Source organism: Butyrivibrio hungatei, from assembly GCF_900101605.1.
Lineage (GTDB): Bacteria > Bacillota > Clostridia > Lachnospirales > Lachnospiraceae > Butyrivibrio > Butyrivibrio hungatei_B.
This window is the reverse complement of sequence record NZ_FMUR01000007.1, coordinates 1-115,343: the sequence shown is the minus strand read 5'-3', so window position 1 is coordinate 115,343 and position 115,343 is coordinate 1. Positions and strand designations below refer to the sequence as shown.

Annotated in this window: 119 protein-coding genes and 1 pseudogene (1 of these 120 running past the window's edge); 33 read left to right on the top strand and 87 right to left on the bottom strand. The window is 41.4% G+C overall.

Annotated features, from left to right (window positions below):
* The 5 genes from BLP87_RS06560 to cysK form a co-directional block, all read right to left on the bottom strand.
* Window positions 1-703: the 5' portion of a radical SAM protein gene (locus BLP87_RS06560; RefSeq protein WP_026655914.1), read on the bottom strand. 170 nt of this gene lie to the left of the window's left edge; the window shows 703 of its 873 coding nt (coding positions 1-703); the start codon lies at window positions 701-703; its stop codon lies off the left edge, out of view.
* A gap of 99 nt (window positions 704-802) precedes the next feature.
* Window positions 803-964, bottom strand: a complete 162-nt coding sequence (locus tag BLP87_RS06555) for a YezD family protein (protein WP_074461973.1) — start codon at window positions 962-964, stop codon at window positions 803-805.
* Window positions 965-1,104: 140 nt separating this feature from the next.
* Complete coding sequence (locus tag BLP87_RS06550) at window positions 1,105-2,295, bottom strand: trans-sulfuration enzyme family protein (protein ID WP_083334511.1); 1,191 nt, start codon at window positions 2,293-2,295, stop codon at window positions 1,105-1,107.
* A 44-nt stretch (window positions 2,296-2,339) separates the two neighbouring features.
* Entirely contained in the window at window positions 2,340-3,524 is a 1,185-nt protein-coding gene (locus BLP87_RS06545; protein ID WP_074461972.1) for a MalY/PatB family protein, read from the bottom strand.
* A 209-nt stretch (window positions 3,525-3,733) separates the two neighbouring features.
* A complete protein-coding gene (gene cysK / locus BLP87_RS06540) occupies window positions 3,734-4,669 on the bottom strand; it encodes a cysteine synthase A (protein ID WP_074461971.1) in 936 nt (311 codons plus the stop codon).
* A 372-nt stretch (window positions 4,670-5,041) separates the two neighbouring features.
* Here cysK and BLP87_RS06535 point away from each other — a divergent pair, with 372 nt between their 5' ends.
* From BLP87_RS06535 to BLP87_RS06520, 4 genes are all read left to right on the top strand, one after another.
* Window positions 5,042-5,317 carry an HU family DNA-binding protein gene (locus BLP87_RS06535; protein ID WP_074461970.1) on the top strand — a complete coding sequence of 92 codons (276 nt, stop codon included), beginning with the start codon at window positions 5,042-5,044 and terminating at the stop codon, window positions 5,315-5,317.
* 85 nt (window positions 5,318-5,402) lie between these two features.
* Window positions 5,403-6,758: a hypothetical protein gene (locus tag BLP87_RS06530; RefSeq protein WP_074461969.1), complete on the top strand. Its 1,356-nt coding sequence runs from the start codon at window positions 5,403-5,405 to the stop codon at window positions 6,756-6,758.
* Window positions 6,759-7,063: 305 nt separating this feature from the next.
* The gene (locus tag BLP87_RS06525; protein WP_026655919.1) at window positions 7,064-7,348 is read left to right on the top strand and encodes a helix-turn-helix domain-containing protein; all 285 of its coding nucleotides are present in this window, start codon (window positions 7,064-7,066) and stop codon (window positions 7,346-7,348) included.
* Window positions 7,335-8,525, top strand: a complete 1,191-nt coding sequence (locus BLP87_RS06520) for a type II toxin-antitoxin system HipA family toxin (RefSeq protein WP_074461968.1) — start codon at window positions 7,335-7,337, stop codon at window positions 8,523-8,525. The genes BLP87_RS06525 and BLP87_RS06520 overlap by 14 nt, the downstream gene beginning before the upstream one ends.
* A gap of 98 nt (window positions 8,526-8,623) precedes the next feature.
* On the opposite strand, the gene BLP87_RS06515 is transcribed toward BLP87_RS06520, so the two are convergent.
* Entirely contained in the window at window positions 8,624-9,769 is a 1,146-nt protein-coding gene (locus tag BLP87_RS06515) for a hypothetical protein (protein WP_074461967.1), read from the bottom strand.
* Between the two features lie 294 nt (window positions 9,770-10,063).
* Between BLP87_RS06515 and BLP87_RS06510 the strand changes: the two genes are divergently transcribed.
* Window positions 10,064-10,486, top strand: coding sequence for a hypothetical protein (locus BLP87_RS06510; protein ID WP_074461966.1), 423 nt, complete (start codon window positions 10,064-10,066; stop codon window positions 10,484-10,486).
* Window positions 10,487-10,601: 115 nt separating this feature from the next.
* Here BLP87_RS06510 and BLP87_RS06505 read toward each other — a convergent pair whose 3' ends face one another.
* A complete protein-coding gene (locus BLP87_RS06505; protein WP_026667426.1) occupies window positions 10,602-11,006 on the bottom strand; it encodes a hypothetical protein in 405 nt (134 codons plus the stop codon).
* 328 nt (window positions 11,007-11,334) lie between these two features.
* Here BLP87_RS06505 and BLP87_RS06500 point away from each other — a divergent pair, with 328 nt between their 5' ends.
* From BLP87_RS06500 to BLP87_RS16010, 3 genes are all read left to right on the top strand, one after another.
* The gene (locus BLP87_RS06500; protein ID WP_242871822.1) at window positions 11,335-11,907 is read left to right on the top strand and encodes a phosphatase PAP2 family protein; all 573 of its coding nucleotides are present in this window, start codon (window positions 11,335-11,337) and stop codon (window positions 11,905-11,907) included.
* Window positions 11,908-12,101: 194 nt separating this feature from the next.
* Window positions 12,102-12,659, top strand: coding sequence for a phosphatase PAP2 family protein (locus tag BLP87_RS06495; protein ID WP_074461965.1), 558 nt, complete (start codon window positions 12,102-12,104; stop codon window positions 12,657-12,659).
* Window positions 12,660-12,664: 5 nt separating this feature from the next.
* Window positions 12,665-12,829: a hypothetical protein gene (locus BLP87_RS16010; RefSeq protein ID WP_176756612.1), complete on the top strand. Its 165-nt coding sequence runs from the start codon at window positions 12,665-12,667 to the stop codon at window positions 12,827-12,829.
* Window positions 12,830-12,929: 100 nt separating this feature from the next.
* Here the strand turns inward: BLP87_RS16010 and BLP87_RS06490 are convergent, their stop codons facing one another.
* The 4 genes from BLP87_RS06490 to BLP87_RS06475 all read right to left on the bottom strand — a co-directional run bounded on the left by BLP87_RS06490 (window position 12,930) and on the right by BLP87_RS06475 (window position 17,459).
* Window positions 12,930-13,877, bottom strand: a complete 948-nt coding sequence (locus tag BLP87_RS06490) for an NmrA family NAD(P)-binding protein (protein WP_074461964.1) — start codon at window positions 13,875-13,877, stop codon at window positions 12,930-12,932.
* 75 nt (window positions 13,878-13,952) lie between these two features.
* Complete coding sequence (locus BLP87_RS06485) at window positions 13,953-15,308, bottom strand: MATE family efflux transporter (RefSeq protein WP_074461963.1); 1,356 nt, start codon at window positions 15,306-15,308, stop codon at window positions 13,953-13,955.
* A gap of 52 nt (window positions 15,309-15,360) precedes the next feature.
* Window positions 15,361-16,614, bottom strand: coding sequence for a DUF2130 domain-containing protein (locus BLP87_RS06480; protein WP_026655933.1), 1,254 nt, complete (start codon window positions 16,612-16,614; stop codon window positions 15,361-15,363).
* A gap of 29 nt (window positions 16,615-16,643) precedes the next feature.
* A complete protein-coding gene (locus BLP87_RS06475) occupies window positions 16,644-17,459 on the bottom strand; it encodes a helix-turn-helix domain-containing protein (protein WP_176756611.1) in 816 nt (271 codons plus the stop codon).
* 228 nt (window positions 17,460-17,687) lie between these two features.
* Here BLP87_RS06475 and BLP87_RS06470 point away from each other — a divergent pair, with 228 nt between their 5' ends.
* Entirely contained in the window at window positions 17,688-18,260 is a 573-nt protein-coding gene (locus tag BLP87_RS06470; RefSeq protein WP_074461961.1) for a rhomboid family intramembrane serine protease, read from the top strand.
* 57 nt (window positions 18,261-18,317) lie between these two features.
* On the opposite strand, the gene BLP87_RS06465 is transcribed toward BLP87_RS06470, so the two are convergent.
* From BLP87_RS06465 to BLP87_RS06445, 5 genes are all read right to left on the bottom strand, one after another.
* Window positions 18,318-20,000 carry a CotH kinase family protein gene (locus BLP87_RS06465; protein ID WP_074461960.1) on the bottom strand — a complete coding sequence of 561 codons (1,683 nt, stop codon included), beginning with the start codon at window positions 19,998-20,000 and terminating at the stop codon, window positions 18,318-18,320.
* A gap of 22 nt (window positions 20,001-20,022) precedes the next feature.
* The gene (locus tag BLP87_RS06460; RefSeq protein WP_074461959.1) at window positions 20,023-20,694 is read right to left on the bottom strand and encodes a DUF4956 domain-containing protein; all 672 of its coding nucleotides are present in this window, start codon (window positions 20,692-20,694) and stop codon (window positions 20,023-20,025) included.
* A gap of 44 nt (window positions 20,695-20,738) precedes the next feature.
* Complete coding sequence (locus BLP87_RS06455) at window positions 20,739-21,425, bottom strand: polyphosphate polymerase domain-containing protein (protein ID WP_074461958.1); 687 nt, start codon at window positions 21,423-21,425, stop codon at window positions 20,739-20,741.
* Window positions 21,426-21,533: 108 nt separating this feature from the next.
* A complete protein-coding gene (locus tag BLP87_RS06450; protein ID WP_074461957.1) occupies window positions 21,534-22,814 on the bottom strand; it encodes a sensor histidine kinase in 1,281 nt (426 codons plus the stop codon).
* Window positions 22,808-23,485: a response regulator transcription factor gene (locus BLP87_RS06445; protein ID WP_074461956.1), complete on the bottom strand. Its 678-nt coding sequence runs from the start codon at window positions 23,483-23,485 to the stop codon at window positions 22,808-22,810. The genes BLP87_RS06450 and BLP87_RS06445 overlap by 7 nt, the downstream gene beginning before the upstream one ends.
* A 208-nt stretch (window positions 23,486-23,693) precedes the next feature.
* On the opposite strand from BLP87_RS06445, the gene BLP87_RS06440 reads away from it, so the two are divergent.
* Entirely contained in the window at window positions 23,694-24,092 is a 399-nt protein-coding gene (locus BLP87_RS06440; RefSeq protein ID WP_074461955.1) for a hypothetical protein, read from the top strand.
* Between the two features lie 779 nt (window positions 24,093-24,871).
* Here the strand turns inward: BLP87_RS06440 and BLP87_RS06435 are convergent.
* The 14 genes from BLP87_RS06435 to BLP87_RS06370 all read right to left on the bottom strand — a co-directional run bounded on the left by BLP87_RS06435 (window position 24,872) and on the right by BLP87_RS06370 (window position 36,332).
* Window positions 24,872-25,510, bottom strand: a complete 639-nt coding sequence (locus BLP87_RS06435) for an orotate phosphoribosyltransferase (RefSeq protein WP_074461954.1) — start codon at window positions 25,508-25,510, stop codon at window positions 24,872-24,874.
* Between the two features lie 94 nt (window positions 25,511-25,604).
* Window positions 25,605-26,009 carry an amino acid-binding protein gene (locus tag BLP87_RS06430; RefSeq protein WP_074461953.1) on the bottom strand — a complete coding sequence of 135 codons (405 nt, stop codon included), beginning with the start codon at window positions 26,007-26,009 and terminating at the stop codon, window positions 25,605-25,607.
* 172 nt (window positions 26,010-26,181) lie between these two features.
* Window positions 26,182-26,553, bottom strand: a complete 372-nt coding sequence (locus BLP87_RS06425; RefSeq protein WP_074461952.1) for a response regulator — start codon at window positions 26,551-26,553, stop codon at window positions 26,182-26,184.
* A 179-nt stretch (window positions 26,554-26,732) separates the two neighbouring features.
* Window positions 26,733-28,391, bottom strand: a complete 1,659-nt coding sequence (locus tag BLP87_RS06420; protein ID WP_074461951.1) for an AMP-binding protein — start codon at window positions 28,389-28,391, stop codon at window positions 26,733-26,735.
* An 8-nt stretch (window positions 28,392-28,399) separates the two neighbouring features.
* Window positions 28,400-29,155: a carboxyltransferase subunit alpha gene (accA, locus tag BLP87_RS06415; protein WP_074461950.1), complete on the bottom strand. Its 756-nt coding sequence runs from the start codon at window positions 29,153-29,155 to the stop codon at window positions 28,400-28,402.
* A gap of 19 nt (window positions 29,156-29,174) precedes the next feature.
* Entirely contained in the window at window positions 29,175-30,008 is an 834-nt protein-coding gene (locus BLP87_RS06410) for an acetyl-CoA carboxylase carboxyltransferase subunit beta (RefSeq protein WP_074461949.1), read from the bottom strand.
* 3 nt (window positions 30,009-30,011) lie between these two features.
* Complete coding sequence (locus tag BLP87_RS06405; RefSeq protein WP_074461948.1) at window positions 30,012-31,340, bottom strand: acetyl-CoA carboxylase biotin carboxylase subunit; 1,329 nt, start codon at window positions 31,338-31,340, stop codon at window positions 30,012-30,014.
* 1 nt (window position 31,341) lies between these two features.
* A complete protein-coding gene (fabZ, locus tag BLP87_RS06400) occupies window positions 31,342-31,782 on the bottom strand; it encodes a 3-hydroxyacyl-ACP dehydratase FabZ (protein WP_074461947.1) in 441 nt (146 codons plus the stop codon).
* 10 nt (window positions 31,783-31,792) lie between these two features.
* Entirely contained in the window at window positions 31,793-32,224 is a 432-nt protein-coding gene (locus BLP87_RS16415) for an acetyl-CoA carboxylase biotin carboxyl carrier protein (protein WP_074461946.1), read from the bottom strand.
* A 12-nt stretch (window positions 32,225-32,236) separates the two neighbouring features.
* Window positions 32,237-33,472 (bottom strand): beta-ketoacyl-ACP synthase II, encoded by a 1,236-nt coding sequence (gene fabF / locus BLP87_RS06390; protein ID WP_026667158.1) that lies wholly within the window; start codon window positions 33,470-33,472, stop codon window positions 32,237-32,239.
* Window positions 33,465-34,205, bottom strand: a complete 741-nt coding sequence (fabG, locus tag BLP87_RS06385) for a 3-oxoacyl-[acyl-carrier-protein] reductase (RefSeq protein ID WP_026667157.1) — start codon at window positions 34,203-34,205, stop codon at window positions 33,465-33,467. Before fabG ends, fabF begins: the two co-directional genes overlap by 8 nt.
* Complete coding sequence (fabD, locus tag BLP87_RS06380; protein ID WP_026655950.1) at window positions 34,205-35,134, bottom strand: ACP S-malonyltransferase; 930 nt, start codon at window positions 35,132-35,134, stop codon at window positions 34,205-34,207. Before fabD ends, fabG begins: the two co-directional genes overlap by 1 nt.
* 25 nt (window positions 35,135-35,159) lie before the next feature.
* Entirely contained in the window at window positions 35,160-36,089 is a 930-nt protein-coding gene (gene fabK / locus BLP87_RS06375) for an enoyl-[acyl-carrier-protein] reductase FabK (protein WP_027208481.1), read from the bottom strand.
* Window positions 36,090-36,110: 21 nt separating this feature from the next.
* Window positions 36,111-36,332, bottom strand: a complete 222-nt coding sequence (locus tag BLP87_RS06370; protein ID WP_026513845.1) for an acyl carrier protein — start codon at window positions 36,330-36,332, stop codon at window positions 36,111-36,113.
* Window positions 36,333-36,477: 145 nt separating this feature from the next.
* Here BLP87_RS06370 and BLP87_RS06365 point away from each other — a divergent pair, with 145 nt between their 5' ends.
* The gene (locus BLP87_RS06365; protein WP_074461944.1) at window positions 36,478-37,326 is read left to right on the top strand and encodes a MerR family transcriptional regulator; all 849 of its coding nucleotides are present in this window, start codon (window positions 36,478-36,480) and stop codon (window positions 37,324-37,326) included.
* A gap of 28 nt (window positions 37,327-37,354) precedes the next feature.
* Here the strand turns inward: BLP87_RS06365 and BLP87_RS06360 are convergent, their stop codons facing one another.
* Window positions 37,355-37,888: a histidine phosphatase family protein gene (locus tag BLP87_RS06360; protein ID WP_074461943.1), complete on the bottom strand. Its 534-nt coding sequence runs from the start codon at window positions 37,886-37,888 to the stop codon at window positions 37,355-37,357.
* Window positions 37,889-38,786: 898 nt separating this feature from the next.
* Window positions 38,787-39,152, bottom strand: coding sequence for a DUF1622 domain-containing protein (locus BLP87_RS06355; protein ID WP_074461942.1), 366 nt, complete (start codon window positions 39,150-39,152; stop codon window positions 38,787-38,789).
* A gap of 215 nt (window positions 39,153-39,367) precedes the next feature.
* Here BLP87_RS06355 and BLP87_RS06350 point away from each other — a divergent pair, with 215 nt between their 5' ends.
* The gene (locus BLP87_RS06350) at window positions 39,368-40,654 is read left to right on the top strand and encodes an aspartate aminotransferase type Ic (RefSeq protein ID WP_074461941.1); all 1,287 of its coding nucleotides are present in this window, start codon (window positions 39,368-39,370) and stop codon (window positions 40,652-40,654) included.
* Between the two features lie 302 nt (window positions 40,655-40,956).
* The gene (locus BLP87_RS06345) at window positions 40,957-41,562 is read left to right on the top strand and encodes a YgjV family protein (RefSeq protein ID WP_074461940.1); all 606 of its coding nucleotides are present in this window, start codon (window positions 40,957-40,959) and stop codon (window positions 41,560-41,562) included.
* On the opposite strand, the gene BLP87_RS06340 is transcribed toward BLP87_RS06345, so the two are convergent.
* Window positions 41,563-41,796 (bottom strand): hypothetical protein, encoded by a 234-nt coding sequence (locus BLP87_RS06340; protein ID WP_074461939.1) that lies wholly within the window; start codon window positions 41,794-41,796, stop codon window positions 41,563-41,565. It abuts the gene before it with no gap.
* A gap of 139 nt (window positions 41,797-41,935) precedes the next feature.
* On the opposite strand from BLP87_RS06340, the gene pta reads away from it, so the two are divergent.
* Window positions 41,936-42,919, top strand: coding sequence for a phosphate acetyltransferase (pta, locus tag BLP87_RS06335; RefSeq protein ID WP_074461938.1), 984 nt, complete (start codon window positions 41,936-41,938; stop codon window positions 42,917-42,919).
* Between the two features lie 63 nt (window positions 42,920-42,982).
* Here pta and BLP87_RS06330 read toward each other — a convergent pair whose 3' ends face one another.
* The 5 genes from BLP87_RS06330 to BLP87_RS06305 form a co-directional block, all read right to left on the bottom strand.
* Window positions 42,983-44,404, bottom strand: coding sequence for a sensor domain-containing diguanylate cyclase (locus BLP87_RS06330; RefSeq protein ID WP_074461937.1), 1,422 nt, complete (start codon window positions 44,402-44,404; stop codon window positions 42,983-42,985).
* Between the two features lie 90 nt (window positions 44,405-44,494).
* Window positions 44,495-45,442 carry a GTP-binding protein gene (locus BLP87_RS06325; protein ID WP_074461936.1) on the bottom strand — a complete coding sequence of 316 codons (948 nt, stop codon included), beginning with the start codon at window positions 45,440-45,442 and terminating at the stop codon, window positions 44,495-44,497.
* A 44-nt stretch (window positions 45,443-45,486) separates the two neighbouring features.
* Window positions 45,487-45,825: a hydrogenase maturation nickel metallochaperone HypA/HybF gene (locus BLP87_RS06320; RefSeq protein WP_074461935.1), complete on the bottom strand. Its 339-nt coding sequence runs from the start codon at window positions 45,823-45,825 to the stop codon at window positions 45,487-45,489.
* Window positions 45,826-46,155: 330 nt separating this feature from the next.
* Window positions 46,156-47,457 carry an ATP-binding protein gene (locus BLP87_RS06310; RefSeq protein WP_074461933.1) on the bottom strand — a complete coding sequence of 434 codons (1,302 nt, stop codon included), beginning with the start codon at window positions 47,455-47,457 and terminating at the stop codon, window positions 46,156-46,158.
* 103 nt (window positions 47,458-47,560) lie between these two features.
* Window positions 47,561-48,181 (bottom strand): GDSL-type esterase/lipase family protein, encoded by a 621-nt coding sequence (locus tag BLP87_RS06305; RefSeq protein ID WP_074461932.1) that lies wholly within the window; start codon window positions 48,179-48,181, stop codon window positions 47,561-47,563.
* 211 nt (window positions 48,182-48,392) lie between these two features.
* Between BLP87_RS06305 and BLP87_RS06300 the strand changes: the two genes are divergently transcribed.
* On the top strand, window positions 48,393-49,559 hold the full coding sequence (locus BLP87_RS06300; protein ID WP_074462043.1) for a serine hydrolase domain-containing protein: 1,167 nt from the start codon (window positions 48,393-48,395) through the stop codon (window positions 49,557-49,559).
* A 20-nt stretch (window positions 49,560-49,579) separates the two neighbouring features.
* On the opposite strand, the gene BLP87_RS06295 is transcribed toward BLP87_RS06300, so the two are convergent.
* Window positions 49,580-50,116 carry a biotin transporter BioY gene (locus BLP87_RS06295; protein WP_074461931.1) on the bottom strand — a complete coding sequence of 179 codons (537 nt, stop codon included), beginning with the start codon at window positions 50,114-50,116 and terminating at the stop codon, window positions 49,580-49,582.
* A gap of 150 nt (window positions 50,117-50,266) precedes the next feature.
* Between BLP87_RS06295 and bioB the strand changes: the two genes are divergently transcribed.
* A complete protein-coding gene (bioB, locus tag BLP87_RS06290; protein WP_074461930.1) occupies window positions 50,267-51,226 on the top strand; it encodes a biotin synthase BioB in 960 nt (319 codons plus the stop codon).
* A 65-nt stretch (window positions 51,227-51,291) separates the two neighbouring features.
* Here the strand turns inward: bioB and BLP87_RS06285 are convergent, their stop codons facing one another.
* Window positions 51,292-52,176, bottom strand: a complete 885-nt coding sequence (locus BLP87_RS06285; RefSeq protein WP_074461929.1) for a biotin--[acetyl-CoA-carboxylase] ligase — start codon at window positions 52,174-52,176, stop codon at window positions 51,292-51,294.
* A 165-nt stretch (window positions 52,177-52,341) separates the two neighbouring features.
* On the opposite strand from BLP87_RS06285, the gene BLP87_RS06280 reads away from it, so the two are divergent.
* The 3 genes from BLP87_RS06280 to nadE are packed head-to-tail and all read left to right on the top strand — an operon-like array spanning window position 52,342 to window position 54,853.
* Window positions 52,342-52,860 carry an adenylyltransferase/cytidyltransferase family protein gene (locus tag BLP87_RS06280; RefSeq protein ID WP_074461928.1) on the top strand — a complete coding sequence of 173 codons (519 nt, stop codon included), beginning with the start codon at window positions 52,342-52,344 and terminating at the stop codon, window positions 52,858-52,860.
* Window positions 52,861-52,894: 34 nt separating this feature from the next.
* Complete coding sequence (pncB, locus tag BLP87_RS06275) at window positions 52,895-54,100, top strand: nicotinate phosphoribosyltransferase (protein WP_074461927.1); 1,206 nt, start codon at window positions 52,895-52,897, stop codon at window positions 54,098-54,100.
* A 3-nt stretch (window positions 54,101-54,103) separates the two neighbouring features.
* Window positions 54,104-54,853 (top strand): NAD(+) synthase, encoded by a 750-nt coding sequence (gene nadE / locus BLP87_RS06270; RefSeq protein WP_074461926.1) that lies wholly within the window; start codon window positions 54,104-54,106, stop codon window positions 54,851-54,853.
* 117 nt (window positions 54,854-54,970) lie between these two features.
* On the opposite strand, the gene BLP87_RS06265 is transcribed toward nadE, so the two are convergent.
* Window positions 54,971-56,248 carry an O-acetylhomoserine aminocarboxypropyltransferase/cysteine synthase family protein gene (locus BLP87_RS06265; RefSeq protein WP_074461925.1) on the bottom strand — a complete coding sequence of 426 codons (1,278 nt, stop codon included), beginning with the start codon at window positions 56,246-56,248 and terminating at the stop codon, window positions 54,971-54,973.
* A gap of 294 nt (window positions 56,249-56,542) precedes the next feature.
* On the opposite strand from BLP87_RS06265, the gene BLP87_RS06260 reads away from it, so the two are divergent.
* Entirely contained in the window at window positions 56,543-56,752 is a 210-nt protein-coding gene (locus BLP87_RS06260) for a hypothetical protein (RefSeq protein ID WP_074461924.1), read from the top strand.
* Between the two features lie 79 nt (window positions 56,753-56,831).
* On the opposite strand, the gene BLP87_RS06255 is transcribed toward BLP87_RS06260, so the two are convergent.
* From BLP87_RS06255 to BLP87_RS06220, 8 genes are all read right to left on the bottom strand, one after another.
* Window positions 56,832-57,569: a hypothetical protein gene (locus BLP87_RS06255; RefSeq protein WP_074461923.1), complete on the bottom strand. Its 738-nt coding sequence runs from the start codon at window positions 57,567-57,569 to the stop codon at window positions 56,832-56,834.
* Between the two features lie 319 nt (window positions 57,570-57,888).
* Window positions 57,889-58,539: a beta-phosphoglucomutase gene (gene pgmB / locus BLP87_RS06250; RefSeq protein ID WP_074461922.1), complete on the bottom strand. Its 651-nt coding sequence runs from the start codon at window positions 58,537-58,539 to the stop codon at window positions 57,889-57,891.
* Window positions 58,536-60,791 (bottom strand): glycoside hydrolase family 65 protein, encoded by a 2,256-nt coding sequence (locus tag BLP87_RS06245; protein ID WP_074461921.1) that lies wholly within the window; start codon window positions 60,789-60,791, stop codon window positions 58,536-58,538. Before BLP87_RS06245 ends, pgmB begins: the two co-directional genes overlap by 4 nt.
* A gap of 16 nt (window positions 60,792-60,807) precedes the next feature.
* A complete protein-coding gene (locus BLP87_RS06240; protein WP_074461920.1) occupies window positions 60,808-61,650 on the bottom strand; it encodes a carbohydrate ABC transporter permease in 843 nt (280 codons plus the stop codon).
* On the bottom strand, window positions 61,651-62,496 hold the full coding sequence (locus tag BLP87_RS06235) for a carbohydrate ABC transporter permease (protein WP_074461919.1): 846 nt from the start codon (window positions 62,494-62,496) through the stop codon (window positions 61,651-61,653). It lies immediately after the preceding gene.
* A 59-nt stretch (window positions 62,497-62,555) separates the two neighbouring features.
* On the bottom strand, window positions 62,556-63,818 hold the full coding sequence (locus BLP87_RS06230) for an ABC transporter substrate-binding protein (protein ID WP_074461918.1): 1,263 nt from the start codon (window positions 63,816-63,818) through the stop codon (window positions 62,556-62,558).
* Between the two features lie 205 nt (window positions 63,819-64,023).
* Window positions 64,024-64,995: a LacI family DNA-binding transcriptional regulator gene (locus BLP87_RS06225; protein WP_074461917.1), complete on the bottom strand. Its 972-nt coding sequence runs from the start codon at window positions 64,993-64,995 to the stop codon at window positions 64,024-64,026.
* A gap of 36 nt (window positions 64,996-65,031) precedes the next feature.
* Window positions 65,032-66,018, bottom strand: a complete 987-nt coding sequence (locus BLP87_RS06220; protein ID WP_074461916.1) for a diaminopimelate dehydrogenase — start codon at window positions 66,016-66,018, stop codon at window positions 65,032-65,034.
* Between the two features lie 177 nt (window positions 66,019-66,195).
* On the opposite strand from BLP87_RS06220, the gene BLP87_RS06215 reads away from it, so the two are divergent.
* A complete protein-coding gene (locus BLP87_RS06215; protein WP_074461915.1) occupies window positions 66,196-66,840 on the top strand; it encodes a hypothetical protein in 645 nt (214 codons plus the stop codon).
* Between the two features lie 73 nt (window positions 66,841-66,913).
* On the top strand, window positions 66,914-67,108 hold the full coding sequence (locus BLP87_RS06210) for an SEL1-like repeat protein (protein WP_074461914.1): 195 nt from the start codon (window positions 66,914-66,916) through the stop codon (window positions 67,106-67,108).
* A gap of 180 nt (window positions 67,109-67,288) precedes the next feature.
* On the opposite strand, the gene BLP87_RS06205 is transcribed toward BLP87_RS06210, so the two are convergent.
* The 5 genes from BLP87_RS06205 to metE form a co-directional block, all read right to left on the bottom strand.
* On the bottom strand, window positions 67,289-68,239 hold the full coding sequence (locus BLP87_RS06205; RefSeq protein WP_074461913.1) for a lysozyme inhibitor LprI family protein: 951 nt from the start codon (window positions 68,237-68,239) through the stop codon (window positions 67,289-67,291).
* 19 nt (window positions 68,240-68,258) lie between these two features.
* Window positions 68,259-68,924, bottom strand: a complete 666-nt coding sequence (locus BLP87_RS06200) for an HAD family hydrolase (RefSeq protein WP_074461912.1) — start codon at window positions 68,922-68,924, stop codon at window positions 68,259-68,261.
* Between the two features lie 695 nt (window positions 68,925-69,619).
* Window positions 69,620-70,804: a cation:proton antiporter gene (locus BLP87_RS06190; RefSeq protein ID WP_074461910.1), complete on the bottom strand. Its 1,185-nt coding sequence runs from the start codon at window positions 70,802-70,804 to the stop codon at window positions 69,620-69,622.
* 142 nt (window positions 70,805-70,946) lie between these two features.
* Entirely contained in the window at window positions 70,947-71,816 is an 870-nt protein-coding gene (metF, locus tag BLP87_RS06185) for a methylenetetrahydrofolate reductase [NAD(P)H] (RefSeq protein ID WP_074461909.1), read from the bottom strand.
* 8 nt (window positions 71,817-71,824) lie between these two features.
* Entirely contained in the window at window positions 71,825-74,104 is a 2,280-nt protein-coding gene (gene metE, locus BLP87_RS06180) for a 5-methyltetrahydropteroyltriglutamate--homocysteine S-methyltransferase (protein ID WP_074461908.1), read from the bottom strand.
* Window positions 74,105-74,296: 192 nt separating this feature from the next.
* On the opposite strand from metE, the gene BLP87_RS06175 reads away from it, so the two are divergent.
* Window positions 74,297-75,202, top strand: a complete 906-nt coding sequence (locus BLP87_RS06175; RefSeq protein ID WP_074461907.1) for a LysR family transcriptional regulator — start codon at window positions 74,297-74,299, stop codon at window positions 75,200-75,202.
* A gap of 201 nt (window positions 75,203-75,403) precedes the next feature.
* On the opposite strand, the gene BLP87_RS06170 is transcribed toward BLP87_RS06175, so the two are convergent.
* Entirely contained in the window at window positions 75,404-76,687 is a 1,284-nt protein-coding gene (locus tag BLP87_RS06170; protein ID WP_074461906.1) for an O-acetylhomoserine aminocarboxypropyltransferase/cysteine synthase family protein, read from the bottom strand.
* A gap of 174 nt (window positions 76,688-76,861) precedes the next feature.
* Here BLP87_RS06170 and BLP87_RS06165 point away from each other — a divergent pair, with 174 nt between their 5' ends.
* The gene (locus tag BLP87_RS06165) at window positions 76,862-77,260 is read left to right on the top strand and encodes an RrF2 family transcriptional regulator (protein ID WP_074461905.1); all 399 of its coding nucleotides are present in this window, start codon (window positions 76,862-76,864) and stop codon (window positions 77,258-77,260) included.
* A gap of 273 nt (window positions 77,261-77,533) precedes the next feature.
* On the opposite strand, the gene BLP87_RS06160 is transcribed toward BLP87_RS06165, so the two are convergent.
* From BLP87_RS06160 to BLP87_RS06095, 13 genes are all read right to left on the bottom strand, one after another.
* Window positions 77,534-78,031 (bottom strand): NUDIX hydrolase, encoded by a 498-nt coding sequence (locus BLP87_RS06160; RefSeq protein WP_074461904.1) that lies wholly within the window; start codon window positions 78,029-78,031, stop codon window positions 77,534-77,536.
* Window positions 78,032-78,073: 42 nt separating this feature from the next.
* Window positions 78,074-78,376, bottom strand: a complete 303-nt coding sequence (locus tag BLP87_RS06155; protein WP_083334509.1) for a type II toxin-antitoxin system RelE/ParE family toxin — start codon at window positions 78,374-78,376, stop codon at window positions 78,074-78,076.
* Window positions 78,369-78,632, bottom strand: a complete 264-nt coding sequence (locus BLP87_RS06150; RefSeq protein WP_074461902.1) for a type II toxin-antitoxin system prevent-host-death family antitoxin — start codon at window positions 78,630-78,632, stop codon at window positions 78,369-78,371. The genes BLP87_RS06155 and BLP87_RS06150 overlap by 8 nt, the downstream gene beginning before the upstream one ends.
* Before the next feature lie 73 nt (window positions 78,633-78,705).
* Window positions 78,706-81,486: a carboxylesterase family protein gene (locus tag BLP87_RS16465; RefSeq protein ID WP_330389996.1), complete on the bottom strand. Its 2,781-nt coding sequence runs from the start codon at window positions 81,484-81,486 to the stop codon at window positions 78,706-78,708.
* A 90-nt stretch (window positions 81,487-81,576) separates the two neighbouring features.
* Entirely contained in the window at window positions 81,577-82,542 is a 966-nt protein-coding gene (locus tag BLP87_RS06135) for an ABC transporter ATP-binding protein (RefSeq protein WP_242871821.1), read from the bottom strand.
* 2 nt (window positions 82,543-82,544) lie between these two features.
* Complete coding sequence (locus BLP87_RS06130; protein WP_083334508.1) at window positions 82,545-83,369, bottom strand: ABC transporter permease; 825 nt, start codon at window positions 83,367-83,369, stop codon at window positions 82,545-82,547.
* Window positions 83,370-83,373: 4 nt separating this feature from the next.
* Window positions 83,374-84,165, bottom strand: coding sequence for an ABC transporter permease (locus BLP87_RS06125; protein WP_074461900.1), 792 nt, complete (start codon window positions 84,163-84,165; stop codon window positions 83,374-83,376).
* 396 nt (window positions 84,166-84,561) lie between these two features.
* On the bottom strand, window positions 84,562-85,116 hold the full coding sequence (locus tag BLP87_RS06120; protein ID WP_027208455.1) for a GNAT family N-acetyltransferase: 555 nt from the start codon (window positions 85,114-85,116) through the stop codon (window positions 84,562-84,564).
* Window positions 85,117-85,179: 63 nt separating this feature from the next.
* On the bottom strand, window positions 85,180-85,656 hold the full coding sequence (gene ybaK / locus BLP87_RS06115; RefSeq protein WP_176756610.1) for a Cys-tRNA(Pro) deacylase: 477 nt from the start codon (window positions 85,654-85,656) through the stop codon (window positions 85,180-85,182).
* A 141-nt stretch (window positions 85,657-85,797) separates the two neighbouring features.
* Window positions 85,798-86,379: a flavodoxin family protein gene (locus tag BLP87_RS06110; protein WP_074461898.1), complete on the bottom strand. Its 582-nt coding sequence runs from the start codon at window positions 86,377-86,379 to the stop codon at window positions 85,798-85,800.
* 446 nt (window positions 86,380-86,825) lie between these two features.
* Window positions 86,826-88,877 (bottom strand): methyl-accepting chemotaxis protein, encoded by a 2,052-nt coding sequence (locus tag BLP87_RS06105; protein WP_074461897.1) that lies wholly within the window; start codon window positions 88,875-88,877, stop codon window positions 86,826-86,828.
* 124 nt (window positions 88,878-89,001) lie between these two features.
* Window positions 89,002-90,666 carry a methyl-accepting chemotaxis protein gene (locus BLP87_RS06100; protein WP_074461896.1) on the bottom strand — a complete coding sequence of 555 codons (1,665 nt, stop codon included), beginning with the start codon at window positions 90,664-90,666 and terminating at the stop codon, window positions 89,002-89,004.
* A 139-nt stretch (window positions 90,667-90,805) separates the two neighbouring features.
* Window positions 90,806-91,738, bottom strand: a complete 933-nt coding sequence (locus tag BLP87_RS06095; protein ID WP_074461895.1) for an AEC family transporter — start codon at window positions 91,736-91,738, stop codon at window positions 90,806-90,808.
* Between the two features lie 261 nt (window positions 91,739-91,999).
* On the opposite strand from BLP87_RS06095, the gene BLP87_RS06090 reads away from it, so the two are divergent.
* Together BLP87_RS06090 and BLP87_RS06085 are read left to right on the top strand one after the other, a co-directional pair.
* Window positions 92,000-92,662 (top strand): DUF4230 domain-containing protein, encoded by a 663-nt coding sequence (locus BLP87_RS06090; protein WP_074461894.1) that lies wholly within the window; start codon window positions 92,000-92,002, stop codon window positions 92,660-92,662.
* A 14-nt stretch (window positions 92,663-92,676) separates the two neighbouring features.
* Complete coding sequence (locus tag BLP87_RS06085) at window positions 92,677-93,447, top strand: hypothetical protein (RefSeq protein WP_074461893.1); 771 nt, start codon at window positions 92,677-92,679, stop codon at window positions 93,445-93,447.
* Here BLP87_RS06085 and BLP87_RS06080 read toward each other — a convergent pair.
* Entirely contained in the window at window positions 93,444-94,931 is a 1,488-nt protein-coding gene (locus BLP87_RS06080) for a 4Fe-4S dicluster domain-containing protein (RefSeq protein WP_074461892.1), read from the bottom strand. The genes BLP87_RS06085 and BLP87_RS06080 overlap by 4 nt on opposite strands.
* A 272-nt stretch (window positions 94,932-95,203) precedes the next feature.
* Here BLP87_RS06080 and BLP87_RS16000 point away from each other — a divergent pair, with 272 nt between their 5' ends.
* Both BLP87_RS16000 and BLP87_RS06075 read left to right on the top strand, forming a co-directional pair.
* Entirely contained in the window at window positions 95,204-95,350 is a 147-nt protein-coding gene (locus tag BLP87_RS16000) for a hypothetical protein (protein WP_176756609.1), read from the top strand.
* Between the two features lie 29 nt (window positions 95,351-95,379).
* The gene (locus tag BLP87_RS06075; protein ID WP_074461891.1) at window positions 95,380-96,024 is read left to right on the top strand and encodes a polysaccharide deacetylase family protein; all 645 of its coding nucleotides are present in this window, start codon (window positions 95,380-95,382) and stop codon (window positions 96,022-96,024) included.
* Between the two features lie 41 nt (window positions 96,025-96,065).
* Here the strand turns inward: BLP87_RS06075 and BLP87_RS06070 are convergent, their stop codons facing one another.
* The 10 genes from BLP87_RS06070 to BLP87_RS06025 all read right to left on the bottom strand — a co-directional run bounded on the left by BLP87_RS06070 (window position 96,066) and on the right by BLP87_RS06025 (window position 106,661).
* Window positions 96,066-97,166: an MFS transporter gene (locus BLP87_RS06070; RefSeq protein ID WP_074461890.1), complete on the bottom strand. Its 1,101-nt coding sequence runs from the start codon at window positions 97,164-97,166 to the stop codon at window positions 96,066-96,068.
* A 302-nt stretch (window positions 97,167-97,468) separates the two neighbouring features.
* A complete protein-coding gene (locus BLP87_RS06065) occupies window positions 97,469-98,593 on the bottom strand; it encodes a galactitol-1-phosphate 5-dehydrogenase (protein WP_074461889.1) in 1,125 nt (374 codons plus the stop codon).
* Window positions 98,593-99,321: a 2-C-methyl-D-erythritol 4-phosphate cytidylyltransferase gene (locus BLP87_RS06060; RefSeq protein ID WP_074461888.1), complete on the bottom strand. Its 729-nt coding sequence runs from the start codon at window positions 99,319-99,321 to the stop codon at window positions 98,593-98,595. Before BLP87_RS06060 ends, BLP87_RS06065 begins: the two co-directional genes overlap by 1 nt.
* Window positions 99,322-99,431: 110 nt before the next feature.
* Entirely contained in the window at window positions 99,432-99,665 is a 234-nt protein-coding gene (locus tag BLP87_RS06055; RefSeq protein WP_074461887.1) for a GlsB/YeaQ/YmgE family stress response membrane protein, read from the bottom strand.
* Between the two features lie 142 nt (window positions 99,666-99,807).
* Entirely contained in the window at window positions 99,808-100,200 is a 393-nt protein-coding gene (locus BLP87_RS06050) for a pyridoxamine 5'-phosphate oxidase family protein (RefSeq protein ID WP_074462040.1), read from the bottom strand.
* A gap of 209 nt (window positions 100,201-100,409) precedes the next feature.
* Window positions 100,410-103,220 (bottom strand): carbohydrate-binding protein, encoded by a 2,811-nt coding sequence (locus BLP87_RS06045; RefSeq protein WP_074461886.1) that lies wholly within the window; start codon window positions 103,218-103,220, stop codon window positions 100,410-100,412.
* 220 nt (window positions 103,221-103,440) lie between these two features.
* Window positions 103,441-104,175: an amino acid ABC transporter ATP-binding protein gene (locus tag BLP87_RS06040; RefSeq protein WP_074461885.1), complete on the bottom strand. Its 735-nt coding sequence runs from the start codon at window positions 104,173-104,175 to the stop codon at window positions 103,441-103,443.
* Window position 104,176: 1 nt separating this feature from the next.
* The gene (locus BLP87_RS06035; RefSeq protein WP_074461884.1) at window positions 104,177-104,845 is read right to left on the bottom strand and encodes an amino acid ABC transporter permease; all 669 of its coding nucleotides are present in this window, start codon (window positions 104,843-104,845) and stop codon (window positions 104,177-104,179) included.
* Between the two features lie 4 nt (window positions 104,846-104,849).
* Entirely contained in the window at window positions 104,850-105,509 is a 660-nt protein-coding gene (locus BLP87_RS06030) for an amino acid ABC transporter permease (RefSeq protein WP_026667119.1), read from the bottom strand.
* A 138-nt stretch (window positions 105,510-105,647) separates the two neighbouring features.
* Window positions 105,648-106,661: a transporter substrate-binding domain-containing protein gene (locus BLP87_RS06025; protein WP_083334504.1), complete on the bottom strand. Its 1,014-nt coding sequence runs from the start codon at window positions 106,659-106,661 to the stop codon at window positions 105,648-105,650.
* Between the two features lie 281 nt (window positions 106,662-106,942).
* Here BLP87_RS06025 and panB point away from each other — a divergent pair, with 281 nt between their 5' ends.
* The 3 genes from panB to panD are packed head-to-tail and all read left to right on the top strand — an operon-like array spanning window position 106,943 to window position 109,090.
* Window positions 106,943-107,800, top strand: a complete 858-nt coding sequence (panB, locus tag BLP87_RS06020; RefSeq protein ID WP_074461883.1) for a 3-methyl-2-oxobutanoate hydroxymethyltransferase — start codon at window positions 106,943-106,945, stop codon at window positions 107,798-107,800.
* 28 nt (window positions 107,801-107,828) lie between these two features.
* The gene (gene panC, locus BLP87_RS06015; RefSeq protein ID WP_074461882.1) at window positions 107,829-108,680 is read left to right on the top strand and encodes a pantoate--beta-alanine ligase; all 852 of its coding nucleotides are present in this window, start codon (window positions 107,829-107,831) and stop codon (window positions 108,678-108,680) included.
* A 17-nt stretch (window positions 108,681-108,697) separates the two neighbouring features.
* Window positions 108,698-109,090, top strand: coding sequence for an aspartate 1-decarboxylase (panD, locus tag BLP87_RS06010; RefSeq protein WP_074461881.1), 393 nt, complete (start codon window positions 108,698-108,700; stop codon window positions 109,088-109,090).
* A gap of 113 nt (window positions 109,091-109,203) precedes the next feature.
* On the opposite strand, the gene BLP87_RS06005 is transcribed toward panD, so the two are convergent.
* From BLP87_RS06005 to BLP87_RS05990, 4 genes are all read right to left on the bottom strand, one after another.
* Window positions 109,204-109,887, bottom strand: coding sequence for a TIGR00266 family protein (locus BLP87_RS06005; RefSeq protein WP_074461880.1), 684 nt, complete (start codon window positions 109,885-109,887; stop codon window positions 109,204-109,206).
* Window positions 109,888-110,019: 132 nt separating this feature from the next.
* Window positions 110,020-110,772 (bottom strand): basic amino acid ABC transporter substrate-binding protein, encoded by a 753-nt coding sequence (locus tag BLP87_RS06000; RefSeq protein WP_051594162.1) that lies wholly within the window; start codon window positions 110,770-110,772, stop codon window positions 110,020-110,022.
* 26 nt (window positions 110,773-110,798) lie between these two features.
* Window positions 110,799-111,530, bottom strand: a complete 732-nt coding sequence (locus BLP87_RS05995; RefSeq protein WP_278308257.1) for an amino acid ABC transporter ATP-binding protein — start codon at window positions 111,528-111,530, stop codon at window positions 110,799-110,801.
* 10 nt (window positions 111,531-111,540) lie between these two features.
* Window positions 111,541-112,230 carry an amino acid ABC transporter permease gene (locus tag BLP87_RS05990; protein WP_034500597.1) on the bottom strand — a complete coding sequence of 230 codons (690 nt, stop codon included), beginning with the start codon at window positions 112,228-112,230 and terminating at the stop codon, window positions 111,541-111,543.
* 159 nt (window positions 112,231-112,389) lie between these two features.
* Between BLP87_RS05990 and BLP87_RS05985 the strand changes: the two genes are divergently transcribed.
* Window positions 112,390-112,920, top strand: a complete 531-nt coding sequence (locus BLP87_RS05985) for a GNAT family N-acetyltransferase (protein WP_026656014.1) — start codon at window positions 112,390-112,392, stop codon at window positions 112,918-112,920.
* 89 nt (window positions 112,921-113,009) lie between these two features.
* On the opposite strand, the gene BLP87_RS05980 is transcribed toward BLP87_RS05985, so the two are convergent.
* The 4 genes from BLP87_RS05980 to BLP87_RS05965 are packed head-to-tail and all read right to left on the bottom strand — an operon-like array spanning window position 113,010 to window position 114,895.
* Window positions 113,010-113,678, bottom strand: a complete 669-nt coding sequence (locus BLP87_RS05980; RefSeq protein ID WP_143002097.1) for a CatA-like O-acetyltransferase — start codon at window positions 113,676-113,678, stop codon at window positions 113,010-113,012.
* Window positions 113,679-113,719: 41 nt separating this feature from the next.
* Window positions 113,720-114,112 carry a C-GCAxxG-C-C family protein gene (locus BLP87_RS05975; RefSeq protein ID WP_074461879.1) on the bottom strand — a complete coding sequence of 131 codons (393 nt, stop codon included), beginning with the start codon at window positions 114,110-114,112 and terminating at the stop codon, window positions 113,720-113,722.
* Window positions 114,109-114,708, bottom strand: coding sequence for a 4Fe-4S binding protein (locus BLP87_RS05970; protein ID WP_074461878.1), 600 nt, complete (start codon window positions 114,706-114,708; stop codon window positions 114,109-114,111). Before BLP87_RS05970 ends, BLP87_RS05975 begins: the two co-directional genes overlap by 4 nt.
* On the bottom strand, window positions 114,695-114,895 hold the full coding sequence (locus BLP87_RS05965) for a 4Fe-4S binding protein (RefSeq protein WP_074461877.1): 201 nt from the start codon (window positions 114,893-114,895) through the stop codon (window positions 114,695-114,697). Before BLP87_RS05965 ends, BLP87_RS05970 begins: the two co-directional genes overlap by 14 nt.
* Window positions 114,896-115,157: 262 nt before the next feature.
* Between BLP87_RS05965 and BLP87_RS05960 the strand changes: the two are divergent.
* Window positions 115,158-115,343: pseudogene (locus BLP87_RS05960) on the top strand (transposase); the annotation flags it as partial.

The following is a 115,343-nucleotide window of genomic DNA, read 5'->3' as shown; positions in this document are numbered from 1 at the left end:
TGGGCTTTGGTATATCTTTAAGCTGATGCTGCGGTATGAGCGGGATTATGTTGTAGATTATCGCTCCCAATTCTCTGACCGTCTTAGCGATTGTAGCTATGTGCTCATCGTTTATTCCGGGTACGAGAACCGTATTTATCTTGACCGTAACACCTGCATCTGCTACCTTTTTGATTCCCTTAAGCTGGTTCTCAATAAGTATCTTGGCGCCTTCTTCTCCGTAGATCTTCTCGCCGTGCCAAATGACATATTCATTGAGTTTTGCCTCAATCGCCGGATCTACGGCATTAACGGTAACCGTAAGTGTATCTATTCCTATTTCTATGAGTTCATCGGCTCTTTCATAAAGAAGAAGTCCGTTGGTACTCATACACTTAAGCAGTTCCGGATGACTCTCACCGATTTTTTTGAAAGTCTCAAACGCATAGTCTGTTGCCAGAGTATCTCCCGGGCCTGCGATTCCCGCAACCTTAATATTAGGTACAAACTCAAGAGCCTTATCAATAAACGTATTTGCTTCATCGGGAGTTATTATCTTGGACGTTACTCCGGGGCGCTGTTCAACGTCATTTATCGTTCTGTCGCAGAATCTGCACGCGATATTGCATCCTGGGCTCACCGGAAGGTGAATTCTGCCTGCGTTGAACTTGCATCCGCCAAAGCACGGATGATTCTTTTCAAGTTCTTCATACGTTTTAGCCATTTTGATATCTCCTAAAAATATAAATACAGAGCTCTCGCTCTAACTTTCGTTTGCCAAAAGACTGTTGAACCATACCCGATAGAATCTCGGCAGGTTCTCTCAGCTAAATCTCTGTTTACGACTGGTCTCAATCTGTGTCACTTTGCCATCATGTACAGTAATTGTGACCGTTCCATACTGCAAACTTTTGATGCTCTCAACTATCCCTTCCAAAACAGCAGCATCAATTTCTTTTGTCAGGGGTACTTCTACCTTTGCCATAAGTTTATCTCCTTGCCGCTTTAATGATTCATATAAAATGTACTTGCCATACACATAGATGTTATTAGCATTATGCTTTAGCGTGGCGTTGTTGTAAAACACTAAAAATTTATAGCAGGGTATAAATTTTTCTTAACCCTCTATCTTGTTGTGTTCTTTTCTGCCGTTTCAAGCACTCTTTCAAACTCATTTATGAGATCCTCAGTGCCCTCTATTCCTACAGAAAGTCTCAAGATACGGTCATTGATTCCGTTCTTTTCAAGTACATCCTTCGGAACATCAGCATGTGTCTGCGTTATCGGATAAGTTATAAGTGTCTCCGTTCCGCCAAGGCTCTCTGCAAAATAGATAAGCTCAACATTTGCCAAAATCTCTTTTGCAAACTCCGCAGAATCAACTTCAAATGTCAGCATTGCGCCAAAACCGCTTGCCTGCTTTTTCATGATATCGTAACCCGGATGCTCTTTGAGTCCCGGATATATCACCTTTGTTACATGCTTGTTTTTCTGAAGATATTCCGCGATCGCAAAAGCATTTTCCTGCGCCTTGTTAAGTCTTACAGACAGTGTTCTTATTCCTCTTAAGATCAGCCAGCTGTCAAAAGGACTGAGTCCCGCGCCCGTTGTCTTGTAGATAAATCTCAATCTTTCATCGATCTCTTCATCTTTTACAACCGCAAATCCGCCTATGGTATCGTGATGACCTCCGAGAAACTTTGTTCCCGAATGAAGCACTATGTCTGCGCCAAGATCAAGAGGGTTCTGATAATAAGGTGACAAAAAAGTATTATCCACAATAAGGATAAGTCCTCTTTCATGAACTTTTTTTGCCAGCTCCTCTATATCCGTGACATTCATCATAGGATTTGTCGGTGTTTCAAGATACACGGCTCTTGTATTTTCCTGAATGAGCGGAACAACATCCTCGCTGCTTAAATATGCAGTAGTATATGTCAGTCCGTTCTTTTTGCTTATCTCATTAAAGAGTCTGACGCTTCCGCCGTAGAGATCCGAATCAATTATGAAATGATCTCCAGGTGAAAAGAGCTCCATCACAGCCGCAACAGCTGCCATTCCGCTTGCAAAAGCTATCGCATCTTTTCCGTTTTCCAAAAGAGCCACAACCGCTTCAAGCTGCTGCCTTGTGGGATTCTGCATTCTCGTATAATCAAATCCCGTGCTCTCACCAAGTCCCTTATGCGCAAATGTAGCCGTCTGATAAATCGGATAGCTGACAGCTCCCCAGATATCTTTTAGCCGCGCATCATTTAGCTGACACTTTGTGTCCACGCTGTATTCTTCTTGTTTCTTACAGTCATTCTCCGTACTCACAAAATCTCCTCCCGGTGTATATATTTAAGAAAAAACTGATCAGATCAGCCAAATCTTCTACTGTATGCAGCATAGAGCTGTTCCATTGCCTGCTCAATAATGCTTCTGGGACTCGCTATATTTATTCTCTCAAAAAGAGCCGTCTCTCTTCCGAATATCACTCCTCCGTCAAGCCAGAGCTTTGCCTCATCTTCTATAAATTTTCTAAGATCTCTATAGTTATCAAAAGCATCCGCAAAATCAAGCCAGATAAGATATGTTCCTTCAGGCTCTATCAGCTTTATCTTCGGTAGTTTCTCTTTTATAAAATCCCTGATGTAATCAAGATTTCCTTCAAGATAAGCGATAAGTTCATCAACCCACTCTCCGCCTTTTTCATAGCATGACTTGGTTGCCGTAAGCCCTATGGCGTTACACTGGCTGTATCCTCCGGCATCATTTTCATTTCTGAATTTGTATCTTACGGATTCATTCGGGATTATTATATTTGCAATCTGAAGTCCCGCTATATTAAAAGTCTTACTCGGTGAAGTTCCGAGGATCAGATTCTTCGTATACTTCTCTCCGAGTGTGATAAACGGCGTGTGCTCATATCCTTTGAATACAAAATCGGAATGAATCTCATCCGCAAATATCGTGACGTTATTCCTTACGCAGATATCACCGAGTTTTATGAGTTCCTCTTTTGTCCAAACACGTCCGGCGGGATTGTGAGGACTACAAAGTAAGAACAGCTTTACATTTTCCTCAACAACTTTTTTCTCAAAATCTTCAAAATCAATCTCGTAATGCCCGTCTTTATATACAAGCTGGTTGTTCACGACTTTTCTTTTATTAAGTTCTATTGTCTCTCTGAACGGATAGTACACGGGCTCCTGAATTATCACGCTCTCTCCGGGCTGCGTAAAAGCTCTGACCGCTATTGCGATAGCGTACACGATTCCGGGCACTACAGTATTCCAATCTTCTTCCACCTCAAAGCCGTGTCTTTTGCTGTACCAGTTTGATACTGCCTTTTGGTAGTCTTCCTTTGGATCTGTATATCCGAATATGCCGTGATCCACTCTTGCTTTAATATCATCTAGAATTTCGTCGGGGAGCTTAAAATCCATGTCCGCAACCCAGAGCGGAAGCAGATCGTCGCGCCTCCTTCTTTCCATTCCAAAATCATATTTAAGGCTGCTTGTTCCATGCCTGTCTGTCACTTTATCAAAATCGTATTTACTCACGATAAGTACCTCTTTTTAAATTGAGACCGCTCATCATGTATGATGACAAGCGGTCTCCCATTAGTCCGTTCAATAATATAATTGTATGTTGATCGCTTTGTGGAAATGACCACCGGCGGTCTGTTAGTACATTTATAATGTGAATGATATACGAATTGCTCCATAACTATCGTCATTTTCGCAATTCTACAAACTGACGCCTATATCATTCAGTTCGCAAAAAGAGGTGTTGAAAGGTATCTGTCACCTGAGTCGGGAAGAAGCACTACGATGTTCTTTCCCTTGTTCTCTTCTCTTGCGGCAACGATTGTTGCTGCCTTAAGAGCTGCACCTGATGAGATACCTACAAGGATACCCTCTGATACTGCGAAGTTCTTGCCTTCTGCAAATGCATCATCGTTCTCGATTGCGATAACTTCATCATAAACTTTTGTATTAAGTGTCTCAGGAACGAAACCTGCACCGATTCCCTGAATCTTGTGAGGTCCTGCTTCACCCTTTGAAAGAACGGGGCTTGTAGCGGGCTCAACTGCAATAACCTTAACGTTAGGATTCTGCTCTTTGAGATACTCGCCTACACCTGTAATTGTTCCGCCTGTACCGATACCTGCGATGAAGATGTCAACCTTTCCGTCTGTCTGATCCCAGATCTCAGGACCTGTTGTTGCTTTGTGGATTGCAGGGTTTGCAGGGTTAACGAACTGTCCGAGAATTACTGAACCTTCAATCTCTTTTTCAAGTTCTTCTGCCTTGGCAATCGCTCCCTTCATACCCTTTGCGCCTTCTGTAAGAACGATCTCAGCGCCGTATGCCTTAAGAAGATTTCTTCTCTCAACACTCATCGTGTCGGGAAGTGTAAGGATTGCTTTATATCCCTTAGCTGCTGCTACTGCTGCAAGTCCGATACCTGTATTTCCGCTTGTAGGCTCGATGATTGTTGCTCCGGGCTTAATCTTTCCGCTCTTTTCAGCATCCTCTATCATGCTAAGAGCTACTCTGTCTTTTACAGATCCGGCAGGATTCAAATACTCAAGCTTTGCAAGGAGTGTTGCGTTTGTTACTCCTGCCTTCTTGCTATATCCGTTAAGTTTAAGAAGAGGTGTTCCTCCGATAAGTTCCAATGCGCTTTCTTTAATATCTGCCATGATTCATTTCTCCTTTATATTTCATTTTTATTTTGGTTCGTGTTTGTTTTGATGATTGAATCATATCATACGAAGTGAATAGCGAAAATTAAAGAATACTTATAGCGGAGTATAAACTTTGCTTATTACAATAAATGATCCAATCAAAAAAGCCTCAAATGCGCATGGATACTGATGTGAGCATTTGGGGCGATTGTATATGTGTTTATTTTTTCATTAACATATCTTGATTTAACAGTTTAAAACCCAGTATTTACGCCATTTCTCGTTATAAAAAAATTGACAATGCCCGCCAATTGTATTATTATTCCTTAGTCACACCGTATCTTAAGTGATCTATGTAATGGAAAAAGCATTAAGGAGGTTCAAAGTATGAACAGAGAAGAACTTATTGAGGCAATCTCTACGGAGGCCAATCTTACAAAATCAGCATCAGATAAAGCAGTTAAAGCTTTTATCGAAGTAGTTTCAAACGAGCTTGCAAATAAAGGTAAAGTTCAGATCGTTGGATTTGGAACATTTGAGACAACAGAAAGAGCTGCAAGAGTCGGACAGAACCCCCAGACAGGTGAGAAGATCGATATCCCGGCTTCTACAGCACCTAAATTCAAAGCAGGTAAAGCTCTGAAGGATATTGTTAACGCTTAACAAATAATGCTTTTAAAGCCGGAAATCATCAAGATTTTCGGCTTTAATTTTGTCACAAAAAATATAAGGAGCACATCTTAACATCATGAAAAAAATAACACTATCTATAATCTTTCTTATGTCAGCTACGATATTAGGTTGCACCCCTATTACAAACACTCGTCAGGCTTTATCCGATGATTCTTCTACATCTATCGCCTGCAAAGCCGCAACCGATCAGCTTAAAGATGGTTTACCCCAAAACGTTACTATTGCTCCTGATTCTTATGAAGATGCGTATTCAGAAGTTCTTGATCGGTGTTTTTTTGCTCTTAAGAATCCGGAACGCATCAATGATTTCAGTTCAAATTGCTACAATGATTGCTGGATGAGGGTTTATGTAAAAGAACAAGATGATATCGGCTCCCCTCTTGATTACGCGGGATATGAATTTATTGATTTAAACAACGATGGCATAAAAGAACTCCTCGTCGGTAATCTTTCTGATGATAACAAACTTGATAAGATGATATACGCTGTTTATTCACTTCAGCATAACATACCAAAAGAGTTAGCGGAAAGTTATGACTATCACTCGTTTTCAGGAAAAAACTACGTATATCTTTGCACCGGAAATAAACTTATTACTGAAAAAAGCTACAAACCAACTGGTAACAAAGCAAAAGAAGTTTTTAAATTAAGCATATCCGAAAACGGCTTAAGTACAGAAATTATTGATGGCTATACTGCAGAAAAAAATAATGATGGTACTTTTACATATAAAAAAATCGACGCCAGCGAAAACGAAACAATAATTCTTGAAAGTGAATGGAAGAAGGCTGTATCCGAGTATGAATCTCAAAAGATACAACCTGATTTAATACCATTTTCGCAATATGTTCCCAAAAACTCTGAAGGTTATTATGATGATGGCGATGGTGATGACTTTCATGAGGATCAGTGGATATTTGGGAAAGGTTTTTCCTCATGGAAAGAGGGATATATGGCCTGTGTGAATGATAATTCCTATATAAGCGGGGACAGTTATTCACTAATAAATATTGATGATGATGACATCCCTGAACTTGTAACGGCTTATATTATTTTTTCATATCATGACGGAATTGTAACAGCTTTTTCTCATTTTGATACTTCTTCAGGCTGGTCATATATCGAAAAACAAGGTCTTATATTTATCGACGGTGGAAGGCAAGGAATATATTATGACCTTGTTTATTCCCTTTCAGAGGGAAAATGGAAATGCATATTTTCAGGAAACGAATGTGCAAATGATCCGTACAATTGGGATGACTTTCACTATAGCATAGACGGCATTGAGATTGATAAACAAAGCTATTATGAAAAACTGAACGAAATATATAACCAAAATTCATCTACACAATCATCATCCCAAGCCTATTATGATAACAAAGAAGAGATTCTTGAATATTTATCCCACTAACCGTAAAGCCGGAAATCATCGCGATTTCCGGCTTTATATTTTTTATGCCCTTAATTTCTTTATTGTAAATATACCGCAGCCTGTGAGCATTGAAAGTATGCCGACGCATGCCACAATGCTAACGCAATATTGTAGGCAATCTCCTGAATTGATAACATTTATCATTTAAAAACTTATTATTTAGGCTTATTATTTAGGCCACAAATCATAATTGCTACTATAATGTCAATTTATTGAGATTTTCACCGTATAATGCTATAATAATAGCAATAAAAAGCATAGTCATATAAAACGAGGATACCATTATGGATTATACAAATTATTTATGGGATACGCCGTCTGATGTTGCCCTTAGATTGGCAAATAAGATCAAAAGCGTTAGAAAAAGGAAAAAGATTACACAAAAACAACTTGCCGGAAGAAGCAATGTAAGTTATGCCACTTTGCGCAAGTTTGAGAAAACCGGACAGATTTCGCTTGAATCTTTTATAAAACTGACTATGGAGCTTGGACTGATACAAGAAATAAACAATTTATTTTCCGAACCTGTTTACACCAGTATTGAGGAGGTAATAAATGCAAGTAAATAAGACTCTGGATGTTTATTATCATAGTCAACATGTTGGCACTCTTGCCGAAACTCCCGATAAAAGAATTGCATTCCAGTATGACAGCGAATGGCAAAAAAATGGTTTTTCCATCAGTCCTTTTTCGCTTCCGCTTCGAAATGATGTCTTTGTACCCAATGAAAGATCACTGGATCGTTTTGGCGGACTATTCGGAGTCTTTGCTGACAGTCTTCCCGATAGTTGGGGGCACTTACTTTTAGATAGGTACCTGGAATCAATTGGCATAAAAAGAGGCGAAATAACCACGTTGGAAAGACTTGCATATGTCGGAAAAAGTGGTATGGGCGCCCTTGAATATATGCCGTCAAAAGAGGCCGATTTTGATTACAAGAATGCAGGTTTAGACTTCGATACAATAGCAAAGGAATGTGCAAATATTCTATCGTCCAAAAATTCCGACCAATTAGATATTCTGTATAAAATGGGGGGATCAAGCGGAGGAACCCGCCCAAAAATACTTCTTTCCGAAGACAACAGGGAATGGATAGTGAAATTTCCTTCAAAAAACGATCCCGACACAAGCGGCAAATGTGAATATGATTACTCTCTATGTGCAAAAGATTGCGGAATATCTATGACTGAAACGGATCTTATTCCTTCCTCGGTATGTGATGGATATTTTAAAACAGAAAGATTTGATAGAAAAGATAACGAAAAAGTATTCATCATAACATTTGCAGCCCTCTTGGAAGCGGATTTCCGTGCTCCATCTTGCGATTATGAAACCTATTTCAAATTAGCAAGAGCACTTACAAAAGATGCTGAACTTGATAAAGAACAACTATATAGAATTATGTGCTTTAATGTTGCCACACATAATAGAGATGACCACACAAAAAACTTTTCATTTATACATACAGATTTACAAGGCTGGAATTTAGCCCCAGCATATGACCTTACATATAGCGATACCTATTGGGGCGAGCATACAACATCTGTAAACGGCAAAGGCCGGGAAATAACCAAAGCCGATATCGTTACAATCGGATCAGACGCCGGATTACCCGAGAAATTCTGTACTGATTGTTATGATGAAATAAACTCCAAGGCAAAAGTTTTGGACAAATACCTTATTCCAAACCAAAACAATAAGGAACATATACCTTTTAGAGAACGTATCTCTGAAATATCTATCTAAAAATAAATCAGATATACATACAATAATTGCTTGCTAATAAAAAAATAGCTGTCGTTCTAGGTGAATTATTCAATCATCCGAAACGCCAGCCTATTTTTTTATCTCTTTTCAAGCGCTTCGATCACAAGTTCATTGAATTCATCACAAGGCATTGATGAACCGTCTGATGCTACAACACTGTCATACGATATCTTGCCGTTATAGTTGGCATAATCATTCCTCAATATCTGCTCGATTAGTTTAATAATTTCATCTCTCTCATTATAATGATATATATATATGGCCGTTGTCACATCGCTTAGAAGACGAACCATTTCTGGTGAGATATCCTTCGTAGTATAAATCTTACTGTCCTTAAAAATCATTTCGCCGACAGGTCTCCATGTAAGGTCTTCAAGCCGATCTGCACTTTCTTTTGATGCTACAAGATCAGTGTATTTACGTCCGAGTTCATTTAAATCAATTAAACCGTAAGCGTCACCATGCCAGTAACCATCATCGAAATACTTTAATTTATCATAATCACAATCATGTGCATCGTCATAATCCAAGAATGAATGTGTATAGTCAGCCTCATCATAATCACCGCTATACTCATTAACCTTAAAAATATTTGGCGTTCCGCCTTTCGACAAGATGTAAAGGTCCCATCCGTCTTTTCTAGCTTCAAATGCTGCAGTAATGCCTATATTCTGTATCGCCGAATCGTAATGAGTCAGCTCTGAATTCATGCCGCTATTATCGCAGTAATAAGTTATAAAATATCCGTTTCCGACATACCTTGACGGCAAAGGTCCGTATTGTTTCAACCAGCCATATGAGCCGGATTTGTTATATTTTCCATCAATCTCAGTAATGACAAAGAAAATTCCTTCCTCATTTCCGATAATAAGCTCATTAGAACCGTCATAGTCTAAATCTGCATATGTAAAAAGAAAACTCGGTCTATATATCGTACGCCATAAATCTGAAACCATATCGGTAAATTCTTTTTCAAAAAATGCACGATATCTTTTATCATCTTCTGAACAGTTAATATCGCTCACTACATCTTCTGTACTACTAATATTGCTCACTGCCTCTTCTGTACTGCTAATGTTACTCACTACATCCTCTGTACTGTTAATATCGTCCATTACATCTTCTGTACTACAAACATTGCCAATGGCATCTTCTTTTTTTCCACCACACGCTGTCAATACCAAAAGACATACCATCGACCAAATTATTTTTTTTAATTTCATAACTTTTCACCTTACCTCTCTGTATCTCCAATGTAGTTATGCGGTATTTCTTGCTTAGCCAACAACCGCAGCATTTTTTATTATATATTTCAATCTGCGATACTACTGTGAAATCTTTGTGATAATAGTTGCAATAAATTATGACTATACTGTATTTTATGATTACTTGGAATGGATTGGAGATATATGAGAACCAGATTTTTGCAATACTTTTATGCTTAGTGACTGTTACGGCGTGCGCTAAAGAGGATACAAAACAAAATGATGCGAGTGTGACAAACGCTTCTAAAACTAATGATGAAAAGCTTTATTGGTAGCGATTCTAAATGGCATTTCCTTTATACTGTTGAATATAAAGATGAACCTTATTATGACAGCGATAAAAGTTATGTAGTTCTGATTCAATTTACTGAGGACGATATTGGTTTTTCTGAAGATGCTGTATATACACTGGCAAAAGACAACTATGATACATCTGACATTGATTATGAAAATGGATATCCGGATTATAGATATGACAAATTTCCGCGTGGTGAATCTGACGATGTGTTCAAAAAATATCTTGATGAATTCAAGGATAACGATTGGCCCACACTTCCATTAAGTGACGCTGATAAAATAATCTCTGACAGAGAAAAATCGGAAGGCCTTACAGCCGAAATCAAAAAAGGCAAAACAGCGGATTGGAAAAAGCTTGATTATGAACTGACTCATTAACGAAGGACCGACGTCCCCATGTAGATACGTCGGTCCTTCTGTATATATGTTACTTTTTCATATTTGGCTTACGCCAAAAACTCCCTAAAATTTCCAAACGCGAACACGCCATTAATCATTTCAAATTTTCCAACATATCAATGAAGGTTCTGCTCTCTTCAGACTCGCTGTCCAAAAATAACCATTCAGGCTTTGATATCTGCCCTTCTCTCTCCGGCATTTTGGAAAAGATCATCTTGTAAACATAGGCGTCACGTGCTGAAAAAGTCTCATCTCCTCTTTCCTTCCAGCGACGCAAAAACCAGCCTTTTCCGGCATCTCCGTTATTCCACTCTATCACCTGATTCTGTCCATCGATGTCCACAAAAAAGTAAACATTTAGCTGTTCAATAAATCCGCTTGTCTTTGTCCAGAAATAATTGCCGTTAAACGTTATCTTATTTCCACTGTCTGTCTGAATCTCCTTCCCTTCAATCCTTGTGTCGTGAATAATTTCCTTGCTCTTTTCTGCCATGCCCATAGTGCCTAATTATACCTCTCATCATCTTAATAATTTTCTTTTCCAAACATTCGATAGTCCCTTAAAATGACGGAAAAACAAGAATATATTAACTTAATGATAGGCGCACGTTATTTGTACTGACAAGGAAAAAACTATACTGTTTCTTTATCATATTGCTCAATTTCTTTTTCACAAATATGGGAGGATAACACATCACATCTGTTATTACATTTTTATTAACAAATACCATGCTATAAATATCCGATAACCGTTGACCCACTTAACGATTAAAGTAAGATGTTTTATATACAATGTCTGTAATGGCATTTAGAAAGGAAGACAGACTATGCCGGAAAATTTAGGCAAAATTTTTTATATGGATTGGGAGTTAGACTTCCTTCACCATTTACAAAACATTCACACTCCGGAATTGGACAAAAAAATGCTTTTTTTCACCGGTTTGGGTGATAAAACTATACTTATCGCACTGTTTTTACTTGCTCTTATCATTATTCCAAAAACCAGAAAATATGGCATCCAAATGGCAATTGCCGTAGTTATCTCTGTACTGATTGTAAACGTAGGCATAAAGCCTTTTGTCAAAAGATGCAGACCTTGTTGGCTGGAACCGAACGTGCCACTGCTCATACCTGTTCCGCACGATTATTCCTTCCCATCGGGACATACAAATGCTTTTTTTGCAATGGCGACAGCACTGTATCTGAAAGACAAGAAACTCGGACTTCCGGCTCTTGCGCTTGCTTCAATCGTCGCGTTCAGTCGTATGTACTTATTTGTTCACTGGCCGACGGATGTAGTAGGAGGAATCATCACAGGTTTTGTAAGCGGCAAGATCAGCTATAAACTTACAAATCCTTTTTCCGGATTATTTAAAAAGAAAAAACGAAGAAGAAGATAATTAAACAATTACCGCATCCATAGAAGCAAAGGTAGCAAATCTGCACCTTTGCTTTTTTATATTTTATGCAATATTTTAAAAAGATGTTGACATACCTTGTCTGTCGTAGTATATTACTGTTCAGGCCAAATACTACGTTACGCGTAGTACGATAATAATAGTATGACAGTCATAGCATTTAAAGGAGACAGAATATGCCACAGGATTTAGGTACAGTTTTTTATTTTGATTGGGAACTTAAGTTCCTACACTTTTTGCAAAGCATTCATAATCCGGTATTAGATTCAATTATGCTATTTTTCACTAATTCAGGCAACATAATTATGATTTTGATACTTATATCGATTGTCTATCCAAAAACAAGACGAATCGGAATTCAATTGATTCTTGCTTCTTTCATTTCACAAATACTCATAAACGATGGATTAAAGCATCTTATCACAAGATGCAGGCCATGCTGGCTGGAACCGGGCGTGAAATTATTAGTTGACTGCCCAAACAGTTATTCTTTTCCGTCAGGACATACAAGCGGGTTCTTTGCATTAGCGACAGCAATATTCTTAAGTAATAAGAAATTCGGAATTCCGGCTCTTGTCTTTGCTTCTCTCGGTGCTTTCAGCCGTTTGTATCTTTTTGTTCACTGGCCGACGGATGTTTTGAGCGGAATTCTTTCAGGTGCTCTATGCGGTGTGCTGAGCTTTTTGATAATTGACGCACTCATCAATATTTTTAGAAAAAAAAATAAAGGATAAATAATATGAAAACAAGTTTAAGATTGACAAAGTATTTAGGTGGCATCGTTTTGGCACTCATACTGATATCTACTCTTCCCGGAATAATTGTTCAGCGAGCAAATATTACTAACAATTCTGATTCTCATTGTATCGGTATTGCTTGGACTTTACCTCATCAGAGACAGTAAGATGAAAGATGTTTATCAGACTGTAGAAAACTAAGTTTCCCAAAAACAAAGAGTACTTCTTGGAAATATCGCATAATCAAGAAGTACTCTCTTTTTTCAATTATTTCTTATCTTTCGAATGTCTCTCACCGATCTGGAAGTCATCACTGTGAGCGAACATGAAATCTACAGTAATGGGATCGTCCCCTGTAAGTTTCTTGAAGTCATCGGTATGAACGGCCATCTTGCCTTCTCTTATGGCCTGTGCGAAAGTTACCATACCGTCACTTGAGAACGGCGCTTCGCTTCCTTTTTTGAAAAGACCGTCTGTAGTTCTCGGAACTCCCATCGCATCAAAAATCTTGTAATTCTCTTCATCGGAAACCGCCTTGTAGCTTATGTTGTTGCCGGTCTCTTTGTTACCGATCTCGACAAACTTAGTGATCGTCATCAGCTCTTTTCCGTTGATGTTAAGAGTTGCATGATCATATTCGGATGCGCGGTGAAGTGCGTATGCAACGGCTTTAGCACAGTCTTTTCTTGAAATGTATGCCATAAGCCCGTCGCCCTGGCTGTTTGTAAGAGGTGCATTCGCATGTACATATGTAAAGTAATTGGTGATCATAGCTTCTGCGTACTGGGAATTACGAAGGAAGATATAATCAAGGCCTTCGCCCTTAATGTAGTTCTCAGTGTAGATATGATCAAGCTTTTCAATCGAAGGATTGGTCTCATCACCGGCATTTACAAGGGATGTGTAGATAATCTTTTTTACACCCGCTTTTTTCGCCGCATCGACAGCATTTTTATGAGCGCTCTGCCTCTTCTCACCGACAAAAGGCATAGAGATAAGAGCAAGAACATCGGCACCCTTAAATGCTTCCGCAAGCCCGTCCGGATAGTTAAAGTCCGTCACATGTGTCTCAACTCCCTGAGCTGCAAATCCCTTAAGTGAATCTTCACTGTAGCCGCAGAATATAAGATTACTCTTATCTTCCAATGTAAGCAGCACTCTCGCTGCCTCAGCGCCAAGATTTCCATCAACACCTGTAAGTAACAGTTTACCCATGAAAATACCTCCTTCTATGAAATTGTTATGATATAGGCGTTTTGAATTTTTGCCTTTATATACCCTTATATTATATCACTTAAACTTTCTAAGTTCCGAATATGCAAACGGAACCGCAATAAGCGTAGAAAGTACATCGGCACATGGCTGCGCAATCTCTACTCCTGTGATTCCAAAGAACCTTGGAAGAAGCAGTATCATTGGAAGGAAACAAATACCGTTTCTCGCAGATGCCGTAATTGAAGCCTTAACTCCCTTTCCTATAGACTGAAGCATCATATTACTCATTACAATAGGGCCTGATAAGAACAGCGTCGCGCACTGGAATCTGAGCGCCTTTACACCAACCTCCACGGCAGCTGCGTCCTTGGAGAAAAGAGCTATCAGATTCGGTGCAAAATAGAAACATACCGCTCCGAGTCCCAAAAGGAAGATTGATGCATATTTAATGCAGAAAAAGAATCCCTCTTTTACCCTTGCCGTAAGTCCTGCGCCGTAGTTAAACGAGCATACTGGCTGATATCCCTGGCCAAATCCTATAAGTGCCGAAACCATAAGCATGAGGATTCTTGTTGCAACAGACATTCCGGCAATTGCCGCATCAGCACCTATGCTTCCCGCAGTTCTGTTAAGAACGAGAGTTGCTATAGCCGCAAGTCCCTGTCTTGCAAGTGAAGGTCCGCCTCCGTTTGCTATCTCAAAGAGGTAATGCCCGTTAAGTCTGACCTTCTTAATATTAAGCTTTATATTTTCACCCTTGGTCGTTCCGATTAGAAGGACAAAAAAGCTTGTAATCTGTCCCATAACCGTTGCGATCGCAGCTCCCGTAACTTCCATGTGAAATACCATGATAAGAAGCGGATCGAGTATCATATTCATCGCAGCACCGCTCATAAGACCGATCATTGCGTAATATGCGCTTCCCTGGAATCTGAGCTGATTGTTTATAACAAACTGCGCCATCATAAACGGAGCGCCAAGCAATATGATTCTCATATACTGCTTTGTAAATGTCAAAGTCTGCGCACTCTTTGCACCAAGCGCACCGGCAATATCGGTCAGAAAAATATTTCCGATAAGAGCAAAAGCAATTCCGAGAATGATCGACAGTGCAAAACCTGTAGATGCCATCTCATCTGCTTCTTCATACTTCTCGGCGCCAAGCATTCTTGACAGATAGTTTCCCGATCCGTGTCCGCAAAAGAATCCTGCTGCCTGAATAATCGCCATAACGGTAAAAACAAGTCCTACAGACGCGGTAGCTGCGGTATTTACTTCCGGATTACTTGAAACTCTCGATACAAAGAACGTATCAGCCGTGTTATAAATTCCCGTAACCAGCATGCTTATTATGGTTGGAAAAGATAATGTCATAATAAGCTTCGGTATAGGTGTTGTGGTAAAGTATTCTCTTCTGTTTTGAGTAGACATTTAAATTAGCTCCGATATAAATTATTTCCTGCAATAAGTGCAGCAAAAAACATTATAGCACACCTTTTGCTTCTTCGAACTTCGCCTTCATGGTCGGATTGCCTCGCGTAAGCTTCTTTACACTGACATCATCAACCTTGCTGTTTGCAATCCTGAGCTGATTGTCGGAACCGAGAAGTTCTTTTTTCACCTTCTCAAGGTGCTGAATAGTCTTATCTATTTCATCGATAGCCTTGTCAAAATGATTGTGTGCTATCTCATAATTTCTTGAAAAATCATTTTTGAACTTCATCAGACTGTCTTCAAAGTTTGAAATATCAATATCCTGATTGCGGACAAGCTGAAGCTCCTGCTTGTATTCAAGCGCTGTGAACGCGGCATTCCTAAGAAGCGTAATGATAGGAATAAAGCACTGCGGCCTTACAACGTACATCTTGTCATATTTGTATGAAACATCAACAATTCCGGCATTGTAGAGTTCACTGTCACTCTCAAGAAGAGATACCAGAACAGCATACTCGCAGTTTTTCTCCTTGCGGTCCTTATCAAGTTCTTTAAAAAAGTCCTCGTTCTTATGCTTAGTCGCGGTCTCATCCATCTCGTTTTTCATCTCGAACATTATAGAGATTATCTCAACGCCGTTCTCATCACACTCTCTGTAGATATAATCGCCCTTACTTCCGCTTCTTGCATCATTATCTTTTTCAAAATATGCATTTCTGAAAGCAGTCGCACGAAGCTGGTTAAACTGTATCTCGCAGTGCTGCTCGAGCGTCTCGCCGACCATCTTTGTCGACATCTTGGTCTTTAAGTCTTTATAGAACTCGACTTCTTTCTCTTTCTGCTCAAGAAGGATCTTGCCCTTTTCTTTTTCCTGATTGAGGGCATTTTCAAGTTCGTGTTTCTCATCGTTAAGAGCATTGGCAAGCTCGTTCTTCTCTGTTTCCACTTTTCTTACGGCTTCAAGAACGGCAAGTTTTGTCTTGTCCTCAGCGCCTTTTACTTCCATGGAAAGAAGACTCTTCTCTTCAAGAGCCTTATTAAGCTGCGCTCTAAGGTCATCAAGTTCCTTTTGATGATCCTCTTTTTCCTTCTCATACTGAGCTTTGCTCTTTAATATAATCTCGTTCTCTTTTGCAGCAAGCTCAAGCTCATGCTTTTCTCTATAGTGTCTTTCAAGCTCGGAAACTCGGCTCGAAAGATCTTTTTCAAATTCTTTATCTCTTATCTGCTTCATAATGGAACCAAGTTCCGTATCGTCAACCGTAAAAGCCTGTCCGCAATGCGGGCATTTAAGTTCTGCCATATTTGCCCCCTCTCATGGAAATAAAAAAATCACAGTAATCTCTTATAAATATCAAGCATACTCTCTATCTGATACTTAAGGAGCCATGCGGCATTATTATATTCTGTAGTATACTTGATCACTTTGATAAGATCGGGATAATACCTCTCTGTTTCATTTATCATTCTGAATATCTTTTCACGACTGAGTCCCCATGACATTGTCGTAAGATTATTGCATCTGTCCATGCACTTTATGAGTGCCGCTTTAGGATTTGTCGCTATCTGATTGTAATAAGCGATCATAACCTCGTCGCGGTTTTTGCCTTTTGTATCTTCTTTTGTCAGGAGTCTGACCAGCTCTTTTGCCTCGTCTCCCACAGGAAGCTCATCGAGTCCTATCTCGCAATCTTCAACCACATCATGAAGAAGACATGCCGCAATTACCGCATCGTCGATAATGTCCATAGAAAGAGCATGGCATGCCAAGTTAAGCGGATGATATATATAGGGAACGTTAGAATGTTTTCTACTCTGACCGGTGTGCGCCTTTACCGCAAAATCAACTGCCTTCAAAGAATCAGAAAGCTTGAAATTCTTGGCCGTTGTCTTTACATAAGTTTTCATGTGCTCCCAATCGTATATCGCATCTTTTGTCTTAAACGTACCGTGCTTCTCTTCCGCAATCGCTGATACAGATACCCCGAAGTACTCAGCAAGTTTCACAAGCTTATCGGTATCAGGTTTGTACTCATCTCTCTCCCATGCAGAAACAGCCTGAAACGTAATTCCCAACGCATCTGCAACCTGATTCTGCGTGAGATCACGCTCTTCTCTAAGTTCCTTGATATTTGTTCCTATACTCATCTTTACTCTCTTTGAAAATCCTATATAAACGTTATGTGTCATGCCTTTATATTACACTTGATGTCCCCTTTATTCTAACGAGTATTGATTTAAGTTTCAATCTGTTTTTCAAGTTGAACTTGAATCCCTTGAATTGAAAATAGTGATCACAATATATATAAATATACATTTCTTAAATTTTTCTAAAATAAGTGCTATTATAGTACCATTAAGAAAAGTGAGGTTTCTATGCGAAGATTAAGAATTACGTTTAATTCCCCGGTTGTTTTGGGATTTATGTTGCTAAGTTTTGGCGTATTGGAGCTAAGCGCCTTTACAAACGGTATGACAGACCAGCTCCTCTTTATGACATACAGATCGCCACTGACGGATCCGCTTACTTATATCAGATTTTTTACACACGTACTCGGACACAGCGGTTGGGAACACTATATCAGTAATGCCTCGTACTTATTGCTTCTGGGCCCTTTGCTTGAAGAAAAATACGGTTCCAAGCCTATCCTTCAGATAATTATAATAACCGCACTTGTAACCGGACTTGTAAATTATGTCCTGTTCGTCAACGTTGCTTTGTGCGGCGCCAGCGGAGTTGTATTTGCCTTTATACTCCTTACATCATTTACAAACTTCAGACAGGGCGACATCCCTCTGACTTTTATACTTGTTACGGTTGTTTTCCTCGGACAGCAGATTCATGACGGATTGTTTCTGCAGGATGACATCTCAAACCTGTCGCATATCATAGGCGGTGTCATCGGTGCCATCATCGGATATAATCTAAACAGAGACGATTATTATTAAAAAAAGGCTCAATGCTACAAAAAGGGAAACGCCGTTTTGAAACGTTTCCCTTTTTTATTATCCACTTTTTTTCTTTGAATGCTTCACGGAATTGTTATCCTGAGATTCCGGATTGCCTTCTTTTTTACCCCCGCTATGAGCTCCCATAGCGCTGACATCAATCTCAGAACCGTCGATAAGTGCAGCTGAATCTTGCTTCTGCTCTTCATCCGTAGAAGGTATCGTTCCGTCAAGCTGCCCCTTGATGCTTTCAGCTCTTAGCTTCACCGCTTTATACAATGTTTCACATGCCGTCTTATACTCATCATAGCTGTAAAACGCTGTCGGATCTTCTTTAACAAGTGCATCTATTTGGCTTCCTATCCTGTTATAGGTTTCTTCGAATCTTCCTCCGTCAACATATTCTTCCGTGAGTTTTCTCAGATACTCGTGATACTTTTCAAGATATTCCTCATTTTCCAATAATGTGTCAAAAAAGTCGGTTCCCGAAAATGGAGTATCTATCGCATCATTTACCATCTCAGTTCCTTTATCGCTGTCTTCTCCGCCTCTTCCCATGGATGACATACCGCCAAATGATAGATTATAATCCCACGGAAAAAGATTAAGCTTTCCGTCATGCTCATAAAGGTAATAGTTATGCGCCATATTCCCTGACAGACTGTCCATATTTACCGCAAAAGTATGCACAGCCATGTATTTAAGAATATTGTCTACATCAAGGTATTTCTCTATGTCGTTTCCTTCGCTTATATTCTTAAGTGCCGTAACCACTCTCAGGTGGTCTCCATCTGACGTCTCTGTTATCTCGCCGTCCCATATCACCGAGTAACTGTCAAGATTGTCATCGATGTAATTTAGATTTGCACCGCCATTGTTTCCGGTATGCCCGTCGCCAGCCTTTCCTTCCGGAGGTGATGGCATATTGGCAGGATCAAAGCCTTCCATGTCAGGCATTTGTGGAGGTGCTCCGGGGGTATCGCCCTCCATGTCCGGCTTGTCCTGCGGATTAAAATCGCCATGATCCGGCATTCCACCACTCGGACCTTGTTGCGATTTTGCTCCCTGTTCTTGTTTGTATCTATCTCCGCCTCCACCGCCCATCCCCATACTTTCGGGTTTATAAAGCTCTCCGTTCTGAGTTCCGTAGTTTCGGAGCAAGAAGCTTTCTTCAACAGCTTCCAATGCAAGATATACACCCTTGTACTCACCGTTTAGTGATATCGATGCGTAATTGTACAGCGGTGATGCTGCTCCGATAAAGTTGAACATGTCATATACGATCGCCTCTTTCATATTGGTGGCGTCAGCGTAGTTATTATTGAGAATAAGCTTATCAAGTCCAAAGCATGTCTGCCCTTCCATAAAATGACCAAATTCCAGCTTAAAACTGTATCTGTCGGTATCAGGATCCCTTGCTACCGATGAAAGAGATGTATTTCCTTTTGGACGTATAGCAACATTCTTAAATGTCGTTCCGCATATCTCGACATCACAGGAGTAATATTCCTCGGACATTGCATTTTCCAACATCTCATTCCATTCTTCTTCGTCCATCTTGATGTTTACGCTTATAACTTCATTTGTATCAAAAAGCTTGCTTGGGTATTCCATTAAAATGTTTGCATTCTCAGCATATTTATCACTTCGTCCCACGACTATTCCTGCGAGCACGCATATCACTACAGCCATGGCCATGATGATCACCACAATCTTATTAATATGCTTGTTTGTAACCATAACAGGATCCTCCTATCGATTTTTAACTCATGTACTCGCCGTTAAATGCAACAAGCGTAGCACTCGTTACACCATCAACCTCATTTACCCGATTAACAAAACCTGTTGCCGCATTTTTTGTACGTATCTCAACTGTAAACTCGATTCCATCGTCGGTAACGGTCTTAGATTTAACGATATACTTATTCGTTTCTTTTTTTATAATGCCGTATGCCTTTTCTTCGGCCCTCTCATCGTAACAATCTACGATAAGTATGTATGGCACATTTGAAACCTTTTTATTTGCAAACAAAGCAAGAATAATCCCGATTATTGCGGATCCGACCACTGCAAGGGGAATCATTCCGGCTCCGACCACTATACCTGCCGCAAGTGCCCAAAACAAAAATACTATTTCCATGGGCTCTTTTATTGCTGTACGGAAACGTACAATCGAAAGTGCGCCGACCATACCGAGTGAAAGAACAACATTTGACGTAACTGCCATTATCACAAGGTTAGTCACAAGCGTAAGTCCTACAAGAGTCATTGCAAAACCGGTTGAATACATAACTCCGTTAAATGTCTTTTTATAGATCAAAAAGATAAACAATCCTATCGCCAGCGCAAAGCCCATTCCTATCAGTGTATCTGCAACCGAAAACTGTGTTACGTTTTCCAAAAAACTTGATTTAAATATATCGTTAAATGACATTATTATTTCCTCCTACAAATGAACAAATTATTGTCCGGAAATTTTTATCCGAATCTCCTGCACACTCCGTATTTTGAAAATGACTGCCGTGTCATGCCGTTGACCTGTATAAGATCCTGTATTACCGCCGGCAAGAATGCATCATATTTTACTTCCAGTATCATATCCTCCGGGTTATCCGTTGCGCTTATATCAATAACATTCTCTGTAAGAAATTCCCTGTTAAAAAGAGTTGTTCTTATCCTTGAATCAAACGTAACCCTGACATTTCCAGGCTTGTATATATACGGTTCTCGCACATATGACACCAAAACTCTCGGAACGAGCCTTTGATATCTCATCTTTGTGTACAGCTCTTTTACAAGCTCATGCGGACTGTCCTTCATAAATTCCAAATCTCCTTCAAGTATCTTCCTGCACTCGCTTTCGGTAATCCTTGCATCATATTTAAGGCACAGCTCATTGATCTTCATCTTCTTTTCAAGTGTTATAAAAGAAAAATCATCATTGTAATACCTGATTCTAAATTTCTCACGTTTCTGTATTCCGTCTATCTTCTCTCGCAGCGCCTTGTCATCGCTATTGTCAAAATAAATGCTTCTGATCTGATAAAGGCCTTCAGAATCTGTATGTGGATCGGAGCTCATTATATTTTGAAGACGCTTTCGCATCGCTATGTATTCAGAATAAGAAATACTGAATTTGAGCTCATGTCTGTAATGCTTTTCCACTACTCTTTCTCTCCTTTCCTCATCCTCTTGAAGCCATAATAATTTCCCAACCTGAAATGAACCTGAAAAAAAGAGAAGTCTTTTTTCGACTTCTCCTTTTCAAGTAGATCAGATTTTAACTTTTATTGTCATTGTTTTGCCAGCCGGACAATCTGCGCTTATCGTGCCACCGTGTGCTTCTGCTGCCGCCTTTGCGATTGCAAGTCCGATACCGTTTCCGCCCGTCTGCGTACTTCTTGACGCATCCGGTCTGTAGAAACGATCAAACAGCTTCTCGGTATCAGGTATCGGACTTAAATCGCATGTGTTGAAAACCTCAATAACTACCTTGTTTTTCTTTTTATAAACACTGAATCTGATATCTGCATTTGGATTCGAATATCTTATCGCATTATCAAGCAGCACCGACAGCATCTGATGAATTGCCGCTTTGTCTCCGTACAGATTTACATCATCCTTAATATCCACAAAAAAATTCTTTTCACTTGCCTTAGCCTGTGCCTCAAATATCTCCGCTACTTCCCATGCTACAGCGCTAAGCGAAAAATGTTCCTTGTCAGGAAGCGGAATATCTTCATCAAGCCTTGAAAGCTGAACAAGCTCGCTCACAAGCTTACTCATTCTACCGGTCTGCTTCCTGATATTATCCAGCCATTCGTCATCCTCACGTTCCATGCTAAGGACATCCAGACTTGTACTTATTGACGTAAGCGGAGTTTTCAATTCATGGCTTGCATCCGTGATAAACTGCTTCTGCCTTCTGATATTGTTTGCAATCGGTCGTATCGCCCTGTTTGAGAAAAGAACTACCAATATAAATACCAGTATAAGACTTTCAATTGAAACCACAATCGTCAATGACCTTAATGTACGCATAAACTGTAACTCTCTCATAGAATTAAGGAAGACGATCATCGTGAAATCTCCCGATCTTATTTTTCTGAATCTGAATTCTTTTATATATCCGCGATCTTTTTTGCCCAAATTAACCTGTTCTGCAAGTTGCTTAGCTCCCGAGGCATCAACTGAAGCAACAAAATCAAGCGAAGTTGACATTACATTGCCGTCCTCATCAAGCCGCGCGACAAAGAAACGCGTCATATATCCTGCTTCCGCATCCGGTGAACCTCTAAAAGGGCCATCCGGAGGAGCCTGCGGTCCGGGAACAGCCTGATTGTCGCCGCCCCCCGGCTGTCCGTTATTCATTCCGGGATTCGGCGGCTGTGGCTTTTTCTCCTCAAATTCATAGATAGTCATAATTGTTTCATCAAGGCGCTTTGTTACAGCTCTGTAATTGATAAGATTTACAAGAAATGCAACCATAAGTATTACTGCCAAAAAAGCCGCCATAGCTGCGATTATCATACGGCAACGCATTCTTTTCAGCATGAGGTCACCTCCAGGGCATATCCGATGCCACGCATTGTCTTTATTTCCACATTTGCCTTAATCTGCCTTAACTTCTTTCGCACATATCCTATGGTAGTCCATACCACGTCTATGTCGGATTCCGTATCATAACCCCATATTTTTTCCATCAGGTGCTCTGTTGAGAATGCCTGCCCCGGATGAAGAACAAAGAGTTCCATAAGTTGGAACTCCTTATTGGTAAGCTTGACGCTCTTTTTACCTACACTTATTTCGTACTTATTGCTATCGAGAACTATATTTCCGATACTCTGAACAGAATCCTTGTAATTCTCGCTGCGGCGTCCCAATGCCTTAACTCTTGCTATCAGTTCACTTGTAGCAAAAGGCTTCGGTAAATAATCATCGGCTCCCGCTTCAAGCCCCGCAACTCTGTCCTCTATCTCAGCTTTGGATGTAAGGAGCAGAACCGGCGTCCTAATTCCGTTCTGTCTTATAAGCGACAAGACTTCAATCCCGCTCTTTCCGGGCATCATAATATCAAGAACGATCACTTCATACGAACCTTCTTGTATATAATCCCACGCATCATCTCCGTTATGCACAATATCTACGGAGTACATTGCTTTCTCCAGCAATATCTTAAGCGCCTTCGCTGTCGCAACCTCATCCTCTGCAATCAAAATACGCATATACGTCACCTCAAACAAAATCGTTTTTCCGATATATTGTCTATAAAACTATAATATGATGCGATTGAAAAAAGGTCAAAACAGCATGTATGTAGAAAGTTCTGCTTAACAATATAATGATATGTATACTGATTAATGCTATTATAGAAGCGATGTTGATACGAAAAACAGCTTAACCATAACATATACTCAGACTGGAGGAGAAAAAGTGCTTAAAAATAAGGCAACTAAGATTGTAGTATCATTAGCAGGTTTATTATGTATGGGATCTTTGTTCTGCGGATGTGGCAACACCATTGGAATGGCAACATCCACAAATAGTTACAACAATGAAAAAGTATTGGCGAAAGACAGCAGCAGCTACAATTATTGGGAAAAAGAAGGAACGGCAGACGAAACAAGCGCCGATATAAACTTCTTCTTTTCAGGAAATGATGTAATCTGGAAAATTGATAGCGAAAAAGACACCGATCTTCAGTGCTCCTACGACATAAATATCTCTTCCGGAAAGTTTAAAATAATAGAGGTTACAGACGACAAAAACATCGTAACCCTTTGGGAAAACACTGACAGCAGCGAAAATAGTGGCAATTTCCCCATTTGCTAAATATGAGGTTAATCCACCACTTTGAAAAAAATTGCACTTTCGAAACATTATTTCATTTTTATGCGCATATTGTCCAAAAAGAAATCATTAATTCCAACAAGTAATTAGTTCATTTGTGGAAAAATTGAAAATTTTATTAAATAGATTTCTTTATGATGAAGCGTATGATATAAATATATCGATTGGTTTTTTTGTTCATATTTGAGAAAAGAGGGATTAGAATGGCAGAAGTAAGTAATAGTAATAACTCTACTATGTTATCACAAGAAGAAATAGATAAGCTTATTAAAAAATTAGAAGAAGAAAAAGAAAATAATGCATGATAAAAGGGGCTGTCGTTTTAGATGATTACTTAGGAGGATTCATCTAAAGTGACAGCCCCTCTAACTTTGTAGAAAGTATATGGGGAGTATGACTTTATTGCGCAGAAATGCTTTAAAAAGTCATACTTTATTGTTTCCTAAGAGATTAAACACATCCGATATATTACGTACTAACTTAGTGCGACAGCTCCTTTTTCTTGTTTTAGTGTATTATATCTACATATATTGATAGATTCAATGACAGGCCGGTCAGATCCGAGTATCCATCCGGAAATGTGCAGTTCTCGGACGAGCAGACAAAGCATGAAACGATAAAAGCAAGAACCTGCTGACTTTTTTGAACAAAGTGAAAGGAAGCAGGTTCTTGCTTTTGAGTTTACATGATTTGCTGCGCAGCCGAACACAAACATTTCCGGATGGATACCGGATCAGAACGGCCGTCATAAATACCTCAAATTATAATGCCGAATATCCAAATCCGTTGCAGATCGCATCGACGGGAATTCCGTTTTTGCACATAGGACAGGAATCCTGTGGAGCAGTCGAATAATCCGGAAGATCACGTATCGTAAACAACGCGCGGATCGGAATATTCTCAATCTGGGTGGCCAAAGAAAAGATAGCCGATATTCCCACAATTTCCCCTTTATAAAATCTTATGGACTCAAGCGCACTCTTCAATGTTCTGCCGGTTGTTGCGGAATCGATGAGAATAAGCACCTTCTTTTCATTTATCATGTGCTGATTATTCTCACGAAACATTATCTGACCGTTGACATTGTACTCCGGAGCCGTAATATACATGGATTTATGCGAATTCATGGATAGTATGCCCGCTTCAGTCAGCTTATTGGCCATGTATGAGCCAACCACTTCCATTCCGTCAAGACACAGGATCGTATCGATAACATCGGAAGACATGTACATCTCAGCAAGCGATTCACCGGCCGCACGAGCCTCTTTCATTCTTGCTTTGGTATCACACAGATCAATATAGTAATTAACATGGGAATTTGGGGTTATGAAATGCCCCTTTGTATAACGAAGAATTACGTCAGTATTTCCGGTGTATTCAAGTTTTTTGTATCCTTGCATGCGTACCCTCCTATGAGCCCATCGGCAAACAACAAAACAACCTAAATCTTATTACCATATTTACTTACAATACCATTATAATTTATATCTTATATCAGATGCAATTATAGCCTCTATTAATAAGGATGTTTTCAACCTGTGCAATGTCGTCTGTATGGATCACCATAATAGGAAGACCTGAATCACGGTTAAAAGAAAGATATGTGTAATTTACGTTTATATTGCTGTCAAATAAGGTCTTTAAGATCTTATCCAAAGATCCGACTTCATCCTGACACTCAACGGCAAGAACAGGAGTTGTCTTGCAAATGTAGCCTTCGCTGCTGAGTACTTCGATGCTCTTTTCAGGATCTGAAACAACCATTCTTATTATTCCATATTCTGCAGAATCATTGGTTACCGATCCAAGAATATTGATTCCGTTTCTGCAAAGAATACCTGTAACATTCTGTAAGCATCCTTTTTTATTTTCTGCATAGATAGATATTTGCTTTAACATATAATTGCTCCTCTTCTGCTTGATTATGCATGTATTCTAACATTGCACTTTATTATTGTCCAGTGTAAAAGAACTCCTTCACTCCTCGTATTCACTGAAAAAACATTTCGCTATCATATAATAAGAAAAACGAGGCTACAAGCATTATATAGCCTCGCTTATCGTAAATTTATTAACCTTCGCCCTCTTCAAAAGCTTTGTTCACCGCTCTCAAAACATCCGAAGTATTAAACGGCTTAACGATAAAGTCTTTTGCTCCCTTTTTTATTGCCAGGACTATCATTCCTTCATATTTCTGGTCGGAACACATGATAACACGTGCTTTTGGATCGTATTTCCTCACAGCGACCAATGCATCTATCCCGTTCATCTTAGGCATATTTATGTCAAGAACCATAAGATCGGGATTCTTTTCTTTATACATATCGACTGCTTCGTCCCCGGTAACGGCTTCGCCTACAATATGATATTCTTCGGAGCTAAGCGCATTCTTTATCATCTCTCTGAATAATGCTGTATCATCTGCTATCAATACCTTCTTCATAACGTGGTCTCCTTTATTTGAAACATCAACGAATTGGCACGATTTGACTTTTGACACCTATATCATATGATATACGGATTGCTCCATGACTTTCGTCACCTATATCATATATATATTATGTCTACAAAAACGTACATTTTTCAAATAAAATATTGATAAATATAGCACGATTTTTCAGCTTATTTTTTGTTGAGTCTGGCTAAATCCGCCTGTCTTATACGGGCTCTGCTAATCTTTCCGCTGCTTGTCCTCGGAAGTTCTTCAACAAACTTTATTATTCTGGGATACTTGTATATAGCAACACGCTTTTTTACAAATTCCTGAATCTCGGTTCCAAGTTTTCCGGTATCTTCAACACCCTCTTTTAGAATGATGCTTGCCTTTACGACAGCTCCTCTGTTTCTTGAAGGAAATCCGGTGACGGCGCACTCAAATACCGCAGGATGGCACATTATAACATCTTCAACTTCAGAAGGTCCGATTCGATAACCGCTTGATTTTATAACATCATCATTTCTTCCTATGAAAAAGAAATGACCACTCTCATCCATTATTGCCTTATCCTTTGTATGATATACTCCGCCGCGCCATACTTCCTTATATAAGGCTTCATCGCCAAGATACCCTTTGAAGATACCTATAGGTCTTTTGCCCTCATCGGGAATAATGACTATCTCACCTTCTTCGCCGACAGCAACAGGCTTATTATCCTCATCTACCAAAGCCACATTGTATAGCGGTGAAGAAATACCGATAGAGCCCTTAACCTGCTCTTTTCCGGCAGGAGTGCATATCTGAAGTGCAGTCTCCGTCTGGCCGAATCCTTCACGAATACGGATTCCCGTCATGGCAAAAAACTTCTCCGCAACTTCCTCAGGCATAGGCTCACCTGCGGTTGTTGCAGTATGAAGGTTGCTAAGGTCGTACTGCGAAAGGTCTTCCAAAATAAAATACTTATATATTGTGGGAGGAGCGCAGAATGTATTTATCTTTTCCTCCGAAATAAGCTTAAGCAGGTCGGTTGCATAGAACTGCTCATAATCATAGACCATTATGGCCGTTCCCATAAACCACTGTCCGTAGAGCTTACCCCACGCGGACTTGGCCCATCCGGAATCTGCAACAGTCAGATGAAGACCGTCATATTCAACACCGTGCCAGCATTTTGCTGTATATATGTGTGCGATTGGGTAGGAGAAATCATGTATCACCGCTTTGGGTGCTCCGCTTGTACCTGATGTAAAATAGTAAAGCATATTATCATTTACATCGGTCTCTATCCTATCAAGCTCTGCAGACGCATCTTCCATGATCCTGTCAAAAGAAACAGTGTTCTTATAACTGTCTCCGACTACGATCTGAATGACGTCTTTGCCCGAAACTGCGCGCTCCACTTTATCACAGATCTGTTCCGAATTGACACAGATCACTGCCTTTGCTCCGGAAATTTCAATTCTTTCCTTGATGTCCTCCGACGATACCATGTGTGATGTCGGTATTGCTACGGCACCAAGTTTATGGATTGCAAGTATGCTTATCCAGAATTCGTAGCGTCTTTTCAAAAGAAGCATTACCGGATCTCCACGCTTTATTCCAAGTGCGCTTAAAGCGTTTGCCGCCTTGTTTGTAAGGATCTTAAGATCTCCGAACGTAAATCTTGTATCTACGCCGTCCGTGCTCCTGTGAACCATAGCAAGCTTATCCGGACATTCATCGGCAAATTTATCAATCACATCATATGCAAAATTGAAATTATTGTCACAGGTGGTTTCAATACCTACTATATTTCCGTCTTTGTCACATTTTTCCTTATAGTATCTTTGATATATGTTAGTCATATTTGCCTCTAATATCCGACTCTTCTGAATTTTTCATACCTTAGATCCGTAAGCGTATCGATATCCGTATCCATCAACTTCTTGAGTTCCGCATATATGTCGTTTTCTAAGTTTTCAAAAGCATCATTGCTACAAATCTTATCTATAAGTCCCAGTTTGTACAGCTTATCAGCCGTAAGGTTCAGTGCATCCGCGACCACATCCGCTTTTTCTGTGCTCTTCCATAAGATATTCGCACAGCTCTCCGGTGATACCACGCTAAAGTACGCATCATCCAGCATCCAGACTCTGTCCGCGTGCGAAAGAGCAAGTGCACCGCCGCTTCCGCCTTCTCCTATCACGATTGATAAAATAGGCGTTCGAAGATCCGACATCTCATAAAGATTCTCGGCTATGGCTCTTCCCTGCCCGCGCTCTTCGGCGTCCACACCGCAAAATGCACCCGCCGTATCAACAAAGCACACTATCGGTCTGTGGAATTTTTCCGCCTGCTTCATAAGCCTCAAAGCTTTCCTGTATCCCTCGGGATGAGCGCTTCCGAAATTGTGAGCTATTCTGTCCTCGGTATTTTTGCCTTTTTCAATCCCGATAACCGTTACAGGCATATCTTTTATCATTCCTATACCTGCTATAACAGCCCCGTCATCACCAAAATATCTGTCACCGTGAAATTCAATAAAATCGCCGATAACAGCATTCATATAATCGATTGCCGTGTGCCGGTTGTCACTCCGCGCACCGAGCACAATATCATAATCTCTCATATCTTCCTCTTGTATTTACTCAGACACTATGTATCTTGAGTATCTTTTCAAGGTAATCCCTTTGCTTGTCTCTTGTTACGATGTCATCTATAAATCCGCACTCCAGAACTCTCTCTGCCTTCTGGAATCCTTTGGGAAGCGCCCTGTTAAGAGTTTTCTCAACAACCCTGGGGCCTGCAAATCCTATTCTTGCTCCGGGTTCTGCAAGCGTTATGTCCGCAAGCATCGCAAAGCTTGCATCAACACCGCCTGTCGTCGGATTGGTCAAAAGAGCTATATACAGATTTCCTGAATTATTATGTCTTTTAACCGCAGCAGAAACCTTGGACATCTGCATAAGAGAGATCATCCCCTCCTGCATCCTCGCTCCGCCCGAAACGGTGACTCCGATAACCGGAAGATTATTCTCCGTAGCATATTCAAAAATACTTGTGATACGCTCTCCCACAACAGCTCCCATAGAACCCATCATAAAATTTGCATCCATTGCAAAAATACATGTCCTGTATCCGCCAATTGTTGAAACTCCGCAGATAACTCCCTCGTTCTCACGGCTCTTTTCCCTTGCTGCCTGGAGCTTACTGTCATACTCCGGAAAATCAAGGATATTTCTCGATTCAAGATCTCCGAACAATTCTACAAAACTTCTTTTATCCGTGAGCATCAGTATTCTGCGTCTTGCTCTTACAGGAAAATAATATCCGCAGTTCGGACATACAAAATTATTTTTTCTTATCTTGGCTACGGCTGTTTCCTTCTGACATCTCTTACAGGTAACCTTTCTGCTTCTGTGCTTTACATCGCCGTATTCAAGCTCATTATTTGCTTTTAAAAAAAGACTTTTTAATTCCATAGTTTACAAAACCTTCTGACATATTCCCGTGTCATAGTTACCAACTACAAACTTTACATTGTCCATGAATTTCATGTGCATTTCTCTGTTGTTGTCAATTCCGACAAGCACAAACTCAGAGAGTGCGCTCTTCATCTTACGGATCGCACCGTCTCTCGTATCTGCACAGACAATAAGTTTTCCGAGCATGGAATCATAGAACGGCGTTACTTCATAGCTCTGGTAAAGCGCCGAATCAAATCTGACATCCACACCTCCCGGTATATGAAGAAGCTCAACCTTTCCGGTAGACGGCTTAAAGTCCACTGAATTTTCCGCACAGATCCTGCATTCGATCGCGTGCTTACTGTGCGCGATATCTTCCTGATTAAAAGGAATATTTATTCCGGCTGCAGTTCTTATCTGCCACTCAACAATGTCTATACCGCACACCATCTCTGTAACGGAGTGCTCAACCTGAAGACGTGTATTCATCTCCATAAAGTAAAATGAATCACCTTTTACAAGAAATTCCACTGTTCCTACAGTGACATATCCGACTTTCTTGGCAAGATCCGAAGCTGCTTTGTACATCTTTTTACGTGTACTGTCGGCAAGAACAGGCGCAGGGCACTCCTCGATAAGCTTCTGATTCTTTCGCTGAACGGAACAGTCTCTGTCACCCAGAACAATTACTTTTCCGCTCTGATCCGCAAGAATCTGGACTTCAACGTGCTTTACGTTCTCGAGATATTTCTCCATAAAAATTGCATCGTCTGCAAAAGAGCTCTTAGCTTCTTTTTTTACCTGCTCAAAAGCCGGTATCAATTCGCTTTCCTCTCTCACAACGCGGATTCCCTTTCCTCCGCCTCCGGCTCTCGCCTTGAGGATTACGGGATATCCTATCTCTTTTGCCCATCTTATTGCTTCCTTGTTGCTCTGCAGGATATCGCTTCCCGGTGTAACGGGAACTCCCGTGCTCACAGCAATCTGTCTTGCGATTTCTTTCTGACCCATTTTTTCCATAACTTCGGAACCGGGGCCTATAAGCGCGATGTCGTTTTCTTCACACTTCCTTGCAAACTCAGGATTTTCGGAAAGCATACCGTATCCGGGGTGGATTGCTTCTGCTCCCACAGCCTGAGCAAGCGTAATTATGACATTTATGTTCAAATAGCTGTCGTTTACCAAAGGGCCGCCGATGCAATAACTCTCATCAGCCATCTCTACGTGAAGTGCATCTTTGTCTGCATCGGAATATACCGCAACGGTCTCTATTCCCATCTCCTTGCATGCTCTGATAACACGCACGGCAACTTCACCACGGTTTGCTATAAGAATCTTAGAAAACATGTCACGCTTCCTCTCTTTCTCCTACTTCCGTAATGGCAAAAGAAAAATCTCCGCTCATACATTTTTTCCCATCTACAGTCAATTCCCCATGAAGTACATACATGGGATGAAAAGACCTTATGACCTTAGTGTCAACTCTGATCCTGTCTCCGGGCTTTACCATATTTCTGAAACGAACTTTATCAAGTCCCGTATAAACAGGAATAACTCTGCCATTCGCCATCTTATCCGCAAAAAGAACGCATGCTGACTGTGCCATTATCTCGCACTGTATTACTCCGGGAACGATGGGATTTCCGGGGAAATGTCCCTGTAAAAAATACTCATCGCCGCGCACATTGTAATAACCTGTTGCCGTTCCGTCCTCATTAAGATACGCCTCATCAACAAGAAGCATCGGCTCTCTGTGCGGAAGTATCTTTTTCAATTCTTCTCTATTCATAAATTCCTCTTTATTCAATAACAAAAAGTGTCTGTTTATACTCTACAAGTGCGCCGTCTGTAACACATACTTTCCTGATCACACCGCTCACGGGAGCTTTTACTTCATTCATCATTTTCATAGCCTCGATGGTGCACAGTACATCGCCTTCAGAAACCTTGTCACCTTCCTTGAGAGCTTTCTTTTCACCGACAGATGCATAGAAGATTCCAAGAAGCGGTGCGTTTACCGCAGTTCCGGAAATACTTTCTTCCGCTCCCTGCGCGCTTTGAACGTCCGGAGCACTCTCCTTTTGTACCGGTGTAGCTTCTACTACCTTTACGCTCTCGGTCTTACAGGAGTTCTCTCTTTTCATTTGAATCTTAAAGTCTCCTTCTTCGACAGAAAGCTCTGTTAAATTCAATCTTAAAAAAAGATCACCGTACTCTTTTAATGAACTCATAATTGCCCTTTCTTAATTAACTTTCTTAAAAGCTATACATGCATTGTGGCCGCCAAATCCGAGTGATGTGCTGATAGCATAGTCAACAGCAACTTCCTCAGCTTTGTTTACCGTATAGTTAAGATCGCACTCTTCATCTTTTTCTTTGTAATTGATTGTCGGAGGTATGATTCCGTCATTAAGTGCAAGAACGGAAGCAATCGCTTCAACCGCACCTGTTGCACCCATCATGTGTCCTGTCATAGACTTTGTTGAACTGATGTGGATGTCATATGCTTTCTTACCAAAGACTTTCTTTATTGCCTTTGTCTCCATCGCATCGTTAAGATGTGTTCCTGTTCCGTGTGCATTGAAATAAATCTCGTCACTGTCGCTTACTTTTGCTTCATTTACAGCAGCCTGGATTGCTCTTACTGCGCCGTCTCCTTCAGGGTCCGGAGCTGTGATGTGATAAGCGTCAGATGTGTTTCCGTATCCTACAACCTCAGCGTAGATCTTTGCTCCGCGCTTCTTTGCATGTTCGTATTCTTCAAGGATAAGGATTCCTGCGCCCTCACCCATCACGAAGCCGCCTCTTCTCTTATCAAAAGGAATACTTCCCTCTGAAGGATCTTCTGAAAGATTGAGCGCCTGACAGTTGATGAATCCTGCCATGGCAAGTTCATTGATGGAAGCTTCACTTCCGCCTGCGATGATCGCATCTGCATATCCGTGCTTGATAACTCTGTAAGCTTCACCTATTGTATGTGTTGAAGTTGCACATGCTGTAACGATAGGAAGTGTGGGGCCTTTGGCGCCAAACTTGATCGATACGGCACCTGCTGCCATATTGCTGATCATCATGGGAACGAAGAACGGAGAAACCATCTCAGGTCCCTTTTCATCAAGCTTTCTTGTCTCGCGGATTGTTGTATTTATTCCGCCGATTCCGGATCCTATATATACACCAAAGCGCTCTTTATCAAGTTCGCTCTCAAGGATTCCACTCTGCTCAACAGCCTGTCTTGCAGCTGCCATTGCATACTGCATGAAAAGATCCGACTTACGGATTTCCTGAACGGTGTCATAATATTTCTTTGGCTCAAACTCTTTTACTTCTGCATCGAGACTAACCTTAAGTCCTGAAGCATCAAATCTCTTTATCTTGTCAACGCCGCATTTTCCGGCCTTTAAGCTCTCCCAAAAAGTATCAATATCATTTCCAACAGGGGAGATTACTCCCATTCCTGTAACAACTACTCTACACATACATTCCTCCATCTACTTTAATAACTTCACCTGTGATATAAGAAGATCTGTCACTTGCAAGGAAAAGTGCAAGTTCAGCGATATCTTCCGGCTTTCCGAGTCTTGCAAGCGGAAGCTGCTTCTTGAGCTCCTCTGTCTGAGCTTCCGAAAGCTGCGCCGTCATCTCGGTAGCGATATATCCGGGTGCGATGGCATTGCATCTTATATTCTTTCTGCCATATTCTTTAGCTACAGTCTTTGTAAAACCTACTATTCCTGCTTTTGATGCAGCATAGTTTGCCTGACCTTTATTTCCCATAAGTCCTACAACAGAACTTATATTTATGATGTTTCCACCTTTTCTCTTTATAAAATTACGGATAAAAGAGCGTGTTACATACATTGTTCCTTTTAAGTTAATGTCAATAACATCGTCTATATCCGCAATACTCAGTCCCGGAAGCAAGTTGTCTCTTGTTATTCCGGCATTATTTACTACTATGTCCACTCCGCCGAAGTCTGCCAGGATTTCTTCTGATACAGAAGTTACCTGGTCGGCGTTCTTTATATCACACAGATATAACTTTACATCTGTACCGTTCTTCTTAAGCTCTTCGATAGCGGCCTGCGCCTTCTCATTGTCTTTTGTGGCGATTATCGCAAGATTTGCTCCGTTTTCTGCGTATTTCTTCGCAATTGCGTTGCCTATTCCTCTTGTTCCGCCTGTGATTACAGCAACTTTTCCCTTTAACATTATTTTTTCAGCTCCTCCACAACTTTATTCAATGAATCAATATCGCTCACGTTATAAATGTTTGCTCCGGGAACAGTTCTTTTTACAAATCCGGAAAGAGTTTTTCCGGGGCCACACTCTATGAATGTGTCAATTCCTGCTGCCGCCATATTGTTAAGTGTCTCTTCCCACTTAACACTGTTTGATATCTGATTCGAAATCGTATCGATTATGCCTTCTTTATCATCGGGATACGGCTTTGCAGTCATATTCGCATATACCGGAGTCTTGGGATCGTTTATGGAATACAGATTTTCGTTTCCTATCTCTTCCTGTAGTCCCAAAGACGCTTCCTTCATATACGGTGTATGGAAAGGACCGCCCACCGCGAGTGCCACGAATCTCACTCCTTTTTCGGAAAGAGCTTCTTTTAACTTCTCAATCCTGTCTTCCTCCCCGGAAACAACAATCTGTCCCGGGCAGTTATAATTGACAGGATATACTCCGAATTCATCGCATAATGATTCAAGCTCACTCTTATCCATTCGCATAACAGCTATCATGCTGCCTTTCTGCGCATCTGCAGCTGCCTGCATAAGCTTTCCTCTTTTACATACCAGTCTGAACGCATCATCTTTGGCGAGCGTTCCGGACATTCCCATAGCAACGACTTCTCCAAGTGAAAAGCCGGCGATTGCATCAGGTTCAACCCCACTGTTTACCAATGCTATCGCACTTGCAATATCAGCCAGAAAAAGACAAGGCTGTGTGTTCTCTGTTCTTTTCAGCTCCTCTTCCGTTCCCGAAAACATCTGATCAAGCGTTCCGGGCCTTACAGTTTCGGCAGTGTCAAAAAACTCCTTCACTTCAGTTACATTCTCATATAGGTCTTTTCCCATTCCGGCGTACTGACTCCCCTGACCGGCAAATAAAAATGCGATTTTATTCATATCTTCTCCACTTTTCTACCACTTTTCAGGCACCCATAAGTGCCATCGCCTCATTGTATATGCTCTTGATGATCTCCTCACAGGTTCCTTCGCTCTTAACGAGTCCTGCAATCTGTCCGCACATACATGAACCGTACTTTACGTCTCCGTCTATAGCTGCTTTTCTAAGTGCGCCTGCGCCCATTGCTTCAAGTTCTTCACTTGTAGTATTGGGATCAAGCTCTTTTGCCTGAAAATCTCTTGTCATTCTGTTCTTCAAAGCTCTTACGGGATGACCGAGAGACTTTCCTGTTACTATCGTGTCTCTGTCTTTTGCACTAAGGACTTTCTCCTTATAGTTTTCATGCACACCACACTCTTTTGCTGTAAGGAATCTTGTTCCCATCTGTACAGCCTTTGCTCCAAGCATATATGCTGCAGCCATTCCTCTTCCGTCGGCAATTCCGCCTGCAGCGATAACAGGGATGTTTACTGCATCTACAACCTGAGGTACAAGTGCCATGGTCGTTGTCTCTCCGACGTGTCCGCCTGATTCGCATCCTTCCGCGATAACAGCGCTTGCGCCCATACGTTCAACCATTACGGCAAGTGCAACACTGGCAACAACACAGATGACCTTTATATTTGCGCCTTTAAGCTTTTCCATGTATTTCGAAGGATTTCCTGCTCCTGTGGTAACAACTGAAATACCTTCTTCACATACAACATCCACAGCCTCTTCAATAAATGGGCTCATCAGCATCAGATTTACTCCAAAGGGCTTATCTGTAAGCTTTTTGGCCTCTTTTATCTGAGCCCTTAACTGTTCGCCGTTTGAATTCATCGCAGCGATAAGTCCAAGCCCACCGGCATTCGAAACTGCTGCGGCAAGCTTTGCATCGGCAATCCAAGCCATTCCACCTTGTATTACTGGGTATTCAATCCCAAGCATTTCGCAAACAGGATTTTTTTCCATCTTCTTAGTCCTCCAAGCGGATTACTGCTTCTCAATAAGCTCCGCAAGCTTGTCAATTGTTGTGATTTCCTGAGAAAGCTCGATCTTGCAATCAAGTTCTTCCTGCATCTGCATTACAAGTTCCATGATGTCAAGTGAATCAAGTCCGATTTCTGTAAAAGTATCAGTTGTCTTGATCTCTGACTCCTCCTTATCAAGGTACTCTGCAATTATACGTACAATCGTTGCTTTTACGTCTTTCATGTTTTTTCTCCCTTTTCTTAGATTTTTTTCCCATTTTCTGAAAATAGGATTGTTTAAACTTAATTCTCTGTTACAATAAACTTGGGTGTTACCCCCAGGTCAAGTGTTTTTTTGATATTTTTTTATCATTTAAAAGGAGGTTTCTGTGACAAGATTTAGTGATTATGAAGATGAAGACATAGAGTATTCACTGAGTGTGAGCCGGTTTGCAAAACTATGTGGCACCACAAGAGATACTCTTCGCTATTATTACGAACAAGATATTCTTACTCCCAGAGTTGATCCAAACAATGGCTATCACTATTATTCCGCATCCCAGATCAGCTCTTTTTTCTTTATTAACACAATGCGAAAAGCCGGTTGTTCGATAAAAGATATTCGTACTACTATTCACAATTCCAGTAAGGAAAGTATCTCAAAATTGGTAAATTCAAAAATTCTGGATATGCAACGCGAACTTTTTCTTATAAATAAGGAAATAAGCTCACTTCATCTGGCACTGTGGATCCTGGAAAAATATGACATGTGTAAACCCGGAGTGCCTTTCCTTGATATAATTCCGGACATGAGTTTTTCGTCAACGAAAGTTAAAGACAAGTCCTCATCGTATCATGCCGCCGATGTTGCCAAAGAGATCTCAGCCCACTTGGCAAGGGCGAATTCCGACTCATCATTCGCCTCATTTCCTTCGGGTGTTACTATCGAATATAAAGACCTTATTGCGGGTAATTACGTATACAACAATATATTTACTTTGTCATTTTTGCCTGCTGATAATATTGACACATTCCCGCTTCCGAGCAGAAAGATCATAGGCTGCTATCACGATCACAATGCTGAGGGAATAGACAAGACATATAAGAAAATGGTCTCATATATAAAAAGGAACAAGCTGACAGCCTGCTCCGATCTTTTTTCCGTGAGTCTTATCAATATATATAATAAAGAAGCAGATCACACGTATTTTAAATATCTTTTTATCTGTGTTGAATAACAAACGCTCCCCAAATGGGGAGTGTTTTTCAATAGTCATATCTTCTGACTTCGCAATTATCTATTCCAAATCTTGAGAACTCTTCATTGTCCATTTCCCTGAAATAAGATTCTACGATCCTTACGATTCCGTTATGTGCGACAAGTATATACTCTTTGTCGCCTTTCTTGATATCATCCAAAAGATTATATATTCTCTGCGCCAGCTGCATCATTGATTCACCGGTTTTAAAGCGGCTTGCCATGTGCTTCTTGGCTTCATGAAACTCAAGTCCGTCACGGGCCGTCGATTCATATATTCCAAAATTCTGCTCTTTAAGCCTCTGCTCTATTCTTACCGGAATCCCGGTAACTTCGGAGATATGCTTTGCCGTATCATATGCTCTCATTAGCGGAGAAGTAAGGATTTCATCCGCCTTGATATTCTTTTCCTTGATCATGCGACCAACCGCGCTTGCCTGATCATGTCCTCTTTCTGTCAGAGCAATATCCGTCGCTCCGCAGATTTTGTTCTCAACATTCCAAATTGTCTCACCATGTCGTACGAAATAAAAATGATCCATATATAATTATCCTTTAAAACATTTATGATTTTATGGCTTTTAATCAATTATTTCACTACGTAATTGATCAAAAATCATCTTATCGGCTCAATGATATGTAAGCATCAAAAAATTTGAAATCATGTAAAATTGATGCTTGTATCACGAAGTATACGGTATATACAGCAACAAAAATCCCGTCTCTCATTAGTTTTGATGCTTCGAACACCCATTCATTTCTTGTTGAAGCATCAAAAAACATAGATACTTAAAATTTTGATGCTTTTCTCAAGTTTCTAACTTTCGACCCTTTCGACACCTATATCATACATATCATGATATACGAATTGCTCCATGACTACGTCATTCCCGCAATTCTACAAATATTCGGAAACCGCTAATTTACTACGTAAATTGCTTATTCCTCATATTTGTTCGGGTCATAAAGTCAAAATGCTTAACATGCAAGCATGTACGCATTTTTGACTTTCGACACCTATATCATGATATTTTATTATAAACATTTTCGCAAAAACAAGAATTAATTTTCACCTTCAATCATGTTCACCGAATGAACACACCTTCTTCACAAAAATAACACACGAAAAAGTGAAAATAGCTTTTGCGGTTTGCAGGAATCGCAGGTTTGGTTTTAGATATAGATAATAGATTTGGTGACGGGTATTTAAACCGGAGAATTTAAATGCCCCATGGTTATTAAGCCATAAACTGAGAAAGAATAATTCTACATTAATCATCTTTAAGTTCCGGCTACAAATTCCAATATGTTTTTTTATTTCTTTCTATAATGTTCTTGTTCGCTATTTCATAAATAAGCGTCTGTAAAAGAAATCGCTTTCTTTTATCATTTACTCCTTCGAGACAAATCCGTCATGATCCTGCAGTCAACGGCACCGGTTCACGAAGGAGTATCTTTATTAATATTCTCTTTGGGTTGAAGTGCTATTTTTTCTTTTTCAATTTCCCAATGAATCAGGAAGGTCAGCGTTGCTCTGAGTGCGATAATTGCTCCCAGAATACCGAGTTCCGACCACTCTCTTACAACAACAGTCCTAAGCACCTCTCCGCCCAGCTTAAATTCAAGCGCAAGCGCTATCCCCTGCGCAAGTTCAAGCCTGATAGATTCATCTTTTTTTAGCCAGAATATAAAACTTTTTACAGCTGTAAATACAAGAATACAGATTCCGAATAATTCCAAAAGAAGTGTGGAATATTCTACGGCATATCTGAGTACATTTTCAGAAACACTATATAGTCCTTCCATCCCTGTCCTCCATTCGGTAAATTCAAAATTACCCCTGTCATGTATTTTTCAAAATGCAATTGTCCATATCCTTCAACTTAATTATATCAAAAATACCGCATCCGCGCGTCACAGGGGCGCAGGAAGTTTTTGTACTTGACTTGTCAGGACGATACTGCAATAATATGTTAGATACATACCAAAATACTTGTATACAATATGTAGAGGATTGATTTATGAAAAAATACAGTGAACTGTCACAAGATGAATTAATTAAGGAAAAAGAGGTTCTTTCTAACGAATACAAACAGTGGCAAGCGAAAGGCCTTAAGCTTGATATGAGCCGCGGTAAGCCCTCTGTTGAGCAGCTCAATCTTTCTATGCCTATTTTTGATATTTTAGACGGTAAGTCTTTAATGAGATGCATGAACGGCGTTGAAACAAGAAACTATGGTTGTTTGGAAGGTATTGTTGAGGCTCAGCACTTAATGTCCGAGATAATGGACTGTCAGCCCGAGCAGGTTATCGTTTGCGGTAACTCTTCCTTAAATATAATGTTTGATACTGTTGCACGCGGATATATGTTTGGTTTTGGCGGATGCACACCTTGGTGTAAACTTGAAAAAGTTAAGTGGCTCTGCCCTGTTCCCGGATATGACAGACACTTTGCGATAACACAGCACTTCGGATTTGAAATGATAAACATTCCGATGAACGATGACGGCCCCGATATGGATATGATCGAAGATCTCGTGTCAAAAGATGACTCCATCAAGGGAATCTGGTGCGTTCCGAAATATTCAAACCCTCAAGGAATTGTTTATTCTGATGAAGTTGTACGTCGTATGGCAAACCTTAAGCCTGCAGCAAAAGATTTCAGGATCTTCTGGGACAACGCTTATGCCGTACATCATTTATATAAAGAAAAATGCAAGATCTTAAATATCCTTCATGAGTGTGAAGAAGCAGATAATCCGAGTCTTGTATTTGAATTTGCTTCAACTTCAAAGATTACATTCGCAGGTGGCGGAATCGCAGCTATCGCATGCAACAACGCAAACAGACAGGAACTCAAGAAGACTCTTACCGTTCAGACGATCGGATTTGATAAGATCAACATGCTCCGTCATGCAAGATACTTCATGGATGTTGAATCTGTTGACGAACACATGAAAAAGCATGCCAAGATCTTAAGACCTAAATTTGAGATGGTCATCAAAACTATGGAAAGAGATCTCGGTGATGCCGGTTGCGGAACATGGACTTCTCCAAAGGGTGGTTATTTCATCACTTATGAAGCTCCTAAGGGAACCGCTTCACGTATCGTTGAGCTTGCAAAAGAGGCAGGTGTGATCTTAACTCCGGCAGGTGCTCCATTCCCTTATCATATGGACCCTAATGACTCGATCATCAGATTTGCTCCTTCTCTTCCACCTCTTGAAGAGCTTGAGCAGGCCGCAGATATATTTACAGTCTGTGCAAGGATCGCATACTTAGAGAAATTGATATTGGCCAAAGCCTGATTTCATAAAAGAAATTTCCTACTTAACATAGAAAACTCGGACATTCTACTTTGAAATGTCCGAGTTCTTTTATTGAATAGGAATTTTCTTCTTTGCAAGATCAAAGAAATTATTCATACCAAGAATTCCGGTAATGATATGTATCGGTGCAAAAACTTTCAGATTTTTGGCTTAATTCTAACATTGCCAAAATATGAGGTCAACCGCCCAATGTGCTGTCCGGCTGATAATTTGAATATCGTATAATCTTTTGTTATCATACGTATATCAAATATTTTTTTATATTTATTGGGAGCATTGTTATGAATAATACATTTATAGAAACGATCGGTTATTTGGGATCGTCATTGGTACTTGTTTCTTTCCTTATGGCATCTGTAGCAAAGTTAAGGATAGTAAATTCGGTAGGCAGTGTGATCTTCACAATATATGCGTTTATCATTCACTCATATCCCACGGCAATAATGAATATATGCCTCGTTTTGATAAACATCTATTATCTTGTAAAGCTGAGCAATACATCCGTTGAATACACTTGCATAAAAATAACCAAGGATGATTCTGTGATAAAACATTTCCTCAATCATTACGCAGCGGATATTTCCAAGTGTTTTCCGGGTATCAATACCAACTTTGAATCTGCAGATGTCGGCTACGCGGTTCTTCACGAAGGAACACCTGCAGGTGTATTTCTCGGAAAAAAACAAGCAGATAACAACGTCGACATTCTTTTAGATTATTCAATTCCTCAATTCAGAGACTTTTCTATAGGTAAGTTTTTGTATTCAAAGCTTCCTGCTGACGGAATAAAAACCCTTACCTATAGCGGTCCCGATAAGCATCATATGAAATATCTTGCAAAGCTTGGATTTGAAAAATATGAAAGCTGTTACAAAAAAAATTTCTGATCACCTGTTTTTGGCAATCTCCATCAGCTGCTGAAAAGTTGTAATGTCATTTGCGGTTATCTTTATATTTGACTCTATCTCTTTTCCGTCAGGTGTGGTAACTTTCACGGCAATAATCGTTCCTTCTTTCATGGAATCATTTCCTATTGCCTTGAAAAATGCGATGATCTTGGGATGTTCCTGCTGGAATATCTGAAAACGCTGCTGTAATTGTAATAAATTCATTGGATTCATATTTAAAAATTTCTCCTGTTTTTCTTTTTATACTAATGTAAAACTTGAGTGAAATCAAATTATTTTCCTGATAATAGGACTAGAATATGTATGCGCTTACATATTAAGAAATACCTGATATATAAAAGGAGGATAATAAATGTACGGATTTGGTGATATGATACAGAAGCTTAAGGCAAACCCGAAGACTATAGTTTTTCCCGAAGGTTCAGACCCCAGAATCTTGGAAGCCGCTTCACGTCTTCTCGCCGGAAACTTTTTGAAACCTATATTGCTCGGAAATGTCGATGAGATCAATCGTTCTGCTGAGGATGCCGGATATAACATCAGAGGCGCTCAGATTATCGATCCCGAAAATTATGATAGATTTGACGAAATGGTTGATACTTTCTGTGAACTTAGAAAGAGTAAGGGAATGACTCCCGAGAAAGCTATTCCGATTCTTAAGCAGACAAATTATTTCGGAACAATGCTTGTAAAGATGGGGCTTGGTGACTGTCTTCTCGGTGGTGCAACATATTCTACTGCAGATACAGTTAGACCTGCACTTCAGATTATCAAGACAAAGCCTGAAAACACTATTGTTTCATCATGCTTTATTCTTGTTCGTCCTTCAGCTACAGGGGAGAACGAAGTTATCGCTATGGCTGACTGCGGTATCAACATCAACCCCAACGAAGACGAGCTTGTTGAGATCTGTGGCGAGACAGTAAATTGCGCACAGAGATTTGGTGTAAATCCCAAGGTTGCTTTCCTTTCATTCTCAACAAAGGGATCTGCAAAGGATGAAACAGTTACAAAGATGCAGAACGCAACCAAGAAGGCTCAGGAGCGTTATCCTGATATCCCGATTGACGGTGAGCTTCAGTTCGACGCTGCGGTAGCTCCCAATGTTGCTAAGCAGAAAGCTCCCGGTTCACCTGTTGCAGGATATGCAAACACATTCATCTTCCCTGACATCAACGCAGGAAACCTTGGATACAAGATTGCACAGCGTATGGGTAATTTTGAAGCATACGGCCCTATTCTTCTTGGTCTTAACGCTCCTATCAATGACCTTTCACGCGGATGCAACGCAATTGAAGTTTACTCAATGTCTATCATTACGGCTTCTCTTGCATAAAACTTTTTTGAATAAACAACACCCCATAAGAGTCAGATTTTCCGACTTTTATGGGGTGATTTTTTATTCCTCATTTTGTAGTTCGTGTTTTCCTCTGCGTTCGTGCTCTTTGTCCTTGTAATAGGCTGCCTTGTCTTCGTACATACGCTCATCAGCCTTCTTAACCGCTTTATTTATTTCTCTGGAATCTTCGAGCCAGATATATCCGGTCGCTGCAGAAACCTTTTCAAGTTTAGAGCGAAGTTTTTTTACGAGCTCTTCGAACTTCTCTTCCGCTATCTCGGGAATAATTGCTATAAATTCATCTCCACCTATTCTGTAACAATTCTTACGCTTAAACACAGAAGCTACAATTGCCGACGTCTCCTTAATCTTCTCATCTCCGGCATCATGGCCCTCATTGGCATTGATAGCTTTTAGACCATTTATATCTATATAGCAAACACCTACTACCGAGGACATTCCCGACAGAACAAGAAGCGCCTGATTAAGAGAATTTCTGTTTCCAAGTCCCGTAAGTGCATCGTGACTTCCAAGATACATCATCTCTTTGGTAAGAGCCCTGTTTCTCATGTCATAAGAAATGAAAATTGCCACGGATTCCATTACTTCTGCGACATTTATGGGTAATGTATTTTCATAATTGTCCGCAACAAGATACCCAATTATCTCATCATTATCACGAAGTGTTGTAATTATATATCTTGAAACGCTTCCCGCAAGAAGCTCATTATAGACTTCTTCTTCATATTGCTGGATGAGTGATGTGTCATTAATAACTATCGTATTTTTTCCCTTTAGCTGTCTGTCCCACATCTCTGTTATATTCATGCGCTCAAAATCTTTTCTGCTCGGAAGATTTGATGCATGGGCATCATTGAGCCACTCTCTTACATCAACAACTTTCTTGTCTTTTACCTCGACGATTCCGACACGATCCGCCTTGATTGCCTGTCCCAATAACTTTAGAACTTTTCGTATTCCTTTTCCAAACTCTGCAGATGATAATGCAGTAGCGCAGTCAATGACAAGCTTGCTGGTATTCGAAGCAAGCTCGCGGTTATCCTCACTCTTTTTTGCAATGGTTATATCATGAATTATAAATGCGCAAAAACCTTTCTGATAAACAGGAACGGCGCAGTATTCAAGCCACTTATCATGCTGTGTGCTATAAGTTCTTATAGTTGAAGACTGTCTTAGGATTGCAGCCTGATAACTGTATTTTATCCAGTCTTCATCTCTGTTCATAACAGTCTTTAAATACGTATTGCCCACAAGCTCAGCAGATGGTTTTCCGACCAGCTGCGAATATTTTTCATTTGCAAACAAAAACAGCATATCCTTTACCGTACCAAAAGGATCTGTCATAACTTTAAAAATACAATACGCATCCGGAAGGTCTTTTAGCATATATAAAATATCACTTGGCGCAAAATTAGAAGATGATGAGTATCCAATTTTTCCGTCGTTCTGATTGTCCGGCATTCGCATTCTCCTTAATCAAACATATATTTTAGAATGTATACTTTTTTACTTCCTTTCGTAAATTATACTATAAAACAGTGCACTTTGCACCTATACGGATGGCTCCCCCACATATTCAGCCAATTCTACGCGATCAAGCGCTTCACCGATTATTATAAGTACCGCCCTGTCCGTCTCTACAGGCTTTGCGTCATATCTTTTCCCGGTAACATTAAGTTCGATCATTTCGTTGTCGCTTACTCTGATAAATCCCTTTATCCTATGCACGTTTCCACATTTCTTATTCGCAAATATCTTCATTACCGTTTCATGCAACAGCTCTTTGTCCATTGCAAAATCAAAATAGAACAACGTCTGATATCCTGAATCCCCTATATGCATGCGCTTTGGATAATCGGCTTTCTTATATCCCGAAGAGATAATCTTGTTATAATCAGAATCCGCCAGATCATCCCAGTTCTTCATGATTATGTCCTCGCTTCTTATCACCCTCGAACAATCAAATTCATCCATAAAAGACTCAATTCTGCTTAGAATCTCATCTTTTCTTTTTACATCCTCTTCATTTAACTTACTTACTACCACGACTCCCGCTGATGCAATCTCAGACATCATCATATATCTTGATTCCTGCGAAAGATTCGTATCATTCTCCGCATCATATATGCATATGACATTCCCCATCTCATACCAACGATCCAGCGGCGATTCATACAATATGTCAAACAGCTCATCCGGATCAAACACGCCTGACGGCTCGATTATTACCCTGTCATATCCAAGCATTCCCATCGCTATAAGCTTTGTCTTCAGCCTCCGCTGATGTGCAGTTTCTCCGTCTCCGCCCACGATCATCTCTATATTACAGTTATCACCAAGGAGCTCCCGCAAAAGAACCATATCGACGTTTATTGCTCCGAAATCATTTTCGATAATGCAGATTTTTTCACCTTTTTCCATGAGCTTTTTGGCATATTTTTTTAAAAAAGTTGTCTTTCCCGATCCGAGAAATCCTGTTATTAGATCGACCCGTGTCATTTCTTCTCCAATCCAAAACAGAGGCCTGTTACGACCTCTGCTTTTCAATCTTCAACTGTTATACTCTTTATTACTATATCCTTGCCCTCTATTATTTTAGCTCTTTTCCCGCCGCAGTTAGGGCACAGGTATCTATTGCTCTTGTCGGGAAAATACTCTTTTCCGCATTCCTCGCACAGCGCTTTTACGGGAACCTCCTCGCATATAAGCTCCGATCCGGCAAGCGGTGTACCTTCCACAGCTTTCGTATAATACTTGTTTAAATAATAAGGCAATATTCCGCTTGTTTTGCCGACAAGAACATGAATACTCTTTATCTTGCTGTCTTTTGCAGAATCCATAGCCATCGCTACTATCCTTGTAACATAACTCATTTCATGCATATTATTCACCACACATCATATTTTCATTATCATTTTATAGCATTTTAATTGAATAAATCCCGCTTTAAAAAGATAATATTATTACCTAAAGGAGGGCTTGCCATGTCACATAATATCACAAAAATATGCATTGGCTGCGGCCGCACTTTTAATGCCAGAAACAGCAATATGCCTTTTTGTTGTAAATTCTGCAAAAAAAGATACTCCTACCACTACACTTTCAAATGCAGCGATTGCAGAAATGCAGCATGTGAAGTAAGAAACAATTATCTGAACGGCTGTGCCATAGGTTGTCCAAACCTAAAGTGGATGCCATAATCCTCTTCTTACTCACAGACCAAGCAAATGGTTGATGAACTGCTGCGCAACTCGACCCGAGATTCCGCCATGATTCATTTCCCATCTGTCTGCCTCTCTAAACAATTCTTCTTCCTTCATATCTATTTTATTCCTGATTGCCAATTTTTTGACAATATTATAATATTCCTGTCTTGAAGGCTTATAATATCCGATCGTCACACCGAATCTGTTTGCAAGCGACAGCTTCTCTTCCATTGTATCCGAATGATGAATGTCGGCATTCTGCTCAACATCGTTCCTGTCTCTCCAGGTCTCGCGAATAAGATGTCTTCTGTTTGACGTCGCATAAATAAGGATATTGTCGGGTCTTGTCTCAACACCGCCTTCAATGACCGCTTTGAGGAACTTATAATCGGATTCATCTTCCTCAAAAGAAAGATCGTCCATATAGATAATAAACTTATAATTTCTGTTCTTAATCTGCGAGATAAGTCCCGATAACAGCCTGAACTGATATTTATATATCTCGATCATTCTAAGACCGTCACCGTAAAACTCATTTACGATAGCCTTTATGCTTGTCGATTTTCCCGTACCGCTGTCGCCGAACAAAAGCACGTTGTTTGCTTTCTTTCCCTCAACAAACGCTTTGGTATTTTCAACAAGTTTTTTCTTCTGGATTTCGTATCCCACAAGGTCGTCAAGCACAACACTGTCCATGTTGTTTATTGATGAGAAAAGAATCTTTCCGTCATTTCCTTCGTTCAATCTAAATGCCTTATTAAGACCGAACGCGCCCACACCGATCTCCTTGTAGAAGTTCGTCACGGTATCAAAAAATTCATTTTCATCCTTAGCTTTTTCAAGTTTTTCGGAAAGGCCTCTGACCTTTTCGCTCACATTATGATTGTACATAAGCTCAGGCTTCTCAATTGCCTTATAATCCGTTATACATGAGAAACAATCTATCTCAAGCGCATCTTCTATCTCTGAAAAATCATATTCAAAAAGTTTTTTATACACGCCAAAATCGCTCTTGGCAAAATGATTTACGCTTCCATCCTTGCTTCCCACTTTTTCACATGTCAAAGAAAAAGGATTTTCCTGCATGATCAAAAGATAAGTCAGATAGTTATGCCATAAGTTTTTGTCAAAAGCATAATCCGTTCCCAACTCGAGAATACGCTTTATCTGCTTGTATATTCTCGTAGTCAGGTCTGTCTTGTCATAATCATTTGAGTGAAAATCCTTAAAAACCGATGCAAGCTGCATCAATATTGAATTTTGGGGAAGATCTCCGTAAATCAGCAAATTTGATACCAGTTGTTCCATAACATTCTCCAATTATACATATGATTGATACGTAAATTATATATCAGTTATATGAACTTGGCATCATTTTGCCTGTATTTTTATTCAGATAGTGCTGCTGTCATCAAATCTGCATAGCCTCAATCTTTCTTGTGATTGCGGTTGCAAGTGCCTCATGGCCTTTTTCGTCAAGGTGCTCGTCGTCACGTTTGCTTGGAGAAGCGTAGGAAGAAGCTGCAAGGAATGTATTTCCTCTTTTTTCTGCGATCTTCTTGTATGTATTCGCAAGCTCTTTGCTGCGGTTTACAGAATCCGTATCAAACTCTGGATCCTTTGTGGGCTGCCACACATCGTCGCCAAGATGAATTGGTGATACGACCAAAACCTTCTCCGGCGCAACATACTTCTCAATCTCTTCGATGCAACGCTCAAGGCCTTTTCCTATAACGTGCGGATTGGCATGGTAGTAGGTTTTGCAGTCATTGGTTCCAAGCATTATGATTACTCCGTCTAAAGGAGATGCACTCTCAAGGATAAGAGGAAGTGTATCAACACCCTTTCTGAAAGGTCTTATCTCATCTTCGAATACGGTTGTTCTTCCGCAAAGTCCCTCTTCTATTATTTTCGTGTCATTAAGTTTATTCTGAACAAGCCCCGTCCATCTGATCTCATTTGAATATCTTTCTTTTGTTCCCGGGATAAGTCCCCATGTATTTGAATCACCAAACGCAAGTATGTTTTTCATGTTTTTGTACTCCTTTGATAATTCCATTATGCTATCCTTATTTTATTTTGTATAATATTGACATCTTATAGGCAGACATAAGCATTTCATATTACAATCATATTTATAAAATTTCGCGTGACATGGGGACGGTTCTTTTGTCTCCTCTCGCTTCGCGAAAGGAGACAAAAGAACCGTCCCCATGTCACGTGCTCAGGAAAGGAAAGATGTTATGAGAGACAAGCAAAAACTTATTCAGGAATGCATGGACAGAGCCGTAGAAAACCGCGAAGTTGCCGGTGTTATCGCACTTGAGATAACGGACGGAAAAGAAATCTTTTTTGCCAAAAGCGGCTATGCCGACATAGAAAACAAAACTCCGATCGGTCGTGACAATATCTTCAGATTATATTCGCAGTCAAAACCGGTTACAGCGGTTGCCGCAATGATACTCATAGAGGACGGAATTCTCGACCTCAGCGAACCCGTCGGCGACTATATCGAAAGCTATAAAAAGCAGACCTATCTTTGCAAAGACAAGGTTCATAAAGTCCCCGCAGATAATAAAATGAGAATTCGCGATCTCCTTAATATGACATCAGGACTCGTATATCCCGGGCTCAACACCGCTTCCGAAGTCGAAGTCGGACGTCTTATGAATAAGATGGAGAAAAAACTCGGTTCGGATAAAATGATGACTACAATGGAATTTGCCGAAGAACTCGGAAAGATCCCGCTTAATTTCATACCCGGAAGTCATTTCCAATACGGTACAAGTGCGGATGTGCTCGGTGCCGTTATTGAAAAAGCTTCGGGCATGAGCTTTGGAGATTTTGTAAGATCAAGAATTCTTGAGCCTCTTGATATGAAAGATACCGATTTCTATGTTCCCGAGAACAAAAAAGACCGCCTTGCAAAAGCCTACAGAAATACAAAAGGCAAGCTTGTCGAATTCTATGGTGACAACCTTGCCATCAGAAATAACGGCGATCCAAATCCGTTTGAATCAGGCGGAGCAGGTCTTTTCTCCACAATAGATGATTACTCACGTTTCGCTCAGATGCTTCTTAACGGCGGAACATATGAAGGCAAGCAGATCCTTACTCCAAACAGCGTTAAGTATCTGACTTCCGGTAAACTTAACGCCACTCAGCAGGCTGACCTTGATCGCTGGCAGGGACTTGAAGGATATACCTACGGAAACCTCATGCGCGTTCTGGATGATCCGAGACAAGCCTCACTTATTGCCAACAAAGGTGAATACGGCTGGGACGGCTGGCTTGGTGCACACTTCTCAAACGATCCCGCGACCAACACAACTTTCCTTATGATGGTTCAGCGCTACGATTACGGAACAGGCCCGCTCACAAGAAAGCTTAAGAATATTATCTTCTCGTGATCGCCTTTGCGACTGCTATATCAATTAAGTACCTTTTTAAATGCAGGTATTATCTGCGCTGCAACGACTGCTTTGACAAGATCGAGAACAATAAACGGCGCAAATCCCATTGCAAAGCCTGTCACCAAGTCATAGTGTGACATTGCCATAAGATATATCATTCCTATTATGTCTATGACTATAACGCCGATGACTGCGCTGACGGTATATCTGATTCGATTGTAGGACTTTCCGCGGATGAGCGGAATAAGTACCGCTACTACGATAAATGCCCATGTATAAGCTCCCCAGGGCTGTATAAGGTAACCTATTCCGCCCTTTCCGCCTATGAACACCGGAATACCTACAATTCCAAGAAGCATCCATACCGCAACAATCAGAAATGACTCTCCGACATTAAATAACAAAGCGATAAGCAATAACACAAAATTTATCATCGTTATATGCGGCGCTCCGGGAATCGGAAGCGGAACGCTGATATATGCTCCTATACATAAAAGTGCCGCAAAAAGAGCACTTACTACAAGTCTCTTGGTCTTATTACTCTGTTCAGTCATTGTTTTTCCCTCTTTTGTTCTAAATATTTTCACACTTAACGAAGTATATATTCATGCGTTATTATTGTCAACCATTTTTATTCTTTGGTTGACAATGCACTTTTATTGATTATACTAATACTCAATTGCCACGATAAAAGGAGACAAACTATGACTGTAAATGAATTAAAAGAAAAAGTACTTAACGGTTCAACCATTACCAAAGAAGAAGCTCTTTTCCTGATAAACGAAGATATCGAAGAAGTTGCTTGTGCAGCAGATGAAATAAGAAAAAAATATAACGGAAACAGTTTTGACATGTGCGCCATTATGAGCGTAAAAGGCGGACGCTGCTCTGAAAACTGCAAGTTCTGTGCGCAGTCAAGCTGTTCAAGTGCCGAGATTCCCGAGTATAAAGTCAGGGATACTGATTACGTTGTAACTGACGCAAAAAAGCGCAACAAAACCGGAATAACCCACTACTGCCAGGTTTCATCGGGAAGAAAAGTAAATGCAAAAGAACTTTCACAGATATGCGAAAACGTAAAAGGAATCGTATCGGAGACAAATCTTATCCCCTGCGTATCTTTGGGACTTTTAACAAAAGAGGACCTCGAAGAATTAAAAAAAGCCGGTGTAAAACGCGTGCACAACAATATTGAAACAAGCCCCAAGTACTTTGGAAAGTTATGCACAACTCACACCACAGACGAAAAAATAAAAGTAATGAAGCTTGTTCATGAAGCGGGACTCGAACTTTGCAGCGGAGGAATCTTCGGTGTCGGAGAAAGCTGGGAAGACAGGATTGAAATGGCATTTGCTTTAAGAGAAGTAAATCCCGAATCAGTCCCGATCAACATGTTAAAGCCCATAAAAGGAACTCCCATGGAATCCTATCCCTATCTTTCCGAAAATGAACTCCGAAGAATCATTGCCGTCTTCAAATTCATCCTTCCCAAGTCTGAGATCCGCTTCGCGGCAGGCAGAGACATAATCGAAGATGCCGGCATATCCTTTTTCAAGTCCGGCTCAAATGCCACAATTTCAGGTGACATGCTCACCGTAAAAGGTGTTTCGCTTGAAAAAGACCTTGAGAACATCCGCTCTCTCGGATACGAAATCGCACAATAACACCCACACCCCGCCGGCGTGCAGATACAGGGGTGGGGTGTTATTGCGATAACCTTATTCGTGCACTAATGCTTACAGATAAGTCTGTCATTATATGCTTTCAATACTTCCTTGGTGCTCTCTGTGCCAAGTCTTGAGAGATTGCATATGATGGCAGCAATGAGTCTGTTCTTTGTAACGGATGATTTCCCGGGCTCAAAAAGTGAACCTGCTATGCTTTGCAATTCCTTAGGAAATTCGTTGATATCGGAATCAAAATTTATGCCGATACCGATAACGATCCACTGCACTGTTCCCGTATCAAATTCTGTTCCCGACTCTGTAAGGATTCCACAGATCTTTTTACCGTCGACAAAAAGATCGTTCACAGGTTTTATCTTCGGCACAATCCCGCATAGATCCTGCACAGCTTCACAGACTGAAACTCCCGCTAGCGCCGTAATGACATCGGGTTCAAGACTTGGAAGCATCACAGGGGTCAGAATAATACTCATGTAAATTCCGCCCTCGGGAGAAAAGAACTCGTGCTCTCTCCTTCCTTTTCCCAAAGTCTGACTCTTGGCAATGACCACCGTTCCGCCGGTCGCCCCCGCAATTGCCAGCTCCTTTGCGGCTTTGTTGGTCGAATCAAGCGTTTCATGTATATGTATCATTCCTTCAGCCGAAAGAATCGCGTTATAAATCTTTTCTTTTTTCCCGGAAGCCCCATTGCCGGAATATGTCGAAAGCTCCGCAATTATTCCCGATTCAGAAATTATATCGTTCGATGTTCCGAGAATGTATCCCTTTTTACTGGATGCCTCGATCACATACCCCTGATTTCTAAGCTCTTTTATCGCCTTCCACACAGCGGTTCTGGACAGTCCGAGACTCTCTGCCATAAATTCTCCCGAGATGTAGTCCTCTTTATTTTTTTCCAAAAAATCCAGCACCCTGTCTTTTGAACTCATGCATAATCTCCTTCTGCCCGACATAATCAAACAAACTATGTACATATTAACACATCTGCGTTTCCGAGTCTTGACTCTGAATAGTTACAATTTTTTTTACTAAACTTTTAAATCCTGACAAAAAAGTGATATAATACCCAAAACGAAATATCACGAGGAAACCAAATGATAAAAATTGGAATTGTGTTCGGATGTTTCATACCGATGCACAAAGGACATGAGTCTCTGATAAAAAGAGCTCTTGATGAAAACGACAAGATCATTCTTGCCGTCTGCGGATATCAGGCCGACAGAGGTCGCGACTTTATTGATTTCGAGACAAGAATACGTCTTGTTCAAAAAATGTATGAAAACGATAAGGACCGCATTATTGTAATTAAGATCGATGATAAAAAACTCGGTCTCGACGGAACTTTCACCCATGAAAACTGGGTTCTGTGGGGGGATGAACTTTTTGCCAACGCAGGAATAAGTCCCGACAGCGCACACTTTACCTGGTATACGGGCGAGCCTTCATATGTCGACAAATTGGGAGCCATTTACCCGGATCACACTTTTACTCTCGTCGACAGGCAGGTGATAAAGACCTCCGGAACAGAAATAAGAAACAATCCAAACGAACATGAAAATGAAATAAACAGTGTTTTTCTCGAGTACCTGAGATCAACAGGAAAACTCAAATAATATATAAAAACACTTTTTTAAAAAGGAGCCAATTATGGAAAACATTATTCAAAGCCTTCTTGAAACAGACCTTTACAAATTTTCAATGGGTCAGGCAATCTATCACAACTTTCCTGATTACACGACTACATGGACATTCAAATGCAGGAACAAAGATGTGAAATTCACCAAAGAGATGGTGGATGAGATCAAAAATCAGATTCTTGCTTACTGCAATCTCACATTTAAGGAAGATGAACTTACATATCTTTCCAAAGTCACATGGATCAAAAAATCTTATGTAGACTTTCTTCGTCTCTGGCACCCCAGATATGAGGACTTCACAATAGGAACCGACGCAGACTGTGGTCTTACAATCGAAACAAACGGCACCTGGCTTAACACATCATTGTATGAGATTCCTACTCTTGCCATCGTAAACGAAGTTTATTTCAGAATGGCATATGATTACAAGGAACTCATTGCTTCATTTGAAGAGAAGCTTGATGAAAAGATAAAGCTTCTTTCCGATAAGACTTACAACATCGGCGCTTTCAGCGAATTCGGATTGAGAAGAAGACTCTCAGCCGAAGCACAGGAACTTGCGGTAAAGAAACTCAAAGAAGCCAACCTCGGCGATTCAATATTTGTGGGAACTTCAAATGTTCTTTTGGCCAAAAAACTCGGTGTAAATCCCGTGGGAACAATGGCTCACGAATGGATCATGTGCGTAGGACAGGGCAATCACAAGCACAATCCGGCATATTCAAACTGGTATGCTCTTGATTACTGGGTAAAAGAGTACGGTATCCTTAACGGAACGGCTCTTACGGATGCGATCACAACCGACTGCTTCCTCCGCGACTTCCAGCTCACTTATTCAACTCTTTTCTCAGGTGTTCGTCATGACAGCGGAGATCCGATCGAATGGGGCGAGAAGATGATAAATCACTACAAGAGCCTCGGTATCGATCCTGCAACCAAGACTCTCCTGTTCAGTGACAGCCTTGATTTCAAGCGTGCAAACGACATCAATGCTCACTTCAAGGGAAGAGCAAAAGTTGCTTTCGGTATCGGAACATATATCGCAAACGACACCAAAGTTCCCGCACTTAACATCGTTATGAAGACTACCGCCTGCAACGGTCAGGACGTAGCTAAGATCTCAGATGTAGCAGGCAAAGGAATGTGCAAGAACCCCGATTATGTTGATTATCTTCAGAGATGTATCGACTGGAGAATGACTCACGAGAAGGTATGAATTATGGAAAATATAGTCAATATCAACCCAAGCGAACAGATTGAAAAAATAACAAAGTGGATACGCGACTGGTTCGAAGAAAACGGAAAGACAGCAAGCGCCGTTATCGGACTTTCAGGCGGTAAAGACTCTACGATCGTTGCAGCTCTTCTTGTAAAAGCTCTCGGAAAAGACAGAGTTGTCGGCGTCATGATGCCAAACGGCGAACAGAAAGATATCGCAGATTCACAGAAAGTCGCAGAACTTCTTGATATCAAGACATACACGGTAAACATCGCTCCCGCTGTTGATGGTGAGAAAAAAGCTCTCGAAGAAGCCGGAGTTACCATTTCAAACGACGCGCAGATAAATACTCCTCCGAGAATCCGTATGGCGACACTGTATGCTATCGCACAGTCTCTTCCAAACGGAGGACGCGTTGCAAATACATGCAACAGATCCGAAGATTATGTCGGATATTCAACAAAATACGGCGACGCTGCAGGTGATTTCAGCCCCTGCTCAGCTTTTCTCGTAACAGAGATGCGCATGATAGGCGATGCATTGGGACTTCCCAAGGATCTTATTCATAAGACTCCTTCTGACGGATTATGCGGACTCTCCGATGAAGACAAACTTGGATTTACTTACGATACACTCGACAGATACATCCTTACGGGAGTATGTGAAGACGAGGCGCTCAAAGCAAAGATTGACCGTCTCCACAACATCAACCTTCACAAGCTTAAGACTATTCCCATGTATACCAAGTAATATGATACACGTGTCATAACAATATGATATAGGCGTCAAAATAAGAGCCATGAGAAGCGAAATACTTTTCATGGCTCTTTTTATGTTTATTATATCTGTGAAGTTTTAATGTCTTATTTATGCAAGTGCATTCTTGATATCGGCAATAAGATCTTCCTTATCCTCAAGGCCGCAAGACATACGCACAAGACCTGCAGGGATTCCTGCTGCTTCAAGCTGTTCGTCTGTGAGCTGTCTGTGTGTTGATGTTGCAGGATTGAGACAACATGTACGTGCGTCTGCAACGTGAGTCTCAATAGCTGCGAGTTTAAGCTTCTTCATGAAGCTCTCGGCAGCTGCTCTTCCGCCCTTAAGCTCAAAAGATACAACACCGCATCCGCCGTTTGGAAGATACTTCTTTGCAAGCTCATAGTATTTATCAGACTCAAGTCCGGGATAGCTGACTTTCTCAACCTGAGGCTGTTCCTGAAGGAACTTGGCAACAGCAAGTCCGTTTTCAACATGCTTGGGCATACGAACGTGGAGTGACTCAAGTCCGAGGTTAAGAATGAATGCATTCTGAGGTGACTGGATGCAACCAAAGTCACGCATAAGCTGTGCCGTGCACTTTGTTATGAAAGCTCCTTCGTTACCGAATTTCTCGGCATATACAATTCCGTGATAAGACTCATCCGGCTGTGTAAGTCCCGGGAATTTGTCGGCATGAGCCATCCAGTCGAACTTGCCTGAATCAACGATAGCTCCGCCAACGGCTGCTCCGTGTCCATCCATATATTTTGTAGTTGAATGAGTTACGATATCTGCTCCCCATTCAATAGGTCTGCAATTAACAGGAGTAGGAAATGTATTGTCTACTACAAGCGGTACACCATGCCTGTGTGCCGCATTTGCAAATTTCTCGATATCAAGAACTGTGAGCGCAGGGTTAGCAATCGTTTCGCCAAAAACAGCTCTTGTATTGTCCTTAAATGCTGCATCAAGCTCTTCCTCGCTTGCATCGGGAGATACAAAAGTAACTTCAATTCCCATCTTTGCCATAGTTACGGCGATAAGATTAAATGTCCCGCCGTAGATTGATGATGAAGCAACAATGTGACTTCCACATTCACATATATTAAATAACGCAAAAAAGTTTGCGGCCTGTCCCGATGATGTAAGCATTGCCGCACTTCCGCCTTCGAGAGCTGCAATTTTTGCAGCAACGTGGTCGTTTGTGGGATTCTGCAGTCTTGTATAGAAGTAACCCGAAGCCTCAAGGTCAAAGAGTTTACCCATATCCTCGCTTGTATCATATTTAAAGGTTGTAGACTGAATGATAGGTATCTGACGGGGCTCTCCGTTGCCCGGAGTATATCCTGCCTGTACGCATCTTGTTCCGATCTTTTGCTGGTCCATAATATCCTCCTGAAAATATTCAAAATAAAATCATCATATATATTACCACAATAAAGCCATGTTTGCGATTGAGGCACATGAAACTTGTTTGTAAATTTTGTAAATATAACTTTAAAATTGAAGCAACCATGCGATTATGGTAGGATATTATTGTACGAAGTCAGTGTACATGCGGTTTTTTAGTGTGCTGTCTTGCTGGGATTTAGAAATATTCTTGATTTGATTATTTAAAAATCAACAAGACAGCACACAAGGGGATAAATTGACGATTTAAAATTTTATAGGGACAAAATTATGATTAAAAGAATTTTACCATTAGTAATAGTACTTTCATTATGCCTTACAGGATGTGGCAGGATCAGCCTTGTTTCAGAAAGAAAGGCTCCCGAGAAGCCGAAAAGACTTATAGTTTTGGTAAAAGAGCGTGCTAATTCAAATGCTTCCGAAGCTGAGTCAACAATCGTTGCCGAGTATGATGACAGCGAAGAAAATGAAGAAGAATAATATGTGAACTGTTTTATCGGTTGAAAAAACCCTGTCCGTTGTTTCGGACAGGGTTTTCTAAATATAAAAATGCTAAATATTACTTTGATGTTGATACGTTTGGCTTATATGCACCTTTCATATTTGGCTTATATGCACCCTTTACATTGGGCTTAGATGCTCCCTTAACCTCCGGTGTGTTATTAACAGGCTGAGGCTGTGGTGCAGGTGTGGGTGCAGGTGTTGGCTCCGGTGCAGGTGTAGAATCTGAATCATGATCATCATGATCTTCATGATGTTCAGGTTCGGGTGCAGGCTCCGGTGTAGGTTCACAAACCGGTGCAGGCACTGGTGCCGGTGCAGGTGTAGGCTCGCATACCGGTGCAGGTGTAGGCTCCGGTGTAGGTGTGGGCGTACAAACTGGTGTGGGTGCAGGTGTTGGTGCCGGTGTAGGTGTACAATCAGGCTTCGGTGTGTCCTCAGGCTTCTTTGTACATTCGGGCTTTGGTGTGCACTCCGGCTTCGGTGTACAATCGGGCTTCGGTGTGTCCTCAGGCTTCTTTGTACATTCAGGCTTAGGTGTACACTCGGGCTTTGGTGTACACTCGGGCTTTGGTGTACATTCAGGCTTTACCGGCGGCTGGAAATTCCACCAATCAAAACCTCCACAATATGATGACTCCATTTTAACAGAATCTGAATACTCTGTTACCAGTTCCAGATCATCTGAATTTGTATCCGACTTATCAACAAAATAAGAACCGAAACAATAAACCAACGGAACTGTCACTAATGCAGTGAGTGCCATCGCACCTGTAGATAATAATCTTTTCTTCATGTTTTTATACCCCCATGAGCAGTATGATAATGCATTTTTAATATTTTTGTGCAATACTTACTTTATCATTAACCTTTGATACATTCAAGCCATATGGGAGATATATCGCATCTGATGCGATACTTATAAAAGAGTCCCGCTTGCAGAACTTTCCCGCAAAATCCCAGATTTTATCTATATTTATGCACCTTCAATATAATAGAAAAAAGTCCACTCAAATACATAAAGAGATCCGGCTATCGCCGAATCTCTTTTAATAATTTTCGCACTGTATTATTTGAAATAAGCCATGATTAATTAACCTTTATTTCACTTTTCATCATATATCTGCATTTTTTCGCAACACTATCTCGGGAAGGTCAGCAAGATCTTTAAGCGGATATGTCACCTTCGGATGCATGGCTGCTTCACCGATTCCCACGCACTCAAAACCTCCCGCAAGCGCTGCATCTATCCCCGAAAGAGCATCTTCCACCACAACCGCCTCGACAGGTTTTATCCCCAGCATCTCCGCTGCTTTTAGGAAAACCTCCGGATCGGGCTTTGACTTTGTGATATTCGTTCCGTCAGATACCGCATCAAAAAAATCTCTTAACCCTAGCTTCTCTAGTATCTTCTTGGTATTCTTACTGCTTGAGCCTATCGCAAGAAGTGTTCCTCTCGACCTTAATGTATCAAGTACAACCTTAACATTCGCGTCAAGATCCTTCTCACTCATAGTATCAAGTAGCGATACATAGATATCGTTCTTCTTTTCCGCTATTTCTTTTTTCTCATCGAAAGAATATGCTCTGTCCGCCTTCTCCAAAATAATATCAAGCGACTCCATTCTGCTCACTCCACGCAGCCTGTCATTTATCTTTTCATCAAAATATATTCCCTGCTCATCCGCAATGTTCTTCCATGCTTTGTAATGAAGCTTGTCCGTAAAGCATATCACACCGTCGAGATCAAAGATTACTGCCTTCATTTTCCATACCTCATTTCATTTACGCCTTTTACCACGATCTTATCTCCTTCAAGAACTTCGCATACGGCGCCGCTCTTACTCACGGTGAACTTTAAAAGACTTTTTTTATACCTTATCTTGAAGCTGTACTTCTTCCAGCCCGAAGGAAGAAACGGATCGACCGATATCCCCTCCGCGGTTATCCGAAGCCCCGCAAAGCCGTTTACAATTGCCATGTAGCTTCCGCCCATATTTGCCGTATGTACGCCATCTCCGGAATTATTATGTGTATTCAACAGATCCAGTTTTATTGAATCTCCGAAATATTCAACCGCTTTCTTGTGCATACCGAGCCTTGACGCAACGATACTGAACACACAGGTTGAAAGCGATGAGTCATGCGTCGTTATCTTTTCATAATATTCAAAGCTCTTTTTCATAACTTCCTTAGACTGCCCGTCTTCAAAAAGAAAGTATGCAAGAACCGTATCCGCCTGCTTGCAGACCTGATACCTATACAAGTGAAGCGGGTGATAATGGAGAAGAAGCGGAAATTCCTCTCTTGGCGTATTCTTAAGATCCCACACAGGTTTTTGTAAAAAAGAATCATCCTGCGGATTTATACCAAGTTCCTCATCATACGGAAGATACATCTTTTCCGCCGCCATCTTTATTTCCTTAAGTTCCTTCGTCGTCACACCGAGCTTATCAAGAAGTTCTTTTACCCGCTTACTTGATGAATGCTTCTCCGCAAAAGAAACAGCCATGCTCATGTTGTAAGCCGCGCAGCAATTGGTGTAATAATTGTTGTCGGTCATGCATGTATATTCGTCGGGGCCTGTCACCTCGTTTATCACAAAGTGCCCCGCTCTGTCATAATTACCCACATCGAACCAGAGCCTCGCCGTCTCAAGAAGCATCTCCTCACCCTGATCAAACATGAAATCAATGTCGCCCGTCGTGAGATAATACTGTACGATCGTATACGCTATCGCCCCGTTTATGTGATATGCGGCGGTTCCCGACGGAAAATAGCCGGAGCACTCTTCGCCCGTGATTGTTCTCCACGGATAAAGAGCTCCTTTTTTATGCCCCAAAAGAGCCGCATTTTCCCTCGCTTTATCAAGTATTCCGTATCTGTACTGCAAAATATTTTTGGCCAGTTCGGGATTTGTCAGTATAAAAAAAGGCGCAACATACATCTCCGTATCCCAGAAATAATGCCCTTCATAGCCCTCTCCCGAAAGCCCCTTGGCCGCAATGCTGCAATGCTTATCGCGTGTAGCGGACTGAAAAAGCTGATACATGTTAAAATTCACAGCCTGACCAAGTTCTTCATCTCCGTCAATTTCCATTTCGGAATTATCAAAAAATTCCGTGACATACTCTTTTTGCTTCTCATAAATATCGGCAAGATTCCCTCTCATGGCTTCTTTCAGAGTTTCCCTTGCAAACTCCTCAGGATCGTCTTCACGGACAGAATCCGAGAACGTCGAATATTTGATAAGTGAAAGTTCCTCTCCCTGCTTAACTTCAGCCTTAACATGGTAAAGAGTTCTTCCCTCTTCTTTTCCGTAACTTATCTCTGCTTTTCCCGGCAGCCTTAATCTGTGCGATACCGCAGATGCAACGCTGATCCCGCTCACCTTTGTCGAACTTACCGCAACGCTCATATCCTCGCGCCACTTCACGACATCCACATTAAGAAGCGCTCCGCTGTCATCGGCAAGTCTTGGATCGTCCGGATTAGAATAATTTTTTACATCAGCAATGTGATATGATTTAATCTCGATCAAACCGTCAAAATTAAGAGCCTTCACGTTATACTCAATGGTAAAAAGAGACGGGATCAGAAAGGATGTCATTCGCGTTACCGAAAGTTCAATTTCTTTTCCGTCAGGTGAAACCCAGATAACATGGCGCCTCGTGACACCCTGCTCCATATCGAGAACCCTCTCGTTCACGATAATCTTACCTGTAGTCAGATCAAACACGTCGCCGTCCGCAATAAGACATATTGTCTGTGTATCTGCGACATTGAGCATAGTCTGCTTCTTCTCTATAAGATTGCACAGACTCTCAGCCTGTTTCATCGGAATAATCTCATATACTCCGTTTATGTACGTTCCGCGCATTGTATTCCAGCCATTCGGAACACCTTCCTCAACATTACCCCTAACGCCTATATATCCGTTTGCATTGGAAAAAAGAGCCTCATGAAGATTGACTTCTTTTTCCTCGAAATTTTCCTGTCTTGTAATGATACGCTTCATATTTTTTCCCTGCTTTTTATCCCTTTACAGCTCCCGCTGCCACGCCCTTAACAATGTACTTCTGCGCCGCGAGATAGAATATCGCAACAGGAATAATTGTTATAACAAGCGCCGCCATAGCTTCATTCCAGCTTATCGTGTACTGTCCGAAAAACTTGGCTGTCGAAATCGGTATTGTCCTGTTTGCCGTTGACTTAAGAGTAAGCGAAGGCAAAAGATAATCGTTCCAGATCCAGATGACATCAAGAATAATAAGTGTCATCGTCGTAGGTTTTAATATAGGAAAAACAATTTTCCAAAACAAAGTCCATACGCTGCATCCGTCGATAATAGCCGCTTCTTCCAACGATACCGGGATTGATGAAATAAAGCCATGATACAAGAACACGCCCATTCCGGCGCCAAATCCGATATACATAAATATCAGGCCACCGATCGAGTCCGTCATCGGAAGTCCCGTGACTTTTCCAATCTTGTTCATCTCCTGCATAAGAGGCATCATTATCGTCTGAAACGGAATCAACATCGTTGCAACAAGGATTGAGAAAAGAGCGATACTTAACTTATTTGCGCTTCTTACAAACATCCATGCAGTCATCGCGGACAAAACAACAATGATAGTTATTGAAACAATCGTAATGACGACTGAGTTAAACAAAGATGTGGCAAAATTCATCTTTCCGATTGCTGAAGAATAATACTTAAACGAGAACTTCCCCGGAAGTGCCACCATGTTTTTGTACATCTCGGCTCTACTCTTAAATGAGTTCGTAAGTATCAGATAAATAGGAAACAGGTACAGTAAACACATAAGTGCAACAAGTACGTTCGGAATAATCTTTTTTACACTTTTAGCCATTTACATTGCCACCTCCCTCTTCTTTGTTATCGATACCTGAACAAAGGTAACTATCGCGATTATCAGGAAAAAGATAATTGCCTTAGCCTGACCGTATCCAAAATTGCTGAGACTGAAAATCTCGTTATAGATATTAAGTGAGAACATCTCTGACTGGAAATTGGCTCCTTCGCCCGTAAGAGATACGTTGACATCATAAATCTTGAAACAGTTTGAAAGAGCAAGGAACAGGCATATAGTAAACGAAGGCATAAGGAGCGGAAACTTTATCGAAAGAAGCGTCTGAAAATAGTTCGCTCCGTCGATAGCCGCAGCCTCCATGACATCATCGGGGATAGCCATGATTCCGGTTATATACACGATCATCACATAACCCGCAAGCTGCCATGTCGTTACCACGATCATCGCAATTATTGATTTTGTGGAATCCGTAAGCCAATTGCCAAAGCCCACGCTCAGGAAGAACTCACTGAACACGCTCTTCCAGATATATCCCAATATCAGTCCGCCGATAAGATATGGTAAAAAAAGCATGGTTCTGGCAAAGTTCTTCACCTTAAGCCCCGTTGTAACGAGGAGTGCAAAAAACAATCCAAGGACATTTACGGTCAATACACTTATAACTGTAAAAATCGTTGTCCTCACCGCAGCATTTACAAACTGCCTGTCTCCGAGTACCGATTTATAATTGCTCATCCCTACAAAGCTTGCGGCGTGTTTGGCAAATCCGTCCCATTCAACAAACGAATATCCTATTCCGATAAAGAACGGAATGATCACAACCACGAAAAATGTGATCATAAGCGGCGCCGTAAACAATGCGTACCATCTCTTTTTTATCTTCATACCTTTATCTCCGTAATAGGTGCTGCAACATATGCTGTCACAGCACCCTCTTTAAATCATCATTTTGCATTTACAAACGCGTCATTGAGCTTGTCGATCAGCTCTTCCCCTGTCATTGAAGGATTGGTGAAAAATTCCTGTGTAATAGGCGAAAGACTTGTTGTGATAATTCCTGCGGGCCAATTGCTCATTACCCACGGAATGCTGTCTTTTGATGCTTCCGAGATTGACTTTGAAAGAGGATCGAGTTTGTCGGAAGTCATACCGTCAACAACAGGAACAAATCCAAATTGATTCATGAGGTAATCTTTTCCTTTGTCGCTTGTGTAGAGCCATTCAAGGAAATCTTTTGCCATGGACTTCTCTTCATCCGAAGCGTCAACGTTGATGTACCATGCCGCGGGAACCGAAACAGCTACCTTCTTGTTACCATTTATCGGAACGGGCGCGATACCCATGTCAAAATCAACGTCATAATCCTTGAACATTCCGTATGCCCAGTTACCCTGATGGATCATTGCAGCCTTACCTGTCGCAAAATCACCGCAGTTATTGTCATATGTAACATCAACGGGATTTGTGCAGTTTTCGCGGATTGCTTCCATAAGTTTTGCAAATTCCTTGAAAGCATCGTTGTCTTTCATCCTCACTTCTCCCTTTAATACCTGCTGAAGGTATGCATCGGGATCGTCTTGAACTGCGAAAGGCGTATTCAATATATGTGCAATAAGGAAATAATCTTCCTGTGAAAGACCGAGGCCGTTTATTCCCTTTCCTTTTGCTTCCTTAAGATAATCTATAAGTGCGTCGGTCGAACCGATCTTTGATGTATCTACGAGATTGCCATCATATACAAGTCCGAACCCTTCGATCGTGTACGGAACGCCCACAACCTTGCCGTCAACAGAATCTTTGAGATTATCGCTTATCTTGCTCATAAAGGATAAATCACTTACGTCTTCAAGATAATCCGACATCTCGACAGATTCAGATCCCGGCGCAAGTGAAAACAGCACAGGGCCCGACTCTGTGGAAATACCTGTTTTGAGATCCTTGTAGTAGTTATCACCGCTTGTCTCCCATACTTCGATCTCCACACCGGTTTCATTCTTATAATCTTTTGCAAGCTGATTAAGTTGATCCATGATCTCAGTCTTTGACTGAAAAATTGTAAATTTGCCCCCTGCATTTGCACTCTTTTCCCCACCGCCGGCAGACTCTCCGCCTGCTGCCTGTGAAGATGATGCTCCGCAACCCGTAAGCGCGGAACCTGCAACCATAACCGTCGCCAAAAGCGCTGCCAACAATCTCTTATTCCTCATAGTTATTTACTACTCCTTTCCCATAACTCCCCTAAAAAAGGTTATCTTCTTAATTACATATTCCTATTTTTTACTAAAAAAAGGCAATCCCCCATCTGTTTTTTAGAGGGATTGTCAGTTTAAACCGCGTATTATTATGTAAAATTAATATAAAAAGAGGTGATTTTAGTAAAATCCACCTCTTTTTTAGTAAAGTCTTATTGATTTAACTTGTTTTAACTAAAGTGGAAGTTCTCCACTTTATCCTTGCTCCAATCTTGAGAGATTCATAGCTTCCCGTCCCTTCGATCAGTTCAACAAGAGACTGGGCCGCAAGGAAACCTCTCTCGTAGTTTGGAACCTCTACGGTAGTAAGTCCCATATACTTGGAAACAAAAGCATCATCAAAGCCACAGACCGCTATATCTTCAGGAACACGCAGTCCCGCTTCCCTGAACTTTCTCATAGCCCCTATAGCCATCATATCGTTTGCACACACAAGAACCTGTGGCATGTGCTCCGAAAGCATCAAAAGTCTTGCCGCCTGCGTTCCGCTCTTTTCCCTCCAGTTTCCCTCGTAGTGATCCCTTCTGTGAAAAGTTATCCCGTGAGCCGAGAGAGCATCGCGAAAAGCCCGGTATCTCTCCTTGTTATCATCCGTATCCATACCGGACAGATAAGCAAAGCGCTCATATCCCGACTTGATAAGTGTCTCAACCATCTCTTTCTCGGCATCATAGTTGTTTACTATCACGCTCTTTATTCCGAAATGATTTATCTCCCTATCAAGAACTATGATCGGATAGTTATTCTCCGCCGCCTTTATCAGCATGGAATCCTCACATCTGTAATCGATGTTGATGCATCCCGTAGAATACGCATCCGACATATATTTCTCGGCATTTCTGCTTGTGCACACCATAATGTCATAATCCTTGGAATATGCATAATCACTTATCCCATGGAGTATGTTCAGATAAAAATTGGTATCGAAATCACTGAAATTAACTACTATAGTTTTGTTATCGCTACTTTTTTCCTTTATTCGGATTTTCGGCAGTTCGTAGCCCAGTTCCTTTGCAATCGCAAGAATCTTCTCTCTTGTCTTATCACTCATGTTCCTCTTGCCATGCAGAACATTTGAGACAGTTGCTATGGATACTCCGGCCTCTCTTGCTATGTCTTTAATTCCTACCATACCTTATGTCTTTCTGTGCAAAGTAAAAAATCTGTCTTACAGTAAGTGCGCTCTAAGCTCCTCACCGCTCTTTTCTGATAAATAAGAAGGTGCAATATCAAGCATAGTCTTGCATCCCTTCTGGCCTTCATTGTACATACGGAAAGCAGCACGTGCAACCGCTGTAAGAACGCTGGTTGTAAATTCAGGGTTTGAATCAAGCTTTAAGCTATACTCAATGATATGATTGTGCTCTTTGTCCGCACCTGTCTTACCGCTTCTGAACACAAATCCGCCGTGAGCCATTCCGCTGTGATTCTTTAAAAGCTCCTCTTCGCTGATGAAATGAACTGTTGTGTCATAATCGGCAAAGTAGTTGGGCATTTCCTTGATCTCTTTTTCAACTGCTGCTGCGTCAGCACCCTCTTCAAGTACAACAAAGCATTCTCTTGTATGCTTCTGACGTGTTGTAAGCTTAGGATTCTGTCCGCTTCTTACTGCCTCAAGTGCACTCTCTACAGGGATTGTATACTGTTTTGCATTCTTAACACCCTTTACGCGGCGTATAGCATCCGAATGTCCCTGAGAAACACCCTTGCCCCAGAATGTATAATCATTTCCTTCGGGAAGGATCGCATTTGAATATACTCTTGCAAGTGAGAACATTCCGGGATCCCATCCGCAAGAAATAACGGCAACTTTGCCTGACTCTTTTGCGGCAGCATCAACATTTGCAAAATGCTCGGGAATCCTTGCGTGTGTATCAAAGCTGTCAACAACGTTGAACATCTTGGCATACTGAGGAGTCTGCACAGGAAGATCTGTTGCACTTCCTCCGCAAAGGATCATAACGTCGATCTTATCTTTCCAATTCTCTATATCATCTGTGGAAACGACAGGTACACCCTGTGTCTTGATCTGAAGTGTCTTCGGATCTCTTCTTGTGAACACTGCAACAAGCTCCATATCGGGTGCCGCCTTAACCGCAAGTTCAACTCCTTTTCCAAGATTTCCGTATCCTAAAATTCCTATTTTAATACTCATAAATAATGCCTCCTTTACTCTCGTAAAGTATATCATATAAACGATAACTTTTAGCATTTTTCTTTCCTTCTAGGACTTTTTTAACTGTTTCGTAACATTATATTGACTTGCAACAATCCAAGTAGTATAAGTGTATTAGAACTAATAATACACTCAATGCTTAACAGGAGACGCAATATGAACAGAACAAGTATCGCCGCTATTACATCTGTGCTGATACTCATACTTATAGGATGTGGCGGAAAAAGCACCAATGCCGCCGAATCCCCCGGCAGCGAGGTTTCAAAAACAAATGTTAATATAGATAGCTCAGATGCAAAGGCAAACGAAGATGATGCAAAGACAAACAATGTAATTCAGATTTCAGCCGGCAAAACATCTTCATCAAAGAATCCCGATTCTTTGATAAAGTACAACGGAAAAGACTTCTCTGTTTTAAGTGATGCAGAGACAATTCTCTCGGACCTTGGTGACTATGACCCCAAACTTTCTTGTGTCGATGATGAATATAAGAATTATGTCTTTTCCACAGCAAAGATTCAATTTGATACAGCAATTATTGACGGAAAGGAGGCTTCAGTACTTCTCTACATCTACAACCCTGATATTAAGACATCCAAAAATGTCGGTTTGGGAAATTCAGAACAGGACATACTTGATGCATACGGATTTCCTGACGCAACAGATTCGAACGATCCTTCCTACTCGTTCGAATACCATTTTCCTTCATTTGATCTGATATTTGATTTTGAGACCGCAAGTCAGACTGTAGAGATGATAAGATACAAAAATACCAACAACCATTCAAAAGCAACACCATAAAAACATATAAAGCACTTGCTTCCAAATATATATGTTGCTAATATAAAACAGCTAGTGAAAGGACAATTTTATTATGGATAAGAAACAGAAATTATTGAATCTCATAGATAAAGCCGGCCGTGGAAGTATAGAAGCAGCAGAAGCAATTGCAGAAGGATATTTCAAAGGTGAATTCGGAGACCCCAATCCGGAGAAAGCCAAGAAATGGGCATCCTACGCAGCCAAGCATGGCAGCGAAAACGCCCAAAAGATATTAAACCAATTATGAAAAACTATTATGAAAAAATCTTTTATGAAAAACCTATTATGAAAAAAATCTACCTAACTTAAGTATTTATGAAATCCTCCACGTTTTCATTATACATGTCAAGTTGCCAATGTCAGTCTGCACTGAATCAATTTCAAGTGAATGATTGGCATTGGCAATTTTTATATAATCAATATCAAATTAAAATGCCCAAGGGAATTCATATTTATCCCCAACATTTGCAAGACCTGCTGCACTTTCTGTTACTTCGAAACTCGCCCCCTCATTGCTATATGTGATCTTACCTTTCACACGACCTTCTTGATCTTCAAAATCATAACCGTCCGAAGTTTTAGTAACATCACCGTGAAAAGTTGTAAGTTTGTAAATTCCAATATCGGCAAATGCTGAACCCGACTCCTGTCCTTCGTAAATATAAAGCTCACTGTAAACATCACCTGTACCCTGATTGTCTATATAAGCCCCATATTCTTTACGAGCAGGGATCTTAACGCTCTGACCTAATTTCTTTGCATAAATGGATGCTAACACGTAGCATCTGTTTTTGTTAATATTTGCAAGTTCTTGAGCGTAAATCATCGGCTGAATCGATCCGCCTTCATACATTGTAGTCATTCCCTTAGCTGCCTTTTCTTTTATCTCATTCCATTCACGTTGTTCTTTCAGTACCTTTTCTTTTGTTGTGGCATCAAGTTCATTGCTCATTCTCTTCCAAAGACCATTAAGCTCAGCATCCCAAACCTCAGTACCATAAGAAGCCACCATGTTCATCTCCATCTGCGTTTCAGCCGCAATATCTGTATATGCAGCTTCAAGTGATTCAACCTGTTCTAACTCCTCCTGAAGTGTACAACCTGAAGCTTGAATACCTTCTACTTTTGCCTTAATCTCACTCGAAAGATCACCTATAGCGCTTTCGTTTGCATTTTCATCACCAACATCACTCGTAATATCCTCGGAACTATCTGTAACAGCATCCTCCGATAATTCCATGTCAGCATCAGAACTATCATTATCAGTGATTTCTATACTATTTGAATCAGCATTGTCTGTAGTTTCTAATTTTTCAGAGCCACATGCTGTCATTCCTATTGAAATTGCCATTGTGATTAATAATAATTTTTTCTTCATAATTCAAACTCCTCTTACATTATAACTTTTCAAAATACCGGACAACCGCGCTAAGGTCATCACATATCACTTCCGAAAGTTCACGCATCTCATCATCGGGCCCTATTATATCAGGGACCATTATAGGCCTCATCCCTGCTGCCTTTGCTGCTCTTATCCCGTTATATGAATCTTCTATCGCAAAGGTCTCACTTGGCTCTACGCCAAGTTCTCTGCATGCGATTGTATATATCTCAGGATTAGGTTTACTTATCTTTACGGCATCTCCTCCGACAACCATATCGAAATAGCCTATGAATCCCGCATCTGTAAGTTCGCTTATGACAAGCGCTTTCCTTGTGGATGAAGCAACACCTACTTTGATACCTTTCCCCTTAAGATACTCCAGAATTTCTTTTACACCATTCTTAATGGGAAGTCGCCCACCGTCAAATTTCTCATGGAATAATCTTGAGCTCTCTGCAAGAAGCTTATCCGCTATTCCCGCTCCCATTTTGTCTGCATATGCATTCTCAACAATATCGTGTGTCTGTGCGTTATTGGTACCTATGCACCTCTTAAAGACAGGCTCCACATCTCCCAGACCAAACCTCTCTCCAAGCTCATACCAGCATGAAAGGCAGGCTCTCTCGGAATCGAATATAACTCCGTCCATATCAAATATTACGTTGTAGGAACATGCCATCTATCCTTCCTCCGAACCAATCATATAAGCGACAGTATATCATATCTGATAAAGAATTTGAACGTGACATGGGGACGGTTCTTTTGTCTCTTCTCGCTTCGCGGGCGGGCGTGACATGGGGACGGTTCTTTTGTCTCCTCTCGCTTCGCGAAAGGAGACAAAAGAACCGTCCCCATGTCACGTGTCACCGCTGCAACAAAAAAGACACCCCGTTTTACCAGGGTGCCGATCTAACCGTATCAAGCCTTTCCGGATTGTTCAAATATTCGCAGTCCGGCGGCGAATTTACAAGTGAATTGTTTCGTACTTTGCATGAAGCATTTCTACATTCTTTGCATCTGAAACTAATGTGATTATTATAAAGTCTCTTACAACCAACTGAGCAAAAAGCCCAATTACCGTTGCGTGCTACAAAAGTCCTTCCGCAATTCAGACATATCCGCTTTACATTGTGTGCCATAATTTCATACTTCCCACATAAAAAAGAAAAACCGATTACTACAATTTTGTATAAATAAATTTACTATAAAGAAATTATAAACTAATGTGCAAGTCCCATAAAGAGGGACTTGCACATGTTCACAAATAGTTCAAACTTTCTAAAATCACATCATTCCAAAAAAGTGATTTCATATAGATTGACAAATATTCAATTATACACAACTAATTTATCATAGCTTTCTGAAAATTATTGCTTATGCTGCTGCCTTCTTATCATCATGCGCATAAATTGCTTTCAATATAACAGGTGTCAGGATTGAGCTGATAACAATGAGCAGGATAACCGCTGTGAAATATCTGCTGTCAATGATCTCTGCCTTGAGGCCTCTTTGTGCAACGATAAGCGCAACCTCTCCTCTTGTCATCATTCCGACACCGATCTTAAGGCTGTCAGAGCCGTTATATCCAAGAATCTTGGCAACAAGTCCGCATCCGACGATCTTACCCAAGAGACCTACTATAACAAATGCAAGTGAAAATACAATAACCGTTGTATCAACAGATCTAAGATTGGTCTGAAGTCCGACACTTGCAAAGAAAACAGGTCCAAAGATCATATATGAATTTATATCCATCTTCCTGTCGATATACTCGGAATCATCAAGCGAGCTTAAGATAATTCCCGCAACAAACGCACCTGTAATATCCGCAACTCCGAAGTACTTATCCGCAATATAAGAAAATACAAGTGCAAGAGCAAGTCCCATGATAGGAATACGTCTTGTATGACGCCACTTTGTATCAAGCTTTTGCATTATCTTAAAGATGATGATTCCCACAACCAAAGAGAATGCAAAGAAAAGAACAGTCTTAACACATACCATTCCTATATTTGCACTGGGATCCTTCATTCCGATAACAGCTGTAAGAACAACGATACCGATAACATCATCTATTATCGCTGCACTCATTATGGTAGTTCCAACCTCTGTCGAAATTTTTCCCAGTTCTCTGAGCGCCTGAACGGTTATACTTACGGAAGTCGCGGTAAGGATTGTTCCGATAAAAAGAGCTCTCATAAACTCAACACTTCCGGGAGCGGCAAATCCGTAAAAGCACATATACAGAACAGTTCCGAAAGCAAGCGGTATTCCAACTCCCGAGCAAGCAAGTATTGTAGCCTTTATACCTGACTTCTTGAGATTGTCGATATTGGTCTCAAGTCCCGCACTGAACATAAGAAGAATAACACCAATCTCCGCCATCTGTGAAAAGAAATCACTCTCAGATACGATATTAAGTATCGTAGGTCCTATTATAAGTCCCGCAATGATCTCTCCCGCCACCTGAGGTGCCTTGAGCTTCCTTGCTGCAAGTCCGCAAAACTTAGCTGCAATAACTATGATTGCAAGATTACGCAAAATTTCTAAACTGTCCACTTTTCATCCCTCGATTCTACTTATTCAAATTATCAAATTGCACATCATATTATAATACATCTTTATTTTTTCGCAATCCGACGATATATTTATAGAACCCCGGGTTATCTTTTCAAAGTAAATGCAGTTTCTTTTACCTTTATTAAATTCGGCACAATATATTCTTTATCCCGTCGCAGATTCTTCGCGCCACAACAGGATTGTTCATTGTGTACAGATGGATTCCGTCGATATCACTCACAAGAAGATCGATTATCTGGCTGAGCGCATATGACATTCCCGCATCAAAAAGAGCTTCCTTGTTGTCCTCATACTTATCCGTGATCTTTTTAAATTTCTCAGGAAAAGTAGCATTGCACATCGTGAGCATTCTCTTTATCTGTGCAGCGTTTATAACGGGCATAACTCCTGGTATCATCGGAACTTCTATTCCTGCCTCCTCACTCTTTTCCCTGAAGCTCATGAACTTTTCATTGTCGAAAAAGAGCTGTGAAAGAAGCACCTCTGCTCCGCTGTCCACCTTGGTCTTGAGATTTTTAAGCTCGTCTTCCTCCGAAAAAGTTTCGGGATGCATCTCAGGATAGCATGCTCCCAATATGCAGAAGTCATGCTTATCCTTTAGATAAGAGATAACGTCAGAAGCGTGATGAAAATCATCTTTTTCGGGGATATTCGCATTTCTGTCACCTCTGAGCGCAAGGATATTTTCTATCCCTTCATTTTGAAGTGCTGCCGCAAACTCATCAATCTCGCTCTTGCTGTAATGAAGACTCGTTAAGTGGACCACAGGCTCAACGCCGTAATTATGCTTTATCTTCTTTGCAATCTCTATTGTGTTGTTTGAACCTGCACTTCCGCCCGCTCCGAAAGTTACGCTGATAAAGTCAGGTTCAAGCTCGCAGAGAACATCAAGTGTCTCATCAATAGCTTCAAGCGCTTTATCTTTTTTCGGAGGAAAAATCTCAAATGAGAGAGTTTTCTTGCCTTCTTTATACAAATCCGATACTTTCAACTTCTTACTTATCCTCTCACTGTCTTTGCTGCCTTAACAAGATTTATAAGGCTCTCTTTTGTCTCGGGGATTCCCCTTGTCTTAAGTCCGCAGTCCGGATTAACCCAGAGCTTGCTGTCATCGATCCTGCTGCGCATCTTTCCGAGTGCATCAACTATTTCCTGAACAGAAGGAACACGGGGGCTGTGGATATCATATACTCCGGGTCCTACTTCCGTCTTGAAGTTATTTTCTTTTAATGAATCAAGGATCTGAAGATCCGATCTTGAAGCCTCGAAAGTAATAACGTCCGCATCCATCGCATCAATCACGGGAATGATATCCGTAAACTCGCTATAGCACATATGTGTATGGATCTGAGTTTCAGGCTTTACTCCGCTGTGCACAAGTCTGAATGCAGGAATCGCAAAATCAAGATACTCGCTGTACCAGTCCGACTTTCTGAGAGGAAGCTTTTCTCTGAGCGCAGCTTCGTCGATCTGGATGATCTCTATTCCGGCTTTCTCAAGATCAAGAACCTCATCTCTTATCGCAAGCGCAAGCTGCAAAATGCTCTCCTTAATAGAGATGTCTTCTCTAGGGAAGGACCAGTTAAGGATAGTGACAGGTCCTGTGAGCATTCCCTTCATCGGCTTGCTCGAGCAGCTCTTTGCGTACTTTGACCACTCTACGGTAATAGGACTCTTTCTTGATACGTCACCCCAAATGATCGGAGGCTTAACGCATCTTGTTCCGTAAGACTGAACCCATGCTTTCTCAGTAAATACATATCCTGCAAGGTGCTCACCGAAATATTCGACCATGTCATTTCTTTCGTACTCACCGTGCACAAGTACGTCTAGCCCAATCTCCTCCTGGAACTCTATGCACTTTTTAATTTTCTCTTTGTTAAAGGCAATATACTGTTCTTTGCTGATATTGCCCTTCCTGTAATCCTGTCTGTTCCTTCTGACATCTATAGTCTGAGGGAACGAACCGATTGTTGTAGTAGGGAAAAGAGGGAGTTTCAATTTATCCTTTTGAATCTTTTCTCTCTCTTTAAACTCAGGGCTTCTCTCGTAGTCGCTCTCTTTTATATTTGAAACTCTCTCTCTTACCTTCTCATCCACGCTATCAACTCTGTTCTTGAAAAGTTCTGCATTTGCCACAAACTTTTCAGAAGCTGATGCCTTCTTTATATCCTTCTCATCTGCAAGTTCCGCGATATCCTTAAGTTCCGAAAGCTTCTCTTTTGCAAAAGCGAAATGCTTTTTATACTCATCGGAAATCTTATGCTCACTCTCAAGTGTGTAAGGAACATGAAGAAGTGAACATGATGTATTTACAACTATATTGTCATTGCCCGCAATTTCTCTGAGCTTTCTTATAATTTCAAGAGACTTACCGTAATTATTCTTCCAGATATTTTTGCCGTTCACCACTCCCGCAAAAAGAAGTTTGTCTGCAGGAAATCCGTTCTTTTTGACAAGCTCAAGAGATTTTTTCCCCTCAATGAAATCCAGACCGATCGCGTCAAAATCAAGCTGTGTAAGTAAGTTGTAAATATCTCTCACATCTCCGAAGTATGTCTGAAGAAGAACTTTGATATTCCCCTTTCCGGCGAGAATAACACGATATAGCCTCTCGAAAAGCTTAATATCATCGAGTGTCAAGTCTCTTACAAGATAAGGCTCATCAAACTCTGCCCACTTAACACCGTTTTCGCCAAGCTTTGAAAGGTATGCCACATATTCTTTTGCCAAAACCTGCTCGAAATCAGAAATATTCTTATCACCTGTATACTTCGCAAGCTTTAAGAAAGTAAACGGTCCGATAATGCTGACCTTAAGATTCTCTGCGTGCTCAAATGCTTCTTTGAACTCGTCAAAAGGCTTTGTTCCGACAAGTTTGATCTCAGTATTGTCATCGATCTCGGGAACAATGTAGTGATAGTTGGTATTGAACCATTTCTTCATGGCAAGTGCCTTTACATTTCCCTTCTCACCCTGATATCCTCTTGCCATTGCAAAAAATGTATCTGTCTCGGAAAGAGAAAGCTCTCTGTATCTGTCGGGTATTACGTTGAAAAGCACGGCAACATCAAGCATATTGTCATATAAAGAAAAATCGTTTACAGAAATAAAATCTATTCCGTTTGCTTTCTGTAAATCTAAGTTCTCTCTTCTTAATCTCTTCGCCGTATCTTTGAGTTCGTTTTCGCTGATCTCATTCTTAAAATATTTCTCTGATGCAAATTTAAGTTCTCTGTCTTTTCCCACTCTTGGGTATCCTATAACCGCTGTTCTCATATGCTTTCCTCTCTTATAAATGTGTATTTATGCAACGCCAATAAGCATTGTTCTTTATCTCTTGTTCTTCGGCACACTGCGCCTGTTTCACTGTGGTAAATAGAAGTATAACCAGTTTTTATCCATAGGTAAAATATGTTTTTTATGCCCTATATCATAGATTTTGTCTATGATAGATGATATACTTACTTCATGACACTAAAACAATTAAATTACGTTGTAACCGTAGCTGAGACAGGCAATATCACCGAAGCGGCAAAAAAGCTGTTTATCGCCCAGCCGAGCCTTACCAGCGCGATTCAGGAAATTGAAAAAGAATTTAATATAACTCTCTTTAACAGGACGAAAAGAGGTATCAGCATTACAACCGAAGGAAGCGAATTTCTCGGTTATGCGCGTCAGCTCCTTGAACAGGCAAATCTCATCGAGGAAAGATATACCGGAAAGCCTGTCGGAAAGACCAAGTTCTACATATCTTCCCAGCACTATTCTTTTGTCGTTGAAGCTTTTGTCGAACTTTTAAAGAAATACGGCGGTGAAAAATATGAGTTTCACATGAGAGAAACCCAGACCTACGACATCATCGAGGACGTCGCGCGCCTTAGAAGCGAGATTGGCGTGTTGTATATGAATAAATTTAACGAGACGGTCATAAAAAAGGAGCTTCGCGATAATGACTTGTCTTTTACTCCGTTATTCAAGGCAAAGCCTCATGTGTTCATCGGAAAGAATTCTCCTCTTGCAAAGAAAAAGAGCCTTACGCTTGATGATTTAAAACCTTACCCCAGGCTATCTTACGAGCAGGGAACGCACAACTCTTTTTACTTCTCAGAGGAAATCCTTAGCACACAAGACTCAGATAAGGACCTTGTTGTCTGCGACAGAGCGACTCTTTTTAACCTGCTGATAGGGCTAAACGGCTACACAATCTGTAGCGGTGTGATCAATGAAAATCTGAACGGAGCAAATATAGTCGCGCGCCCGCTTAAGGTTGATGATTACATGGAAGTTGGATATATTCTAAAGAATTCTGTGGGAGTATCGCCGCTGACTCAGAGCTATATCGAGATAATAAAGAAACTTGTGAAAAAGAAATAGAAAACATGACACAAAAATATGGCAGGGTGACACAGGGACGGTTCTTCTGTCTCCTCTCGCGGGGGACAGGCGGGCGTGACACGGGGACGGTTCTTCTGTCTCCTCTCGCGGGGGACAGGCGTGACACGGGGACGGTTCTTCTGTCTCCTCTCGCTTCGCGAAAGGAGACAAAAGAACCGTCCCCGTGTCACTGCCTGCGTTTTATTTAGCCGCCGCAAATCCTTTCTCAAGGTCTTCAATGATATCATCGATATGCTCCGTACCGATTGAGAGTCTGATCGTGCTCTGTGAGATTCCCTGATCCTTAAGCTCATCATCGTTAAGCTGAGAATGAGTTGTTGTTGCAGGATGAATAACAAGGCTCTTTACATCGGCAACATTTGCAAGAAGTGAGAATATCTCAAGGTTATCGATAAACTTCCAAGCAGCCTCTTTTCCGCCCTTGATCTCAAATGTGAAGATTGAAGCTCCGCCATTTGGGAAGTACTTCTCATAGAGAGCGTGGTCGGGGTGATCTGCAAGTGAAGGATGGTTAACCTTCTCAACCTGAGGGTGCTTTGAAAGGAACTCAACTACCTTCTTTGTGTTCTCTGCATGTCTCTCAAGACGAAGTGAAAGTGTCTCAAGTCCCTGAAGAAGCAGGAATGCGTTGAACGGAGAAATTGTTGCTCCTGTATCTCTGAGAAGGATAGCTCTTATAAATGTAACGAATGCAGCAGGTCCTACGGCATCATAGAATGATACGCCGTGGTAGCTGGGGTTGGGAGCTGCGATATTAGGATACTTGCCGCTCTTTTTCCAATCGAACTTACCTGACTCAACGATCACACCGCCAAGAGTTGTTCCATGACCTCCGATGAACTTGGTTGCTGAATGTACAACGATGTCAGCGCCGTGCTCGATAGGTCTGATAAGGTAAGGTGTTCCGAATGTATTGTCGATAACAAGAGGAAGTCCGTGCTTGTGTGCTATCTCTGCAACTGCGTCGATATCAGGAATATCACTGTTGGGATTTCCAAGTGTCTCAAGGTAGATTGCTCTTGTATCTTCCTCGATCGCACCCTCGATCTCTGCAAGGTTATGTGCATCAACGAATGTTGTTCTTACTCCGTACTGAGGAAGTGTATGTGCAAGGAGATTGTAACTTCCACCATAGATTGTCTTCTGTGCTACGATGTGTCCTCCGTTAGCTGCAAGTGCCTGGATTGTATATGTTATTGCTGCTGCGCCGGATGCAACTGCAAGTGCTGCGCTTCCGCCTTCCAAAGCTGCGATTCTTTTTTCAAATACATCCTGTGTGGAATTTGTAAGTCTTCCGTAGATGTTACCTGCATCAGCAAGTCCAAATCTGTCAGCAGCGTGCTGGCTGTTTCTGAATACGTATGATGTCGTCTGATAAATCGGAACCGCTCTTGCGTCTGTAGCGGAATCCGGCTGCTCCTGTCCAACGTGTAACTGTAAAGTCTCAAATCTGTAATTACTCATAATCTATCTCCTTCATTTGCATTTATTTTTCGTGTGTGTTATGTTGTGTTAATGTTATTCCTATTTACCTATTACGTCAATAGGTTTTATGATAACTAAATCAGCATGCCACTAATAAGTTTTTGTTATATCTCATTATATGGGATACAATGTCAGTATAAATAGGAGGTTCACATGTTTACTACCAAAGGACGCTATGCCCTGCGCGTTATGATCGATCTTGCGCAGCACACAGAAAATGAATACATCCCTCTCAAGGATATCGCCACAAGGCAGGACATCTCCAAGAAGTATCTTGAGATTATTGCAAAAGAACTTGTAAAAGGCGGTCTTATCGAAGGTGCCAGCGGAAAGCACGGCGGCTACAAACTTTTAAGAAGTCCCGACGAATATAGTGTCGGAGAAATAATAGAACTAATGGAAGGCACTTTCGCGCCCGTAGCCTGTCTTGAAACAGGCGCTCCCGAATGCACACGTGCCTGCAAGTGCAACACTCTGGAAATGTGGACAGAATTCTACGAACTTGAACGCAACTTCTTTTTCGGCAAGAAACTGAGCGATCTGTGCAATTAGTTTGTAGATTTTCCGTACGCCCGACCATAAAGGTATATATTCGGAAATATGCTGTGTACGGCTGCGCAGTGATTTTCATACTTTAATAAAACCTGAAGATGCTTCCTTTCACGTTGTTCAGAGAAGTCAGCATCTTCGGGTTTTATTAAAGCTGAAAATCATCTTGCTCGTCCGAAGACAACGTATTTCCGAATATATACCTTTGTGGCCGGGCTGTCTATGAAAAGGGCGACAAACACAAAACCAAGCTTCGAAAAGCCCTGACAATATTCTTTATTCCATATCTTTTGATTTGATGTACTTCTTTAGAGTTGAAACATGCATAGGATAGAAAGACTCTTCATCTCTCAACATATCCCTCAGATCATTCAGTGAAACCCACCTAAGATTTCTCGATTCATTAGTTCCTTCTACCTCTTTTCCATCAGCTCTGCAAATGAAAACTTGGACCATTATTGGGTAGTCACCTTCAACATTCTGGGAACATGAAAAGGGGGTATAGTTTAAGACTTTATAACCATTATGTTCAACTATTACTGACTCTTCTTCTCCTTGAATATATGTGACCTCAAGACCGGTCTCTTCAGATATTTCCCTTCTCAGGCAATCATAAATATTCTCAAATTCTCTGATTTTACCTGCGGGAATTTCTACCAATCCATTTTCACGGTCATTACCTTTATATCTCTCTTGCAGAAGGATAAATACTTCTCCGTCAATAATTCTTTCTATTATTCCTCCTGCAGCGGGTTTAGAAAATAATTCTGTCATATTGCTTACTCCTCTATCCTCATTAGACTACAATACTTTGGATTATATATCTCTACCTTGATATTGCATGGTAACGACATTTACAATTTTCTTTTTCTCATTGATTTTGAAAATCGCCACATAGTTATCTATCAAAAGCTGACGATAGCCCTTGTTTGCATATTTTCCAACTTGCCTTTCCTGATGGGACTGCGGAAAAGTATCCAATCCCAAAATTGCTTCTCTAATTCGCTTGACCTGGCCGTATGCATTTTCGGGAGAAAGTTTTTCACTGGCGATATAGGCGTAGATTCCAGCAATATCCCTATACGCTCTTTTATATAACTTGACTTGATACTTATCCAAAATACTTCTTCTCCAATTCATCAAAAGCTTTCTTTGCGTCTATCGCCTCACCTGTTAATTCAAACTCAGCCTCTGCTTCGGTTATTGCCTGATCAATACGATTATTCGCAGCAAATTGTTCGTATAATTCAGCACTCATAACAACTAAATCACTATAACCATTCTTAGTCACAAAAATTGGCTCCTGCTTTTTATGCGCCATTTCAGATATTTCACTTGTATTTCTTAAATCTCTAATAGGTATGATTGTCGGCATAATAACACCTCCTTTATACAAATACAGTGTAGCATAATTATGCCACACTGTAAAATATAAAACTATACCTATATCAATCATGCAAGAACTCTATCGACAAGAGACTACTGTTTCCTGTACCCGTGTATCTGAGATACAACGCATGCGTTCCCGAAACCGCATCAAATCTGCATTCATCTGCAGTCCAGATATTTGAGCCTATAGCATGAATCTTGCCAAGAGGCTCACCGTCTAGATCTGTGAGGATCTCAAAGTCTCCGTTGAAGTAAGCTCTTGTCTTAATTCTAAGTCCCGTAAGCTTTTCGAAGTCAAAGTACTTGAAACCGATTGTCGTTCCGTCAACAATATCTTTGATATAGCTTTCTCCGTATGACTCGTCGCCCCCGACCTGAACCACTCTGGGCGCTCCGGGATCAACATACATCTTGTGTTCTTTCGTAAAGATATTGCAGGCAATGTAAGCCGGGTACTCTCCCTTGTCGGAAAGAGGTCCGCCGTTCAGACCACATGATGTAATCTCAACCTGAGGAATACTTCCGTCTTGGGCAAAAGAAATCTTCTCTGCGCATCCCTGTCTGCTAAACCACGTTCCGTTTGTATGCCTGTGGTAAAAGATATACCAATCGTCTCCGATCTCAACTATACTTCCGTGGTTATTGGCACCGTAAGCTGTTGGTTCGTCGGCTTTCTTGTATGTGTCAATGTGCATATCGCAGTTACTTACGATAACTCCGCCGTACTCAAAAGGCCCTTCGGGACTCTTCGATGTAGCATAGCAAAGCTCGTGCATAACTTCGGATGAATATACAAAATAGTAGATATCTCCGCGTTTTCTTATAGATGATGCTTCAAAGAACGCATGTCCTTCAAACGATGTTCCCTTGCTGTATTCAGAGCCGGGTGCGATTATCTTCGGAGCTTTTTTGACCGTAAGCATATCCTTATCAAGGACTGTAAACATCGCTCCGCTCCTTGACTTATCGCCCTGCCCGCAAAAGCCCGTGTACATGTAGACTTCATCGCCTTCCGTCATGACTCCGGGATCGAACTGAGGCTCGTCGCCCGCTTTGTCACCGAGCTTAACTCCGTCTTCATAGTGAACATATCCGTAGAACTCGTAAGGGCCTGCAGGTCTGTCACTTACCGCAACAGAAACAACGCTTACCTTATCAAGCACGTAGTAGAGATAGTATCTGCCATCGGGACCGACCGTTACATCTGGCGCATAGAGGCACATATGTCCGTCAGGATTAAGTGGATCCTGTGTCTTTTTGAAAATTACGCCCTCATACTTCCAGTTTCCAAGGTCATCTACAGGTGCTGACCAGCAAACGTAATCGCCGAGGCAGAATGTCTCGCCGCCGTATATATCATGCGATCCGTAGACATATACCCTGTCCCCGAACACATATGGCTCGCCATCGGGAATGTACTCCCAGTTCGGAAGATAAGGATTTATTCCCTGTCGTCTCGTATTCTGTCTTATGCCGCCTTCTTTCTTAGGAACGGCTCCGCGCGATGTAAACTCCATCTCGTTTGGATTTTCAGAAGTGTATGTTCCCCAGTTCGGGAGCTCTTTTCCGCCCTTACCTGTTCCGTTCGGATTTCCTGTCTTAACAAAGTTAGCGAAATAATCGCACATCTGCGCCGCAAGATCGTAATGTCTTCCCTCGTAAGCTCTGTGGCTCTTTCCCAGAGTCTCAAAGAAAAACCACAGATCAACAGAGTGAAAACATCCCGGATATGCCTCATCGCCGGCACCGTCTCCCGGAATATCGGGACAGAATCTGTAGTAAAAGAAATCTCCGTCGGGCTTACTTTTCTTGGCGCCCTTAAGTGCTTCTTTTACGGATTTTTCCACCATATTGATATTATCTTCTATAAATTCATCAACAGTATTTCCCGCAAGTACCGGAACATCCGGATACTTTCCGTTTACGAAAGCATCAAGCGGCTTCTCTTTGCAAAATACTCCGTCAATTATGGGAACCATCATTGGATTATTTAAAAGATATTTGTTATAACCCTCTAAAATCTTTTTGGAACTAAGACTTCTTGCCTCTTCAATTCCGCACGCGCCAAGTGATTCAATAAATTTTTCTCCAAGCTCTTCCGCACTTGAAAGCGTCTTAGGAACAAAGAGCTGATCATCAGGTTTATCAAGGCTTATAATACCGCTTAATATGACAGCGCCCTTTATTATATCTTTGTTATCTTCGCAGACAAGCTGATTCATGACAGAAGCGCCGCCTGCAGACTGACCTGCAATTTTGATATTATCAGGATTTCCGCCAAATGCCGCAATATTTCTATATACCCAGTGAAGTCCCGCCTTCTGATCGAGAAGACTGAAATTACCGGGCGCATCGGGTGATTCCTCAGTAAGTTCCTTGTGCGCAAGATTACCAAAGCAGCCAAGCCTGTACGCTACAGAGACAACGACAATACCCCTTTTTGCCAGCGCCTCTCCGTCAAGCTCCATCTCTGCCGTATATCCCCACTGAAAAGAACCTCCATAGTACCACACAAGTACGGGAAGCTTCTCGTCTTTGCTCTTTGCAGGCGTCCATATATTAAGATAGAGACAGTCCTCACTCATCGGTATTTCAGGATCGACATGCCATTCTCTGCAATAAATATCGGTACCGAGCCCCGGCGTATCCTGATAGGGAATCGGTGCAAATGAATTGGCCTCATATATTCCATTCCAGTCATTGCAAGGATTGGGAGCCTTCCACCTGTTTTTTCCGACAGGCGGCGCAGCATACGGTACTCCCTTAAATACCGTAACCCGCGGATCCGATCCCGCTACACCCCTGATCCTGCCGTTTTCTACTTCCGTTAATCTAAGCAACCTCCTTTACCTCCTCCATAAACATTATATTTATGTTATACCATAATATTTTAGATTTTGGTAAAATATTTTATATAGAAGTTAGCTGCATCAGCTTCCGTAAGCTATCTTAATAATATCATCAATTCCCGCTTCCTCTATGGAAACATCCTTGATATTCTTCTGTTTTGAGAGGTCAGCGATGATCTCTGCTGCCGTCGTTTCCTTTTTCATAAATTTGTACTTGGCGATATTGTCGGTATGCTCAACAAGCTCGCAGCGCTCATGCTCAGGCGCTTCTTCGTCGTAATACTCAACAACGAGAGTCTTGTACGGCGCAATCCTGTCGATGATCTGCGATAAATTCCCGTCCTCCATCATAACGCCGTGGTTAATGATTATCAGTCGCTCGCAAAGTTCCTGAATGTCGCCCAGATCGTGCGTTGTAAGTATAATTGTTGTCTTTTTGATCTTATTGATTTCTTTTATAAATGTGCGAAGCGCGAACTTGGAAGATACGTCAAGCCCTATTGTCGGCTCATCAAGGAAAAGAACTTTCGGAGAGTGGAGCATTGCCGCAACAAGGTCACCTTTTACGCGCTGTCCGAGCGACATCTGGCGAACCGGCTTATCAACAAGCTCTTTTATCCCCAGAATAGAATCCATGACATCAAGCGTGTTGTCGTAATCAGCCCGGTCGATTCGGTAAATGTGCTTAAGAAGTTCAAAGCTTTCTCCAAGTCGAAGATCCCAGTTAAGCTGCGATCTCTGGCCGAAAACAACACCGATATTCTTCACAACTTCTTTTCTGTGCTTTGTAATATCCTCGCCGCCGATGTACACACTTCCGCTTGTCGGTGTAAGAATCCCCGACATCATCTTGATCGTGGTACTTTTGCCCGCACCGTTAGGTCCGATAAATCCTACAATCTCGCCTTCTCCCAGCTCAAAAAAAAGATTGTCAACCGCATGAATTGTCTTATACTCAGTCTTTATAAGCCCTTTTAAAGCACCGGAAAGTCCCGGTTCTTTTTTCTTCAATAAATAATCCTTGCTCAAGTTTTCAACTTTTATCATGATCAGTTACCTGCACTTTCGTATTTTTTTAGTCCCCTTGTGAAAAAAGCTCCTGAAATCAGCATCATCACAAGCCCAATAAGCAATGTAACAAAAGGAACGATCAGGCCGTCGCAAATTCCGCTTGAAATCCCAAGCAGCGACGACACCGGATAAAAGGACACCCATCCGATCGGGATAAGATATGTCAGGATAAACTGCATGCTTTCCGGATACATCGATATCGGATACATGGTCGTCTTATCCATGATTTCCTGTGTGTACTGCCCAAAATCAACCACACTTCTTGTATAAAAAGATGTGCTTCCGAGAAAGATGTACAATCCGCCTCTGATCAGCGTTGCGCCTATCAGCATGACGATAACCTGTATGCAAAAGAGTAACGTAATCTTAATCTCACATTTCGCACAACCATAGATAAATACAAGGATTCCCGGAATCAGGTCCGTAACGCCAAACACATTTATATTTGTAAAAAAGAACTGATACAATACCCCAAGCGGTCTTGTAAGATATCTGTCAAAATCACCGTAGATAACGTAATAGCCCATGAACCAGCCTTGTACAAAAAAGATCATCGAAAGTGCATGGGATATGACGGAGATTCCGTACAGAAACGCAAGTTGTCCATAGTTCCAGCCGTTTATCTCTCCAAAAGATTCAACTACAAATTTAATGATCGCAAATCCCATAATGAACTGAAGCGGGTTAGATATCAGCCATCCCGCTATGTTTGAGGGATATTCAATTATCGTCATCATTGCCATCTTGATAACATGCCACGTAACGTCCATGTAATGGCTTAGTTCGCTAAATGCTTTTTTCACTTTATCAACCTCCCTGTACCATAACTTTTCGCGTTACCTTTTTCTGGACAAAAAAGAAAAATGCCGTAAGCACTACAAGCCACCAAAACTGAATCTGCATACCTGCGATATACTCTGCTCTTTCGCCTTTCCCAATGTAGATACTAAGCGGAAGCTGATAGATATACACAAAGGGGAGCGACGAAAGCACCTTGGATACTCCCGCAGGAAAGAACCATATCGGTATAATGCTTCCCGACAGCAATCTTATGAGATGTTTTTTCACCTGAATAAGCGCATCGATGCTACCCGTTTTAAATGCTATCATCCCAAACAAAGCAGCGATGAGCCAGTTGATCATAAACGATTCCAAAACCGCGATCACAAAAAGCGGAAGTGCGCTTACATCCACCATCACAGGAACTTTTATCAGAAGTGTCCCAATGATCAGAATCGGAAGCATATTCTGAAACACAAGTGCAAAGACTCCTCCCAGGTCTTCCGCAAAGTACATTCCGAAAATATTGACGGGCCTAATCATATCTGTTGCAACCGTTCCTTTTTTCACGCTCATCTCAATTCTTTTTTCCACATTCGTGATCAGCAAAACCGACAGCATCGACGATACGATTATATATGTCAGCATGCTTTCGGCATCGACTCCGCCGACACTTCCGCGGTCTTTATACAACGCTTTCCAGAAATATGCCGATGTTATCATGATGATCGTCTGCATAAAAATATTTCCATATACACTAAACTCATAGGTCATACTTTTTATTAACTGTGTCTTTAAAATGTATATATATTTTTTCACGTTTATCTCCCTTCGGACTTCTTCATGTATAGAGGTGCGCATCGGTAGCATCCTCGCGGAGCGTTTTTAATCTGATAGGAATTTTGGAGAAATTTTTTATTAGATAAAAAAGAACCTATCTGCGTACGCAAATAGATTCATACAATCATAGCCACTATTACAAATAGGCTTATAGCGCAGCACAGCCGCACTTGAAATGCATGATAATCCGGATTAAGCGCACACAAAAAAAACTGCAATAGCCGCTTCAAAAAACTGTGTTCACCAAACCAAATTATCTTATTTCCATTTCATCACCTATACGCTAAGCGCTCTTTCTTTATTTCTTATTTTTCATAATAATACTACAAATATGATTATTTTGTATAACCATTTTTCAAATTTCATCACAATTGTTTAATCATTTAATTTTTTCATCATCCAAAGTGCATCGGCATAAGTCCCATCGGAATATTTCATATTATCAGGAAAACGGCCGTATTCCTTGAATCCAAGTTTCTCATAAAGAGCTATTGCGCCCTCATTGGTTGCGATAACTTCAAGCTCCGCCTGCTCATAACCACACTTTTTTGCCACATCAAGAATTGTCTCAAGCATGATCTTTCCTATACCCGCTCCGCAATACTCCTTATAAAGTGCAATCGCAATATCACATCTGTGGCTGTATCTCTTATAATTTCCCATCCTCATAAGTGAACAGTTTCCAATATGCTTGCCGTCAATTGTTGCAACGAGCATAAGCTCTTTATCATCTTCTATCTTGGACTGCAAGAAGCTCTCTTCCTGCTCCGGTGTAAGTGTTACTTCCTCAGGCTCTCTTATAAGAAACGGTGTCTCCGCCGTTGTCACCTTCATATATTCAATCAGCGCCTCGCCATCGGATGCCTCCGCATTTCTAAGAACAACCTCACGCCCCAATTTGTCTTTCCTAATTATCGGTCCAAACTTCATTTCTAAATCTCCTCCGTGCCTTATAAAACTTTTTTCAACACATCACCCTTCTTTTACTTCAGACTAAGTCGTAATATCCGCAAGTGTACAACGGACCACAGACATAAGATCGTCAGGTGCAAGTTCAATCTGGCATCCAACCTTCCCTGCGCTTACAAATATCTTTTCACCGTCCTGCGCGGTTTGGTGTATAAAAGTCGGAAAAGCTTTTTTCATGCCGATAGGTGAGCATCCTCCGTGGATATACCCCGTAAGCGGAAGGAGCTCTTTTTGCTTTATCATCTCTACTGACTTCTCGCCTGCTGCCTTTGCTGCTTTCTTGAGATCCAGCTCAGCCTCGACAGGTACTACGAAGACATAATACTGCCCTGTCTTTCCTCTTGTTACAAGAGTCTTGAAAACTCTCGAAGGATCTTCGCCGAGTATGCCCGCGATCTCGGCGCCTGTAAGCGTCTGGTCAGGCTCATAGGAATGGCTCTCGTAGGCAATCTTCTTGCCGTCAAGAACTCTCATTACATTTGTTTTTTCATTGTTCTTCATTATCTTTTCCTCAGTCTAAACTTGTTGTCATCTTCTCACTTATTTTTGCACGCGCTGAATTTTTATGTTATGACCTATCCAAGCAAAAGACCACCATCAAACTACAGCATGCACGCAGCTTGCTCTAAGCACCGCAACCTCTTATCTGATAAAGTTTGTAAACACTTTATCTTCCGCTACAGGCTGCTCAACGCCTGCATTCTTGCCGGCTTCGATACTCTTAAGTACCCATGCCATGTTCTTTCCGAGGGTGCGCATGATCTGAAGTCCCTCTGAATCACGCATAACCTCTTCAGGCTTTCCGCCGTGAACCATGTTCCAGTATCTTGAAGCAACAAGAGGCATCTGCGCATAAAGAGGATATTTGTTGAGAACATCGAGTGTTGCGGTAGTTCCCGCTCTTCTTGCAGATGCGATTGTTGCTGCGGGCTTAAATCTGAGATAATCTTCCGCTGACCAGAACAATCTGTCGAGGAACATAAGAATCTCGCCTGTAGGACTTGCATAATAAACAGGTGAACCGATAACAATTCCGTCAACGCCTTTTATGATCTCCGTTGCTTCCTGCACTGCCAGGTCGACCTCGCCTTTGAATACCTTGGCACCTGCATTGTAGATCTCTGTCTCTATATCTCTTTTATTGAGCTCTTTCTCAATCTCCGATAATGCTGTAAAAGTGCATCCTTTACTTCTTCTGCTACCGTTAATAAGTAATACTTTCATTATGTAATCCTCCTCTTACTATGAAATAAGTGACTAAATATATGAGAAATCCGCATTTTAGTCACACATCAAACTTACGACCACAGACAAAAAAGTAATTTATGCTTCAGTTATCTGTGAAATTTCGCATTTTTGCTTGTAAATCGCCATGATCTCACAGATAAATTATGCCACCCATGAAACATTATCTGTGTTTCAACACATATCATGCCATAAAATCACAGATAAACCATTTCTTTTCACAAATCTTATCTGTGTCCCTGCCAAACTACTACCCCAAACTACTACCCTATGGATCGGACACATGGCTTTTACTTTTGGCTAGCACGTAGATAAGTGACCGTAGTTTCAAAGTATGGTAGGAATCTCCTACCATATAAGAATGAGCGGCACCGCATTTGTTCGATACCGCTCACCCATAATTCTATATCATATTCACATTAATGTCATTCGGAAATCTTGAATACATCGATATCTTTCTTAACTCCGTCCGCAATATTCAAGATTTGCGTAGCGATACTCGATACTTCCTCCATCATATTGCTGACAACTGATGTCGATGCGCTTGTTTCCTGTGTCGTTGCCGCATTTGTTTCAGCAATGGTTGAAAGAGATTCTACTACATTTACAACGCTGCTTCTGACATCATCGAGTCTTTGTACAGTCGAAGAAATCTCATCAATACTTACAAGGTTATTGGCAATCTCGCCCTCAACGGAACCAAAGATTTCTTTCGTCTGCTGAACATACTCGTTCTGCATGTCGATGATCTTCTTAACTTCATCCATAGCTTCTATCGATCTCTTTGAATTATCGATCAGCTGCTGGATAATGTCATTAATCTCCTTGGTCGTATCGGCAGTCTGTGAAGCAAGGGATCCGATCTCGCCTGCAACAACCGCAAATCCTCTTCCGGCATCTCCTGCTCTTGCAGCCTCTATAGAAGCATTAAGGGACAAAAGATTGGTCTGGGTAGCGATAGATGCAATAAGCTCGGAAGCTTTTGCAATCTGATCCGCAGAGTGACTTGTCTGTGCAGTCTGCTCATACATTGCATCAACCGCTTCCTTTGTTTTCTCATTGACTTCGCCGAGCTCTTTAAGAATCTCTCCCGCTTTCTTGGAAGAATCCTGCATGGACTGCGAAGCTTCTTTAAGCTGCATTGTCTTTTCCTTGGTCTCTTCAACCATAACTCCGATTTCTTTTACGGAATCGGTTGCATTCTTTGTTTCATCAGACTGCTCTGTCGCACTCTGCGCAATGTCATGAACCGCAACATCTACCTGTCCGATGGATTCAAGTGTTGATTCGGAATTTTCGCGAAGTCTGCCGGAACCGTCCTGAAGATCTCCCGAATGCCGGCGAAGCGATCTGATTGTCCTTTCAACAGCGCTTGAAAGCTTCTTGGTAGCATCCGCGATAAGTCCGACTTCGTCATTTCTTCCCTTATACTTTTCAAGTGCCTTAGTCTTGGTAATATCAAGCGTTCCAAGGTCTGTGATAACATCGGTCACACTTTCAATATCTTTTGATATAGCCTTTGATATCAGAACAACTCCTACCAGCGAAATACAAAATACAAGTATTACCAGGAAAAGAATGAAATTACTGAGGGAATTTATCTCCTTCAAAAAGTCTTTTTCCGAATCACAAACAATAAATGTAGCGGCTACGGCCGGAATATTGCGATATGACAAAATTGATCGTCCCATTGTCTTATCGCGATATGTAAAGAAGCCAGTCGGAACGTCCGCCATCTGTTGAAGAGCCTGAACCTGTGCTTCATCTTCAACAGGTGCTCCAAGCATTGCCGGATCGGGAGCAAAAATATATGTTGCCGCAGTAATATCACTGCTTCCGATAAGATACATCTGAGCTCCGTCAAGTCCCTGCGTGCTCATTCCCGTGATCGTGTTCTGAAGCTCATCAACGTAGGTAGCACCTCCGACGAATCCTATGGGCTTACCTGATGCATCATGTACATTTGCAAATACAATCGCAACATTACTGTTACTTGCAGGTGAAAGAACGATTCCGGCACATATTGCGCCTCCCGCACTTTCAATATTTGCCGTAAATCCCGCCATCTCTGCATTTGCGACCTGACCTATAAATGAAGGATCAGTATGTGCGTAGACAAGCGTAGCATCATCAGCAAGATACATACTCTCAATATCCGATCTTGTGGATGTGTAGCTCAAAAGAGTTTCCTGAACATTGTTCGCTGCAGTTTTATCACTTGTATTTTGCATATACGAAACTACAGCCGGAAGTTTTGCAAAATTCACGACATAATTCTGCAGATCCGAGAAATATTTCTCGATAACAACCGAGCGGCTTTCGGTAATCTCCGATAACCTTATCTCAGTCTGTTTTCTCATAATAGATCTGGTTCGTGAATTAATTATGCCATATATACTTCCAAGTCCAATCATGATCACAAGACCTATTACAAGGCTCATTTTGATATAGATCTTCAAGTCGTTGATCTTTTTCATCTACGGGCCTCCTTATCACAAAGAAAGAGCATGTATCATGTTGCAACTAACTATATATATAATTAATCATAACATTTTGAACGTAATAATATTCTATTTTTTATCGTAAAGTCATTAATTTTTTCTAAACTTTGAAAAAGCTAAGCTCTTCTTCAAGTTTCTTGGCGATATCACTAAGGTTCTCCGCACTCTCTGCAAGATCATTTACCGTTCCGTTAAGCTGCTGCATGGAAGCGGACGTTTCCTCCGTAGATGCTGCATTTTCTTCCGATATTGCTGAAAGCGAACTCATCGCATCAACGATCTGGTCTTTATTGGCATTACATTCTTCGGCCAATGCCGAAATTGTGCTTACACCGTCTACCGTATCGGATACATTTTCGATAAGTCCCTGTATAATGCCGACGGTTTCTTCAAGTACCGAAATAACCTCTTTTCCAATTTCTGTCACTTCATCTGTTTTATCTGCCGCATCATTGGCATGAACAAGCAACGCTCCCATATCATCGCGAATCTCACCTGCCGTACTTCCGCTTTCAGCGGCAAGTTTACCAATTTCCTCAGCAACAACCGCAAATCCTTTTCCCTGTTCTCCCGCTCTTGCGGCTTCAATTGATGCATTAAGCGCAAGAAGGTTGGTCTGTTCCGCGATACTGGTGATTCCGTCAACCTTCTCGTTTACCGTATTGACTGAAGTATTGGTCTCTCTCATAGTATCTGAGATAACTTTAACCGCTTCGCCCATCTTGTTCATATTCTCCTGAAGTTTCTTAAGTGCCGATGCGGACCGCTGTGAAGCTTCATTCATGTATGATGCGTTACCGGCAAGATTCTCCGCATTATCCGAAACATTCTGGATGGCATCGGAAAGCATACCGATATTCTCCGAAGATTTCTGAACTGAATCAGCCTGTTCGGTCGCGCCCTTTGCCATTTCAAGGACTGCATCGGAAACACCGTCAGCCGTACCGCTTATACGCTGTGCTGTAGTTGAAAGTCCCGTGGCTTCCTTTAAAGTCTTTGCTGCAACATCTTTAGAATTACTGATTACCTCAGTTAATTTGGAAGACAACTTTTTAAAATTAATACTTATATTATCGATTTCTTTGATAGTGGCATTCATCTCATGTGATGTACCAAGATCGCCCGATGCGAGAAGTTCAATATTATCAACCACATCATCTATGGCTCTTACAACCTTCTTTGAGATAATATAGATAACTACAGCAAAAATAAGAATACTTATTACAACTGTAATTATAAGAGCAAACTTTATAAGATTTATGTCTTTTCTGACATTATCCACAGGCTGTCCCGCCCATGCTGCGCCAATTACTTTTCCATCTGTTCCCTTAATCGGAACGTAGCAAACAAAATATTTCTTATCTCCAACGGGTACATTAGCCCGCTGTACCATTTCGCCTTTCTGGACTAAACTCCAGATGTCGGCATCCATCTTTGTTCCTTCGTTTCTTTCTCCGTTGGCATTAACCACAGATGTGGTATACCTTGTGTCCCCGACAAAAATGGTCATATCTATGTTATCGCTCTTGAGCATATCAACATAGTCATGTTCATACGGAATCTCATTTCCTGCGTCAATATCATATTGATAGTATTTCCACAGGCTCTCTGTAGTAACATACAGCTTATCATATACTTCCCTGGTAAGCTGAGACGTCACTCTGCCCGACGTTATCAAGCTTATGATAATACTTGATACTATAAGTGGGACAAATCCGATCAAAAGTAAAACTGCTGTAAATGATAATTTCTTTGCTTTCTCCATGCGATCCACCTCATTTCTTTCAGCACTTTTTCTAAAAACCGTATATGAACACCTATGAAATATAGTATCACTCTGTTCGTAATAATAATTTATTTTTATCGATTTATTATATATTATTCCCAAATTATTCATTTTTATGTTAACCAACCTTTAATGCACCCGTGAAAAGAATCATCAAAGCCGTTATTGTCACCATCGAGACAATCGTAGTAACCGTAATGGCTCCCGAAAGTATTCGCGTATCCTCTCCAATCTTTTCAGACTGGATAAGAGGGAGATTTCCGACAGGCATAGTTGACATAAGACAAAATCCCAATATAGTCACGTCATCGCAATGAATCGCTCTCAGGACAAAAAATATCAGCGTCGGAAGAAGTACCATCCTAAGCGCAATATATACCCATATCCTGAAATCGCCGAATCCCTCTTTTACTCCCGACCTTGCTATAGATACGCCAAGAAGCGTCATCGACAAAAAGACCGTGGCATTGCCGATATAGCTTACACTGTTCGTAATTATCGGCGGCGGTGTTATATTAAACCAGCACACAACAAGGCTTAGGAGCGCCATTATCGTTCCGGGGCTCAAAGCTTTTTTTACATTCATCTTCTCTTTTCCGTTGCTGAGCACAGTAATTCCGTGCGTGTAGAAAAGAAGGCTATACATGATATTGCAAACGATTACATATATGATAGCTTTGCCGGGCAGAATCGCCTTTGCGACCGGAATCCCGATGAATCCGACATTTGTATATACGACCATGAGATTGTAGAACCTTCTTTTTTCCCTGACCACACCAAGTGCAACGGGCAAAAGAACTCCAAGCACCATGAGAAACGCATAGAATAAAACGCCGAGAACCACCGCTTCCAAAAGAACCTGATGACTTATATCGACATTTCCCGTAAGAATCGACGCCAGTATTAGCGCGGGATTGCATATATCCATGACGATCACCGACAACTGTTTTGAAACCGTATTGTCTACAACACCTTTCTTATAAAGATAAATTCCGACAGAAACAAGAATGACTATCATCCCCATTTGCTGCATTACTATAAAAGCACTCATTTTACTATCTTTCCTTCTTCATATATTCTGCGTATATTTTGCAATGCCACCGCTAACTTACACAGATAACTTCAAATTTTCAACCGCATCATTTTAACTCAAACTTTGATGTGCCACAAGCACATTAACTTATACCAAATACTGCCAATTTTGCTGTTACTGTATCTTTTCGTCACTAAATGATAAAATTGAGTTGCATGTTTTTCTTCTATAGAAAAAATAATGCGGATTGCCGCAGATGCATATAACGGAGGTTTATGTATGGAAACTGTCAAAAAAAACAAAAATAAAATATATCTGGCAATAATCGTTGTTGCCGTGATCGTCATGATAATTCTACTTGTCGATTACAAAAAGAATGTTCCCGCAGAGCCGAGTCTTTCCGACATCGCAGCTTCTGATAACACTGTGAAAAAAGACACTTCAAAGGTTCTCGTTACCGTTAACACCGAAACGATTCGCGAAGGAATCGCAAACATGGGAACGCTGATCACGCAGGAATACTATTTTACCCAAGTTGAAAAATATACCAAAGAAAAGACTATCATGAAGTTCATCACTTCTTCGTCCGAGTTCATCTACAGCTATGACGGCTCTGTTACGGCAGGTGTGGACTTTGAGAAGATAGCGATAGACAAGGATGAAGAAGCCAAGACTATTACGATTGATATTCCGGATTCCGAGATTTTTTCCGTAAATATCGACAAAGACACTTTCAAGATCTATTCGGAAAAAGATTCTCTCTGGAATCCCGTAAAGCTCGAAGATTACAACTCTTCGCTTGCCAAGTTTGAGGAAAGTGCAAAAGAAAAAGCTCTTCAAAACGGTATTCTTGAAAAGTCTGACGCGCAGGCAAAAACACTCATAGAAAACTTCATGCACAGCCTGCCTGAAACTTCAAAATATCAGATTGTGATCAAATAAAGGGGATAATTTATATGAATTTAAAAAAGATAACCGTGATTGTTATATTACTTCTCGTTGCAGTGATCTCGCTTACAAAGATTGCTCCGACAGCAGCCAATCCTGCCAATCACAAACATTCTATAGAACAGACGGATGCAAAGATTGCGACCGTGATGAAACTTTCCGGCGGTGCTGCTGCGGCGTCCGCAACTTTATCACTCCTTCCGGGAGACCTGTGCACACCGATTTCCGAACAGCTTGCTGATCTGGCTTCATATTTTCTCTTGATACTTAGTGCTCTGTACCTTGAGAAATTTATGATAACACTGACGGGATATGTTTCATTCTCCGTACTTATTCCGGCCGCGTGCCTTCTTTTATGCGGAGCTATCCTCTTTAAGAAAAAGAGCCTGTCGGATATGGCAACAAGGATCGGAATCGTGGGAATCATCATCTTCCTCATCGTTCCTTCAAGCATCTGGCTTTCCGACAAAGTTTACCAGACTCAGTCAGCAAAGATCGAATCTACGGTTCAGGAATCAGACAATCTTGATATCGAGGGTGACTCCGACACGGGAATCCTAAGCGACCTTACAACAATTACCACAGGTACGATCGACAAGGTTTCAACGTTCTTAAGGAACATGCTTGAATCACTTGCAGTTATGATAGTAACGGCTTGCGTCATACCGGTTCTCGTATTTGTGCTCCTTGTGTGGATCGTAAAGACAATATTCTCATCAACCGCATTTAATATCGATAAGCTTGTGATAAAACAGGAAAATACAGACCTCCCCGATTAATCGGGAAGGTCTATTTTTTTGCCGTCTCTGTGCATTGAGAACTTATCCATAGGATACTTCTTGAGATTTTCAAGAACTTTTCTGTCATCTGCTTTGGAAAGCAGAGCTTCTCTGGCTTTGGTGATCTCAACCTCAGTTTTATGTTTGGAAGGTCCGCCGACACATCCTCCGGGACATACCATTCCTTCGATGAAGTCATCGGCAAGTTTGCCTGCTTTTAAAAGTAAAAGAGCTTTTTTACATTCATTTCCACCCGCAACGCGATGAAGCTTGAGATCACTTACATCTTCGCCTCTTTCTTTCATGCATTCAATAACCGCATTGGCAACACCGCCGCTTGTCGCAAAACGTTTGCCCCAGATGGAAGATTCCTGATATTCATCTGTTACAGGCTCAAAATCTATATCTTTTGACCTCATAAGAGCGCGCAGCTCTCCGTAGGTTACTACATAATCTGCATTATCCGGAACGCTCTCATCAATTGCCTCAGACTTCTTGGCAATGCAAGGTCCGACAAATACTGTGACGCATCCCGGACGTGTTGCCTTGAGATACCTTGAAATCGCACACATAGGCGAAACGGTTGATGACATGTTGTTTTCAAACTGCTCGGGGAAGTGTTTTTTCAGCATGTTGATAAACGCAGGGCAACATGAAGTTGTCATTTTTTTGCCCTCTGCGTAAGCTTCTGCCCACTCTTTCGACTCATAAGCAGCTGTCATATCTCCGCCGAGACCTACTTCAACCATATCTGCAAAACCTAATTTTATCAGCGCATTCTTTACAGACGCCATTGAAATATCTTCACCAAACTGGCCTTCTGTTGCAGGCGCACACATCGCTATGACTTCTTTTCCCGCCTTGATTGCTTCTATTATCTGAACAAGGAATGTCTTGGAGCTGATTGCTCCGAAAGGACAATTGTGAATGCAATGGCCACACTGAATGCACTTGCTCTCGTCAATCTTACAGTAGCCATTCTCATCATATGTGATCGCGCCGACAGGACAAGCCTTGTAACAAGGGCGCTCAAGGTGCACGATAGCACCGTAAGGACAGGCACTTGCACACATTCCGCACTCTTTGCACTTAGCGGCATCAATGTGCATCCTGACGTCACCGGGACGTATCGCATCAAATTTACATGAATTAAGACATGCTTTTCCCATGCAGAAACGACAGTTATCGGTTACAGAAAAAGCATGAATAGGGCACTCATCGCATGCCGGATCGATTACCTGCACGATGTTTTTGGAGCCCTCATTGTAAGTTGTACTGAGGCCGCAAGCAAGGCGTATTCTCTGACGCACAATCTCACGCTCTTTGTACACGCAGCATCTGTACTCGGGTTTCGGTCCGGGCGCGAGCTTATAAACAAGCTTCTCTTTATGCTCTTCGTCAAGCTCATCATTCCATGCAAGCCTGCAGACCTCTTCCATAATCTTGTGTTTAAATCCTACCAGTCCCTTATCGTTCGTAATCATAATAATCCGTCTCCTACCCTGTTTTTAGACACTGAAAATGTTGATGTTACCAAACCGATCCGCTCATGTTTTTGCCGGAACATGAGCAGTTGCTTCTGATATTCATGAAACTGCCGTATAATATTTATTATGCAGAAATACTGTTTCAACCTGTATTTCCACATATTAAATATATCATATCCCGATGCATTTACACAAAAAATGTAAATTCACTTGACGCTGATAAGAGAGCGTGATACCTTGATTTGCAAAAGGAAGAGGAGGACGTGCAAATGGACAAAAAAATGACCAGAATAGGATTGGCAATTGTCTGGCTGATTTCAGGAATTGTCAGCTACATCAATAAAAATTATTCTTTTTTAACTCTTTCACTTTGTTTGGCAGCTTTCTTTTTTATTATGTCAACTAAAGTCGACTGAGTAGCAGTTACAAATGGGGTTTTATAATTATGGGTAAAAAAATAGCATTAACTTTTGACGACGGACCAAGTACCGTCACAACACCTAAGGTTCTTGAAAAACTCAAGAAATACGATATTGTCGCATCTTTTTTTCTTATCGCAGACAATATAAACGACGAATCGGAAAAGATTGTAAAAGAATGTATCGCACACGGCTGCGAGATCTGCAATCACGCAAAGACTCACTCTCATATGCAGACATTTACCGCAGATGAAGTGCGTGAAGAGATAGAATATACAGACAGAGCAATAGAGAAGATCACAGGCTACAAGCCGCGTTTCTTCAGACCGCCTTATATAGATGTAAGTCAGACAATGTATGACACCATCAATCTTCCGTTCATATGCGGAATCCACGGCGAAGACTGGGAAGACAGCATTCTTGCCAAAGAACGTGCAGAAATGATATTATCGCAAGCTTGCGACGGATCCATCATACTTATGCATGACTTCACAGATAATGATGAGACCGTCAAAGCCCTTGATATCGTAATCCCCGAGCTTCTTGCACAGGGGTATGAATTTGTAAATATCAGCGACCTCTTCAAAGACGGCGGCGTTGAGCCCACCGTACACAGCGGTATCGTATACTCAAACATACACGACACCGAACCCAGAGAGCCGCTTTGCTGAAAAAAAGCAGGTGCACCGTTTGGTGCAGCCTGTTATTTTTTTCACAGCATAAATAACGCGCCGAATATCGGCGAGAGGATTATCATGACCACAGAGAACGCGAAGGAGTTCACGGACATGAGTGTCGCGCGCTGCTCGGAGGGGATCATATTATTGAGCATGACATCCGTCCGCACTTCAATATAATTGTCCCCGAAAGCTCCGATGAATCCGCCGATAACGGCAAGAAATATATTTCCGGAAAAAGCAGCTGAAAATGCAAATGTCACACACAGTAAACTTATAAGCCCGATATATCTATATCGTGAAGGCTTCACATATTCGACAGCCTTTGCTCCCACCGCAGCGCCGAGTCCCATGACAAAGAGCGCCGGTCCAAACAGTACATTTTCGATTCCCATCTGCGGAAGTCTTGCCTGCAAGAAGAAAAGGACAAGTATCGACACCGCTCCGATAATCGCATTAAATAAAATGATGAGCCTTACTTTGGGATTATTCTTAAGGAAAAGAAAACTCTCTCCTGCAACTTCCTTGAAACGCGCCCTAACACCGGCTTCCTTGCTTATCTCCGTCTCGGCCTCCTTCAAAGATGCCGCAATTCCAATCGAAAGCATTCCCACAAAAACATCAACCGCGTACGCCTTCCTGTATCCAAGGGCTATCGCCGCTCCCGCAAGAATCTTGGCAAGCGAGCTTGTAACCTGATATATGACAAGATCGTTCGATGCAAACTTATCATATTCATTCTCAATCCCCGCTTCTTTGAGCGAATCATAGGCAATCGCTTCCCTTGTGCCCGACGCAAGATTATAACTTAGAGCACTTACGACCATTGCAACCGCGATCATAAAAAACGAATCCGAAAATATCATCATCAGCGCCGACAACACAGTCACTACGCTGCTTGCGATCATCGTCTTTTTCCTTCCGAACACATCTGCCACCGCTCCCGACGGAACTTCAAATATCATACTCGCAACATGGAATATACTCTCAAACAAACCAATCTGCGCAGTTGTAAATCCTCGCACCGAAAGGAGCGCAACCCACGATGCTCCCGCGATCATAAGGCTCCCCACACTGTCCAATAAATATAGTTTTCCTATCTGCCTTCTTGCTGTCTTTTTATTAAATTTATTCATAAAAAAATCTCCTCATCTTTTTCTTGATTAAAAAAACAAAAGAATAAGGAGATAACACGCTTATATTCAAAAGTCCAAACCTTTCAATTTTAATCAGGTTTGCCTAAAAAAGAGCGCACTATCCCCGTAAACAGCAAAAATGTTTCCATTCATCAACTGAATATTAACTGTTTTCCAGGACATTCGTTCGCTCCTTTCAAAGAAATCATGAGGATTAAAACCTCTTAAGTCAAATAAATCAATTACTTAATCCATTCTACTTGAACACAAATATATTTGCAATCCGGTATCTGTACTCATAATTACTCATTACATATCATAATCTTGCAATAATCCTCAGTCTTATCGCGCATGATGAGCAATCCTTTTTCCAGATCATTAAGCGGAAATCTATGCGTAATAAGCTTCGAAGGATTGATGCCACCCGCTTCCAATCTGCTAAGCACGTAGTGCCAGTCGTCAATCTGCGCTGTTCCCGCCCCCTTTGCATTCACACTACAGCCATCCTGCCCGAAACTTCCGACATCAAGTGCCTTTCGATATGATGAGTTCCATATCCCAATAAGACTCATCTGCTTTCTCAAGATCTCCCAATATGTATTTCTGGAAAAAGACATATCGCCCCTCGGGTTGCCGACCAGAATCTGCCTTGACTTCGGCGCTCCCGTTTCAAGTCCGTATCTGATACTCTCATTACTTCCGACGCACTCAAAATAGACCGATACGCCATTCGTCTTCTCTTTTAGCCACGCGACGGGTTCTTCAACTCTCATATCGCAGTAATGCTCCGGAAGAATTCCGATATCAATTGCTTTATCTCTGTGGCTGTCCTTATTTCCAATGACATAGATATCCGAAAATCCCATATCCATCAGAAGCATAACGACTATAAGGCCTATGGTTCCCATTCCGCAAACAGCGATCTTAACGCCGTTATCCGAAGGATCGATCCCCGCACAGCCTGTTCGAACAGCGTTGGCAGCAACGGCAAGCGGTTCGATCATAGCTCCCTCTTCAAAAGAGATGTTATCCACAAGCTCTATCAAGTTATCCACCGGAACACACACATATTCCCCAAAAGCACCGTCTCTTCTCGATCCCGTGTAGTCATAGTTAAGGCACAGATCCGTCTCACCCTTTGCGCACATCTCGCACTTCCTGCATGGAATCTTGGGCGAAACCGCAACCCGCATTCCCTCAAGGTCTGCAGAAACTTTGGCTCCCGTCTTTACGACAACTCCCGAGAACTCATGTCCCGGAACGAGCGGCATCCTGTGCGCTCCCGTCTCGTAAACACGCGGCACATCCGATCCGCATATTCCTACAGCCTTTACATTTACGAGAACTTCATTTTCCGCAGGTTCCGGTATATCCACATCTTCAAATCTTATATCACCTATTTCATGCAGTACCCATGCTTTCGCCATTACTGCTTATCCTCCTTAAGTTGTACAAATCTGTCCAGATCGGATGCAGTTGTAACTTTAAAATTCTTCTCATTTCCCGGAATCATCGCAATGTCCATTCCCGCAATTATCGCAGGTTCTGTCGCACCGTTCACGGAAAAGATCTTATCGGGCAAAAGAATCACATTTGCCTCGTAATATTTTTTATAATTAAAAAGTTCCGGAGCCTGCCCCGCAACCACCTTCTGCCTTTCAAGAAGTTTCGAGACCGTCTTGCCGTTCTCGCTGTAATATACTGTATCTTTCATGGGGATAACAGGCATAACCCCGTCATGTCCCGTAAGCGCCGCATAGCAGTCCTTCAAAAGCTGAAAATCAAGAAACGGTCTTGCAGCATCGTGAACAAGCACTGTATCTTTGTCCGAGACATCCTCAATGTTTTCCTTCTTGGAAATCCCGCGAAGTATCTCTTTCATACCGCTCAATATCGACGCCTGCCTGTTTACTCCGGGCATCGCAAAGCCCTTGATTTTCTTTACATTAAGCCCCATTGATCTTGCATCTTCAAGAATCTCTTTTGTCCGATCGTCACTTGCAACCACATATACGTCATCAATATGCTTGCTCTCAAGAAGCGGTTTTATGGCATAAGTCGCCATCATATATCCGCCCGCACGCACATACTGCTTAGGTATATCCGATTCTGTTCTCTTTCCGGTTCCCCCGGCTAAAAAAATAGCATGATTCATAATCAACCGCTTTCCTTTTTTATTTTGCGAAACGCCGATCCGGTCGGTATTTCCTTATATAATCAAAGTGGCCACAGCAAATAAGCCACGACCACTTCAAAATCTTTTTTTCAAAAAAGTTTTCTTCCGCCCCAAATGCAAATACATGCACCTACAACAGATATTATAAGCCTTCCGATAAGACCGCTTGCATTAAGATCGAGAAGTCCGAATACAAAACCTCCGACAAATCCACCAACAACTCCAAGAATGATGTTCTTAAGAGTTCCAGATGATTCATTCATAATCTTACTTGCGATAAATCCGGCTATTGCTCCGAGTATAAGGCTACCAATCAATCCCATTTTGTTCTTTCCTCCGTTATACTAACGCAAAATGTTAACTACTGTTTTATCATACTCCATTTTCGAAAAAAACGGTACTTTCTATTTTACATGGATTTATGAACATAATTGTATCAGTCGCACCTATCCGATAAAGCCGTCATCAGAACTTGATTGTCTCGGGAGCGGCTGTAAAAGAGCTGATAGTTGCTGTTGCATTCTTGAAATACAACATCTGCATATTATCATCATCTGCGCTGTACATTCCGCTAAGCTGAGGCATTTTCTCAAGCATTGCAACCTTAACGTCACGAGAATCGTCGTTAACAAGCTCGCCTGCCACACGAATCCACTCTCCGTTCTTGAATGCACAGATCTCAGCCTTAGGATTGGCTGCAAGCTGCTTAGAAACATCTTTTGACTTTCCTGTCTGAATATAGATCTTGCCATCTGACAAAAGAACTGTACCAAAAGGTCTTACCCTCGGCTGATCTCCGTCTACTGTAGCAAGATAATAAGTCTCTGCATCATTTAAAAAATCATATACTTTCTGAATGTCTGACATCTATTTTTCCTCCGATTGTGCTTTATTATATTTTATAAAATCCATATTATTATAAAAAAATCTATATGTAAATATGCAGTTTTCTCAAAGAAAAACACCTTCCTCTGCGCTTTCGTATTCACAGCAGGAAGGAGTTTTCCGGTTTCATATCAGCTTTTTACTTTCTATTTTAATTCAATTATCTTTATTAAACTTCTAAATTATTTTATAAACTCGTATGTGATCGTTCTGGGAGCTGTGCCCTGTCCGATAATACCGAATGAAACGAAGTTACCGTTCTCGATGTATGAGTTCCAGAAGAAAGGAGTAATTACGTAATAATCGCCTTCTTCCTTAACTTCCATGCACCAGTTCTGGTTGATCTTAATTCCATCTTTCTTGATTCTGAGCTTCCAACCGTTCACTGTCTCACCTGAGTTATTGCTTACTCTGAAATCTACAAGATATCCTGAACCCCAGTCATTTACTGTATGTGAAAGTGTAAGGTTTGACTTAGCGGGTGTAGGTGTGGGTGTAGGAGTAGGCGTAGGTGTTGGTGTAGGTGCCGGATCGGGTGTAGGTGCTGGAGTAGGTGCAGGTGTAGGATCCGGATTAGGTGTAGGTGTTGGTGTTGGTGTGGGAGTAGGTGTTGGTGCAGGTGTAGGTGTGCTTCCACCGTTATTATCTGCTGCCGTTGCCTTCCAGCTTGCAATACTTACATCACCTACTTTTCCTACAAATGCAAGTGTATGTTTACCTGTAAACTTATCAAGCTTCAATGTATAAGTTTCATATTTACCGTTTGTATTGGCAATCTTGATATTTCCGAGTGCCTTTCCGTCAACTCCGCCGTCTCTGATTTCAACTACTGCAGGCTTATCTGCCTTAGCACTGATTGTGATAGCTGTTGCGCCCATCTTGAAATCCACATCAGTTACTGTGAAGTAATCATCTGCTCCGAGGCTTGAAACAACTTTCTTTCCGTCATAATCTACATACTCAATGCCCTTTATCTCACCATAGTTAACGCCTGTTGAAATCTCGTTGTAAGGGAAAAGAGTAGATCCTGAACCCTTCTTTGTATCCTCTGTCTTCTCAGGTGTTGGAGCCGGTGTGGGTGTTGGTGTAGGTGCAGGTGTAGGTGTTGTTCCTGACTTATCAGGAGCACTGAGTGCCTTCCAACTTGCCACGCTTACATCGCCAACTTTTCCTACAAATGCAAGTGTATGCTTACCTGTGATATCTACCTTCACATTAAAGCTCTCATACTTACCGTTTGTGTTGCTGAGCTTAACGGATCCAAGAACTTTTCCGTCAACTCCGCCGTCTCTAAGCTCAATCAATGCAGCCTTATCAGCCTTTGCCTTGAAAGTGATGGCTGCTGCGCCCTTCTTGAAATCTACATCCTTAACTGTGAAGTAATCGCCGGCTCCAAGGCTTGAAACAACCTTGTTTCCATCGTAATCTACATATTCAATTCCCTTTGTCTCACCATAGTTTACACCTGTGGAGATCTCATTGTAAGGGAAAAGAGTTGCTCCCGATCCTGTATTTCCGGTTGTATCCTCTGTCTTACCGGGAGTTGGTGTCGGTGCAGGAGTAGGAGTAGGTGTAGGTGTTGTTCCTGACTTATCGGGTGCACTGAGTGCCTTCCAACTTGCAACACTTACATCACCAACTTTTCCTACAAATGCAAGTGTATGCTTACCTGTGATATCTACCTTTATATTGAAGCTCTCATACTTGCCGTTTGTATTGTTGATCTTAAGAGATCCAAGAACCTTTCCGTCAACTCCGCCGTCTCTAAGTTCGAGCATGGCAGCCTTATCAGCCTTTACTTTAACATTGATAACTGCTGCGCCCTTCTTGAAATCTACATCCTTAACTGTGAAGTAATCGCCGGCACCGAGGCTTGAAACAACCTTGTTTCCGTCGTAATCTACATATTCAATTCCCTTTGTCTCACCATAATTGGTTCCTGTTGAGATATCATTGTAAGGGAAAAGAGTTGCTCCTGAACCTGTATTTGTCTTATCTTCATCTTTATTACCATTGTTTCCGTTATCAGGAGTTCCTATTCCATCCTTGTCATCTATAGTCTTGGCATTAGGCGCATGCATTGCCTTCCAGTTCTCAATGCTTACCTTTCCGACTTTTCCGACAAATACAACTGCATGAGTTCCACTAATTTCCTTAGCATCTTCTTCTGCCTTTGCTGTAAATGTCTTGTATTCGCCGTCTGTGCCTGTAACTCTGATCTTTGCGAGCAATGTGCCCTCAACGCCATCGGCTCTTACCTCTACTACTGAAGGCTCATCTGCCTTAATTGAAGCTGTAAATGCAGCAATGCCCTTATCGAATTTAAGATTGTGAACTACATAGTAGTCATCCTGCTCAAGGCTTGTAAGAACCTTTTTATCCTTATAATCTTCCTGTTCTACTCCCTTAGATTCCTTAGCAATCTCTTCGGTTGTAATTCCATCGTAAGGTGATACAATATCTCCCTCACCTGTCTTACCTGTTTCAGGATCTGCAGGGAATTCCGTTGCTTCTTTCTCAGCATCATCAGATGCCTCTACCGCTGACCATTTATCAATTGCGACAGATCCCATCTTTCCAACAAAAGCAATGGTCTTCTTACCATCAATCTTCACAGATGAATCAATCACGAACTCTTTATATTCGCCCTTTGTTGCACCAATCTTAATATTTGCTATGACGTCACCGTCAGCACCACCGTCTCTGATCTCAATAAGTGAAGCTGAATCAGCCTTTGCATTTACCTTGAACTTTGATACTCCCTTAGAAAAGTTAACATCCTTTACTATAAAATAATCACCGGAATCAATACTTGATACCGCCTTGACATCCCCATCAGTAACAACCTTTGTTCCCGACTGTCCGAAATTAACTTCTGCTTCTACCCCGTTATAAGGATTAAGCGCAGGTGCCGCATTTACATCTACGCTGTTGTTAAGTACCAGTAAGCCCCCCAAGGCAATACTTGATAAAACCGTCATTTGTCTTTTCATACATGTACCTCCACATTTTGTAAACTTATTCCTTACAAATATTTTTATATATTAAATATTCTTTAATATTTGTTAGGATAAGACAAATTATAGCAGTAAACGTTTAAGACGACTTGTCAAATATTGCTTTTGCCTGCCCAATTATTGCTTTTTGATTAAAATTTGTTACTTTTCTTTTAACGTCAGATTGTATCAAATAAACTTGTAATTAATATCGCATTTAATACGAGAATGTCTGCAAAAATTGCTTCAATCTATCCGACTTCGGATTTTCAAAAAACTCTTCGGGACTTCCTTCTTCAACGATCCTTCCGCTGTCAATAAATATCATTCGATCCGCAACTGCCCTTGCAAACTGCATCTCGTGGGTTACTATTATCATCGTTCTTCCCTCTTTGGCTAGAGAGAGCACTACATCCAATACTTCACGAACCATCTCCGGATCGAGCGCGGCCGTTATCTCATCGAGAAGAAGTATCTCTGGATGCATGATAAGAGCCCTAACGATCGCAACTCTCTGCTTCTGTCCGCCCGACAACTGCCTGGGGAAACTGTCTTTTTTGGTCAAAAGGCCTACTCTCTCAAGTAAAGTCAGCGCCTCAGCTTCAACTTCCTTCTTATCTCTCTTCTTAACCTTTACAGGTGCGAGCATGAGATTCTGAAGTACCGTAAGATGCGGGAAAAGATCGTAGCTCTGAAATACCATCCCCGCTTTTTCCCTGATATTTCCGATATTCTTGCTCGCAGCATCAACCTTCTCACCGTCCAGCAAGATCTCTCCGTCCTGTATATTTTCAAGAGCGTTAAGGCATCTCAGAAACGTACTTTTTCCGCAGCCCGAAGGACCGACGATAACCACAACTTCGCCTCTTTTTACCGTAAGATTCATATTTTCGAAAACTGTTATGTCTTCATATCTTTTGCATACATTATTTACTTTGAGTATCTCTTCCATATCAGTTCTCCCATTTCTTCTCTAAATATCTTGAAAGCATACTGATCGGCCAGCATGCCATAAAGTACAGCAAAAATATTACAAGGAATATTCCAAACGCCGCCGTAGGCGATGCTTTCCTGTTTGCCTCAATTATCTGCTGTCCAACTTTGAGCACCTCTACGATTCCTATCATCATGACAAGGCTCGTAGTCTTTATCATTCTCGTGATCAGGTTTATCGACAGCGGTATCATGCGCCTTATGATTTGCGGCACGATAACATATCTGTACGTCTGAAATCTGTTAAGTCCAAGCGATATGCTGCTTTCGTACTGGATCACAGGTATGCTCAGAAGTGCGCCTCGAACAAGGTCCGCCATCTCAGCCGTTCCCCAGAACGAGAAAACGATGACGGCAGCCGTCTCTGCCTCCAGATTGATTCCCAATGCTTTCGTGGTCCCGAAGTACACGATGAAAAGAAGCACCATCTGCGGCATTATCCTTACAATCTCAAGATACACTCTCGAAACCGCATTGATCACCGGATTCTTGAATGTCATCAATATTCCCAGAACGGCGCCAAGCGCGATACTTATCGCAACGGATATAAAACTTATCTTCAGCGAAACTGCAAGTCCCGTCAGGAGCCTTATCATATTATTTCCTTTTAATAAAACTTCAAATCCCATATGCTCACACTCCTAACGTCCTAAATCTTGCCTTTTTCTCAATAAAACTTCCTATCACCGAAACGGGAAGCAGCATTATTATATAGAAAATAACCAGCAGGAACAGCGCTTCCTTCGTATCGTAGTAAAGTCCTATCAGGTCTTTTGCCGTAAACATAAGATCCATAAGGCTTATCGCAGAAAAGACACTTGTCTCTTTGAGAAGGAAAATGACATTTGCCAGTATTCCCGGAACGCTCTGCGAGATTGCCTGCGGCAGTATTACCGATAAAAAGAGCTGTTTCCTTGATAATCCAAGTGCGAGCGCGCTCTCTGTCTGTGAATTCGGCACGCTCTCAAGTCCGCTCCTAAATACTTCAGCCATGTAACTTCCGCCAAGAAGCCCAAGCCCGACAAATCCGCACGTCTCCGCAGATATCGACAGTCCAACTTTCGGAAGTCCGAAGTATATGAAAAAGAGCTGCACAAGAAGCGGTGTATTTCTGAAAAGCTCGATATACACAAGCGCTATCCCAGACAGAAACGGAATCTTAAAGTGCATGATAAATGCGACAACAAGTCCTATGGCCAGCGCAAACAATATACCAAGCCATCCGATCCTTATCGTTAAGAAAAATGCTTCTATATATAGTGGAATATAGGAAATAATAACGTCTAAGTTCATGTTGTGTTTCCTTTTAAAAACAAGTATTGGGAGAGCCCGCAAGCTCTCCCTCCTTTATGTTACCGGTTATGATATCTTGAATCATGTTCTTACAAAATCCGCAACCGGTGCGGATTTCTACAATTTAATTCATGTACTTTACTGTGCAGATGAAGCCTCTGTTGAAGCTTCTGCATCTGAAGCTGCTGCGCCTGCATCCTCTGAAGAAGCTGATGAAGCGTCAGATGAAGCTTCTGCGGCATCGGCGACCTTTCCGCCCTCAACTACGAGTGTTTCCTCATAATCTTTGCCGTATGTATCGATAAGAGTTGCCTCATAATCTGCATGGAAGAAGTTCTCTTTTCCAAGTGTCTCAATCTCACCGTTGATCCAGTCAAGAAGTGTTGTGTTGCCCTTAGATACTGCAGGTGCGATAGTATCCTGGCTTCCGAGTGAAGGAATACCTACTTCATATCCCTCATTCTCGATTGCATATGCAATAACCTCTGTGTTGTCATTTGCCCAAGCTACGCCTGTTCCGTTTTCAAAAGAAGTCTTTGCTGTTGCATATGTATCAAACTTCTGAAGCTTGATGTCGGGATAGTTCTTTTCAAGATATGTCTCTGCTGTTGTTCCTGAGATAACGATAACCTGATCGTCAGGCTTGATCTCACTGAGGTCCTTAATTACATTTGCTTTGGGAGATACAACTCCGAGAGCTACATTCATATAAGGAAGTGCGAAGTCAACTTTTTCTGCTCTTTCTTCTGTAACCGTGAAATTTGCAAGTACGATATCAACCTTACCTGTCTCAAGATATTCAACTCTGCTTGCTGCCTCTGTTGATACGAAGTTGATCTTTACACCGAGGTCCTCACCAAGCTTATTTGCGAAGTAAACATCATATCCCTGATATTCACCGTTCTCATCAACATATCCGAAGGGGTTCTTATCTGAGAAAACTCCGATGTTGATCTCGCCACTCTCCTTGATCTCATCAAGTGTTCTGTATACTTTGTCTGTGCTCTGTTCCTGTGCTGCAGGAGCTTCGCTGCTTGTCTGCTCTGCAGAACCATCTTTAGCAGAAGCGGAACCGCATCCTGTAAGTGTTGCTGCTCCAAGTGCAAGTGTAAGTGTTGTAGCTAATAATTTTTTCAAATTGTTCTTTTTCATAATGTGTTTCTCCTCGTTTCGTTTCCGTAATCGATGAACAAATATTACTTCTATTTGCCTATCAGGTCAATAGGTTTTACGATAGGATATCTTTATATCTTCTGATAGGCTGCGGTTATATCCGAAAAAGTGCGCTCTGCTACCCGCTTCGCTTCCGCATGCAAACGCTCCTTCGTCAATTAATGCTGGAATATAGAAGGGATGTCTGCTATAGTTACATCGAAACCCTAAAACAATGAGACCTTGAACAGTCAAGGCTTATATGGAAAAGAGGTAAAAAAATGAAAAAGACAGTAACTACGTTACAGCAACAAAAGCTTGAAGGTAGGAAAATCAGCATGCTCACATGCTACGACTACACAACCGCATGCCTTATGGAAGCGGCAGGCGTAGACACAGTGCTGATAGGTGATTCCCTCGGAATGACCATGCTTGGTTATGATGACACTCTTCCAGTTACAATGGAGGATATGATCCATCATACAAGAGCCGTATCAAGAGGTTTAAAGAACACCTTTCTTATCGCTGATATGCCATTTTTGTCATATCAGACATCTATCTATGATGCCGTCATGAATGCCGGCAGATTAATGAAGGAAGGCCACGCTCAGGCAGTTAAGCTTGAAGGCGGAGCTAAAGTCTGTGAGCAGATTGAAGCAATCACCAAAGCAGACATCCCCGTGGTCGCACATCTTGGACTGACTCCTCAGTCGGTCAATGCCTTTGGCGGTTTCAAAGTACAAGGCAAAAACGAAGCGCAGGCAAAGCAGATTCTCGAAGATGCACTCGCAGTAGAGAAAGCCGGCGCATTCATGGTAGTTCTCGAATGTATTCCCGAAAAACTTGCAACACTTATAACAAAACGTCTGACCATTCCTACGATTGGAATAGGCGCAGGTGCCGGATGCGACGGACAGGTACTTGTTTATCAGGATATGCTTGGCATGTTCGAAGGTATCAAGCCAAAATTTGTAAAGCAGTTCGCACAGATTGGAAAAGAAATGAAGGATGCTTTCAGCGCTTACGACAAAGCTGTAAAAGGCGGCTCATACCCTGCAAAGGAGCACTCTTTTGGAATCGACGACGAAGTTATTGAAGCCATCGATCTTGATTCTGCGCCTCAGGCACAGGCCATATAAGGAATAACATCATAGAGAGGACAAACAAATGATAATAGCCAATACAATAGATACAGTAAAAGAAAAAGTAAGAGAATGGAAGAAATCAGGATACTCCATAGGACTCGTTCCCACAATGGGATATCTCCATGAAGGTCACGCAAGTTTGATAAAAAGAGCCGTCGAAGAAAATGACAAAGTTATCGTAAGTGACTTCGTAAACCCGATACAATTCGGTGCAAATGAAGACCTTGCGACTTATCCCAGGGACTTTGTCACAGACTGCAGAATGTGTGATGAGCTCGGAACAGACCTTATCTTCCATCCCAATCCGGAAGAAATGTACAGCGACGACTTCTTTTCATATGTAGGAGTAGATACACTTTCCAAGGGACTTTGCGGAAAGAGCAGACCAACTCACTTTAACGGAGTCTGCACGGTTGTAACCAAGCTGTTTAATATCGCCGAAGCAGACAGAGCATACTTTGGAGAAAAAGATTATCAGCAGCTTGCAATTGTTCGCAAGATGGTTTCCGACCTCAACTACAACATAGAGATCATCGGCTGCCCCATCATAAGGGAAAAAGACGGACTTGCCAAGAGCTCAAGGAACACCTATCTGAATCAGGCAGAAAGAAGCGCCGCTCTGATCCTTCACAAAGCACTTACAAAGGGCGAAGAAATGGTCAGAAGCGGTGAAAAAAGTGCAAAGAAAGTTGTCGCTACGATTAAAGAGATAATCGAATCCGAGCCTCTTGCCAAGATTGATTATGTAGAACTTGTAGATTCTGAAAAACTTCAGCCCGTTGAAACGATCGAAGGTCCTATCCTTACAGCACTTGCTGTTTATATAGGAAAGACAAGACTCATCGACAATTTCTTCGTTGACTCTTTGGCCTGATGAGGAAGGATGTGCATATGAATATAACCATGTTAAAAGGAAAAATTCATCGTGCGACCGTAACTCATGCCGAGCTTGATTATATAGGAAGTATCACCATCGACAGCTCTCTTATGGAAGCTGCGGGAATCCTTGAATACGAGCAGGTTCAGATTGTCGATGTACAGAACGGAAACCGCTTCGAGACATACACCATTGCAGGAGAAGCGGGAAGCGGAATGATCTGCCTTAACGGCGCGGCCGCAAGACAAGTTTGCGTCGGCGACAATGTGATAATCATGTCCTACTGCACGGTTGATTCACAGGAAGCCAAGACTCACAAACCTACCGTAGTATTTGTGGATGAATCCAACAAACCGGCGCGCATCACAAGATATGAGAAGCACGGAAAACTTTCAGATATGACATAAAATACGTAAATAAAAAAGCGAACCCTCGAACTTATTCTGAGCTCGGGAGTTCGCCTTTTTATTGTAGTTGTCTTTTACCTGTCTATTTTCTGCTGATTGCTTTTTTAGACACTTTAGGTACTTGATGTAGTAAATGGCATATACTGATATAACTTCATGGCCATTGTAGATATAGGCATTGACTGTAATACCACCTTACCGGGGCCGGTAACAACTGTATTAAAGAATCCTTCTCCTCCAAAGAGAATATTTTTAACTCCCTGTACAGTCCTGATATCTATAGAACAAGACTCTGACATTGCTGCAAGGTTACCTGTATCAATCACCTTTGTCTGGCCGGGTGCAAGCTCGTATTCATGAGCAGATCCGTCAATCTCAAGGAATACTATTCCGGATCCGGTAAATCTTCTCATAAGAAAACCTTCACCACCAAACAAGCCTTTTCCAAGTCTTTTCTGGAAAAAAACTTCTGAATTCACATTACCTGCGGTTGCAAGATAGGAGCCCTTTTGCACGATCAGACCATTTCCTTCGGAAATCTCCACCGCGCGGATAGATCCGGGAAATTTAGAAGCAAAGGCGATCTCGCCGGCACGTTCAGCAACATATGTATTTAGAAACATACCTTCACCTGTAAAAGCTCTTCCAAGCATCTTACCGATTCCACCTGCATTGGTCTGCATCTGAATACCTTCATCCATCCAGGACATTGCGCCTGCTTCGCATTGAATGTTTTCGCCCTGCCCCAGTTGCACCTTAAGAACCGGTAAACTGTCACCGCTAATTGAATAGTTCATACAATTTCCTCCTTATGCATTATAATTTCTCGCTATTCTAAATTTTACTTTATAGCAGGACAATATACAATGAATCTTTAAAAGCAAACAGGACTGCCGCTATAGCGACAGCCCTGTGATCATCTAAAATTCTTATTCAGCATCGGCATACTTTGCTGCAAACTCTGAAATTGTTCCGTCAGCGAGCATCTTATCGATTGCTTCGTTGATAGTATTAAGAAGCTCTGTGTTACCCTTCTTAACTGCGATAGCATATTCCTCAGACTCAAAAGCACTCGGATCTTCTACGATAACAAGACCTTCGTTGTCTCCGACATAATCTTTTGCAGTTGCTGAATCAATAACAACCACATCACATTTACCGTTTACAAGCTCAAGGATGCACTCTGTTCCTTTCTTGAATGCTTCGTACTGATATCCGAGATCTTTTACAACAGTCTCACCTGTATATCCCTGAACAACCGCAATTGATTTACCTTCCATATCAGCGGCAGTCTTGATATCAGAACCCTCTTTTACAACCATAACCTGTGTTGCTGTATAGTAAGGAGTTGAGAAATCAACTGTCTTGGCTCTCTCTTCCGTAGCAGTCATACCTGCAATTGCAGCGTCGATCTGACCGTTCTGAATGGCAACAAGAAGTGAATCGAATTCCATGTTGGCAATCTCAACTTCTTTTCCTGCATTCTCACCGATCTTGGCTGCGATAGCCATGTCGATTCCGTCATAACCATCAATAACACCGTTTGTTGATTTGAACTCAAAAGGCGGGAATTCCGCATTTGTTCCAAACACGATCTTGTCTGAAGACGAAGAACCGCATCCTGTAAGTGCAAGGATACCCATTACCAAAATAAGTGCAACTGACAATATTCTCTTTTTCATTTTTATCTCCCTTTTTGCCTTTGTATTTATAAGACCTTGCTCAAGAACAACTTTGCTCTGTCGCAGGTCGGGTGGCTGAATATCTGTTCCGGAGTTCCTTCCTCCATGATGACTCCCTCATCCATGAAAAGAACTCTGTTCGCAACTTCCCTTGCAAATCCCATCTCGTGAGTAACGATAACCATCGTCATTCCTGTCTCTGCAAGTCTCTTCATAACATCAAGAACTTCTCCTACCATCTCGGGATCAAGTGCTGATGTAGGTTCATCAAAAAGCATTACTTCCGGTTCCATCGCAAGCGCTCTTGCAATAGCAACACGCTGCTTCTGTCCGCCGGAAAGCTGAACGGGATAATTGCCGGCTTTTTCTGCAAGGCCGACTCTCTCAAGTAACTCAAGTGCCTTCTTCTGTGCATCGGGCTTAGTCATCTTGCCGAGCTTGACCGGTGCATAGGTGATATTGTCCATGATAGTCATATGCGGAAAAAGATTGAAATGCTGGAATACCATTCCCATCTTCTGACGGATCTTGTTGATATCCGTCGCAGGATCGTTTATCTTTTGCCCATCAAGGAAAACCTCACCGTCTGTGATCTCCTCAAGTCTGTTAAGGCAGCGCAAAAATGTGCTCTTACCTGAGCCCGAGGGACCTATGACAACTACCACTTCGCCCTGTTTAATGGAAGTGGTGATGCCGTTTAAAACTTCCAAGTTTTCAAATTTCTTTTTAAGATTCTTTACTTCAATCATATCACTCATGGCATTCTCCTCATCGTACATCAGACTTACGAAGAGTATTCTCAACTCTCTTAAGTGCAAGTGTCAGCAGCTTGATCAGAACATAATAGATTACGGCCGTTCCGATCAAAGGCATAAATGCCAGGAATGTAGAACTCTTTATGAAATCGCCCGCCTTCTGAATGTCCATAAGACCAACGTATCCGACGATGGCAGTTTCTTTTATAAGAACGATAAACTCATTGCAAAGTGCGGGAAAAATATTCTTGATAGCCTGTGGGACAACGATTCCCATCAGTGTCTGTCTTGCGTTGAGACCAAGCGATCTGCCCGCTTCGGTCTGTCCTTTATCAATCGACTGAATACCTGCGCGGACAATCTCAGAAACATAAGCACCCGAATTTATTCCGAATGCGATCGCCGCGATGATCCACTTAGGCCAACGGACGCTTGCAAATACAACGAAATAGATAATCATAAGCTGTGTAACGGAAGGTGTTCCTCTTATGACATCCGTATATATTGTGCCGATAGTCTTCAGTATTTTATTAGAAGACATGTTGCACATAGCGATCAAAAAACCTATCAAAATACCTATAACAACGGCAACGAGCGATACCTTAACAGTCACTCCGATACCGTCTATAAGCATCATGTATCTGTTTTCCTCAATGAAACAACGACTGAAATCCTCAGCCAGTTTAGCAAACCATTCTTTCATACAATCAACTTCTCCCAGTAAATTCCTAATGAAAAATACCATATAATCATCAATTTTACAACATGTTAAGCCAATATCGCAATTATCGGGAAGTTTGCAAAATCCTTTACCGACACCTTATTACGTGTTACCATTGTAAATTATGGAGGTAGACATAAATTGAAATACGACATCGTAGGGAAGACAATCGGCCTCAGGAAAATGAAAATCGATGATTGTGAAAAGATCGTTGAATGGAGAAATAACGAAAGAGTGAGAGAACGCTATGTTTACCGCGAAAAATTCTCTCTCGAAGCTCAGCAGAAATACTACAAAGAGCAAGTACAGACCAAAAACGTATTCCAATACATGATATGCGAACTTAACAACAATGACCGCGCTATCGGTTCCGTTGTTTTTAAAGATTACAAGCTTTCCGACAGACAGATTGAATACGGCCTGTTCATCGGTGAAGATGATACCATCGGAAAAGGATACGGAAAAGAAACCGCGCAGCTTAGTATGGAACTCGGCTTTGAAAAATTCGAAGTCGACAGGATAATCAGCAGTATCTTTTGTGACAATATTCCCTCACTTGTTATTCACATAAAAGCAGGAATGCTCCCATGCATGATTTTACATGACGTCGAATGTACCGACGGCGAACGGAAAGATATGATAATTCTCGAGGCAAAACGAAAAAACACTTAAGAAAAAAAGAGTGACCACCCTTTATTAATTAGGATGATCACTCTTTCTTTTTCAATTACTGTTTCCTTTAAAAACTACATTCTAATAAACTACTTAAATTGCATTCCGGAAAGTTCCGCATCCAGGTTCGCATAGAACTTGGATATATGCAGGCCGTCAATAAGCGCATGATTTACAAAAACAACTACAGGTATGGTTGTCTTTTCTTTTTCTGTAACTTTGCCATCTTCAAGTGCAAGATACTTCTCCGTCTTGTATTTGCCCCAGACAACATTCGGTATTGAGAATTTCGAATCGGGATAAGGCATAGTTCCCCCTGTAAAATCCTGCCACGGAACACAAGATGTAAACAGGTGGCTTCGAGCTTCTCCCTCTTCCTCCAAATGTTCCGCATTAAGGGCTTTCTCCTGCTTTATCTTTGCTTCTGCCAGATAGTCATTAAGAGGCTGATTCGTGTTGACCATGCAATATCTGTATGTCTCATCGGGAAGCGCCACAGTATATGAAGGATTGCAATAATCGTATTCTATGATCCCGTCTCCCTCAATCCTTTGCCTAAACTCCGGAACACTGTTGGCCGCGCGCGCAACCGCATACTGGAAACAAAGAAAAAGAGGATATTTCGCTTCTTTAAGCCTTTTTATCCAATCCGAGATATCAACCTGAACCGTCATCGTCACAAACGGATATTCCATGTTGCGAAAATGATCGAAATGTTCCTTCCTCGGATATGTTGTCATGTCAATATTCTTATACATTATCTTTATCCTTTTCCTCAATTTTTTTATCTCTTTTCTCCCTATTTCAGGCCCATTGTCTCTCCATAGATCATAACCGCATTTCTCACGCAGTCTTCGCAGGGGCACAATGGCTTGCCGTCTGTGACAGTCTTAAGATCTTTGCATTTTAATGCACCGCATCTTTTGCCAAACTCTTCCTGAATCTGCCTGGTAACTCCAAGAGTTCCTTTGCCTTCTGTCTTGAGGCCTGCTATCATTCCTGCACCAATCAAGGCTCCGCAGGTTGCTTCAAGATTGCCCATTCCCGCACAGAATCCGGCAGATACCTGTTTGAGCTGTTCCTCCGTAAGTCCTGTCTGATCTGCCAAAGCCGCAGTCACTGCCTGTGCACAGTTATACATTCCGGAATTCTTAAGCTCCACAGCCCTCTCAGCTCTTTCTTCTAATGTCATAAATTCTCCCTACCTTTCTTTGCCTTTATCTTGCAAATGCCCTGTGTCATTGTTCCCATTGGACAGAAAGAACACCAGGTTCTCTCTTTGTACATTGCCATCACTATCAGTCCTATCAGAGTGGATGTCAGCATAAGGCTGTAAAAGCCAAATCCGAACTGCGCCACCCAATCGGGGAAGACACTTCCATTATACGCCCATTTCCATGGTACTTTAAATGTCCAAAAGAGCTTTACTACTTTCTTAAACGACTCCGCTCCCGAGAACACAAGATAGGTCTGAAATATCATAGTTCCAAACATTGTCATAAAAAATGTGAGGAATCCATATCTGAACCACTTTGAGGAAATCCACTTAGGCGCCGGCTTTTTTCGCGAGCACTTAAGATTCCTTCCAAGTACCCAGAAAAGCTGACCTCTTCCGCACATGTGATTACAAAACCATTTATTTCCACCGACTATCGCAAAGATAAGAGGAAGTATGAAATCTATCATTCCAAGCCAGGCAAATAAGATATTAAAGAATCCGAGTGCAAAATAAATGATCGTCCATATCCAAAGATAGTCGTACCATTGCTTTTTCTTATTTAATACCATCTTGCACCTCCACTACTTTTACAGATCCTGCCGGACAAGCTTTTTCGCATATACCGCATCCCACGCATTTAGAAACATCAACAACCGCATAAATGCCTCTATAAATGTCAATCGCTTCCCTCGGACATTGCAGCGCACAGACTCCGCAGGCTACGCATCTGTCTGTGTCATTAGTCGCCTTTCTCATAAAAATTCTCCTTAATAAAAGATTTACTTGTTTTTTGAATCTGATGCTTTTATTATATGTAGTATATTTTTTATATCAAGTACGCAGTTTAAATTTATCTGGTAAGGAAAAGTATTCTTAACTTCCAATAGATTTTGAAACTCAATTGAAAATTTAGGCATAAAAGTCCGGAAAATTCAGCATATCTGTTGATTTTTCGGGCTTTTCTTGTTATAATAATTGAGTAGGTATACATACTTATTATCAGGGAGATATATGGTCAATGTACTATGATTTCAAGGTGAAGATTCCGGCAGAAAAGGGCAAGATTTACACCAGGACAATCAAGGGAGTTGTCTACATCAACTACGAGTATGAACGGGTGTACAAACCGGATAAGAAATATAACATCCCAAAGCGGACCACTATAGGCAAACAGTGCGAGGATGATCCGACAATGATGTATCCT

What these genes read in the sequence shown, in the direction of transcription:
- BLP87_RS06285 (WP_074461929.1), bottom strand. Translation starts at nt 52,176, where the DNA reads ATGAGTTCAAAAGACAGGGTGCTGGATTTTTTGGAAAAAAATAAAGAG.
- BLP87_RS06150 (WP_074461902.1), bottom strand. Translation starts at nt 78,632, where the DNA reads ATGCCGACAATCATACCTATTAGAGATTTAAGAAATACAAGTGAAATA.
- BLP87_RS16000 (WP_176756609.1), top strand. Translation starts at nt 95,204, where the DNA reads ATGGACAAAAAAATGACCAGAATAGGATTGGCAATTGTCTGGCTGATT.
- BLP87_RS06215 (WP_074461915.1), top strand. Translation starts at nt 66,196, where the DNA reads ATGAACAGAACAAGTATCGCCGCTATTACATCTGTGCTGATACTCATA.
- cysK (WP_074461971.1), bottom strand. Translation starts at nt 4,669, where the DNA reads ATGGCAGATATTAAAGAAAGCGCATTGGAACTTATCGGAGGAACACCT.
- BLP87_RS06280 (WP_074461928.1), top strand. Translation starts at nt 52,342, where the DNA reads ATGATAAAAATTGGAATTGTGTTCGGATGTTTCATACCGATGCACAAA.
- BLP87_RS06040 (WP_074461885.1), bottom strand. Translation starts at nt 104,175, where the DNA reads ATGGAAGAGATACTCAAAGTAAATAATGTATGCAAAAGATATGAAGAC.
- BLP87_RS06220 (WP_074461916.1), bottom strand. Translation starts at nt 66,018, where the DNA reads ATGAGTATTAAAATAGGAATTTTAGGATACGGAAATCTTGGAAAAGGA.
- BLP87_RS06235 (WP_074461919.1), bottom strand. Translation starts at nt 62,496, where the DNA reads ATGAAGATAAAAAAGAGATGGTACGCATTGTTTACGGCGCCGCTTATG.
- BLP87_RS06330 (WP_074461937.1), bottom strand. Translation starts at nt 44,404, where the DNA reads ATGCCGGACAATCAGAACGACGGAAAAATTGGATACTCATCATCTTCT.
- pncB (WP_074461927.1), top strand. Translation starts at nt 52,895, where the DNA reads ATGGAAAACATTATTCAAAGCCTTCTTGAAACAGACCTTTACAAATTT.
- BLP87_RS06055 (WP_074461887.1), bottom strand. Translation starts at nt 99,665, where the DNA reads ATGGGATTGATTGGTAGCCTTATACTCGGAGCAATAGCCGGATTTATC.
- BLP87_RS06300 (WP_074462043.1), top strand. Translation starts at nt 48,393, where the DNA reads ATGAGAGACAAGCAAAAACTTATTCAGGAATGCATGGACAGAGCCGTA.
- metE (WP_074461908.1), bottom strand. Translation starts at nt 74,104, where the DNA reads ATGAGAACAGCGGTTATAGGATACCCAAGAGTGGGAAAAGACAGAGAA.
- BLP87_RS06160 (WP_074461904.1), bottom strand. Translation starts at nt 78,031, where the DNA reads ATGACAGAATTATTTTCTAAACCCGCTGCAGGAGGAATAATAGAAAGA.
- BLP87_RS06295 (WP_074461931.1), bottom strand. Translation starts at nt 50,116, where the DNA reads ATGACTGAACAGAGTAATAAGACCAAGAGACTTGTAGTAAGTGCTCTT.
- BLP87_RS06165 (WP_074461905.1), top strand. Translation starts at nt 76,862, where the DNA reads ATGTTTACTACCAAAGGACGCTATGCCCTGCGCGTTATGATCGATCTT.
- fabZ (WP_074461947.1), bottom strand. Translation starts at nt 31,782, where the DNA reads ATGAATAGAGAAGAATTGAAAAAGATACTTCCGCACAGAGAGCCGATG.
- BLP87_RS06475 (WP_176756611.1), bottom strand. Translation starts at nt 17,459, where the DNA reads ATGAGTATAGGAACAAATATCAAGGAACTTAGAGAAGAGCGTGATCTC.
- BLP87_RS06105 (WP_074461897.1), bottom strand. Translation starts at nt 88,877, where the DNA reads ATGAAAAAGATCAACGACTTGAAGATCTATATCAAAATGAGCCTTGTA.
- BLP87_RS06000 (WP_051594162.1), bottom strand. Translation starts at nt 110,772, where the DNA reads ATGAAAAAGAGAATATTGTCAGTTGCACTTATTTTGGTAATGGGTATC.
- ybaK (WP_176756610.1), bottom strand. Translation starts at nt 85,656, where the DNA reads ATGAAGAACAATGAAAAAACAAATGTAATGAGAGTTCTTGACGGCAAG.
- BLP87_RS06170 (WP_074461906.1), bottom strand. Translation starts at nt 76,687, where the DNA reads ATGAGTAATTACAGATTTGAGACTTTACAGTTACACGTTGGACAGGAG.
- BLP87_RS06240 (WP_074461920.1), bottom strand. Translation starts at nt 61,650, where the DNA reads ATGGCTAAAAGTGTAAAAAAGATTATTCCGAACGTACTTGTTGCACTT.
- BLP87_RS06495 (WP_074461965.1), top strand. Translation starts at nt 12,102, where the DNA reads ATGCCACAGGATTTAGGTACAGTTTTTTATTTTGATTGGGAACTTAAG.
- BLP87_RS06095 (WP_074461895.1), bottom strand. Translation starts at nt 91,738, where the DNA reads ATGAGTGCTTTTATAGTAATGCAGCAAATGGGGATGATAGTCATTCTT.
- BLP87_RS06370 (WP_026513845.1), bottom strand. Translation starts at nt 36,332, where the DNA reads ATGAAAGACGTAAAAGCAACGATTGTACGTATAATTGCAGAGTACCTT.
- BLP87_RS06085 (WP_074461893.1), top strand. Translation starts at nt 92,677, where the DNA reads ATGAATTTAAAAAAGATAACCGTGATTGTTATATTACTTCTCGTTGCA.
- BLP87_RS06045 (WP_074461886.1), bottom strand. Translation starts at nt 103,220, where the DNA reads ATGAAAAGACAAATGACGGTTTTATCAAGTATTGCCTTGGGGGGCTTA.
- BLP87_RS06340 (WP_074461939.1), bottom strand. Translation starts at nt 41,796, where the DNA reads ATGAATCCAATGAATTTATTACAATTACAGCAGCGTTTTCAGATATTC.
- BLP87_RS05970 (WP_074461878.1), bottom strand. Translation starts at nt 114,708, where the DNA reads ATGGTATTAAATAAGAAAAAGCAATGGTACGACTATCTTTGGATATGG.
- bioB (WP_074461930.1), top strand. Translation starts at nt 50,267, where the DNA reads ATGACTGTAAATGAATTAAAAGAAAAAGTACTTAACGGTTCAACCATT.
- BLP87_RS06210 (WP_074461914.1), top strand. Translation starts at nt 66,914, where the DNA reads ATGGATAAGAAACAGAAATTATTGAATCTCATAGATAAAGCCGGCCGT.
- BLP87_RS06420 (WP_074461951.1), bottom strand. Translation starts at nt 28,391, where the DNA reads ATGACTAACATATATCAAAGATACTATAAGGAAAAATGTGACAAAGAC.
- BLP87_RS06035 (WP_074461884.1), bottom strand. Translation starts at nt 104,845, where the DNA reads ATGGGATTTGAAGTTTTATTAAAAGGAAATAATATGATAAGGCTCCTG.
- BLP87_RS06060 (WP_074461888.1), bottom strand. Translation starts at nt 99,321, where the DNA reads ATGAATCATGCTATTTTTTTAGCCGGGGGAACCGGAAAGAGAACAGAA.
- BLP87_RS06005 (WP_074461880.1), bottom strand. Translation starts at nt 109,887, where the DNA reads ATGAACTATTCAATTAGCGGTGACAGTTTACCGGTTCTTAAGGTGCAA.
- BLP87_RS06470 (WP_074461961.1), top strand. Translation starts at nt 17,688, where the DNA reads ATGCGAAGATTAAGAATTACGTTTAATTCCCCGGTTGTTTTGGGATTT.
- BLP87_RS06350 (WP_074461941.1), top strand. Translation starts at nt 39,368, where the DNA reads ATGAAAAAATACAGTGAACTGTCACAAGATGAATTAATTAAGGAAAAA.
- BLP87_RS06510 (WP_074461966.1), top strand. Translation starts at nt 10,064, where the DNA reads ATGATGAAAAGCTTTATTGGTAGCGATTCTAAATGGCATTTCCTTTAT.
- BLP87_RS06485 (WP_074461963.1), bottom strand. Translation starts at nt 15,308, where the DNA reads ATGTCTACTCAAAACAGAAGAGAATACTTTACCACAACACCTATACCG.
- BLP87_RS06175 (WP_074461907.1), top strand. Translation starts at nt 74,297, where the DNA reads ATGACACTAAAACAATTAAATTACGTTGTAACCGTAGCTGAGACAGGC.
- BLP87_RS06230 (WP_074461918.1), bottom strand. Translation starts at nt 63,818, where the DNA reads ATGAGGAATAAGAGATTGTTGGCAGCGCTTTTGGCGACGGTTATGGTT.
- BLP87_RS06430 (WP_074461953.1), bottom strand. Translation starts at nt 26,009, where the DNA reads ATGTTAAAGCAAATATCTATCTATGCAGAAAATAAAAAAGGATGCTTA.
- BLP87_RS06070 (WP_074461890.1), bottom strand. Translation starts at nt 97,166, where the DNA reads ATGAATAAATTTAATAAAAAGACAGCAAGAAGGCAGATAGGAAAACTA.
- BLP87_RS06480 (WP_026655933.1), bottom strand. Translation starts at nt 16,614, where the DNA reads ATGGCAGAACTTAAATGCCCGCATTGCGGACAGGCTTTTACGGTTGAC.
- BLP87_RS06445 (WP_074461956.1), bottom strand. Translation starts at nt 23,485, where the DNA reads ATGCGTATTTTGATTGCAGAGGATGAGGTTGCGACAGCGAAGGCGCTT.
- BLP87_RS16415 (WP_074461946.1), bottom strand. Translation starts at nt 32,224, where the DNA reads ATGAGTTCATTAAAAGAGTACGGTGATCTTTTTTTAAGATTGAATTTA.
- BLP87_RS06200 (WP_074461912.1), bottom strand. Translation starts at nt 68,924, where the DNA reads ATGGCATGTTCCTACAACGTAATATTTGATATGGACGGAGTTATATTC.
- BLP87_RS06535 (WP_074461970.1), top strand. Translation starts at nt 5,042, where the DNA reads ATGAACAGAGAAGAACTTATTGAGGCAATCTCTACGGAGGCCAATCTT.
- BLP87_RS06555 (WP_074461973.1), bottom strand. Translation starts at nt 964, where the DNA reads ATGGCAAAGGTAGAAGTACCCCTGACAAAAGAAATTGATGCTGCTGTT.
- accA (WP_074461950.1), bottom strand. Translation starts at nt 29,155, where the DNA reads ATGAGAGATTATGATATTGTGCTCGGTGCGCGGAGTGACAACCGGCAC.
- BLP87_RS06065 (WP_074461889.1), bottom strand. Translation starts at nt 98,593, where the DNA reads ATGGCGAAAGCATGGGTACTGCATGAAATAGGTGATATAAGATTTGAA.
- BLP87_RS06025 (WP_083334504.1), bottom strand. Translation starts at nt 106,661, where the DNA reads ATGAAAAAGAACAATTTGAAAAAATTATTAGCTACAACACTTACACTT.
- panC (WP_074461882.1), top strand. Translation starts at nt 107,829, where the DNA reads ATGATAATAGCCAATACAATAGATACAGTAAAAGAAAAAGTAAGAGAA.
- BLP87_RS06255 (WP_074461923.1), bottom strand. Translation starts at nt 57,569, where the DNA reads ATGAAGAAAAGATTATTATCTACAGGTGCGATGGCACTCACTGCATTA.
- BLP87_RS06435 (WP_074461954.1), bottom strand. Translation starts at nt 25,510, where the DNA reads ATGCAAGGATACAAAAAACTTGAATACACCGGAAATACTGACGTAATT.
- BLP87_RS05975 (WP_074461879.1), bottom strand. Translation starts at nt 114,112, where the DNA reads ATGACATTAGAAGAAAGAGCTGAGAGGGCTGTGGAGCTTAAGAATTCC.
- BLP87_RS06520 (WP_074461968.1), top strand. Translation starts at nt 7,335, where the DNA reads ATGCAAGTAAATAAGACTCTGGATGTTTATTATCATAGTCAACATGTT.
- BLP87_RS06320 (WP_074461935.1), bottom strand. Translation starts at nt 45,825, where the DNA reads ATGCATGAAATGAGTTATGTTACAAGGATAGTAGCGATGGCTATGGAT.
- BLP87_RS06515 (WP_074461967.1), bottom strand. Translation starts at nt 9,769, where the DNA reads ATGAAATTAAAAAAAATAATTTGGTCGATGGTATGTCTTTTGGTATTG.
- BLP87_RS06325 (WP_074461936.1), bottom strand. Translation starts at nt 45,442, where the DNA reads ATGACACGGGTCGATCTAATAACAGGATTTCTCGGATCGGGAAAGACA.
- BLP87_RS05980 (WP_143002097.1), bottom strand. Translation starts at nt 113,678, where the DNA reads ATGTATAAGAATATTGACATGACAACATATCCGAGGAAGGAACATTTC.
- BLP87_RS06500 (WP_242871822.1), top strand. Translation starts at nt 11,335, where the DNA reads ATGCCGGAAAATTTAGGCAAAATTTTTTATATGGATTGGGAGTTAGAC.
- BLP87_RS05995 (WP_278308257.1), bottom strand. Translation starts at nt 111,530, where the DNA reads ATGAGTGATATGATTGAAGTAAAGAATCTTAAAAAGAAATTTGAAAAC.
- BLP87_RS06360 (WP_074461943.1), bottom strand. Translation starts at nt 37,888, where the DNA reads ATGGATCATTTTTATTTCGTACGACATGGTGAGACAATTTGGAATGTT.
- fabF (WP_026667158.1), bottom strand. Translation starts at nt 33,472, where the DNA reads ATGTGTAGAGTAGTTGTTACAGGAATGGGAGTAATCTCCCCTGTTGGA.
- fabK (WP_027208481.1), bottom strand. Translation starts at nt 36,089, where the DNA reads ATGGAAAAAAATCCTGTTTGCGAAATGCTTGGGATTGAATACCCAGTA.
- BLP87_RS06090 (WP_074461894.1), top strand. Translation starts at nt 92,000, where the DNA reads ATGGAAACTGTCAAAAAAAACAAAAATAAAATATATCTGGCAATAATC.
- BLP87_RS05990 (WP_034500597.1), bottom strand. Translation starts at nt 112,230, where the DNA reads ATGAAAGAATGGTTTGCTAAACTGGCTGAGGATTTCAGTCGTTGTTTC.
- BLP87_RS06205 (WP_074461913.1), bottom strand. Translation starts at nt 68,239, where the DNA reads ATGAAGAAAAAATTATTATTAATCACAATGGCAATTTCAATAGGAATG.
- BLP87_RS06490 (WP_074461964.1), bottom strand. Translation starts at nt 13,877, where the DNA reads ATGGGTAAACTGTTACTTACAGGTGTTGATGGAAATCTTGGCGCTGAG.
- BLP87_RS06110 (WP_074461898.1), bottom strand. Translation starts at nt 86,379, where the DNA reads ATGAAAGTATTACTTATTAACGGTAGCAGAAGAAGTAAAGGATGCACT.
- BLP87_RS06310 (WP_074461933.1), bottom strand. Translation starts at nt 47,457, where the DNA reads ATGGAACAACTGGTATCAAATTTGCTGATTTACGGAGATCTTCCCCAA.
- pta (WP_074461938.1), top strand. Translation starts at nt 41,936, where the DNA reads ATGTACGGATTTGGTGATATGATACAGAAGCTTAAGGCAAACCCGAAG.
- BLP87_RS06425 (WP_074461952.1), bottom strand. Translation starts at nt 26,553, where the DNA reads ATGAAGAAGGTATTGATAGCAGATGATACAGCATTATTCAGAGAGATG.
- BLP87_RS06265 (WP_074461925.1), bottom strand. Translation starts at nt 56,248, where the DNA reads ATGGACCAGCAAAAGATCGGAACAAGATGCGTACAGGCAGGATATACT.
- BLP87_RS06030 (WP_026667119.1), bottom strand. Translation starts at nt 105,509, where the DNA reads ATGAACTTAGACGTTATTATTTCCTATATTCCACTATATATAGAAGCA.
- pgmB (WP_074461922.1), bottom strand. Translation starts at nt 58,539, where the DNA reads ATGAAGGCAGTAATCTTTGATCTCGACGGTGTGATATGCTTTACGGAC.
- panD (WP_074461881.1), top strand. Translation starts at nt 108,698, where the DNA reads ATGAATATAACCATGTTAAAAGGAAAAATTCATCGTGCGACCGTAACT.
- BLP87_RS06460 (WP_074461959.1), bottom strand. Translation starts at nt 20,694, where the DNA reads ATGTCATTTAACGATATATTTAAATCAAGTTTTTTGGAAAACGTAACA.
- BLP87_RS06305 (WP_074461932.1), bottom strand. Translation starts at nt 48,181, where the DNA reads ATGAAAAACATACTTGCGTTTGGTGATTCAAATACATGGGGACTTATC.
- BLP87_RS06525 (WP_026655919.1), top strand. Translation starts at nt 7,064, where the DNA reads ATGGATTATACAAATTATTTATGGGATACGCCGTCTGATGTTGCCCTT.
- BLP87_RS06100 (WP_074461896.1), bottom strand. Translation starts at nt 90,666, where the DNA reads ATGGAGAAAGCAAAGAAATTATCATTTACAGCAGTTTTACTTTTGATC.
- BLP87_RS06080 (WP_074461892.1), bottom strand. Translation starts at nt 94,931, where the DNA reads ATGATTACGAACGATAAGGGACTGGTAGGATTTAAACACAAGATTATG.
- BLP87_RS16010 (WP_176756612.1), top strand. Translation starts at nt 12,665, where the DNA reads ATGAAAACAAGTTTAAGATTGACAAAGTATTTAGGTGGCATCGTTTTG.
- BLP87_RS06135 (WP_242871821.1), bottom strand. Translation starts at nt 82,542, where the DNA reads ATGATAAAAGTTGAAAACTTGAGCAAGGATTATTTATTGAAGAAAAAA.
- BLP87_RS06410 (WP_074461949.1), bottom strand. Translation starts at nt 30,008, where the DNA reads ATGGAATTAAAAAGTCTTTTTTTAAAAGCAAATAATGAGCTTGAATAC.
- BLP87_RS06345 (WP_074461940.1), top strand. Translation starts at nt 40,957, where the DNA reads ATGAATAATACATTTATAGAAACGATCGGTTATTTGGGATCGTCATTG.
- BLP87_RS06245 (WP_074461921.1), bottom strand. Translation starts at nt 60,791, where the DNA reads ATGAAGCGTATCATTACAAGACAGGAAAATTTCGAGGAAAAAGAAGTC.
- BLP87_RS06530 (WP_074461969.1), top strand. Translation starts at nt 5,403, where the DNA reads ATGAAAAAAATAACACTATCTATAATCTTTCTTATGTCAGCTACGATA.
- BLP87_RS06075 (WP_074461891.1), top strand. Translation starts at nt 95,380, where the DNA reads ATGGGTAAAAAAATAGCATTAACTTTTGACGACGGACCAAGTACCGTC.
- BLP87_RS06505 (WP_026667426.1), bottom strand. Translation starts at nt 11,006, where the DNA reads ATGGGCATGGCAGAAAAGAGCAAGGAAATTATTCACGACACAAGGATT.
- BLP87_RS06260 (WP_074461924.1), top strand. Translation starts at nt 56,543, where the DNA reads ATGATTAAAAGAATTTTACCATTAGTAATAGTACTTTCATTATGCCTT.
- BLP87_RS06465 (WP_074461960.1), bottom strand. Translation starts at nt 20,000, where the DNA reads ATGGTTACAAACAAGCATATTAATAAGATTGTGGTGATCATCATGGCC.
- BLP87_RS06225 (WP_074461917.1), bottom strand. Translation starts at nt 64,995, where the DNA reads ATGGTAGGAATTAAAGACATAGCAAGAGAGGCCGGAGTATCCATAGCA.
- fabG (WP_026667157.1), bottom strand. Translation starts at nt 34,205, where the DNA reads ATGTTAAAGGGAAAAGTTGCTGTAATCACAGGCGGAACAAGAGGAATA.
- BLP87_RS06450 (WP_074461957.1), bottom strand. Translation starts at nt 22,814, where the DNA reads ATGCTGAAAAGAATGCGTTGCCGTATGATAATCGCAGCTATGGCGGCT.
- nadE (WP_074461926.1), top strand. Translation starts at nt 54,104, where the DNA reads ATGGAAAATATAGTCAATATCAACCCAAGCGAACAGATTGAAAAAATA.
- BLP87_RS06355 (WP_074461942.1), bottom strand. Translation starts at nt 39,152, where the DNA reads ATGGAAGGACTATATAGTGTTTCTGAAAATGTACTCAGATATGCCGTA.
- panB (WP_074461883.1), top strand. Translation starts at nt 106,943, where the DNA reads ATGAAAAAGACAGTAACTACGTTACAGCAACAAAAGCTTGAAGGTAGG.
- BLP87_RS06405 (WP_074461948.1), bottom strand. Translation starts at nt 31,340, where the DNA reads ATGTTTTCTAAGATTCTTATAGCAAACCGTGGTGAAGTTGCCGTGCGT.
- BLP87_RS06120 (WP_027208455.1), bottom strand. Translation starts at nt 85,116, where the DNA reads ATGAAGTTTGGACCGATAATTAGGAAAGACAAATTGGGGCGTGAGGTT.
- fabD (WP_026655950.1), bottom strand. Translation starts at nt 35,134, where the DNA reads ATGAATAAAATCGCATTTTTATTTGCCGGTCAGGGGAGTCAGTACGCC.
- BLP87_RS05965 (WP_074461877.1), bottom strand. Translation starts at nt 114,895, where the DNA reads ATGAGAAAGGCGACTAATGACACAGACAGATGCGTAGCCTGCGGAGTC.